We start from the raw sequence: 115,343 nt of genomic DNA on the forward strand, positions 1-115,343 counted from the left end.
CGGGCCAGGTGGGTCGCCGTCCAGACCGCCGTGAGGGCGAGGCACACGGTCAGGGCCAGGTAGCCGAGCGCGATGCGGGCCTCGTCGCCGTCGGTCAGGGTCCTGATGTCCACGGCGTACGTCGAGAAGGTGGTGAAGCCGCCGAGGACACCGGTGCCGAAGAACGGGCGGACCAGGCGGTGCACCTGCCACACCTCCGTGATGAGGACCATGAAGACGCCCATCACGGCGCAGCCGACCACGTTCACCCACAGGGTCGTCCACGGGAAGGCGCCGCTCGCCGTGGGCCACAGCAGCGCGGCGCCGTACCGGGCGCAGGCGCCGACGGCGCCGCCGACCGCGACCACCCCGATCACCGGGCCCTGTTCCCGCCAGGGCGCGGCGCGCCGGGCGACGGGCCGGGCCGGGGCGGCCTGGGCCGTCTCTACGGGCTCGTTCGGCATAAAGGTGCGGGCCTTCTTCACGGGCGGGGAGGTCCGAGCCTATCCCGGTGGTCCCGCCCGCGCCGCCGCGGCCCGCCCCTCACAGATTCTGTCCGAGCCCCCCGCCGCTCACCACGAAACTGCACTGGGTGTACGTGTATCCGGGCTCGATGGTGCCGCCGGCGGCGCGGCTGTTGGCCGTCGCGGCGCCGCCGCTGCCGGGCTTGTGCAGGAAGTCGTACCGGCCCGCGGGCAGCCGGAGCGTCGTGTGCGGGTACGACGTGCCGCTCGCCCGGCACGCCTTGCTGCGCCCGGCGGACTCGCTGGCGTACGTCCGGCAGGAGCCGCAGCCGGGGATGGTGACGCGTCCGGTGACCGGGCCGGTGTAGAGGACCTCGACGGGGTCCGGGCCGTCGTTGCTGATCACCAGCTCCATGCGGGAGCCGCCCGGGGAGTGCGCCGGAGGCAGCCGCAGGCCCGCCGAGGGCCGCTGCTCGGCAATCTCGGCGGCGATCGCGACCTGCCGGGCGCGGCCGCGCCGCTTGTCGCTCTTGTAGTCGCCCGCGAAGCCGGTCAGCGTGGTGCGCGCCTCACTGAACTTCTCGTCCTTGAACTGGTCGATGCCACAGGCGTACTCGCCGTCGCGCACGGCCCGGTCGACGTCGCCGCCGAGATGAGCGGGGGCGGGCGCGGGCAGTTGCTTCGCGGTGTCGCCGATCTTGCGCAGCGCGTCGGTGGCACGGCAGGGTTCGGCGCCGTCGAGTTCCCCGGCGCGCTTGTCGACGGCGTCGTGCAGGGCGGGCTCGACCTCGGCGGCCTGCTTCGACTCCGGGAACGTGCGCAGGAGTTGACCCAGTTCGCCGCCCTGCCCGTCGCTCTCGCCGGAGCCGAGCTTGCCGGTGCCGCAGGCGAGCAGCGAGGTGGCGAGCCGGGAGTCGGGCCAGCCGGCCAGGTCGCCGAGGACGGCGCGGTCGATGGACCGGGGCACGTCCCGCAGGTAGACGAGGGGCGCGACGGCCGCGCAGTGGTCGTGGCCGGCGTAGGGCGCGGCGACGGTCCGGTAGTACGTGACGAGGCTGTCGTGGACCTGGTGCGCGGCCCGGGATCCCGGGTGGTTCTCGGTGAGGTCGTGGTAGCGGCCGAGAGCGGTGCGGTAGTCGGGGCGGGCCTGTGCGAAGTCCTCGCCCGCGGTCCGCGCGACGAGGGCGTCGGTCCGCTCCAGGCGGTCGAGCAGCATCGCCTCCACGGCGTCGTCGCGCAGCGCCCCGTAGCCGATCGCGCCCCCGGCGGGCACGGCGAGCAGCAGCACACCGAGCAGGAGGGCGACAGCCGGTCTGATCCGCCGGGCGGTGGCCGGTGCGCGCAGGCCGCGGCGGGCGCCGTCCGCCGCCGCGACGAGCAGCAGGACGAGGTATCCGACGACGGCCCAGCGGGGCACGCCGTCGGGGTCGGCGGGCAGCGCGACGATCAGCAGCCCGGCGGTCGCCGCGAGGCAGAGCGCGGTGAGCGCCCAGTGCCGCAGCAGGGCGTAACCGAGGCCGAGACCCGAGAGGTTGAGCAGTCCGGTGGCGACGGCGCGGACGGGATCGGCGGGCCCCGGCGGCGGCGCGGGCGGAGGCGGCGGCGGCCCGAACCGCAGCACCTGCGTGGGGCCGTAGTCCGGCGGCGCCGGGGGCTGCCCCGGCGGCATGGGCGGCATCGCCGGCGCGGGCGTGGGCGGTACCGCGGGCGGCGGCATCTGCGGTGGCGGCCCGAACCGGCCGCCTTCCGCACTCCCGCCCTCCCCGCTCCCGCCCGCCGCGCTCCCGCCGTCGTCCGCTCCGCTTTCGCGCCCCGAATTCCCGGACGTGTCCCCCGGCCACCCCATCGCGGTCCCCCAACCGTCAGGTGTCACACCCCTGCTGCAACGATCCGGTCGGACGCCGCACCTGTCAATCGGGCACGGCCGGCCGATCGCCCCAACTCCCTTTACTTTCCGACGCCTTGACGCCCTCACGTCGCCCCCATTAACTCAACTCTTGAATTAAGACGCTCGGGCACACAGCGCAGCATCAGACGCACAAGACGCACCACCAGCACCCGTATCGGGACCATCGGGAGGGAATCTTGCGTCACGTCACATCCCCGCACCGTCACAGCAGGAGAAGACGGGCGGTCCTGCTGGCCGTCTCCGCGCTCGCCGCGGGACTGCTGCCCCTGACCACCGCCGGACCGGCCGCGTCCGCGGACGATCCGGCCCCCGTGCCGGTCGACCGCTTCGAGGGCGAGGTGCCCTTCGCCAACCAGCCCGCGGAAGGCATCTTCACCTGGGGCGGCGACAGCGACGATCCGCCGAAGCTGGAGCTGAAGGAGCGCACGGACGCACCCGAGGGCGCCAAGGTGCTCGAAGGGTCGTACGACATCAGCGGTTACGGCGGTTTCAGCCATGACTTCGCCGCCGACCAGCCGGCCCACGACTGGTCGGCGCACCGCGGCATCCGCTTCTGGTGGTACGGGGACGGCTCCGGCCGCAAGCTCACCTTCGAGATCAAGGACGGCGGCGCGCACGGCGAGGCGTCCGAGCTGTGGAACACGCAGTTCACCGACGACTTCTCCGGGTGGAAGCAGATCGAGCTGCCGTTCACGCAGTTCGCGTACCGCACCGACTACCAGCCGGTCGGCGGCATCGACCAGGTCCTCGGTCTCGACAAGATGTGGGGCTACGCGGTCACCCTGCCCACCGGGTCGAAATCGCAGTTCGCCATGGACGGCGTGGAGTTGTACGGCAAGGCCGACCCGGCGCTGCGCGCGTCGGTGACGACGGACGCCGCCGTGTACCCGGTGAAGGAGGGCGGCTCGGCGAAGGTGAAGCTGTCCGTGACGACCACGGGCAATGTGCCGGTCGCCGACGACGTCACCGTCGCGTACGCCACCGAGGGCGGCACGGCGACGGCGGGCAAGGACTACACGCCCGTCAGCGGCACGGTCACCTTCCCGGCGGGCACCGCGTCCGGCGCGACGAAGACGGTCACAGTCGCCACGGCGAAGGACCGTGAGAAGGCGGAGAACGCCGAGACGATCCCGCTGAAGCTCACCGTGACCGGCGCCAAGGCGCCCGCCGAGACGCCCCAGGTGGTCGTCGACGCGCACGGCCTGCCGTACCTCGACGCCAAGCTTCCGGTCAGGAAGCGGGTCGCCGACCTCGTCTCCCGGATGTCCCTCGCGGAGAAGGCCGGTCAGATGACGCAGGCCGAGCGGGGCGGTGTGGGCGCGGGCGGGGACGTGTCCTCGTACGACCTGGGTTCGCTGCTCTCCGGCGGCGGTTCGACGCCGACGCCGAACACCGCGGCGGCCTGGGCCAAGATGATCGACGGCTTCCAACTGCGGGCGCAGGCCACCCGGTTCCAGATCCCGCTGATCTACGGCGTGGACGCGGTGCACGGGCACAACAACCTGGCCGGCGCCACGATCATGCCGCACAACATCGGCATCGGCGCGACGCGTGACGCCGCGCTCGCCGAGAGGACCGGCGCGGTGACCGCGTCCGAGGTGCGGGCGACCGGTGTCCCGTGGGACTTCGCGCCCTGCCTGTGCGTCTCACGCGACGAGCGCTGGGGCCGCTCCTACGAGTCGTTCGGCGAGGACCCGGCGCTCGTCAAGAAGATGGAGACGATGATCCAGGGCTTCCAGGGCCGCGCCGACGGCTCGGACCTGGACCGTGACGACAAGGTGCTGGCCACCGCCAAGCACTTCGTCGGCGACGGCGGCACCGCGTACGGCTCGTCGACCACGGGCTCGTACACGATCGACCAGGGCGTCACGACCGTGACCCGGCAGGAGCTGGAGGCGGTGCACCTCGCGCCGTTCGGCGACGCGGTGAAGCGGGGTGTCGGCACGGTGATGCCGTCGTACTCGTCGCTCGACGTCATCGGCGACGGCGAGGGCCCGGTCAAGATGCACGGCGACGCCAAGATGATCAACGGCGAGCTGAAGGACAAGCTGGGCTTCGAGGGCTTCGTCATCAGCGACTACAACGGCATCGACCAGATCCCGGGCGACTACAAGAGCGACGTGCGTACGTCCGTGAACGCGGGCGTCGACATGGTCATGGCGCCGTACTCCTACAAGGAGTTCCGTGACGACCTGGTCGGCGAGGTCGAGGCCGGCCACGTCTCGCGGAAGCGGATCGACGACGCCGTGTCGCGCATCCTGACCCAGAAGTTCAGGCTGGGCCTGTTCGAGCACCCGTACGCGAACACGGCGAACGCCGACCGGATCGGCAGCGCCGCGCACCGCGCCGTCGCCCGGCAGGCGGCGGCCGAGTCGCAGGTGCTCCTGAAGAACGACGGCGGCGTGCTGCCGCTGAAGAAGTCGCAGAAGGTGTACGTCGCCGGGTCCAACGCCGACGACATCGGCAACCAGACCGGCGGCTGGACCATCACCTGGCAGGGCGCGTCCGGGAACATCATCGACGGGACGACCGTCCTCCAGGCGATGCGGAAGGCCGCCCCGGGCGCCACGGTGTCGTACTCGAAGGACGCCTCGGCGCCGACGGCAGGCTACGACGTGGGCGTGGTCGTGGTCGGCGAGACCCCGTACGCGGAGGGCATGGGCGATGTCGGCAACGGCAACGACCTGGAGCTGACCGCAGCCGACAAGGCGGCCGTCGACAAGGTCTGCGGCGCGATGAAGTGCGTGGTGCTCGTGGTGTCGGGGCGGCCGCAGCTCATCGGCGACCGGCTCGGCGAGATCGACGGGCTCGTGGCGTCCTGGCTGCCCGGCACGGAGGGCGACGGCGTCGCCGACGTGCTCTACGGCAGGAAGCCCTTCACCGGTCAACTCCCGGTCACCTGGCCGAAGTCGGAGTCCCAGCTGCCGATCAACGTGGGCGACGCCTCGTACGATCCGCAGTTCCCCTACGGCTACGGGCTGACGACGCTGACGAAGGCGTCGGGGAAGGGCGAGCGCACGCTCCTGGCCCTCGCGGGCTCGGCACGGCACGTGCGCGACGCGAAGGCCGGACAGGCGCTCGTGACCGCGGCGCGGCTGATCGTCCAGGAGAAGGCGGGCGGCTCGGTGCGGGAGGCGTGGGCCAAGCCGTTCGCGGACGCCGACCACCTGGCGCTGAGCGGCGACTACGCGGGCGCGCTGGCGAAGCTGATCACTGCCTACAAGGGAGCGTGACCCAGGTCACCTGACAGTAAACGTGCAGCTCAGACAGCTATACACTCGGTGTACAACCTCTGTGTATAGTGCACGCCATGCCTGCTGCACATGAGAAGATGATGAAAATACGAAGAGGGTTCCGGACGGCGGCCGTCATCGCCGCCGCCGGAGCCCTCTCCGTCGGCCTGAGCGGCTGCACGACGTACGACACGTCCAAGCCGAGCGCCGCCCGCGCGGCCGACGCGAAGCCCGCCGCCGCCTTCGGCACGGTCGACTGCCGCCGAGCCAAGTGCGTCGCGCTCACCTTCGACGCGGGCCCCAGCGAGAACAGCCCCCGGCTGCTCGACATCCTCAAGGAGAAGAAGGTCCCGGCGACCTTCTTCCTGCTCGGCAAGAACCACATCGCCGAACATCCCGACCTGGTGAAGCGGATGGCGCGCGAGGGACACGAACTCGCCAGCCACACCTGGGACCACAAGATCCTCACGGACATCGACGACGACGCGGTCCGGGACGAGTTCAGGCGCACCGACGACGCCGTGGAGAAGCTCACCGGCAAGCGCCCCACGCTGATGCGTCCGCCGCAGGGTCGCACCAACGACCACGTGAGCGAGCTGGCCGAGGAAGAGGGTCTGGCGCAGGTCCTGTGGGACGTGACGACGAAGGACTACACGCTGCCGCCGTCGAGGACGATCACCGAGCGGGCCGTGACGCAGACGCACAGGGACTCGATCATCCTGCTGCACGACATCTACAAGAACACCGTGCCCGCGGTGCCCGCGATCATCGACCGGCTCAAGGCGAAGGGCTACGTCTTCGTGACGGTCCCCCAGCTCCTCGCGCCGGGCAAGGCCGAACCGGGCAAGATCTACAAGCCCTGACGGCGCCGGCGGTCCCGCGGGCCTAGCATCGCGGTATGACCGCCCGGATCCGTATCGTCCGCGACACCCCGCTCAGCCCCGACGAGGCCTGGCTGCGGCTGACCGACTGGGAGCGGCACGGCGATGTCGTGCCCCTGACCCGGGTCACCGTGACCACCCCGCCGCCGACGGCCGCGGGCACGGTGTTCGTGGCCCGCACCGGCACCGCCCGCCGGATCGGCTTCGACGACCCGATGGAGGTCGTCGCCTGGGAGCCCCCGCACCGCTGCCGCCTGGAGAAGCACGGCCGTGTGGTCACCGGCTGGGCGGAGTTCGAGGTCCGGCCGCTCGACGGCGGCGGGTCCCGGGTGGAATGGCGCGAGGAACTGGCGGTGTGGGGGCTGCCGAAGGCGGCCGATCCGGTGCTCAGGACCGCCGGGCAGTGGATGTTCGGGCGGGCGGTGGCGGGGTTGCTGCGGGACGGGGGCTGATGCCTTACGTCCGCCGAGCCCTCACCCCCGTCAGGCCACCGACCCGATCCGCGCCGTGGCCCCCGCCTCGTGATGGATCGGTGTGTGCGCCCCGGTGAGCGAGACCCCGCTGCCGCCGCGCCGGGCGGCCACGATCTCCGAGGCGATGGAGACCGCCACCTCCTCCGGGGTGCGGGCGCCGAGGTCGAGGCCGATGGGTGAGCGCAGGCGGGACAGTTCGAGTTCGTTGACGCCCACGTCCCGCAGGCGCTCGTTGCGGGCCAGGTGGGTGCGGCGGGAGCCCATGGCTCCGATGTACGCGACGGGGAGCCGCAGCGCGAGCTGCAGCAGCGGGACGTCGAACTTCGCGTCGTGGGTGAGGACGCACAGCACGGTGCGGCCGTCGACCTCGGTGCGGGCCAGGTACTTGTGCGGCCACTCGACGACGATCTCGTCGGCGTCGGGGAACCGTGCGGCCGTCGCGAAGACGGGCCGGGCGTCGCACACGGTGACGCGGTAGCCGAGGAACCTGCCCATCCGGACCAGCGCCGACGCGAAGTCGATCGCGCCGAACACGATCATGCGGGGCGGCGGGACGGACGACTCGATCAGCAGGGTGAGCGGTGCTCCGCAGCGCGAGCCCTGCTCACCGATCTCCAGGGTGGCGGTGCGGCCGGCGTCGAGGTGCGCGGTCGCCTCCGCCGCCACGGTGCGGTCCAGCTCGGGATGGGCGCCGAACCCGCCCTCGTACGAGCCGTCGGGCCGGACGAGCAGTGCCCGGCCCATCAGTTCGGCGGGGCCCGCCACGATCCGGGCGAGCGCCGCCGCCGTCCCCCGTGCGGCGGCGGCGAGCGCGGACCCGACCACCTCACGGAGGGCCTCGTCCGAGGCACGTACCGGGGTGACGAGGATGTCGATCACGCCGCCGCAGGTGAGCCCGACGGCGAACGCGTCGTCGTCGCTGTAGCCGAACCGTTCGAGGACGGGTTCGCCGTCCTCCAGGGCCTGTCGGCACAGTTCGTAGACCGCGCCCTCCACGCAGCCGCCGGAGACCGAGCCGATCGCGGTGCCCTCGCTGTCGACGGCGAGCGCCGCTCCCGGTTGCCGGGGCGCGCTGCCGCCGACGGCCACCACGGTGGCCACGGCGAAGTCGCGTCCCTGCTCGACCCACCGGTCGAGCTCTTCGGCGATGTCCAGCATGTCTCGGTCTCCTTAACGGATACGCGGTGGATGGCGGGCGGGCGCTACTTGACGCCCAGCCAGCTCTCGATGGGGTGCAGGCCGAAGTAGACGAGGAAGACGAGGGTCAGCACCCACATGAAGGCGCCGATCTCGCGGAACTTCCCCTGCGCGGCCTTGATCGCGGTGTACGAGATGACTCCGGCGCCGACGCCGGCCGTGATCGAGTAGGTGAACGGCATCAGGGCGACGGTGAGGAACACCGGCACGGCCACGGCCCGGTCGGACCAGTCCACGTGCCGGGCGTTCTGCATCATCATGGCGCCGATGACGACGAGCGCGGCGGCGGCCACCTGGCCGGGCACGATCTGCGCGAGCGGCGTGAAGAACAGGCCGAGGGCGAAGAACAGGCCGGTGACGACCGAGGACAGGCCCGTGCGGGCGCCCTCGCCGACGCCGGTCGCCGACTCGATGAAGACGGTCTGCCCGGAGGCGCCGGCCACACCGCCGATCGCGCCGCCCGCGCCGTCGATGAACAGCGCCTTGGACAGGCCCGGCATGCGGCCCTTGTCGTCGGCGAGCTTGGCCTCGGTGCCGACGCCGATGATGGTGGCCATCGCGTCGAAGAAGCCGGCGAGCACCAGGGTGAAGACGATCATGCCGACGGTCATGCCGCCGATGGAGTCCCAGCCGCCGAACTCGACGTGGCCGAAGAGTCCGAAGTCGGGCATGGAGACGGCGCTGCCCGACAGCTCGGGCGGGCTGCCGCCCCAGACCTTGGGGCTGAGGTCGAAGGCCGCGTTGACGATGACGGCGAGGATGGTGCCGACGACGATGCCGATCAGGATCGCGCCGGGGATGTTGCGCGCCTGGAGCATGAAGATGAGCAGCAGGGTGACGCTGAAGAGCAGCACGGGCCAGCCGGAGAGCTGACCGCCGGTACCGAGGGTGACCGGGTTGCCCTTGCCGACGAACCCGGCGTTGACCAGGCCGATCAGGGCGATGAACATGCCGATGCCGATGGTGATGCCGTGCTTCAGGGCGAGCGGTATCGCGTTCATGATGATCTCGCGGAGCCCGGTGACGACGAGCAGCACGATCACGACGCCGTACAGCACGCACATGCCCATGGCCTGCGGCCACGTCATGTTGGGTGCCACCTGGGTGGCGAGGACTCCGGAGACGGACAGTCCCGCGGCGAGGGCGAGCGGGACCTTGCCGACGAAGCCCATCAGGAGGGTGCACACGGCGGCGGCGAGCGCGGTGGCCGTGATCAGTCCGGCGTGGCTGAGCTTGTTGCCGTCCACGTCGGGGCCGCCGAGCAGCAGCGGGTTGAGCAGGAGGATGTAACACATCGCCATGAAGGTGGTGATGCCGCCGCGCACCTCACGCGCGAACGTCGAGCCTCGCTCGGAGATGTGGAAGTAGCGGTCGAGCCAAGACCGGCCGGAGGGCTGGCGCGTTCCCGCGCCCGCGTCCTCCGCGGTGGTCTTCGGCTCCACGGACTGCTGGGTCATGGTGCCTCGTTTCCCAAGGTTCAAAGGGGCACCCGCGAACATCACGACGGAGCGCGGGTTTTGGGATGGCTGCACGACCCGGGGGACGGCCCGAGGCGCAAGTGGGGGGGGAGGCGGGGTGCCGGTACTGGGGCCGGCACCCCGCGCTGGACGGGGCTAGGCCGAGGCCGTGCCCGTCAGGTGCTCGGGGCGGACCGGGGTCCGGTCGAGCTGGAGGCCCGTCGCGTTCCGGATGGCCGCGAGGACCGCCGGGGTGGACGACAGGGTCGGTGCCTCGCCGATGCCGCGCAGCCCGTACGGGGCGTGCTCGTCGGCGAGTTCGAGCACGTCGACCGGGATGGTCGGCGTGTCGAGGATCGTGGGGAGCAGGTAGTCCGTGAAGGAGGGGTTGCGCACCTTCGCGGTCTTGGGGTCGACGACGATCTCCTCCATCACCGCGATGCCCATGCCCTGGAGGGTGCCGCCCTGGATCTGGCCGACGACGGACAGCGGGTTGAGCGCCTTGCCGACGTCCTGGGCGCAGGCCAGTTCGATGACCTTGACCAGGCCGAGCTCGGTGTCGACCTCGACGACGGCGCGGTGCGCGGCGAACGAGTACTGCACGTGCCCGTTGCCCTGCCCGGTGCGCAGGTCGAAGGCTTCGGTGGGGCGGTGCCGCCACTCCTCCTCGACCTCGACGGACTCGCCCTCCAGGACGTCGACGAGGTCGGCGAGGACCTCGCCGCCGTCGGTGACGACCTTGCCGCCCTCCAGGAGGAGTTCGGCGGTGGCCCAGGCCGGGTGGTAGGTGCCCATCTTGCGGCGCCCGATCTCCAGCACCTTCTCGCGCACCAGCTCGCAGGCGTTCTTGACGGCGCCTCCGGTGACGTACGTCTGCCGGGAGGCGGACGTCGATCCCGCCGAGCCGACCTGGGTGTCGGCGGGGTGGATGGTGACCTGGGCGACGCCCAGCTCGCTGCGGGCGATCTGCGCGTGGACGGTGATGCCGCCCTGGCCGACCTCCGCCATGGCGGTGTGGACGGTGGCGACGGCCTCACCGCCGACCACCTCCATGCGCACCTTGGCGGTGGAGTAGTCGTCGAAGCCCTCGGAGAAGCCGACGTTCTTGATGCCGACGGCGTAGCCGACGCCGCGCACCACACCCTCACCGTGGGTGGTGTTGGACAGGCCGCCGGGCAGCTGGCGCACGTCGGCGCCCTCGCTGGACTCCCACTGGCGCTCCATGGGCAGCGGCATCGCCTTGACGCGGCGCAGCAGTTCGGCGACCGGCGCGGGCGAGTCGACCGGCTGTCCGGTCGGCATGATCGTGCCCTGCTCCATGGCGTTGAGCTGCCGGAACTCGACCCGGTCCATGCCGATGACGTCGGCGAGCTTGTCCATCTGCGCCTCGTACGCGAAGCACGCCTGGACCGCGCCGAAGCCGCGCATGGCGCCGCAGGGCGGGTTGTTGGAGTAGAGCGCGATCGCCTCGATGTCGACGTCGTCGATGACGTACGGGCCGACGGACAGCGAGGAGGCGTTGCCGACGACGGCCGGGGAGGCCGAGGCGTAGGCGCCGCCGTCGAGCACGATCCGGCACTTCATGTGCGTGATCTTGCCGTCCTTCGTCACGCCGTGCTCGTAGTGCAGCTTGGCGGGGTGGCGGTGGACGTGCCCGAAGAAGGACTCGAAGCGGTTGTAGACGATCTTGACGGGCTTGTCGGTGCGCAGGGCGAGCAGGCAGGCGTGGATCTGCATCGACAGGTCCTCGCGGCCGCCGAACGCGCCGCCGACGCCCGCCAGCGTCATGCGCACCTTGTCCTCGGGCAGGCCGAGCACGGGTGCGATCTGCCCGAGGTCGGAGTGCAGCCACTGGGTGGCGACGTACAGGTCGACGCCGCCGTCCTCGGACGGCACGGCGAGGCCCGACTCGGGGCCGAGGAACGCCTGGTCCTGCATGCCGAAGTAGTAGTCGCCGGTGACGATGTGGTCCGCGCGCAGCGCGGCCTTCTCGGCGTCGCCGCGGACGATCGGCTGGCGGTGCACGATGTTCTGGTGCGGGACGTGGCCGGCGTGGTGGTCGTCGCGGCCCTCGTGGACGAGGATCGCGCCGGGCGCGGTCGCGGACGCCTCGTCGGTGATGACGGGCAGCTCGCGGTAGTCGACCTTGATCTTGGCGGCGGCGCGGCGCGCGGTCTCCGGGTGGTCGGCGGCGACGAGGGCGACGGGCTCGCCGTGGTGGCGGACCTTGCCGTGCGCGAGGACCGGGGTGTCCTTGAACTCCAGGCCGTACTTCTTCACGTCGGTCGGCAGGTCGTCGTAGGTGAGGACCGCGTAGACGCCCGGGGTGGCGAGCGCCTCGCCGGTGTCGATGGAGACGATCTCGGCGTGCGCGACCGGGGAGCGCAGGATCTGGCCCCACAGCATGTCCTCGTGCCACATGTCGGACGAGTACGCGAACTCGCCGGTGACCTTGAGGGTGCCGTCCGGGCGGAGCGTGGACTCGCCGATGCCGCCCTTGGTCTTCGATCCCTGGGTGACGTTGAAGGGGATTCCGGTGGTTGCCATGGACTCAGACCCCCTGACTCGGAACGGAAGCGGACTGCCGGGCCGCGGCGAGCCGTACCGCGTCCATGATCTTCTCGTAGCCGGTGCAGCGGCACAGGTTGCCCGAGAGCGCCTCGCGGATGTCCGCGTCCGACGGGTTCGGGGTGCGCTCCAGCATCTCGTCGGCGGCGACGAGCAGGCCCGGGGTGCAGAAGCCGCACTGGACGGCGCCCGCGTCGATGAACGCCTGCTGGATCGGGGCGAGTTCGGTGCCCTCGCCGGTCTGCGAGTCGGTGCCCTTGGCGGACCAGCCCTGGGCCTCCTGGAGCGACGTACCGCAGGAACTGCCCGCGCAGGAACGCTGGTTGGCGAAGTCGGCGAGCCCCTCGACGGTGACGACCTCGCGGCCCTCGACCTGTCCGGCGGCGACCAGACAGGAACACACCGGAACCCCGTCGAGCCGGACGGTGCAGGAACCGCACTCGCCCTGCTCACAGGCGTTCTTGGAGCCGGGCAGGCCCATCCGCTCGCGCAGCACGTACAGCAGGGACTCGCCCTCCCACACGTCGTCGGCTTCCTGCCGGCGGCCGTTGACCGTGAAATTGACGCGCATTACGCGACTCCCTCCGTGCGTGCGGCGGTGCCGCGGTAGGACTCCCAGGCCCAGGTGAGCGTGCGCCGGGCCATGACGCCGACGGCGTGCCGGCGGTACGAGGCGGTGCCGCGTACGTCGTCGATCGGGTTGCAGGCCGCGGCGCACAGGTCCGCGAACTGCTTGGCGACCGACGGGGTGATGATCTTGCCGTTGTCCCAGAAGCCGCCCTCGTCGAGCGCGGCGTTCAGGAACTGCTCGGCCTCCTTGGCGCGGACCGGGGTCGGCGCGGCGGAGCCGATGCCGGTGCGCACGGTCCGGTCCTCGGGGTGCACGGCGAGGCCGAAGGCGCACACGGCGATGACCATGGCGTTGCGGGTGCCGACCTTGGAGTACTGCTGCGGGCCCTGCGCCTTGGGCAGGTGCACGGCGCGGATCAGCTCGTCGGGCGCCAGGGCGTTGCGCTTCACGCCCGTGTAGAACTCGTCGATGGGGATCATGCGGGTGCCGCGCACCGACTCGGCCTCGACCTCGCAGCCGCCGGCGAGCAGCGCGGGGTGGGCGTCACCGGCCGGGGAGGCGGTGCCGAGGTTGCCGCCGACGCCGCCGCGGTTGCGGATCTGCGGCGAGGCGACGGTGTGCGAGGCGAGCGCCAGGCCGGGCAGCTCGGTGCGCAGCTCCTCCATGATCTTGGTGTACGGGACGGAGGCGCCGAGCCGGACCGTGCCGTCGGCTCCCTCTCCCACCTCCCACTGGCTCAGCTCGCTGATGCGGTTGAGGTCGAGCAGGTACTCGGGCCGCCGGTGGTCGAAGTTGATCTCGACCATCACATCGGTGCCACCCGCAATCGGCACAGCCGTGGGGTGCTCGGCCTTGGCGGCGAGCGCCTCCTCCCAGCTGGCGGGGCGAAGGAAGTCCATGAGCGGCTCTCTTCTTCGTAATCGTTCGGCGTCGTGCGTGGATCGTTCGGTGATCGTCTGGCGATGCGATCGAGCCACGGATGTGCGGATCACAGAGGCTCGTTCATGTGCTGTTCACGCGGAGTGGGCCCAGTACACAGGGGTGTACCGCACCTGGGTCAGTCACGGAAACCATGAAGGAGTTGGCTGACCAAGACGGGTGTCTTGTAGATTCGTATGAACGGAGGGCATCAGTAACCTCTCCGTTTCTCGTGGGAAACGGACGACGCACTCCCCCACGCACACTTCGAGACAGATCGGCGGCGACGAAGACATGCGGCTGCGCGCATTGCTGGACACGGACGCGCTGGGCCTCAGGCTCCTCGGCGGCGAGGAAGAGCTCGACCGTACCGTCCGGGGCGTGATGACCACGGACCTGCGGGACCCGAGCCGCTATCTGTCCGGCGGCGAGCTGGTCCTGACGGGTCTGGCCTGGCGCCGGGACGCGGCGGACTCGGAACCGTTCGTACGGATACTCAACGCGGCCGGGGTCACGGCCCTCGCGGCCGGCGAGGCCGAGCTGGGCGCCGTCCCCGACGATCTCGTCCAGGCGTGCGCCAAGCACCGCCTGCCGCTCTTCGCGGTGAACGAGTCGGTGGCGTTCGCGACGATCACCGAGCACGTCGTGCGCCAGGTCTCCGGCGAGCGCGCGGGCGACCTCGCGGCGGTCGTGGACCGGCACCGGCGGCTGATGACGTCCGGGCCCACGGGCGGCGGCCCCGACGTCGTCCTCGACCTGCTCGGCAGCGACCTGGACCTGAGCGCCTGGGTGCTCTCCCCGGCGGGCCGGGCCATCGCGGGCTCCGGCGCCAGCGGGCCCGAGCTGCCCCCGGAGGTCTGCGCCCGGCTGGCCGCCGAGCACCTGTCGGCGACCCGCACCGGCCGCCGCGCCCCGCACCGCGTCACCGTCGACGGCAGCACCTACTCGCTCTTCCCGATCCGCTCCGGCGCCCGCGGCGCGGCCCTCGCGGGCTCCCGGGACGTGCGCGAGACGGTCCTGTCGGACTGGCTGCTCGCGGTCGAGGCGGACGCCGGGGACTGGCCCGAGGAGCGGCTCGACCTGCTCCAGGGCGTCACCCAGCTGATCTCGGTCGAGCGCGACCGGCGCGACGCGGCCCGTACGGTACGCCGCCGGCTCGCCCAGGAAGTCCTCGAACTGGTCCAGTCGGGCGCCGCCCCGGCCGAGATCGCCGCCCGCCTGCGGGTCGCCGCGCCGGTGCTGCTGCCCGGCCTGGGCGCGGCCCCGCACTGGCAGGTCGTCGTGGCCAAGGTCGAGTGGGAGGGCGGTGACATCGAGGGCGGCCCGGTCGCCCAGTCCCTCCTGGAGGAGATCCTCGTCGATCCGCTGTCCTTCGGCCCGGAGCCGTCCGACCGGATCGCCGTGGCGCACACCGGCGACGAGGCGATCGCGCTCGTCCCGCTGCCCGCGGTGCCCACCGAGGAGAACGGCGCGGAGCAGGGCCTGATCGCCGACACGCTGCTGGCCTCCGTACGGGATCCGCTGTCGGCGGGGCTCGCCGACGACGGGCGGCTCACCATCGGCGTGAGCGCCGCCGTGCACTCGGCCGAGGGGCTGCGCGGCGCCCTGGAGGAGGCCCGGCACGCCCGCCGGGTCGCGGGGGCCCGCACCGGCCTGGTCTGCGCGGCCGGCCACCAGGAGCTGGCCTCGCACGTGCTGCTCCTGCCGTTCGTCCCGGACGACGTGCGGCGCGCCTTCACCGCCCGGCTCCTGGACCCGCTGCGCGACTACGACCGCAAGCACCGCGCGGAGCTGATCCCGACCCTGGAGGCGTTCCTCGACTGCGACGGCTCGTGGACCCGCTGCGCCTCGCGGCTCCACCTCCACGTCAACACGCTGCGGTACCGCGTCGGCCGGATCGAACAGCTGACGAACCGTGATCTCTCGCGCCTGGAGGACAAGTTGGACTTCTTCCTGGCCCTGCGGATGAGCTGACGCGCAACCCCCGGCGTTTGTGAATTCTTTCACCCATCCTCTTGGCCGCGCGCCGTGATCCGTGCTGAGATGCCTCATCAACTCGGCTCGATGGCGTGCTCGGGGAGGGCAACGTGGCGCATCCCGCCATGTCTGGTACCGGAACGAACGCAGGGGACGATCCACTCCAGACCGCGGTGTGGCGGCTGCGCTCGCGCGGCTGCTGGGCCGACGCGGCGGCGCTTCTCGACCGGCATGCGGTCGGCGACCCGGCCGCCGCGCTCCAGCGGGCCGCGCTGCTCGGGGAGCGCTGCCTGTACACGGAGCAGGGCTGGGCCGAGGCCGAGGACGCGCTGCGGGCCGCCGAGGCGCTGGCCCACACCGACGAGGAGCGGGGCGCCGCGGCCTGTGAGCGGGGGCAGCTCGCCTATGCCGCCACGTTGCTCAAGGTCCGGGACCGGGTCGACGAGGCCCGCTCGGCGTTCGGGCGGGCGGCCGCGTTGATCGCTCCCGGAGCCGCCGGGCGGGCGCTGCTCGATTTCCGGCGGGGGCTGATGGCGGAGAACCTCTCCGACGCGCCGCAGGCCGCCCGTGCCGCGTACCGCCGCGCCCATGCCGGGGCGACGGCCCACAACGATCCCCTGCTGCTCTCCTTCACCTGGCGGCATCTGGCCGGGCTCGCGCTGCGGGAGGGGGAGCTGGCCGAGGCCCGCCGGGGGTTCGCGGAGTCGCTGCGGCTCCGCGAGGAACTGGGCTATCTCGTCGGTACCGCCCCGGCCCTGGTCTCCCTCGCCGAAGCCGAACCCGAACCGGAGACCAAGGCCCGCCTGACCGCCGAGGCCACCCGCCTCTTCCGCCTCCTGGGCGGCGTCCCGACCTGGCTGGCAGGCATCCTGCCTGCGGCGGCGTAGCTGTTCGTCACGGCCGGCGCAGCGCCCCGGCAGGGGCAGGGCCGGGACGGGCCGCTCACGGAGTGTGGAAGTGGGCGTTCAGGACCGCCTGGAGGGCCGGGGCGTCCTGCGCCTCCAGGGCATCGAGGAGCAGCACGTGGTGCCCGGCGTCGACCGCGAGGTCACACGCCGACCAGACCACCCGGCGCCGAAGATCATCGGCAACCCGCACCAGCTCCTCGTTCCCGGCGAGCCCCAGCACGGCCCGATGAAACGCCCGGTCCACCTCGGCATACCGCGCGACATCCCCGCAGACGGCCGCGGCGACGGTCTCCTCGGCGGCGGGCCGCAACGAGGCCCACCGCGACACCGGCACCGCGCGGGCGAGCCGCAGCACGACCGGCACCTCGATGAGCGCCCGCACCTCGGCGAGCTCGGCCAGCTCCCGGGCCGACCGCTCGGCCACCCGGAACCCCCGGTTCGGCACGACCTCGACGGCCCCCTCGCGGGCCAGCAACTGCATCGCCTCGCGCACGGGCGTGGCCGAGACCCCGAACCGCTCACCGAGGACCGGCGCCGAGTACACCTCGCCGGGCACCAGCTCACCGGAGAGCAGCGCGGCCCGCAGCGCGTCGAGGACCTGCCCGCGCACCGACGTCCGCACGACAGGGACCCGCGGCGCGGGCGGCTCGCTGTGCGTGTGCTCACCGCGGCTGCGCTCGGAGGGCGAGGCCGACCCGGCGCGCTGCTCCGGCACCGCGAAAGGCGCCACGCGCGGTCTGGCCTGCTCCACCCCGGTCATCCCCATCGCCGCCGTTCCTAGCCGTTCGTCGCTCTTTGTCCCCATCCCAACCCAGAACCATAGGGGCCCCGGCCCGCAGTTCAAACCCCGAAAACGTCGGGTAAGGTAAGGCTTACCTGCAAACGATCCCGATTCGGTGGTCCCTGCATGACTCTCCTCACCCCGGCGCATGCCGCGACGGACAGCGCGGTGTCGGCCGCGTACGCCCGCCTCACCGAGGTGTTCCCGAGCCTGCGCATCATCGAGCTGTCCCCCGACGAGCCCCTGCCGTACGGCGCCGGCTGGGTCCGCACCGAGGACCTGGCGCAGCAGGGCCCCGCCCTGGACGCGTTCCTGGCCTGGGACAACGCACAGGTGCTCAAGGACTACGGACAGCAGGCGCGCCCCGACGTCATCGCCAGCTTCGGCCTGCACCGCTACGCGTGGCCCGCCTGCCTGCTGATCACGGCCCCCTGGTTCCTGCACCGCAGGGTGCCTCGCTTCCCGGCCGCCCACGTCTCCTTCCAGCGGGCGCTCGGCCGGATGGCCGTACGCGTCACCGATTTCGCCTGCCTGCCCGGCGACCCGGCGGCGAGCCTGCCCGGCGCCCACGTCGTCCCCGACGAGGAGGCCCTGCGCGCGGAGGTCCGCGCGGCCGTCGCCGACCACCTGCAGCCCGTCCTGAGCGGCTTCGGGCCCCGGATGCGGCGCGGCCCGCGCGCCCTGTGGGGCATGGCGACGGACGAGATCGTCGAGAGCCTCTGGTACGTCGGTCATCTGCTCGGCGAGGAGCGGCGCGCGATGACCGAGCTGGAGGAGCTGCTGCCGGGCACCACGAAGCCGTACGTCGGCCGGGCCGCCTTCCGCGAGCTGACCGGCCCCGAGGGCGAGACCCTGCCCACCCGGGACCGCGCGAGCTGCTGCCTCTTCTACACCCTGCGCCCCGAGGACACCTGTGTGACCTGCCCGCGCACCTGCGACGCGGACCGCATCGCCCGCCTCACGGCTACCACAGCAGCCTGAACCACTCGTACGAGTGACGTAAATCGAACTCAACTGCCCTTTCCCAGGCGGGAGTTCGAGCGTACGGCCGCTTTACGCGCCCCCTTGCACTCCAATGGCGTTCTCTTGTCCCGAAACTCCCTGCGGGCTCGGACGGCTGGGCCACTATGGCGCCCGAAAGCCCTACCGCAACGCAAGGGACCCCAGATGAGACTGACCGACATATCGCTGGACTGGCTGCTTCCCGGCGCCGTGCTGCTCCTGGGCGGACTGGCGGCGGTTGCGGTCCTCGCGCGCGGCCGGCGCTCGGGGGACGACAAGAAGGGCGGGTCGTCGATGGACGAGTCGTGGGAACGCAGCGAGGAGCGCCGCAGGCGCAAGGAGGCCGTCTACGGCACCGCCTCGTACGTGCTGCTGTTCTGCTGCGCCGCCGTCGCCGCCGCGCTCTCCTTCCACGGCCTGGTCGGCTTCGGCCGGCAGAACCTGAGCCTGACCGGGGGCTGGGAGTACCTGGTCCCCTTCGGCCTCGACGGCGCCGCGATGTTTTGCTCGGTGCTCGCGGTGCGCGAGGCCAGCCACGGCGACGCCGCGCTCGGCTCGCGCATACTCGTGTGGACGTTCGCCGGTGCCGCCGCCTGGTTCAACTGGGTGCACGCACCGCGCGGGCTCGACCACGCGGGCGCCCCGCACTTCTTCGCGGGGATGTCGCTGTCGGCGGCCGTCCTCTTCGACCGCGCCCTGAAGCAGACGCGCCGCGCGGCGCTGCGCGAACAGGGCCTGGTGCCGCGGCCGTTGCCGCAGATCCGGATCGTCCGCTGGCTGCGCGCGCCCCGGGAGACGTACAGCGCCTGGTCGCTGATGCTCCTGGAGAACGTACGGACGCTGGACGAGGCCGTGGACGAGGTGCGCGAGGACAAGCGGCAGAAGGTGCAGAACCGGATGCGGCAGCGGGAGCACCAGAAGCTGGAGCGGGCGCAGCTGCGGGCCCTCAGCCGGGGGCACCGCGGTCTGCCCGGGCGCGGCGGCCGTCAGGTGGAGGTGCCGGCCGTGGCCGCGTCGGCAGGCTCCGCCCAAGGTGGCTCGGAGCCTGCCATATCCGCGGGAACCCAGCCCGCACAGGATCAGCTTCCGCTGCGCGCCCGACCCTCGCTCCAGGCCGTCAGGGGCGGCCCTGAGCAGGCGCCCGTGACCGTCGACCTGACGGCCGAGGACGACACGCAGGCGCTGCCCCGGCTCGACACCCTGGAGCGCAAGCTCAAGGACCTTGAGCAGCAGTTCGGCTGACGCAGCGTCACATCCGGTGGGCGGGCGGTGTCACAGGACGCCGCCCGCCCCCGTGTGCAGTTCGAACCACACCACCTTTCCGGTCCTTCCGGCGCCGAGCGCCGCGACGCCCCAGGCGTCCGCGAGCGACTGGACCAGGAGCAGGCCCCGGCCGTGGGTGCTGTGGGTACCGTCGTCGGCGTTCGGTACCCGCAGCTTCGGCCGGTGTGCCGCCCTGTCTCTCACCTCCACCCGCAGGCCCCGGGGGCCCACGGTCGCGATGAGTTCCGCGTCCCGGTCCGTGTGCACCAGCGCGTTGGTGACCAGTTCGCTGGTGAGCAGCTCGGCTATCTCCGTTCTTCCCGGCCTGCCCCGGAGCAGCTCGCGCAGTGCGCGCCTGGTCTCCGGTACCGCTCGCAGGTCCGCGCGGCCCAGCTTCCGCTTGAGCTGTCGCGGTGCCCCGTCAGCGGTTGCGGCGACCCCGTCCTTGGTGTCGTGCACCTGCCGTTTCATTACCCCCGCCCACACGCCGATCGATACCTCTCTCGTTCTCGACTCGTACTCCTCGGCCTGTCTGTCGAACGCGTACACGGGCATGCATTCCCCGCTGCTCTGTCCGCACTCCTGTTGATTCGTCCATCACCGACGGGGTGTCCACCGGCGGCGCGGGGAAGGGAAGCGGAGGATCCACCCGATCCACCCGGGACGAGGAGCGAGAAGGAGCCGCCGTGCATGACGACCGACAGCTCGTGGAAGGACGACTCGAGCGGGCGATGCGTCAGTTCGTCCGGCCCGCGCAGTACGCGCGGCGGACACCGCTGACCCTGAGCGTGTGGCACGCACCGGGTGAGCCGGTGCCCGTCGCCGAGGCGCTGAAGGGCGCGTACATGCCCTTCGAGACCGGGACCGTCTGGGGAAAGCCCTGGTCGACGAGTTGGTTCCGGCTGGAGGGGACGGTGCCCGAGGAGTGGGCCGGGCTCCATGTCGAGGCCGTCGTCGACCCCGGGTTCAGCGGGCAGGGCCCCGGCTTCCAGGCCGAGGGGCTGCTGTACGACGCCTCGGGCGTCCCCCTCAAGGGCATCCACCCGCGCAACCGGCATCTCACCGTCGCGGAGCGCGCGGCCGGTGGTGAACCGGTGCGGCTGCTGCTGGAGACGGCGGCCAATCCGGCGGTCCTCCGGGACTTCGCGCCCACCCCGCTCGGTGACGTGCTGACGGCCGGGGATCGGCCGATCTACCGATTCCGCGCTGCCGACCTGGCCGTACTGGACGAGACCGTGTGGCATCTCGTGCTCGATGTCGAGGTGCTCTCCGAGCTGATGCACGAGCTGGACGCGGACCGCGGCCGGCGCCACGACATCCTGCGCGCCCTGGAGCGGATGCTGGACGCACTCGACCTGCACGACGTGTCCGGCACGGCGGCCGCGGCCCGCGCCGAGCTGGCCGACGTCCTGGCCCGGCCCGCGCACGCCAGCGCCCACCGGATCTCGGCGGCCGGGCACGCGCACATCGACTCGGCGTGGCTGTGGCCGCTGCGTGAGACGGTCCGCAAGGCGTCCCGGACGTTCGCGAACGTCACGGCGCTGGCCCGCGACTACCCCGAGCTGGTCTTCGCCTGCTCGCAGGCGCAGCAGTACGCGTGGGTGAAGGAGCATCAGCCGCACATCTGGGAGCGCATCAAGAAGGCTGTGGCGGACGGCAATTGGGCGCCGGTCGGTTCGATGTGGGTGGAGTCGGACGCCAACATGCCGGGCGGTGAGGCGCTGGCCCGGCAGCTCGTGCACGGCAAGCGGTTCTTCCGGGACGAGCTGGGCGTGGAGACGGAGGAGGTCTGGCTGCCGGACTCCTTCGGGTACACCGCCGCCTTCCCGCAGCTGGCGAAGCTGGCGGGCGCGAAGTGGTTCCTCACGCAGAAACTGAGCTGGAACCAGACGAACAAGATGCCGCACCACACGTTCTGGTGGGAGGGCATCGACGGCACGCGGGTCTTCACCCACTTTCCGCCGGTGGACACGTACAACGCCCAGTTCCACGCCCGCGAACTGGCGCACGCGGAGCGGAACTTCGCGGAGAAGGGCGGCGCCTCGCGCTCCCTCGTGCCGTTCGGCTGGGGCGACGGCGGCGGCGGTCCGACCCGCGAGATGCTGGAGAAGGCCCGCCGCCTGCGCTCCCTCGAAGGCTCCCCGACGGTGGAGATCGAGAAGCCGTCGGCGTTCTTCGAGGCCGCGCATCAGGAGTACGGGGAGCGGGCGCCGGTCTGGTCCGGTGAGCTGTATCTGGAGATGCACCGGGCGACCTACACCACGCAGGCGAAGACGAAGCAGGGCAACCGGCGCAGCGAACACGCGCTGCGCGAGGCCGAGTTGTGGTGCACGGCGGCCGCGCTGCGCGATCCGTCGTACGCGTATCCGTACGACGCCCTGGACCGGATCTGGAAGACGGTGCTCCTGCACCAGTTCCATGACATCCTGCCGGGCTCGTCGATCGCCTGGGTCCACCGGGAGGCCCGCGAGACCTACGCAGCGGTCCTCGCCGAGCTGGACGGACTCACGGCCGAAGCCGTACGCCGGCTCGGCGGCGGCGAGCCCTCGGCGCTCAACGCCTCGCCCTACCCGCGCGACGAAGTCGTGGCGTACGACGGGCGGTTGGCGCGGGTGCGCGTCGACGGCCTCGGCGCCGGGCCGCTGGACGAGGCCGACGCGCACCCCCGGGGCCCCGGCGCGCACGCGGCGGCGACCCGTGGGGCGGACGAAAAGATCGTGCTCGCGAACGAGTATCTGACCGTGGCGGTCGACGCCGACGGGCTCCTCGCCTCCGTACGGGACCTGGAGCACGGCGGGCGCGAGGTCCTGTCCCCCGGCGCGCGCGGGAACCTGCTCCAGCTGCACCCCGACCACCCGACCCAGTACGACGCCTGGGACCTGGACGCCCACTACCGGCACACCCGCACCGATCTGACCGGCGCCGAGTCGGTGGAGCTGGTGGAGGAGGGGCCGCTGCGGGTCGCGGTCCGGGTCACCCGGTCGTTCGGCGCCTCGCGGATCGTGCAGGAGTACCGGCTCGCGGCCGGCAGCAGGCGGCTGGACATCGTCACGGACATCGACTGGCAGGAGTCGGAGAAGGTCCTGAAGGCGGCGTTCCCGCTGGACGTGCACGCCGAGCGGTCGACGTCCGAGATCCAGTTCGGGCATGTGCACCGGCCCACGCACGCCAACACCGGCTGGGACGCGGCCCGTTACGAGATCTGCGCGCACCGCTGGCTGCGGGTGGCCGAGGAGGCGTACGGGGTCGCGCTGCTCAACGACTCGACGTACGGGCACGACGTGACCCGCACGCAGCACGGTGACGGGGCCGGTGTCCTGGGCACGACGGTGCGGCTGACGCTGCTGCGGGCCCCGCACTCCCCCGACCCGGAGACCGATCTGGGCACGCACCGGTTCACGTACGCGCTGCTGCCGGGCGCCACGACGGGTGACGCGGTGGCGGAGGGGCTGGCGCTGAACCTGCCGCTGCGGATCGCCTCCTCCCCCGCGCTGACGCCCGTCGTCACGGTCGACGACCCGGCGGTGACGGTGGAGTCGGTGAAGCTCGCCGAGGACCGCAGCGGCGATGTCGTGGTCCGGCTCTACGAGTCGCGCGGCGGGCGCGCCGAGGCGACGCTCACGGCCGGGTTCCCGGTGGCGGGCGCCGACGAGACGGACCTCCTGGAGCGCCCGCTGCGGCCCGCCGTCACCTCGGACAGCGGACTCGCGCTCGCCCTGCGCCCGTTCCAGATCCTGACGCTGCGGCTGCGGCCCGTCTGAGCCGCAGCCGTGCGTGCCGCGTTCACTGACGCAACATCAGGGGCGCGGCACGTTGCGGAGGTTGGAGCGTGCCATCTGCACCATGCGGCCCACCCCGCCGTCGAGGACGATCTTGGAGGCGGAGAGCGCGAAGCCCGTGACCATGTCGGCGCTGATCTTCGGCGGGATGGACAGCGCGTTCGGGTCGGTGACGATGTCGACGAGCGCCGGGCCCTTGTGCTTGAAGGCGTCCTTGAGCGCGCCCGCGAGCTGCTTGGGCTTCTCGACGCGGACGCCGTAGGCACCGGCGGCGCGGGCGACGGCGGCGAAGTCCGGGTTCTTGTTGGTGGTCCCGTACGAGGGCAGGCCCGCCACCAGCATCTCCAGCTCCACCATGCCCAGGGAGGAGTTGTTGAAGAGGACGACCTTGACGGGCAGGTCGTACTGGACCAGCGTCAGGAAGTCGCCCATCAGCATCGAGAAGCCGCCGTCGCCCGACATGGAGATGACCTGCCGGTTCCGGTCGGTGAACTGGGCGCCGATCGCCATCGGCAGCGCGTTCGCCATCGAGCCGTGCGAGAACGAGCCGATGACCCGGCGCCGTCCGTTGGGCGAGATGTAGCGGGCCGCCCAGACGTTGCACATCCCGGTGTCGACGGTGAACACGGCGTCCTCGGAGGCGAGTTCGTCGACGACGGAGGCGACGTACTCGGGGTGGATGGGGACGTGCTTCTCGACCTTGCGGGTGTACGCCTTGACGACGCCTTCGAGGTGGTCGGCGTGCTTCTTCAGCATCTTGTCGAGGAAGCGGCGGTTGCTCTTCGGCTTCACCCGCGGGGTCAGACAGCGCAGCGTCTCGCGAACGTCGCCCCACACCGCGAGGTCCAGCTTCGAGCGGCGGCCGAGGTGCTCGGGCCGGACGTCGACCTGGACGATCTTGACGTCCTTCTGCGGCAGGAACGCGTTGTACGGGAAGTCGGTGCCGAGCAGGATCAGCAGGTCGCACTCGTGGGTCGCCTCGTACGCGGCGCCGTAGCCGAGCAGGCCGCTCATGCCGACGTCGAACGGGTTGTCGTACTGGATCCACTCCTTGCCGCGCAGCGCGTGCCCGACCGGCGACTTGATCTTCTCGGCGAACTCCATGACCTCGGCGTGCGCGCCGGCGGTGCCGCTGCCGCAGAACAGGGTGACCTTGTCGGCCTCGTCGATCATCTCGACGAGCTTGTCGATCTCGGCGTCGCCGGGCCGGATCGTGGGCCGCGAGGTGACGATCGCGGTCTCGGTGCCGCCGTCGGGGGCGGCCTCGTCGGCGACGTCGCCGGGGAGCGAGACGACGCTGACACCCGATTGGCCCACCGCGTGCTGGATGGCGGTCTGCAGCACCCGGGGCATCTGCTTCGGGCTGGAGATCATCTCGCTGTAGTGCGAGCACTCCGTGAAGAGCCGGTCGGGGTGGGTCTCCTGGAAGTAGCCGAGGCCGATCTCGCTGGACGGGATGTGCGAGGCCAGGGCGAGGACGGGGGCCATGGAGCGGTGGGCGTCGTACAGGCCGTTGATGAGGTGCAGGTTGCCGGGGCCGCAGGAGCCCGCGCAGGCGGTCAGCTGCCCGGTGACCTGCGCTTCCGCGCCCGCGGCGAAGGCGGCGGTCTCCTCGTGGCGTACGTGGATCCAGTCGATGGCGCTGTTGCGGCGGATGGCGTCGACGACCGGGTTGAGGCTGTCGCCGACGACGCCGTACATGCGCTTGACGCCCGCCCGGACGAGGATGTCGACGAACTGCTCCGCGACGTTCTGCTTGGCCATGACGTGTGTGCCCCTTCGAAAACCCGGTCTCTGTCTCGGTCTCACTGCCGATCACTGTTGCCGGGTTCCATGAATTCACACGGGGCGGTGTTACGCCTCCCAAACGGCGGCGGCCGTGCGATCGTCCGCGTACCCCTTGACCCGGACCTGGGTGTCCGCGAGGAACGCGGCCAGGCCCGGCGGCTCGGCGTCCGCCCAGCGCTCCGCGAGGTGGCGGGCGAGCGCGGGCTCGCCGCGCAGCGGCTCGGCGAGGCCCGCCGTGCACAGCAGCAGGGTGTCCCCCGGCCGGGCGACGGAGGCACGGAACCGGAACGGGTCGCGGGGCGGCTCCGGCGCCGGTTCGTAGGGGCTCGGCGGGGTGGTGATGCCGAGGTCCATGGTGAGCCGGTCGCCCTCGGGCGTCTCGGCGGGCGGCGACGATCCGTAGCCGACGACGGGCGCGCCGGTGCGCTGCTCGACGACGCTCGGCTCGATGTCCTGCCAGGCGCCGTCCCGCAGCCGGAACAGACCGCCACCGCCGACGCCGAAGTAGACACGGGTGCGGCAGGCGGGGTCGGCGGGGACGAGCAGGCAGCGCAGGGTGGCGCCGTACTCGTCGGGGTCGATCCCCTGCTCGGCCGCGGCGGCCCGCAGCTTGCCGAGGCTGCGGTCGGTGAGCCGGTGCAGCCCCGACTTGAGGTCGCCGCGCCGGCCCGCCCTGATGTCCTCGGCAAGCCGGGCGTGGCTGAGCCCGACGGCCCGCCCGATCCAGTCGCACACGTCGGCGGCGGCGCGGTGGGCGCCCGGGGTGGCGCGGGCGCCGGTCGCCAGGGCGACGAGGATCAGCGCGCCGGGACCGCTGCCGAAGCGGGCGGTCAGCATCGCGTCGCGGCGGGGCTCGCCCCGGTAGCGCGCGGAGTCGCCGCGCACGGAGGCCGCCCGCAGCACGCAGGAGCCGTACCGGGCCCCGTCGAGCACGGTGTCGGCCACGAGGTCGTCCAGGTCGTCGGGGTCGGCGACGGGCAGGGCGGTGGGCTCGGCCTCGTAGGTGGGCGGGCCGTCCCCCACGTACGGGACCGTGGGCGGGGCGGGCGGCTCCGGCGGGAGCGCGGGCTCCGGGGGCTCGGGCGGCGGGGCGGGCGGGCCGGTGCGAGGGTCCGGGAGCGGCGTCGGCGGTGGGCCCGCGGGGGGCGGCACGGACGCCGCGGGCTCGACGGCGGGCGCCTCGGCGGGCCGGGGCGGCGCCTCCGGGGCGGGCGGTTCCGCGGGTGCTGCCGGTGCCGTCGGTCCGGTCGGTGCCGTCGGGCCCGCCGTGTCGGGTCGCAGCGAGGGCAGGCCGCCGGGTGCGGGTGGTTCGGGCGGTGGTGGGTCCCAGGATGGCGGGGGCGGTGCCGCGTCCTGCGGCGGGGTCGTCACCGAGCCGACCGAGGCGAAGCGGTCGTCCAGCGTGTCCGCGGCCGGGGCCGGGCCCGTGTCGTCGGCCGCGGCAGCGGCATCGTCGTCGTACAACTGTCCCCACCAGTCGTCCTCGCGGGACTCCTGGAACGCGCGGGACCGGTGACCGGTGTGCCTCTCCCCCTGCTGGCTCATGCCCTTATTGTCCACATGGTGCGGCGTCCGAAAACGGTGCATCGGGAAAAACCTGCGCGCAAAAGGTCCGCCGGGCGGCCCCACCCCCCACAGGGTGGCCGCCCGGCGGACCGGTTCGTGTGACGGCTCGAACTAGCGCACGTCGTACGCGCGGGTGACGGTCTGGGTGACCGACGCGCCCTTCGCGTCGGTGAGCCGAACCTTCAGTGTGACCTGCTCGCCGGTGGCTCCGGCGTGGTCCACGGTCGCGGTCCAACTGCCGTCGTGACGGGCGGTCCTGGCCTCCGTCCAGGTCTCACCGCCGTCGTACGAGTACGAGAGCGCGGCCTCGGTGATCCGGCCCGGCGTGTATCCCGCGTGACCGGTCGCCGTCAGGTCGATCCGCTGCCCGTCCCGCGCGGCGAGGGTCTTGAGACCGTCCTCGGGCAGGGTCAGGTGCGGGAAGAGCAGCGGGACGCCCTGCGAGTAGGCGCTCTCGTCGAGGTGCGAGCGGAACGACCACGCCGTGCTGGTCTGCGTCGAGCGGTTCCACACCCGGGAGCCGATCTTGGCGGTCTGCAGGGTGAGTTCGTACGCGGCGTCACCGGCCGGGACCTCGAAGACCCCGTACGGCCAGCCGCTCTGTCCGACGATCTCGCCGTCGCGCTTCAGCTGGACACTGCCGATGTCACCGAACGAGCCCTGGAATCCCTGATGTTGACCGTCACCCCAGAAGCCGGGCGCGACGCCGATCAGGTTGCCCTGCCGCTCGGCGGCGAGGGCCTGCTCACCGGTGGCCGTCAGGGGCGTGGTGGGGGCGAGCACACCGCCGTACCACTCCTCGGTGCGCCGCTCGGCCTTCTTGTAGGTGCGCGCGGGGTCGCTCATGAACTCGCCGAACGGGAAGGCGCTGGACACCTCGTGGCCGAAGCCGGTGCCGTCCGTGGAGTACAGCTCGGTGCGGGTGGACGGCGCGGCGATGGTGAACAGGTCGCCGAAGCCGGCGGTCAGGCCGTTCGGGCGGGACACCGACGGGAAGTCGAGGTAGTCGGCGGCGGTGCCCATGGCGCGGTAGGTCGCCGTGTTCGTGGCGAGGTCGCGGTCGGCGACGCGGTAGGTGCGGTCGCCGCGGATCTGGCCGGTCTCGGGGAAGGCCAGGGTGTAGCTGTACGGGCTGGTGGCGGTGGCCTTCCAGTGGAGGGTCGTGGGGCCGGAGGCGATGCGGGCGGCGAGCGCGGCGCCCTCGGCGGTCTCCAGGGCGAGCGTCGGCAGCGGGCCGCCGGTGAAGCCGGTCGCCGGGTACCAGCGGCCCGCGGCCTCGCGGTGGAGGACGACTCCCTTGGCGCCGGCCTTGGCCGCGGCCTGGGCGACGGCGGACGCGGAGCCGCCCTCGGGCAGCTTCACCAGCGCCAACTTGTCCTTGCTCGCAGCCAGTTCGGCGGCGGTTCCGGCGCCGCCGTCGACGATCTCGGCGCTGCCGGTGCCGTCGAGGTTGGCGGAGTTGGTGGAGCCGGTCACCGGGTGCAGGTCGGGTCCACCGGTCACGCCGAACGCGCTGATCTGCGGGGCGGCGGCGCGCCAGAAGCTGTCGAACTCGAAGGTGCCGTCGGTGGCCCGGCCCTGGACGTCGGCGTAGTAGGCGCGCACGGTGCGCGAGCCCTGGACGGTCGCCGAGTGCAGCCAGTGGTCGGTGCCGAAGGTGCGGGCGAAGCCGAGGGAGGCGCCGCGCACCTCGCTGTCGCGGTCGGTCCTGATGCTCAACCGGTGGGCCTTGCGGGCGTCGAGGACGACGGTGGTGTCCTTGGTGACGGTCAGCTGGGGGCGGCCGATGAAGGTCGCCGAGTCGACGAGCGTGCCCTCGGCGGCAGGGGTCGCGACGAAGCTCGACACGAAGTACGCGCCGGGACGGACCTGGTACGTCTGGTCGGCGGCGCCGTCGTTGACGCGCCGCTCGCCGGAAGCCTCGTCCATCCCGATGACATCGACGGAGGAGGCGCCCGTCGCGGGCTCGCCGCGCCGGTCGACCACCTTGACGCGCAGGGTGACCGTCTCGGGCTGCACGTACAGCGAGAACGGGGTGCTCAGGTGCGTGCCGCCCGGTCCGGTGGCGAGGATCCGGCCGGTGACGTCGCCGTACTGGGCGGCCTTCAGGTGCGCCGCCGGGTCCAGCTTCAGCGGGACCTGAACGGTGCCGCCCGCGGGCACGGTGACCGTACGGGCGTCGAGGGCGGCGACCTTCGAGCGGACCGTGGAGCCGTCGTTGCCGGTGACGCGGGCGACGGACAGGCTCAACTTGACCGGCTTCACGGTGGTGTTGGTGTACGGGACCTGGACGGTGGTCCGGTCGCTCCTGTCCTGCGGCCAGTTGAACGTGCCGCCCTGGACGGCGTCGGCGCCGAGGACCGTCTGGTCGATCGCGGCCTTCACGTCGAGCCGGCCGCCCCCGGTCTCCCGCACGTCGCCGGGGATCCCCGCGTCGGCGGAGGAGACGAGGGCCTGCTTGATCCGCGCCGCGCTCCAGTCGGGATGGCGCTGCTTGACCAGGGCGGCGGCGCCCGCGACGTGCGGGGTCGCCATCGACGTACCGCTCATGGACTGGTACGCGTACACGCCCCGGCCGCCCGCGGCCGCGGCCTCGATGGCGACGCCCGGCGCGGCGATCTCCGGCTTCAGGGTGTGGGTGCGCTGCACGGGGCTGCGGCTGGAGAAGCTCGCGGTGGCGTCGTCGCTGTCGACGGCACCGACGGTCAGCACCTCGGGGACGCAACCGGGCGAGGAGACCGTGTTGTTGTGCGGTCCTGCGTTACCGGCGGCGATGACGAATATCGTGTTCTTCGCGGACCGGGCGAGTTCCTGGGTGGCCTGGGCCATGGGGTCGGAGCAGTCGAGTTCCGAGGGGTTGCCGAGGCTCATGGAGACCACGTCGGCGCCCTCGTCGACGGCCCACTGCATCCCGGCGATGATCCATGAAGTGGCGCCGGAGCCGCTGTCGTTGAGCACCTTGCCGTTGAGCAGGGTGGCTTCGGGGGCGACGCCCTTCTCCTTGCCGCCGCTCGCCGCGCCGGTACCGCCGACGGTGGACGTGGTGTGGGTGCCGTGGCCCTGGTGGTCGTCGGCGTCGGCGGAGTCGGTGAAGTTCTCGGACGCGGCGATGCGGCCCTTGAGGTCGGGGTGTTCGGCGTCGACGCCGGTGTCGAGGACGGCGACCTTGGTGCCCTTGCCCGCGTAGCCCGCGGCCCACGCCCGGTCGGCGTGCACCTGCTTCGTCGACTCCGCGAGCAGCGACCGGGCCTTGGCGTCGAGCCACAGCTTCTTCAGGTCACCGGCCGCGCGGGAGCGGGGCGAGGCGATGTCGGCCCAGAAGTCGGCGGCCTTCTTCTTGTCGGCCTTGAGGGCGACCCCGTCGACCGCGTCGAGGACGAGGCCGCGCTTCGCGCCGCGCGGGGTGGCGGGCACGGTACGGGCGACGTCGACGGAGCCGTCGTAGGTGGCGATGAGCGGGAGCGTCGCGCTGTGCTGGTCGTCGTAGCCCTGCCGGATCAGTCCGGTGACGTTGAACAGTTCCTCGTCGACGCGGCCCGCGGCGAGCGCCCGGGCGGCGCCGTCCGGGTAGGCGTAGAGGTCCTTGCCGGAGCGGCGGGTCTGGAGCAGTGGTGCGGTGCCGTCCTCGGCGGGCAGGGCCGTCGCGGAGCTGTCGCCGTCGGCGTCGGTGGTGACCAGGACGCGGTCGCCGGTCACCAGGGTCACCGTCGCGGTCGTGGCCGCCGCGGCCGCGGCGGTGCTGCCGACGAGTGGACGGCCGGAGTCCGGGGCGGTCCCCTCCACCGCTCCGGACGGCACGGCCACCGTGACGGCCAGGACGGCGGCGGTCGCCGCCACCAGGGCCGTACGCGCTATCGGGCGCATCGCTCTCCCCAGGTGAATGCGCAGGTGAATACGGGGCAAAGCCCGTATTCCCGGCGGGTGTTGGTGCTGCGGTGGCGCCACATTGGCAGAGTGACGGCAGGTGCGGGGAAGATGAGCGCGGCGGGAATGTGCCGTGGCTGTTTCCCGCCACGGGGGTGACGGAATGCGAGCTCAGGGAGGGGCGTCACCGCATGCTGGGTGCGATAGGTCTGGACGAGGCGCACGAGACGGCGTACCGCGCGCTGGTGGCGGTCGGGGCCGCCGACGTGCCGGATCTCGCGCTGCGGCTCGCGCACGCCGAGTACGAGACCGAGCGCATCCTGCGCCGCCTCGAACGGCACGGTCTCGCCGCGCAGTCCTCCGCGCGGCCTGGCCGCTGGGTGGCGGCGCCGCCCGGGATCGCGCTCGGCGCCCTGCTCGCCCAGCAGCGGCACGAGCTGGAGAAGGCGGAGCTGACGGCCGCGCGGCTCGTCGAGGAGTACCGGGCGCAGGCGTCCGAGACGGCGGTGCACGATCTGGTGGAGGTGGTCACCGGGGCGGCGGCCGTCACCCAGCGCTTCCTCCAGATCCAGCTCGGCGCGACCGAGGAGGTCTGCGCCCTGGTCACCGACAACCCGGTCGCGGTGACCGGCACGGACAACGAGGCGGAGCCGCAGGCCGTCAGCCGCGGCGTGGGCTACCGGGTCGTCATCGAGCGCGAGGTGCTGTCCCTGCCCAGGGGCCTGACGGAGCTGTCCGCGGCGATCGGCCGGGACGAGCAGGTGCGGCTCGTGGACCGGGTGCCGACGAAGCTGGTGATCGCCGACCGGTCGCTCGCGATGGTGCCGCTGACCTCCCGGTCGGCGGAACCGGCGGCGCTCGTGGTGCACGCGAGCGGGTTGCTCGAATCGCTGAGCGGGCTCTTCGAGGCGGTGTGGCGGCAGTCGCTGCCGCTGCGGCTCGGCGGGGACGGGCTGGTGACCGAGGAAGGACCGGACGGCCCCGACGCCGTCGATCTGGGGATCCTCTCGCTGCTGCTGGCCGGGCTGACCGACGCGAGCGTGGCCAAGCAGCTCGATCTCGGGCTCAGGACGGTGCAGCGGCGGGTGAAACGGCTGATGGAGCTGGCCGGGGTGACGACGCGGCTGCAACTGGGCTGGCACGCCTTCGAGCGGGGCTGGGTCTCCCGGTGACGCTCCGCTGGCCGTGCCGGAGCGGCATGACCATGGCACCGTTGCCGCATGGGAACGTGGGAACTCCTGCTGGTCGGGGCGGTGCTCCTCCTCGGCCTGTGCGGAGTCTTGGTGCCGGGCGTGCCCGGGTCGTGGCTGGTGTGGGCCGCGGTCGCGGTCTGGGCCCTGCGTGAGCCCAGCGCCCTCGCCTGGGGCGTCCTGGTCGGCGCCACCGCCGTTCTCCTCGCCGCGCAGGTGCTGCGCTGGCAGTTGCCGCCGCGCCGGCTGCGGCAGGCCGGGGCGACCTGGCGGCTGGCCCTGTGGTCGGGGCTCGGGGCGCTCGTCGGGTTCTGCGTGATCCCGGTGATCGGCGCGATCCCGGGGTACGTCGGCGGGATCTACGGCTACGAGCGGCTGCGGCTCGGCAGCCACGGCGACGCGGTCGCCTCGACCCGGACGGCCCTGCGCGCGGGCGGCTCCAGCGTCCTCGCCGAGCTGTTCGCGTGCTTCCTGATCGTGGGGGCGTGGATCGGCGCGGTCGTCTGGGGCTGATCCGCCGGCAGCAGCGGCGCGGGGCCGGGAACTCCTGACTTTGCCAAGCGTTTACCCTCGTGGTGGCGCCGCGCCGCCGCATCCCCCCGCGCCTGGAGACCCCGTATGCCTCTCGTACCCCTGGCCGCCGCTCCCGGCGAGCCGACCTCCGGAGTCGCGGGGTGGGCGGCCCGTCTCGTCGAGGTGGCGGGCGGCCCCGGCGCGGGGCTGGCCATCGCGCTGGAGAACCTGTTCCCGCCGCTGCCCAGCGAGATCATCCTGCCGCTGACCGGTTTCGCGGCGGCCCAGGGAGCGATCGGTCTGGCCTCGGCGCTGTTCTGGACGACGCTCGGTTCGGTGGTGGGCGCGGCGGCCCTGTACGGCATCGGCCGCGCGATCGGCCGCGACCGGATGTACGCGCTGTGGGCCCGGCTGCCGCTCGTGAAGGTCTCCGACCTGGAGAGGACGGAGGCCTGGTTCCGGCGGCACGGCACGAAGGCGGTGCTGCTGGGCCGCATGGTGCCCGTCTTCCGCAGCCTCATCTCGGTCCCGGCGGGGGTGGAGCGGATGCGCCTGCCGGTCTTCCTCGCCCTCACCACGGTCGGCTCGTTCGTCTGGAACACCGTGCTCGTGCTCGCGGGCTACTGGTTGGGCGACCGGTGGGAACTGGTCGAGCGGTACGTGGGCGTCCTGTCGAAGGTGGTGCTCGGCGCGGCGCTCGTCGCGGTGATCGCCTACGTCGTCGTACGGGTGCGGGGGTCCCGTCCGAAGGGCCGTCACCGGGCCGGAGAGGGCCGGTAGGCTCGCCGCCGTGGGGGTGTCATGGACGACGTGAGGGAGCTGGCTCCGCAGGACCGGGCCCGGCTGTGGCTGGTGCGGACGGACCGGAGGCCCGAGGACGACGACGGTCGCGGGGCCGGGGTGCTCGACGAGGGCGAGCTGCGGCGCGCCGCCGGTTTCCGCTTCGCGCGGCACCGGGCGCGGTACGTCGCCGCGCATCTGGCGCTGCGCGGAATCCTCGGCGAGCATCTCGGGTGCGCTCCGGGTGACGTGCGGTTCGTGCGCGAGCCCTGCCCGGAGTGCGACGGGCCGCACGGCAGACCGGCCGTCGCGGACACGCCGGATCTGCACTTCTCGCTCTCCCACAGCGGCGACCTGGCCCTGATCGCGCTCGCGCCCGCCCCGGTCGGCGCCGACGTCGAGGAACTGCCGACGGCCGAGGTCGCCCGGGATCTCGCGGTGGTCCTGCACCCGCGCGAGCGGGCGGAACTGGACGGGCTCGACGCGCCGTCGGAGCACCAGGTCGCCGTGGGCCGCGCCTGGGTCCGCAAGGAGGCCTACCTCAAGGGCCTCGGCACCGGCCTGGCCCGCGCCGCCGACCTCGACTACGTCGGTACGCTGCCGGACGCGCCCGGCGCCCCCGACGGCTGGGCCGTGCGGGACGTACCGGTGCCGGACGGGTATCTGGCGGCCGTGGCGGTCGCCCCGGACTAGATCCCGGTCCCCTCCAGCGTCAGCAGGGTCACCTTGCGGTCGAGGCCGCCCGCGTACCCGGTGAGGGAGCCGTCCGCGCCGATGACGCGGTGGCAGGGGCGCAGGATCAGCAGCGGGTTGGCGCCGACCGCGCCGCCGACGGCCCGCACGGCGGCATGCGAGGCGCCGATCCTGGCGGCGACCTCGCCGTACGTGGTGGTGGAGCCGTAGGGGACGGTGTCGAGCGCGTCCCACACGCGCCGCCGGAACTCGGTGCCCTCCGGCCTCAACTCCAGGTCGAACTCCTTGAGTTCACCCGCGAAGTAGGCGGCGAGCTGCCGCGCGGCCCCGGCGAAGGGTGCCGGGTCGCGCACCCAGCCGTCCTGGACCGTGCGGCCGCCCTTCTGCCCGGGGACGGACAGGGACGTCAGGGCGCCGGACGCGTCGGCGGTGAGCAGCAGCTCGCCGAGCGGGCTGTCGAGAACGGTGTAGCGGGTGGCGTTCATGGCTGTCACAACTGTCCTTCTGCGTGGAGGTGTTGGCGTGCGTACGACCGCCAGGGCCGCCATGCCGCGCTGTCGTCGCCCGGCAGCGCGACGTCCGGGTCGCCGAGTGCGCGCATACGGATCAGGGCGGCGGTACGGGCGTCCATGCCGGGCAGGGCGCGCAGGGCTGTCTCGGCGTCGTCGCGGTCGGCGCCCGCGTCGAGCCGCACCGTGCCGTCGGCGAGGGCGCGGGCCAGGGCGCCGAGCGTGCCGGGTTCATCGGCGAGGGCGTCCGGCGCGGGGAAGAGCCGGTCGAGGGTGCCGCAGGGCGCGTCGAGCCGCTTGCCGTACCGCTCGACGAGCCGGGCCGCCTCGGTGGGCCCGGCCACGAGGCGCAGGGCGAGTTCGTCGGGGTCGACGGCGCCGGGTGAGCGCAGTCCGGGGCGGGCGGCGACGAGCGGGGCGAGCCGGGGGTCGGCGCCGAGCCGTTCGTCGATCGCGTACGGGTCGGCGTCGAGGTCGAACAGGCGGCGCAGCCGGCCCACGGCGGTGGTCAGGTCCCGCAGGTCGGTGAGGTGGATCCGGGCGTCGAGCCAGCCGCCGCGGTGCTCGGCGCGGGCGCCGGGCTGCTCGTGCCCGGCCTCGTCGACGGAGACGACGCCGGTGCCGTGGGGCAGCCGCAGCGTGCGCCGGAAGATCCGGGACCCGGCGCCGGTACCGGTCAGTTCATCGATGCCGGGGACGCTCTCCCGGGCGAGCAGGTCGAAGACGGGGCCCGCCGGGTACGCGCCGCGGTGGGCGAGGCGCAGCGGGATTCCGGCGCTGGACGCGACGGCCCGGCTGCGGTTCGGCGCGTCGGCCCGCAGCTGGGTGGGGGTGCGGGCGTACACCTCGCGCATGGTGTCGTTGAACTGCCGCACGCTCGCGAACCCGGCCGCGAAGGCGATCTCGGTGACCCGCAGCGGGGTCGTCTGGAGCAGGACCCGTGCGGTGTGGGCGCGCTGGGCGCGGGCCAGCGCGACGGGGCCCGCGCCCACCTCGGCGGTGAGCTGGCGCTGCACCTGGCGGGCGCTGTAGCCGAGGCGGCCCGCGAGTCCGCCGACGCCCTCCCGGTCGACGACGCCGTCGCCGATCAGCCGCATGGCGCGGCCCACGACGTCGGCCCGTACGTTCCACTCCGCCGAGCCCGGCACGGCGTCCGGGCGGCAGCGGCGGCAGGCCCGGAAGCCGGAGCCCTGGGCGGCGGCGGCCGTCGTGTAGTAGCGGACGTTCTGCCGTTTCGGGGTGACCGCGGGGCAGCTCGGGCGGCAGTAGATGCCGGTGGTCTCGACCGCGAAGAAGAACTCCCCGTCGAACCGGGCGTCCCGGCTGCGCACGGCTTCGTAGCGTGTTTCCTCGTCGACCATCACGCTTCAATTGTCACGGTTCCCCGGCAGACCGGCTGGCGGGATTCGGACACCGCGTTGTCGGGTGGGTGGGCCGCGATCCCCTGAGCGAGCGGAGCTCGCTTCAGGGGCGCGGGGAACTGCGCGAGAAGCGGCCACCGGGCCGCGCTCGGAGAACGACCCAGGGGCGCGGGGAACTGCGCGGCCAGCCACGACGGAGCAGCGGACGGACTGCTACCTCATGGGCCGCCCCCGCTTGGCCTCCATGGCGGCGCGGCCCTGCTGCCCGCGCTGCTTCCAGACCTTGCGCATCTCGTCGCGCAACCGCGCGTCCGTCCGGGCGGCGAGGCGCCGGTTCTCGCGCATCAGCTTGCGGTAGCTGTCGAGGCGCCGCTGCGGAAGCGTCCCGTCGTCGACGGCGGCGAGCACGGCGCACCCGGGCTCGACCTCGTGCCCGCAGTCGTGGAACCGGCACCGCTCCGCCAGCTCGGCGATCTCGGAGAACGCCTGCTCCACGCCCGCCTCGGCGTCGTAGAGACCGACCCCGCGCAGCCCCGGCGTGTCGATGAGGACACCGCCGCCGGGCAGCACGAACAGGTTCCGGGTGGTCGTGGTGTGCCGGCCCTTGCCGTCCATGTCGCGGACGGCCTGGACCTCCATGACGTCGGTGCCGATCAGCGCGTTGGCGAGAGTCGACTTTCCGGCGCCGGACTGCCCGAGCAGCACGGACGTGCCGCCCGAGACGATGGCCCGCAGCACATCGGTCCCGTCGCCGTCGTGGGCGCTGACGGGCACCACCTGGGCGCCGGGCGCGGCGTCCGCCACGTCGGAGACCAGGTAGGACAGGCCGACCGCGTCGGGCACCAGGTCGGCCTTGGTGAGGACGACGAGGGGCTGGGCGGCCGATTCAGCGGAGAGTCCCGCGCCGTGCAGCAGGGCGTCACCGCTCGCGCTGGCGTGGGCGAGGGCGAGGAACCGCTCGATGCGGCCGAGGTCCAGCTCGGCGGCGAGGGAGACGCAGATGATGATGTGGTCGACGTTGGTCGCCAGCACCTGCCCCTCGGACCGCTTCGACGTCGTCGACCGGACGAAGGCGGAACGCCGCGGCAGCAGTGTCCGGACATACCGAGGGTCACAGCCCTCGGGGTCGACGGCGACCCAGTCGCCCGTGCAGACGACCTTCATCGGGTCGCGGGGCACGACGAACTCGGTGTCGGCGCGGACGATGCCCTCGGCGGTGGCCACGTCGCACAGCCCGCGGTCGACGCGGACGACCCGGCCGGGCAGCAGGCCCTGCGCGCCGTACGGGGCGAACACGGACTCCCAGTCCGTGTCCCAGCCGTACGCGGTGAGCGGGTGCGACGGCGCCGCACCCGAAGAGAGAGAAGATCCCGAAAGACCCGAAAGAGGGGAGAACGAAGACAAGGGGAACCCTTCACAGGGGTGGCCCCGGCGCCGCGTCGTCGGACGCGGAGAAGAACGAGTGTGTGATCAGCCGGAGGCCACGGAGGTGGACTTGACGAACTTCCGGATGCGGGCAACGCCCGGCACGACAGCAGCCATCGGTCAACACCTCCAGATCACACGGTCGGCAGCGGCGGCCCGAAGGCGCCGCGGGAACGGACCTGACGTTAACCACTCGCGCCGGGACGGCGCCAGTGGTTTTTCACCACGCTCCCCCCGGAACGGTCAGCGTCGGCGCAGTCGCCCGAGCCAGGCGCGGGCCTGGGCCTGCCGGCGGGGGTCGGAGGCGGTGCGGCGCGCCGTCGCGATGGCCCGGCGGCCCTGCGGGCTGCGGCTGTAGTTCTTGATCCGGTTCAGGATGCCCGGCATGACGCCTCCAGGTGTCGTTCGGCTTGTTCGTGCTCGTTCTCCCTGCGCATACCCGGGATGCAGTACGGAACACGATCCGGGGCACACGGGCGTCAACAACCCGACGAGGAACTGGAGTTCCCATGCTCGCCATAGTCGCAGCCGTGCTGTTCTTCCTGGCCTTCCTGATCAACGCCGCCGACATCTCGACGAACGACACCTTCTCGTCCGTGAACCTCATGCTTCTCGGGCTCACCGCGTTGGCCCTGCATGTGGCGGGCGCGGTCGGGTGGGCGCGTGGCCGGTCGTCGCGGCGGCGCCGTTGACGGCGCTCCGGCCTGCCGGTCGACTCAGACCGGCAGGCCGCGGGGCTCCTTGACGCGCTTCATGATGATCTGGGAGTTCACCTCGGTGACCCCGCCGAGGGTGGTGAGCCGCTCGATCCACAGACGTTCGTACGCGGCGAGGTCGGCGACCGCGATGCGCAGCAGGCAGCCGGGGCTGCCGAAGAGCCGGTAGGCCTCGATGACGTCGGGGATGTCCTGGAGCGCCTGCTCGAACGCCTCGACGGACTCACGGTCGCGGCGGACCTCGATGGAGACGAGGACCTCGAAGCCCCGGTCGACCGCCGCCGGGTCGACCACGGCGCGGTAGCCCTGGATCACCCCGTCCTGTTCGAGCTGGCGGACCCGGCGCAGACAGGGCGACGGACTCAGCCCCACCCGCTGGGCGAGCTCCTGGTTGCTGAGCCGGCCGTCGCTCTGGAGCTCGCGCAAGATATGCAGGTCGATCGCGTCCATGGCGCAATTATCCACCACGTTTCCGGCGCCAGCGGGCCAGAATTGGCAATCAAATTGCGCGGTTTTCGCCCTATCCTTGCGGTGGTCGAATGTGTTCGCGAGGCACGCACATGTGACGCGCGTAGCACCGGGCTTCCCCACCCCGCCCTTCACTCCCCCACCAGCGAGGCACCTCTCCATGAAGCGCATCACGCTCATCAGCACCGGTGGCACCATCGCCAGCCGCTGGCAGGGCACCGGCTACGCCGCCGACGCCGGCGGGGACACCGTGCTGGCCAGCGCCGCCGTGCCGGACGGCGTCGAGGTACGGGTCGTCGACCTGTTCAACATCAACAGCTCGCAGATGACCAGCGGGCGCCAGCTGGCCCTGCTGCGCGCGGTGCAGGACACGCTCGCCGACCCGGACGTCGACGGCATCGTCGTCACCCACGGCACGGACACCCTGGAGGAGTCCGCGTTCCTGGTCGACCTGCACCACGACGACCCGCGCCCGGTGGTGTTCACGGGTGCGCAGAAGCCGCTCGGCGCCAGTGACGGCGACGGCCCGGGGAACATGTACGACGCGCTCCAGGTCGCCGCCACGGTGCGCGACCTCGGTGTGCTGATCGCGTTCGACGGCTCGGTGTACGCGGCGCGCGGCACGGTGAAGACGCAGACGCTCGCGGCGCACGCGTTCGGGGATCCGTCCCGGCCGCAGGCCCTCGGCAAGCTCGGCTTCGGCCGGGTCGACATCCGCCGCGCCCCGGTGCGGCCCGACCCGCTCCCCGTACCGAAGACGGCCGACGAGGACCTGCCGCGCGTCGATGTGGTCATGCACCACAGCGACGCGGACCCCACGCTCTTCGACGCCGCGATCGCGGCCGGGGCGCGGGGCATCGTGCTCGTCGCCACCGGTGCGGGCAACGCCACTCCGGCGTTCGCCGACGCGGTGGCCCGTGCCGTGCGCGGCGGGGTCCTGGTCGCCGTCACCTCGCGCGTCCCGGCCGGACCGCTCGCCGAGATCTACACGGGCGGCGGCGCCGTGGACCTGGTCGCCGCGGGCGCGGTGCTCACCGGGACGCTGCGCGCGGGCCAGTCCAGGATCGCGGTCCTGGCCACCGTGCTCGCCGACGGCGACGCCGACCTGCTGCGCCGCCTGGTCGCGGACCCGGAGTAGTCCCGGGCCCGCACACGGCTCAGAACTCCACGGCCTCCTCGTTGGGAGCGAGGCTGTCCATGAACGAGCTGACCGAGAACACGGCGCGCCCGGCACCGGCGGGACCGTATCCGGGCGGCGACGACAGACCGAACTCGTCCATCGTCGAGCGGTACGCGTCGAGCAGCCGGATGTGGTACTCCAGCGGCGCGCCGTTCGGGTTCTCCTTGCCGAGCGGCGTCGTCGGCTCCGGGCACCAGGTGGTGAAGCGCGGCGTGATGCCGTTCGACATGAAGAAGCGCAGGCCCTCGGTGGTGGAGGCGATCGCCTCGTCGACGGTCTTGAAGCCGAACGGCTCGGCCATCTCGACGCCCGCCACGAAGTTCGGGATCACGTTGCGCGCGCCGAACACGTCGCGCGAGTCGAGGATCCGCTTGTGCCACTCGTCCCGGCCGACGTACCGCTCCTTGCCGGGGCAGTACATCTTGAACAGGTACTCGTCCCACACCTCGTAGTTGGGGTGGTAGATCTGGATGCCGTAGTCCTTGAAGCGCTGCACGTCGTCCTTGGGCAGCGCCTGCGCGACGACCTTGCCGATCCAGCGGCCGGGGAAGTACTCCTCGATGGCCTTGGCGTAACGCCCGTAGAAGTCCGCCTCGTCCAGGCCCTGCACCTTCGACGTGATCGCGCCGCCGGTCAGCGTGTACGCGGTCGACGCCTTCGCGGTGTCGTACTTGTCGATGATCTCCAGGGCTTCCAGGACCTCGTCGACGTCCTTCACGCCCGTGTAGGGGCGGCCGGCGGCCTTGTGCTGGCGCCAGTTGTGGTTAATGTCGCAGTACTGGCACTCCTCCTTGGCGCCGAAGTACTGGCAGACGCGGAACGCCGTCAGGTAGATCAGGTAGCCCCACTGGATCGTCGGGGCCACCTCCATGACGGACTTTCCGTTGGAGAGCTTGTGCCGGTAGTACTCCGGCATGGGCGGCACGCCCACGTCGGAGATGCGCTTGCCGTCCAGGTAGAGGCCGAGCACGCCGTCCTCGGAGGCCGCGACCCGGTACGGGGACGAGGGGTTCACGCGGACCGAGACGACCGTGCGGCGCAGGTCGTAGGGGCCGCCCGTGAGGACGATCTCCTCGGGCGGGCGGCGCAGCGCGGCCTCGCCCAGCTCGGGCAGGGTGCCGTGGTCGAAGGAGAAGATGAAGTACGACTTCGGCTTGACCTCGCCGTCCTCGTTGTCACTGAGAGCCGAGGCGTCGAACGCCACACCGCCACGCAGCAGGTCCTCCTTGAAGACCGCTTCCTTGGGAACATGCGGGAAGCGCTCCATGAGGTCCTCTACCAGCGCCGTACGGCTCTGCATCCCGTTCTCCTTGCTCGTTCGACGGTCACAGTCCTTCCCACGGTATCCCCCGCCCGTGGCTCACCCCTGCCGGGTCCCCGCTCGGGCGACGATGTGGGCGGGCGCGGTGATCCCGGCGGGCAGCACCGGGTCGGCGGTGGGCGCTCCCCAGCGCGTGGTGAGCGGCAGGGTGCCGGCCCACAGGCCGAGGGCGGCGTCGGCCGAGTCGCCGTCGTCCGGCGGGCCCGCGCTGATCTTGACGGAGGCCTCTTCGAGGGAGAGGGCGAGGACGGTGGTGGCGGCGAGTTCCTTGCGGCTCGGGCGGCGGGCGTAGTCCCACTGGCCCGGCGCCGTGTGCTCGGTGATCAGGCGCAGCGCCTCGGTCTTCTCGGCGTCGTCGGCCAGGGTGCGCGGGACGCCGTAGAGCATCGCGCACCGGTAGTTCACGCCGTGCTCGAACACGGAGCGGGCGAGGACGAGGCCGTCGACGTGGGTGACGGTGACGCATATCGTCCCGTCGGCTCCGGTCAGGCTGCGGCTGGCGACGGAGCCGTGCACGTACAGGTTCCGCTCGTCCCGCCCGTACACCGTCGGTACGACCATGGGGGCGCCGTCGACGACGACGCCCAGGTGACAGACGAAGCCCGCGTCGAGGATCGCCTCCAGGTCCGCCCGCTCGAAGCTCGCGTTCTCCTTGAAGCGACGCAGCCGCGTGCGGTCGGTGGGCGTCAGCGTGCGGGGCAGTTCCGAGTGCGTCATGCGCCGGAACAGTACTCCCGGGCGCTCACCGGCCCGCCCGGGAGGGGCCGCCTCCGAAACACAGCCCGCACTCACCCGCGGCCCGTCGGGACTTCTCGCGCAGTTCCCCGCGCCCCTGAATCGTTCCCCATCCGCGCGCCGGTGGCCGCTTCTCGCGCCGTTCCCCGCGCCCCTGGGTCGCATCTCGACAGACGGCCGGTGGCCGCTTCCCGCGCAGTTCCCCGCGCCCCTGAAGGCTGCGCTTCGCGCGCCTTCCCCATGAGGCTGCGCTTCGCGCGCCTCCCGATCAGGCGGATGAGGCCGCAGCCGGGTGCGCCTCTCTTGGTGAGATGGCGCACGCAGTGCGCATCTCAGGGGCGCGGGGAACTGCGCGACCAGCCACGACGGTGGCGCGCGTGACGAACTGCCCAGGGGCGCGGGGAACTGCGCGAGAAGCGGCCACCGGGCCGCAGCCGAGAACGGTCAGCCCTGCCGGCCGCCAGGGCCGCCGCAGCCACCGGGGCCACCCGAGGGCATCCCGGAGGGCATGTCCGTCGGCATGCCGGACGGATTGCCCGAGGGCATGCCCGAGGGGGCTCCCGACGGGCGGCCCGACGGCATGCCGGACGGGGCGCCGCCACCGCGGCAGGCGGTGCTCCCGGACGACGGTGCCGTCCCCGTGCCGGCGGAGTCGGACCCGCCGCACCCGGCCAGCACCAGCACACCACCGGCAACCGCCACCGCGGCGACGAGACGGACACGGAAGTTCGGGGCAGCGCGCACGAAGGGCTCCTCGGGGAGGGCGTAAGGACGACGGGGAGCCATCTCACCGAATCCTCATGTGCACGCGCTGTGCCCACCTGTGAGCCACCTTGCAGACCCGTGATCCAATCGCCCCAGGACCGTACGAAAGGCCGACCGCCATGCCCGACACCCGCCCCATGAACTGGGCCCGCAACATCACCTTCTCCGCGGCCGCGGTGCACCGCCCGGCCACCCCCGACGCCCTGCGGCAGCTGGTGGCGCGGAGCCCGCACGTCCGGGTCCTCGGCAGCGGCCACTCCTTCAACCGGATCGCCGACGTGGACGAGGCCCGCGACGGCACCCTGGTCTCGCTCGGCGCCCTGCCCGCCGGCATCGACATCGACAAGGCGGCGCGCACGGTACGGGTCGGCGGCGGAGTCCGCTACGCCGAGCTGGCGGCGCAACTGCACTCCCACGGCCTCGCGCTGCCCAACATGGCGTCCCTGCCGCACATCTCGGTGGCCGGCTCGGTGGCGACGGGCACCCACGGCTCGGGCAACGGCAACACGTCGCTCGCCGAAGCGGTCCGCGCCGTGGAGATCGTCACGGGAAGCGGCGAGACCGTCACCCTCGCGCGCGGCGACGACGGCTTCGAGGGCGCCGTCGTCTCGCTCGGCGCGCTCGGCGTCGTCCTCTCGCTCACGCTGGACATGGAGCCGGACTACGAGGTGAGCCAGCACGTCTTCCGTGAACTGCCGTTCCAGGGAATGGACTTCGAGGCGGTCACCTCGGCCGCGTACAGCGTGAGTCTGTTCACGAAGTGGCGCGGGCCGCACTTCGACCAGGTGTGGGTGAAGCAGCGGCACCCGCTGCCGGTCGACTTCCCGTGGGCCGAGCCGGCCACGGATAAGCAGCACCCCGTGCCGGGCATGCCCGCGGTGAACTGCACCGAGCAGTTCGGGGTGCCGGGGCCCTGGCACGAGCGACTGCCGCATTTCCGGGCCGAGTTCACCCCGAGCAGCGGCGACGAGCTGCAGTCGGAGTATCTGCTGCCGCGCGAGCACGCGGTCGCGGCGCTGGCCGCGCTGGACGGCGTACGGGACCGGATCGCGCCGGTGCTCCAGGTGTGCGAGGTGCGGACGGTGGCCGCCGACGCGCAGTGGCTGAGCCCGGCGTACGGGCGGGACACGGTCGCCTTCCACTTCACGTGGGTGGCGGACACGGCACGCGTCCTGCCGGTCGTGTCGCTGGTCGAGGACCGGCTGCGGGACCTCGACCCGCGGCCGCACTGGGGGAAGGTGTTCACCGCCGAGCCCGCCCGGGTCGCCGCGCGCTACCCGCGGGCCGCCGACTTCCGTGCGCTCGCCGACCGCCTCGACCCGGACGGGAAGTTCGCCAACGCCTTCGTGCGCCACGTGCTGCCGAGGCCCTGAACTCGCCCTCCCCCGCTGGACTTTCATACCGGATCTTGGACGCCGGACCAGGACTTTCGCGTGACTTGTTGGACTTTCGCCCTCGCTTCGGTCCACCCGGAGGCGGGGGCTTCGCACGGCGCCTAGCGTGAGCCGCATGTCCTTCTCGTACGTAAGTGACGTCCTGCCGGGTTCGGGAGCGCTCCCGCCGCGCAGCTGGTACGCCGGTTCGTCCGCGCACGCCGTGTCGCTGAACGGCGCGTGGCGGCTGCGGGTGGCGCCGGCCGCGGACGCGCACGACGCGTCGTTCGCCGCCGAGGGGTACGACGCCGGGGACTGGGCGGAGGTGCGGGTGCCCGGTCACTGGGTCCTCCAGGGCGACGGCGCGTTCGGCGCGCCGATCTACACGAACCACCTCTACCCGTTCCCCGTCGACCCGCCGCGCGTGCCGACCGGGAACCCGACCGGCGACCATCTGCGCACCTTCGACCTGCCGGACGACTGGCCGGACGCGAGCGCGGGCGGTGGCGCCGTGCTGCGGTTCGACGGGGTGGAGTCCTGTGCGCGGGTGTGGCTGAACGGCACGGATCTGGGCGAGTTCAAAGGCAGTCGGCTGCCGCACGAGTTCGCGGTCGGGCATCTGCTGAAGCCGGCCGGCAACACCCTCGCGGTCCGTGTCCACCAGTGGTCGTCCGGCTCGTACCTGGAGGACCAGGACCAGTGGTGGCTGCCCGGCATCTTCCGTGACGTGACGCTGCTGCACCGCCCGGCCGGCTGCGTCCTGGACTTCTTCACGCACGCCTCCTACGACCACACCGCCGGTCTGGGCACGCTGCGCGTCGACAGTGACGTGCCCGGCCGGGTCACCGTGCCCGAGCTGGGCCTCGACATCGCGACCGGCGAGTCGGCGACCGTGCCGGTCGAGCCGTGGACGGCGGAGACGCCGCGTCTGTACGCGGGAGAGCTGGCCACCGACGGTGAGCGCGTGCCGTTGCGCGTCGGGTTCCGGACTGTGGCGCTGGAGGACGGTCTGATCAAGGTCAACGGCACCGCGGTCCTCTTCAAGGGCGTCAACCGGCACGAGTGGCACCCCGAGCACGGGCGCGCCCTCGATCCCGAAACGATGCGCCGCGACGTGGAGTTGATGAAGGAGCACAACATCAACGCGGTCCGCACCTCCCACTATCCGCCGCACCCGGCGTTCCTCGACCTGTGCGACGAGTACGGTCTGTGGGTCGTCGACGAGTGCGACCTGGAGACCCACGGTTTCGTCGAACAGGGCTGGCGCGACAACCCCGTCGACGACGACCGCTGGACCCCGGCCCTGCTGGACCGTGCGGCCCGCATGGTGGAGCGCGACAAGAACCATCCGTCGGTGGTGTTGTGGTCGCTGGGCAACGAGGCGGGCACCGGACGCGGCCTGACCGCCATGGCCGAGTGGATCCGGGGCCGTGATCCGCAGCGCCCGGTGCACTACGAGGGCGACATCAACTGCCGTGACACGGAAGTCTATTCACGGATGTACGCGTCGCACGCCGAGGTCGAGCGGATCGGTCAGGGTCTGGACGGCGGCCCTGAGCGGCGCCGCGCGCTGCCCTTCATCCTGTGCGAGTACGCGCACGCGATGGGCAACGGTCCCGGCGGACTCGCCGACTACCAGCGGCTGTTCGAGCGGTACGACCGTCTGCAGGGCGCTTTCGTGTGGGAGTGGATCGACCACGGCATCGCGGACGAGCGGTTCGGTTACGCGTACGGCGGCGACTTCGGGGAGGAGCTGCACGACGGCAATTTCGTGTGCGACGGGCTGCTCTTCCCCGACCGCACCCCGTCGCCCGGCCTGGTCGAGTTCAAGAAGGTGATCGAGCCGGTCCTGATCGCGGTCGACGGCCCGTCGGGCACGGCGCGCGTCACCGACCGCTTCGACTTCCGCGATCTGTCGCACCTCTCCTTCGAGTGGTCGTACCAGGTGGACGGCGCGACGGTGGAGGCGGGCGCGCTCGTGGTGCCCGCGCTGGGCCCCGGAGAGAGTGCCGAGGTCAAGCTGCCCGCGCCGCCGGTGGACCGCCGGGGCGCCGAGACCCAGTGGACGGTGCGCGCCCTCGACGGCGACGGTCACGAGGTGGCCCGGGGCGAGGCGGTCGCCGTGCCGCGGCCCGTCCCGGCCGGGACGTTCGACGACCGTCCGGTTCCGGGCGAGCGGCTGGTCACGCTCGGCCCGGCCGCTTTCGACGCCCGTACCGGTGAACTGCGCACGATCGGCGGCGTGGAGGTGCTGGCGCCGAGGCTCGACGTGTGGCGGGCTCCGACCGACAACGACAACGGGGCGAGCTGGCAGGACGGCGAGCGACTGGGTCCGCGCTGGCGGGAGTTCGGCCTGCACCGCATGCAACACCGCCTGGACGGGGTGGATCTGGGCGAGAACGCGCTGACCGTTCGGAGCCGGGTCGCCCCGGCGGGCCGGGACATCGGCCTGCGCACGGTCTACCGCTGGACCGCCGACGCGAGCCGGGTGCGGCTGACGGTGTCGGTGGCGCCGGAGGGCGACTGGCGGCTGCCGCTGCCCCGGCTCGGGGTGCGGCTCGGGCTGCCCGGGGGCGCCGACCGGGTCCGCTGGTTCGGCGGCGGCCCGGGCGAGGCGTACCCGGACACGAAGGAGGCGTCTGCGGTCGGCCTGTGGCACAGCGATGTGGACGGGCTCCAGACCCCGTATCTGCGGCCTCAGGAGAACGGGGCGCGGGCCGACGTCCGGTGGGCCGAGCTGGGCGGGCTGCGCGTCGAGGGCGACCCGGCGTTCTCCTTCACCGCCCGCCGCTGGACGACGGAGCACCTGGACGCGGCCGAGCACCGCACGGACCTCGTCCGCGACGGCGACACGGTGTGGGTGAACCTCGACCACGGCCAGCAGGGCATCGGCTCCCAGTCCTGCGGCCCGGGCACACTGCCGCAGTACCGGCTGACCCCGGAGACCGCCCAATTCACCTTCGTCTTCAGCGAAGTGGAGTGAGTGAAGCGCGGTGAGTGAAGCGCCGTGAGCGGGGTGCGGTGAGTGGAGCACTGTGTTTGGACGGCCGGGGCGGCGGTCCCGTGCGCCGCCCCGGCCGGGACGACCGCCACCGCCGCACCGACCGCCCTCCGCGTGCCGGGGCGGGGGCGTCCACGGCACGGGGCGAGCGGTGCGGTGTGCCGCGGCCGTCCGGTGAACCTGTCGCCACCGGCGCGCGAAAGGTTGCCGGCGACCGTCACGCGGGCGGAGTGGCCTCGGGGGCAGGTACCGGAGCCGTCGAGGCCGGTGCCCGACGGGTGGGCGGGGCGCCGAGAGCCGTGGCCGGGCCGGGTCGCGCCAGCCACAGGCCGGTGAAGACGGCGCACACCAGGGTGACGATCCCGGCCGCGACGAAGGCGCTGTCGAGGCCGGCCTCGAAGGAGGCGCCGCCGGACTGCCGGGTCCTGACCACCGCGCCGAGCACCGCCACGCCGAGCACCGCGCCGATCTGCCGGGTGGTGCTGCTGACGCCCGAGGCGAGGCCGCCCTCCCGCGGGCTGACCGCCTGGATGGCGGCGCCGGTCAGCGGGGACATGGTCAGGGCGAAACCGACGCCGACCACCGCGAGGCGCCACCACACGTTCCCGTAGCCGGTGTCGGCGTGCACCGAACCCAGCGCCAGCAGTCCGCCGCCGGCCAGCGCCAGGCCGGCGGTGACCACGCCCCGGAAGCCGTACCGGGCGGCGAGACGGCCCGCGAACGGGCTGACGACCACCATGGCGAGAGACATCGGCAGGGTCTGGAGTCCGGCCCGCAGGATCGAGCTGCCCTGGACGTACACGAAGAACTGCGAGAAGAAGAACGTCGACCCCATGAGCGCGAACCCGACGACGACCATGGCGGTGTTGGAGACGGTGAACAACCGCTGACGGAACAGACGCGGCGGCAGCATCGGTGCGGAGCGGCGGCCCTCGACGGCGACGAAGGCGGCGAGGAAGACGGCCGCCGCGGCGAAGCCGCCCAGGATCGGCGGTGAGGTCCAGCCGCGCGCGCCGCCCTCGATCAGCGCGTACGTCAGGGCGCCCACCCCCAGGACGGACAGGACCGTCCCCGGGATGTCGAGGGCGGGGGCGGCCGGATTGCGGGACTCGGTGAGGACGCGTCGGCCGGCCAGCAGCAGGATCACGCCGATGGGCACGTTGACCAGGAAGATCGCGGGCCAGCCGAAGGCCTCCGTCAGCACCCCGCCGGCGACGGGCCCCGCGGCCAGGCCGATTCCGCTGAGCCCGGCCCACAGGCCGATCGCCTTCACCCGGTCCTGCGCGGCGGGATGGGCGGCGACGAGCAGGGCCAGCGAGGCGGGGCTCAGTGCCGCGGCTCCGATGCCCTGGGCCATCCGTCCGGCCACCAGCCAGCCGACCGACGGCGCGCAACTGCACAGCACCGACGCGACGGTGAAGACCGCGACGCCGCTCAGGTAGACCCGCTTCCGGCCGAACCGGTCGGCGAAGACCCCACCGGTCAGCAGCAGCATGGCGACCAGCAGGACGTACGCGTCGACGATCCATTGCAGACCGGTCAACCGCGTGTGCAGCCCGCGCTGCATGTCGGGCAGGGCCGCGCCGACGATCGTGTTGTCGAGCAGCACCATGAACTGCCCCAGGCAGGTCACCGCGAGCAGGGCCGCCCGGTTCGTTCCGCCGCCTTCCGGCAGGGCCGATGCGGTTGGTTCAGCCATGACACCCCCATCATCTAAACGCAGCTGTCGACTGCGTTAGCCGGAAATGTAGAGCACACCCACCCGCAAACGCAACCAATGACTGCGTTAAGGTGGGCGCATGGACGAGGAGCACCAGCGATCCCGGCGGCCCGGCGGACGCAGCGCGCGGGTCGGCGCGGCCGTGCATCAAGCCGTCTCCGACCTGGTCGGGGAGCGTGGCTACAGCGGTTTCACCATCAGCGAGGTCGCGGCCCGCGCGGGCGTGGCCGACACCACCGTCTACCGGCGCTGGGGAAGCCTGGAGGCGCTGCTCGCCGACGTGACGCTCACCCGTCTCAACGCGCGGTCGCAGATGCCCGACACCGGGAGCCTGGCCGGCGACCTGCACACCTACGCGGCCCAGGTGGCCCGCGTGATCACCGGCCCCGACGGTCTGGCGGTGCTCCGCCTGGCCGTCGCCCTGTCCGGCACCGGGCCGGACGGCCTGCGGGAGCGCGACGACTTCCTCGCCGAGCGCCGCCGCCAGCTCCAGACCATGCTCGACCGCTCCCGCGACCGCGGCGAGGAGCCACCCGACGCGCTGGCCGTCGTCGACCACGTCATGGCTCCGATGTACGTCCGCGTCCTGTTCGGCGCGGGCCCGCTCACCGAGGAGTACGTCGCCGGTCTGGTCGACCGGCTGCTATCGAACCCGGGCCGCCCGTCCGACAACTGACGCTCGGCCTCCGCCCGGGCGAGCCGGGCGGCCCCCGCCGGGCACCGCCCCCGCCCGCTTGACATCATGGGACGCGTGAACTTCCGGTCGATCTACAGTCAGGGATTCGCGCGGGTAGCGGCATGCACCGGGCACGCCGCCATCGCCGATCCGCACGCCAACGCCGAGGCGATCCTGCGCCAGGCCCGTGAGCGCGCCGCGGACGGGGTGGCCGTCGCGGTCTTCCCCGAGCTGGGGCTCTGCGGCTACTCCATCGAGGACCTGCTGTTGCAGGACGTCGTGCTCGACGAGGTGGAGGAAGCACTGGCGGCCGTCGTCGCCGGGTCCGCCGAGCTGCTGCCGGTGCTCGTGGTCGGCGCCCCGCTGCGCCACCGGGACCGGATCTACAACTGCGCGGTCGTCGTGCACCGGGGCCGGATCCTGGGCGTCGCCCCGAAGTCGTACCTGCCGAACTACCGGGAGTTCTACGAGCGCCGCCAGATCGCGGCCGGTGACACCGAGCGCGGCGGAACGATCCGGCTCGGCGGCGCCGAGGTGCCCTTCGGCGTGGATCTGCTGTTCGCCGCCGAGGACGTGACCGGGCTCGTGCTGCACGTCGAGATCTGCGAGGACATGTGGGTGCCGGTGCCGCCCGCCGCGGAGGCGGCCCTCGCCGGCGCGACGGTCATCGCCAACCTCTCCGGCAGCCCGATCACCGTCGGCCGCGCCGAGGACCGCAAGCTGCTCTGCCGGTCGGCGTCGTCCCGCTACCTGGCCGCCTACGTCTACGCGGCCGCGGGCCTCGGTGAATCCACCACCGACCTGTCCTGGGACGGACAGACGATGATCTACGAGAACGGGGCGCTGCTCGACGAGACGGAGCGCTTCCCGCTCGGCGACCGGGCCGCGGTCGCCGACATCGACCTGGATCTGCTGCGCCAGGAGCGGCAGCGCCAGGGCACCTTCGACGACAACCGGCGTACGCACGCCGCGCGCACCGGCGACTTCCGCCGGATCGCCTTCCGTCTCGACGCGCCCGCGACCGACTTCGGGCTGCGCCGCACGGTGGAGCGGTTCCCGTTCGTGCCGGCGGACGCCGAGCGGCTCGCGCAGGACTGCTACGAGGCGTACAACATCCAGGTCGCGGGCCTGATGCAGCGGCTCGGCGCGATCGGCGACCCGAAGATCGTGATCGGGGTGTCCGGCGGGCTCGACTCGACGCACGCGCTGATCGTCGCCGCGCGCGCCATGGACCGGGCGGGGCGGCCGCGCAGCGACATCCTCGCCTTCACCATGCCGGGGTTCGCGACCGGCCAGCACACCAAGTCCAACGCGCACGCGCTGATGAAGGCCCTCGGCGTCACCGCCGCCGAGCTGGACATCACCGGCACCGCGCGGCTGATGCTGAAGGAGATGGACCACCCCTTCGCGGGCGGCGACCCGGTCTACGACGTCACCTTCGAGAACGTGCAGGCCGGGCTGCGGACGGACTATCTGTTCCGGCTCGCCAACCAGCGCGGCGGCATCGTGCTCGGCACCGGCGACCTGTCCGAGCTGGCGCTCGGCTGGTGCACGTACGGCGTCGGCGACCAGATGAGCCACTACAACGTCAACGGCGGCGTGCCGAAGACGCTCATCCAGCATCTGATCCGGTGGGTGGTCAGCAGCGGGCAGTTCGGGGACGAGGCCGGGGAGATCCTCACCGCGATCCTCGACACCGAGATCAGCCCGGAGCTGGTGCCGGGCGAGGAGCTGCAGTCGACCGAGGACAAGATCGGTCCGTACGCGCTGCACGACTTCACGCTGTTCTACGTGCTGCGGTACGGGCTGCGGCCCACGAAGATCGCGTTCATGGCGTGGCACGCGTGGCGGGACGCGACGGCGGGCGCGTGGCCGCCCGGGTTCCCGGACGCCGACCACAAGGCGTACGAGCTGGCGGAGATCCGGCACTGGCTTGAGTACTTCTGCCGTCGCTTCTTCCAGTTCGCCCAGTTCAAGCGATCCGCGATGCCGAACGGGCCGAAGGTGTCGGCCGGTGGTTCGCTCTCGCCGCGCGGCGACTGGCGGATGCCGTCGGACAGTTCGGCGCGGGCCTGGCTGCGGGATCTGGAGCGCTGGGACCCGGCCGACATCGGCGACTGATCGCGCTACGGTCCTCTCGGAACACTTGATCGTGACGACTTGATCGCCGACCGAGAGGACCCGAACTCCCTTGAGATCGCTACGTGTTCGTCTCACCGCCCTGGGTGTCGCACTGCTGGCGGGGCTCGCCGCCCCGGCCCCGGCAGCCGCGGCGGCACCCGCCACCGGCACCGTCGAGGAGGCGCGGCTCGACCGGGCCGCGCCCCAGGAGATCCTGCGCCGCTCGGGCTTCGACGAGGTGCGGCCCCGCTTCGCACGGGCGCTGGCCGAAGCCCGTACGTACCGGCAGGCCGAGGGCGCCGTCGCACGGGAAGGGGCACGGCTGTGGCGCCGGGCCGTGGACCGGGTGCAGGGGCGCGGGCCCGCCGGCGGTGACCTCAGCCGCGACGACGACCGGCCGCTGTACTGGGCGCGGCTTTCGATGACACACGAACTGCGCTCCTGGGAGCCGGAGTTCGGCCTGAGCGAGGCCCGCAGGACCGCCCTCGTCGACCGGCTCGACCGGGCCTCGCGCGGACAGGACGACATCGCCTATCCGCGCGGCAAGCACCTGAAGCGGGTCTTCGTGACCGGCTTCGACCCGTTCCAGCTCGACATCGACGTACGCCGTTCCAATCCGTCCGGCGCCGCGGCCCTCGCGCTCGACGGCACGGTGGTCAGAACGGCGGACGGGCCCGCCCGGATCGAGGCCGTCACGTTCCCCGTGCTGTGGCAGGACTTCGCGGACGGCACCGTCGAGCGGGCACTCGCCGGAGTGCTGCCGAAGGTCGACCTGTTCACCACCGTCAGCCAGGGCCGCGTCGGCCGCTTCGACATCGAGCGCACCAACGGCGCCTGGCGGGGCGGCTATCCGGACAACGACAACGTCTCGCGCACCGAAACCGTCCCCGTGACCGACCCGGCCACGCAGCCGCAATGGACGTCGACGACACTGCCGTACGCGAGGATCGTGGCCGCGGACACCGGAGCCTTCCCGGTGTACGACCACACGTCGGTGACCGAGATCCCGGCGGGCGGCACGGACCCGGTCGTCCGCCCGGACGGGCCGACCCCCGGCTCGACGGCCCGCGCGGGCGGTGGCGGCGACTACCTCTCCAACGAGATCGCCTACCGCGCGACCCTGCTGCGCGACCGGCTCGGCCTGCACGACACCCTGCCCGGCGGCCATGTCCACACGCCGGTGCTGCAGTTCGCGGACACCAACACGGACCCGGCGACAGGTACCGTCTCCGATCCCGAGTTCGTACGGAACCGGGTGGCGATCACGGCGCAGTTGCGGGCGATCGTGACGGCCGCACTGTAGGGACCGTGGGGCCCGCGGTGTCAGTCGCGGGCCCCCTCCAGGGCCTCCGCCCTGAAGGTGCGCCGGTAGTCGCGCGGCGACACCCCGATGGCCGCGTGCAGGTGCTGACGCAGTGAGGTCCCTGTGGCGAAGCCCACCTCGGCGGCGATCCGGTCCACCGGCAGATCACTGGTCTCCAGCAACTGCCGGGCCCGGTGCACCCGTTGCTGGATCAGCCAGCGGCCGGGACTGGTGCCGGTCTCCTCCTGGAAGCGGCGGGCGAAGGTGCGCCGGCTCATCCGGGCGTGATCGGCCAACTCGCCGAGCGTCAGCGGCCGTTCGAGGTTGCGCAGGGCCCAGACGCGGGTGTCGGCGGTGCCGGTGCCGTCCTCCTCGGGCATCGGCTGTTCGATGTACTGGGCCTGGCCTCCGTCCCGCCACGGCGGCACCACGCAGTGCCTGGCCACCCGGTTCGCCACCGCGCTGCCGTGGTCGGAGCGGACCACGTGCAGGCACACGTCGACTCCGGAGGCGGCGCCCGCCGAGGTGAGGACGTCGCCGTCGTCGACGAAGAGCACGTCCGGGTCCAGGAGGACCTGCGGGAACATCCGGCGGAACAGGTCGGCGAGCGCCCAGTGCGTCGTCGCGGGCCGCCCGTCGAGCAGGCCCGCCGCGGCGAGTGTGAACGCGCCGGTGCAGATGGAGACGATGCGGGTGCCGGGCCGGATGCGGGCGAGCGCGGCGCGCACCGGCTCCGGCAGCTCGGCCGAGAGGAACCGCAGGTCGAACGGGGGCACGACCACCGTGTCCGCCGTCTCCAGGGCCTCCGGGCCGTGTCCGACGGTGACGGAGAAGTCGGCGTTCGTCGCCACGGTCCGGTCCTCGGCCGCCGCGCAGGTCACCACGTCGTACGCGCCCGGGACCATCGGGAAGACCCGGTTCGGGATGCCCAGCTCGAAGGGGTACACCCCGTCGAGGGCGAGTACGACGACGCGGTGCGGCGGGGCCGTACGGAAGTCGACCGGCCGGGCGGAGCCCGCTCGCGGAGCTGCATCAGTCATGGCACGATCCTATCGGTTAATGACCATCTTGCCATTGCCGGGCCGGCCGCCCTGCCGCAGGCTGGATGCATGACCAAGAACAACGGCGACCAGCCCGAGCCCACCATGAAGGCCATCAGCCAGGACACCCTCGGCGAACCCGGCGTGCTCCACGAGATCGAGACCGCCCGCCCGAAGCCGGGCGTCGGCCAGATCCTGGTGGCCGTGCACGCGGCGGGCGTGAACCCGACAGACTGGAAGCACCGCGCGACCGGCGGCTTCCTCGGCAAGCCGCCCTTCACGCTCGGCTGGGACGTGTCCGGCGTCGTGGAGGCCGTCGGCATCGGCGTCGCCCTGCACAAGCCCGGCGACGAGGTGATGGGGATGCTGCCGTACCCGTACGGCGCCGGTTCGCACGCCGAGTACGTCACCGGCCCGGCCCGCGCCTTCGTGCCCCGGCCCGCCGGGCTCGGCCACGTCGAGGCCGGCGCGCTGCCGCTGGTCTCCCTCACCGCCTGGCAGGCGCTCGTGGACCTCGCCGACGTGCAGCCGGGCCAGCGGGTGCTGGTGCACGCCGCCGCGGGAGGCGTCGGGCACGTCGCCGTACAGATCGCGAAGGCGCGCGGCGCGTACGTCATCGGGACCGCGTCGGCGCCCAAGCACGACTTCGTGCGGTCGCTCGGCGCCGACGAGGTCATCGACTACCGCACCCAGGACTTCGTCGCCGAGGCCCGTGACATCGACGTCGTGCTCGACACGCTCGGCGAGGAGACCCGGCTGCGGTCGCTGGAGGTGCTGCGGCCCGGGGGCGTCCTCGTCTCGATCCTTCCGGGCGGGTTCGGCGACGTACCGCCCCGGGCGGCCGAGTTGGGCGTACGGGCCACCGCCATGCTGGTCGAGCACGACCAGGCGGGCCTGCGGGCCGTCGCCGGTCTGGTCGAGGCGGGCAAGCTGACGGTGCACGTCTCGGAGACGTATCCGCTCGCCGACGCCGCGAAGGCGCACGAGGCGGGCGAGACGGGCCGGGTCACCGGCAAGCTGGTGCTGACGGTCCGCCCGTGACCGGCGCGCGGTGCGGGGCACGCTCCCCGCACCGCGCGGCAGGCGGACGGCCGGGCGGTCTTCCCAACGGGCCGCGCTCGAAGGGGACTTGATCCACAGGTGAGCGGGTTACCGTGTGCCCTGCCCGATCCCCTCACCTGCCTCTCCGATCGCGACAGGGACACCCGATGAGTGACTCCGCACCGGCCCCGAGAACCTCTCCCGCATCCGACGGACCCACCGGCACGGACACCGCCGCCCGGGTCCGCGACCGCATCGACACCTCGCGCCCGCACCCGTCCCGGGTCTACGACGCGCTGCTCGGCGGCCGCAACCACTACCCCGTCGACCGCGCCGTCGCCCTCAAGTCCCTGGAGCACAACCCGCGCGGCCATCTCGACGTCCGGCACAACCGCGACTTCATCCGGCGTGCGGTGCTGCATCTGACCCGTGAGGCGGGCCTGCGCCAGTTCCTCGACATCGGCACCGGGCTGCCCACGGCGCCGAACGTGCACGAGATCGCCCAGTCCGTCGCGCCCGACACGCACGTGGTGTACGTCGACCACGACCCGGTGGTCCTCGCGCACGCCCGCGCGCTGCTGACCGGCGGCCCCGAGGGGCGCACCGCCTATCTCGACGCCGACCTGCGCGACCCGCACGCCATCCTCTTCGGCGCCCGCGCCACCCTCGACCTGGAACAGCCGGTGGCGCTGGGCCTCGCGGCGATCCTGCACTTCATGGAGTCCCCGGCGGCGGACGAGACCGTGGCGACGCTGCTCGACGCCCTGCCGTCCGGCAGCGCCGTTTTCCTCACCCACCTCACCGCGGACCTCAACCCGGACACCGTGCTCCCCGCCCTGCGCGCGACGGGCCTCGACTTCACGCTCCGCTCCCGCGACGAGGTGCTGCGCCTCCTCACCGACAACGGCCTGGAGCCGGTCGACCCGGGTGTGGCCCCGGTCCACCGCTGGCGCCCGGACGGCGCCTGGCACGGCGTGCACCTGGAGCCGGAGGACACGGCAGGACAGGACGCCCTGGAGGTGGCCGCGCGGCGCGGCATCGGTGACGTACGGGACGAGGACATCAACATCTACGGGGCGGTCGCCCTCAAGCCGTGAGCCGCCCCGGGGACGGCCCCCGCCCGAGCCGGTTCACGCGAGGCTCGACCGGATCTCCGTGATCGCCCCGGGCCCCACCCGGCAGCACCCCCCGATCAGCCGCGCCCCACAGTCCCGCCAGCCGGTGACCAGGTCCCCCGAGAACGAGCCCTGCCCGGTCCAGCGGCGGGCCCGCGCGTCCCAGGTCTCGCCGCTGTTCGGGTACACCACCACCGGCTTTCCGGTGATCTCCGCCGCGAGGCCGACCGCGTGGTCCACGTCCTCGGGCACACAGCAGTTCACACCGACCGCGATGATCTCGGGGGCCTCGGCGGCGAGGGCGAAGGCCTCGGTGAGGGGCTGGCCCGCGCGGGTGCGGTCGCCGTCGACGCTGTACGAGAGCCAGGCCGGGACGCCGAGTCCGCGCACCGCCCGCAGCAGTGCGCGGGCCTCGTCCGCGTCGGGGACGGTCTCCAGGGCGAGGACGTCCGGCCGCGCCCCGGCGAGCACTTCGAGGCGCGGCCGGTGGAAGCGCTCGAGGTCCGCGACGCTCAGCCCGTACCGGCCCCGGTACTCCGAGCCGTCGGCGAGCATCGCCCCGTACGGGCCCGCGGACGCGGCCACCCACAGCGGCCGCCCGGTCTCCGCCCGGCGCGCAGCTTCCCGGGCCAACTCCACGCTCAGCGCCATCAGTTCGGCCGCGCGGCCGTGTCCGACGCCGCGCCGCGCGAACCCCTCGAAGGTGGCCTGGTAGCTCGCGGTGATGGCGACGCTCGCGCCCGCCTCGTAGTAGGCGCGGTGGGCGGCGACGATCGCCTCGGGGTGCTCGGCGAGCAGCCGCGCCGACCACAGCTCGTCGCTCAGGTCGTGCCCGGCGGCCTCCAGCTGGTTGGACAGGCCGCCGTCGAGGACGACCGCCGCGTCGCCGCGCAGGGCCGACGCGAGGGTGCCGGGGCCGTCGAAGGCATCGGGTGACGTGCTGGTGTTCATGGCCCGACGCTACCGGTCCGTGTCCGGCGTCCGTTTCGTACAAGACCGGCGGCCCGCGGCCCGCCTACGGTGAGGAGCATGAACGAGATCAGCATTCGTATGGACGCCATCGGTGTCAGCACCTCCGATCTGACCGCGTCCCTCGCCTTCTACCGTCTCCTGGGCCTCGCGTTCCCCGAGGGCGCCGAGCGGCAGCCGCACGTCGAGACTGAACTGGCCGGCGGGATCCGGCTGATGTTCGATCCCGTCGAGAGCACGGCCGACCAGGTCCGCGGCCGGATCGCACTGGCCTTCCACTGCGGTGACGCCGCCGGCGTCGACGCGGTGTACGACCGGGTGACGGCAGCCGGGCACCACGGCGAGAGCAAGCCGTTCGACGCGCCCTGGGGGCAGCGGTACGCGGTGGTGCTCGATCCGGACGGCAACCAGATCGACCTGTTCGCCTAGACCAGGCGGCGCAGTGTCTGGCCGGTCAAGTCCCGCACGTCGCGGGAGAGATGCGCCTGGTCCGTGTATCCGGCGCGGACGGCCGTCTCGGCGAAGGGGACACCGGCGCGAGCCAGTGCCAGGGCGCGCTGGAGGCGGAGGACGCGGGCGAGGGTCTTGGGGCCGTAGCCGAACGCCGCGAGGGAACGGCGGTGCAGGAGCCGGGGGCCGAGGCCCGTGAGCCGCGCGGTCCCGGCGACGGTCGCGCCGGAGTCCAGCGCGCACACGACTGTGGCGAGCAGCGGGTCGGGCGGGGCCGCCGCTGCCGTGAGCCGGGCGGCGACGGCCTCCAGTTCGGCAGGCGGGTCGGCGGCCGCGCCGATCCGCTCGGTGAGGCGGCGCACCTGCGCGGACGGCCACAGATCGGCCAGGGCGACACCGCGGTCGCGCAGTTCGTGGGCCGGGACGCCCAGCCAGGCGGGGGCGGCTCCCGGGGCGAACCTGATGCCCGCGTACCGGGTGGCGGTGTCCGCGGCGGGGCGGTGGGCCCGGGTGTCGGGGCCCGCGATCCGCAGCTCCCCCGCGCCGTCCTCCAGCCACAGCAGGTCCATGCAGCCGTCGGGCAGCACCGGCGCGATCGGGCCCTGCGCCGGGTCCAGGGTGCGCGTCCACAACACGGCCCCCGGCACCCGGGCGCCCCGCTCCACGTACCCGTCCACACCACCCAGCCTAGACGGGCCCGCCCCGGCCTCCCACCTGGACGGCCCGACTGCTCGCCAGCCCCGTCAGGTGATGGCCCGGCTGCTCGCCAGCCCCGCCAGGTGGATGACCCGGCTGCTCGCCAGCCCCGCCAGGGGCGCGGGGAACTGCGCGACCAGCCCCCACCGGGGCCGCACCCGCGAACGGCGCCGAGGTGGCCGCCCCCTGAAGCGCTCACCCCGCGCCGGGGTGCCGCCTTGCCCACCCTGCCGCCCCAGGCGGCAGACTGCCCAAGGCGGGGGGCGTCCGGGGGGCTAGGTCCCCGGGGAGTCGTCGTCCTCCGGAGGAGAGTCGCCGCGGCGTGCATGAGACGTCCGCAAACGCGACGTCACGTCCTCCGGCGGCAGGAACTTCGACCAGCGCTCGGGGAACTCGGACGGCATGTCCGGGTCCCCGAGCCCGTCGTCGGCGTCGGCCTCGTCGTCGTCATCCGGCTCGGCGGAGTGGACGAAGCGCGGCGCGGCGGCGACGGCCCGGCCCCGCTCGTTGGCGGCCCGCGCCGCGGCCGTGGCCACGGACGGCCACACCCGGTCGATCGCGGCGTTCACGGCGGCCCCCACCAGCACGGCGAAGGCCGAGACGCCGATCCACAGCAGCACGGCGACGGGCGCCGCGAGCGAGCCGTAGATCGTCGGGCCCTCGATGGTGTTCGTGAGGTACAGGCGGAGCAGGAAGCTGCCGGGGATCCACATCGCGAGGGCCACCAGGGCTCCGGGCACGTCCTCGATCCAGGGCGACCGCACCGGCACCGACACGTGGTACAGCGTCGTGAGGAAGGCGATCGACAGCACGAGGACGACCGGCCAGTACAGGATCTGGACCAGCGTCTCCGACCACGGCACCAGGCCGATCACGGCGTCCGGCCCGGCGATCATCAACGGCAGCGCGACCGACCCGACGACGAGCCCCACGAGGAACAGCAGGAAGGCGAGCAGCCGTGTCTTGACGATGCCGCGCACGCCGTCGAGGCCGTACATCACGGTCACGGTGTCCACGAACGTGGAGACCGCGCGCGAGCCCGACCACAGCGAGATGAGGAAGCCGATGGAGATGACGTCGGGGCGGCCGCCCTTGAGGACGTCGTCCAGGATCGGTTCTGCAATCTCTTTCACGCCTTGATCGCTCAGGACCGTCCGCGAGGCCTCCAGGATGTTGTCGCGGACGCCCTCGATGGTGTTGGCGCCGGTCCACGCGTCGACGTACGCGAGCAGCCCGACCAGCGACAACAGCAGCGGCGGCACCGACAGCAGCGTGAAGAAGGCGGCCTCGGCCGCGAGGCCCAGGATGCGGTACTCCATGCAGGAGTTGACGGTGTCCTTGAGGAGCAGCCACGCGGTCCTGCGTTTGGAGACGTTCTGGTAGAGCACGCGCGCGCGGTGGAGACGGCCCTGCCGCTGGGGGGATTCACTTGCTGGCTGCACGTCCTAAAGGTATCCGTCACAGGCGGCGGCACTCATCCCCGGTGCCGGGCAGCGACGGCGGCTCCGGCGCGCGACCGTTCTGGCCGAATGGTGGGGGCGTGTTCCGGGAACCGCGCGGCGGGGCCTCGCCGTCTTTTCGGGTGAGTTCCCCGGCGGGGCAGGTCATATCGAGGTTCGAACGACATGGCCGCGTCAGGAGCGGGGAACAGGAAAGCGCCAAACGTCGAATCCGGGTTGCACCGTTCATGAAATTCTAGAAAGAATCCGGATTGTATTCGTTGCGCCCGGCGGGGGGCCGTGCGAGCGCAGCGTACCTGGGGGGACATCGGGGGTTCGGGCCATGCCCGTTGCAGAAGCGCGACCGGCCGCGGCGTGCAATTCACCGTTTGCTCCTGCTTTTCAGAAACAACAGGATTAACCACGAGGAGCACAAGTGGCGAACGGCACCGAACGCGTTCTCGCCGAAGTTCTGGCTGGTGTCGTGCGGCAGGATCATGTGCCGCCCGATAGTCATTTCTTTGACGATCTGTGTGCCAATTCTCTGGTCATGGCGCACTTTTGCGCCCGGGTCCGCAAGCGCACCGATCTGCCGTCGGTGTCGATGCGGGACGTCTACGGGCACCCCACGATCCGCAGTCTGGCGGCCGCGCTCGACGCGGCGCCCGCCGTCGCGCCGGCCCGGGCGGCGGCGCCGGAACCGCCACCGCCGCCGGGGAACAACCGGCGCCATGTGCTCTGCGGCGTGCTGCAGTTCCTGGTCTTCGCCGGGTACTGCGCGCTCGCCGGGTTCGTCACCGCGCACGGCTACGCGTGGATCTCCGGGGCCTCCGGTGTCGTCGACGTGTACCTGCGCGCGCTGGTGTTCGGCGTGACGCTGTTCGCCGCCGCGTGTGTGCTGCCCGTCGTGGCGAAGTGGCTGCTCGTCGGCCGCTGGCGTGCGACCGAGTTCCCGGTGTGGAGCCTCGCGTACGTGCGGTTGTGGACGGTGAAGGTGCTGCTGCACACCAACCCGCTGATGCTGTTCGTCGGCAACCCGCTGTACGTCTTCTATCTGCGGCTGCTCGGCGCGCGGATCGGCCCGGGCGTGACGATCCTGTCGCGGGCCGTCCCGGTCTGCACGGACCTGGTGACGATCGGCGCGGGGACGGTGCTCCGCAAGGAGGCCACGTTCCTCGGCTACCGGGCGCAGGCCGGCATGATCCGCACCGGCCCGGTCACGATCGGCCGGGACGTGTACGTCGGCGAGAAGACCGTGCTCGACATCGGTACGTCGATGGGTGACGGCAGCCAGCTCGGCCATGCCTCCGCCCTGTACGACGGGGCCGCGGTCCCGGCGGGCGAGCGCTGGCACGGCTCCCCCGCACGGCGCACGGACGTCGACTACGTCCGCGTACCGCCCGCCCGTACGTCGGCCGCCCGCCGGATCGGATACGCGCTCGGCGCCCTGCTTCCGGCGCTGCTGCTGTGGACGCCGCTCGCGCTGGGCGGCACGTATCTGCTGCTGACCGAGGTGCCCGCGCTGGGCTCGCTGCTGGCACCGGAGACGGAGGACCTGACCTCGCCGGCGTTCTACGCCGAGGCGCTGGGCCTGTCGGTCGTCGGGTTCGCCGCGTTCCTGCTGTGCGGGTTCGCCGGGGTGGCCCTCGTGCCGCGCGCGCTGGGGCCGCTGCTGCGCGAGGGCCGCGTCTATCCGCTGTACGGCTTCCACTACTCGGTGCAGCGCGCCATCGCCCGGATGACGAACGTCAAGTTCTTCAAGTGGCTGTGCGGCGACAGCTCGTACATCACCGGCTACCTGAAGGCCATCGGCTACGACCTGTCGAAGGTCGAGCAGACCGGCTCCAACTTCGGTACGGAGGTGCAGCACGAGACGCCGTACCTGGCCACGGTCGGCAGCGGCACGATGGTCGCCGACGGACTCTCGGTGATCAACGCCGACTTCTCGGCCACCTCGTTCAAGGTCTCGCGCACCACGATCGGGGACCACAACTTCCTGGGCAACCACATCGTCTACCCGTCGGGGGCCCGCACCGGCGCCAACTGTCTGCTGGCGACCAAGGTGCTGGTGCCGCTGGACGGCCCGGTGCGCGAGGGCGTGGGGCTGCTCGGCTCGCCGGCCTTCGAGATCCCGCGCTCGGTGGAGCGCGACAGCCGCTTCGACCACCTGCGCGAGGGCGAGGAGCTGCGGCGCCGGCTCGCCGCGAAGAACCGTTCCAACCTGGGCACGATGGGCCTGTTCCTGGCGCTGCGCTGGCTGCACTGGCTCGTGATCTCGCTGATCGCGCTCGTCGCCTTCGACCTGTACGACACCTACGGCGGGGCCGCCGCCCTCTTCGTCGGCGCGGCCATGCTGCTCGGGCTCGTGTTCAGCACCTCCTACTACGTGTTCATCGAGCGGGTGATCTGCCGGTTCCGGCCGCTGGAGCCGCAGCTGTGCTCGATCTACGACCCGTACTTCTGGTGGCACGAGCGGCTGTGGAAGACGCCCGACAACCATCTGGCCATCTTCAACGGCACGCCGTTCAAGGCCCTGGTGTGGCGGGCCCTCGGCGTGCGCATCGGACGCCGGGTCTTCGACGACGGCGCGTACATCACCGAGCGCACCCTGGTGACGATCGGCGACGACTGCACGCTCGGCACGCACTCCAAGGTGCAGGCGCACTCGCAGGAGGACGGCACCTTCAAGTCCGACCACATCGTGATCGGCGCGGGCTGCACGCTCGGTACGGGCGCACTCGTTCACTACGGCGTGGAGATGGGAGACGCGGCGGTGCTCGCCCCCGACTCCTTCCTGATGAAGGGCGAGCAGATGCCACCGGGGGCGCACTGGGGCGGCAACCCGGCGGTGGGGAGGTAACACCATGACCACGGAAGTTCTCGCGCAGATCGAAGTTCCGTTGCCCAAGGGCCTGTTGGTGCCCCGGGGCGCGGTGGAGGCGGCGCACGAGCGGGTGCTGGCCGCGCTGTCCGCCGAGCGGGACGACCAGGTGCTGCGGGTGAGCGTCACCCCGCGGCACACCCTGCTGCTGCACCATCTGCCCGAGCGGTACGACCGGGCGGCGGCCGAGCGGATCGCGGGCTACCACGTCACCGCGCTGACCGCCCCGCGCCGCCGGAACCTGCTCTCCGAGGCGGAACTCCGGCACCAGCTGGAGGAGTTGGCGGGGCCGACCCGCACGCTGCCCGACCGGCGGGTGCACGAGCTGTTCGAGGAGCAGGCGGCCGCGCGGCCCGGTGATGTCGCCGCCGTGCACGGGGAGCGGCAGTGGACGTACGCCGAGCTCAACTCCCGCGCCAATCAGGTGGGCCGGGCCCTCCTGGCGCGCGGCCTGCGGCCCGAGGGCGTCGTGGCCGTGGTCCTCGACCGGGGCCTGGAGTGGATGGCCGCGGTGCTCGGCGTGCTCAAGGCGGGCGGGGTGTATCTGCCGGTCGAGCCGCACTTTCCGGAGGAACGGATCGCGGGGATGCTCGGCCGGGCGGGCTGCTCGCTCGTCGTCGCGGAGACCGGGAATCCCGAGAACCCCGCACACCCCACAGAGACCCTGTCCGTGGCGGACGCTCTCACCGAGGGCCACCCGGACACCGATCTCGGGGTCCCCGTCGCCGCGTCCCGCCTCGCCTACATCTACTTCACGTCCGGCTCCACCGGCGAGCCCAAGGGCGCGATGTGCGAGCACGCCGGGTTCCTCAACCACGTACTCGCCAAGATCGACGACCTGGGCGTCGGCGCGGGCGACACGGTCGCCCAGACCGCGCCGCAGTGCTTCGACATCTCGCTGTGGCAGCTCGTCGCCGCGCTCGTCGCGGGCGGCCGGACCTGCGTGATCGGTCAGGAGACGATCCTCGACGTGTCACGGTTCGTCGAGACCGTCGAACGCGCGCGGGTCAACGTGTTGCAGGTCGTGCCGTCCTATCTGGAGGCGGTGCTGGCCGAGTTGGGGCAGCGGCCGCGCGAACTGCCCGATCTGCGCTGCGTGTCGGTGACCGGTGAGGCCGTCAAGGCGGAGCTGGTCCGGCGCTGGTTCGCGGCCCGGCCCGGCGTGCGGCTCGTCAACGCGTACGGCCTGACGGAGACCTCGGACGACACCAACCACGAGGTCCTCGACCGGGCGCCGGACGGGGACCGGGTGCCGCTCGGGCCGCCGGTCGCGAACGTGCGGATCTACGTCGTCGACGACGATCTGCTGCCCGTGCCGCTCGGCGCGCCCGGCGAGATCGTGTTCTCGGGGGTGTGCGTCGGGCGCGGTTACGTCAACGACCCGGAGCGCACGCTGGCCGCGTTCGCCGAGGATCCCTACCGGCCGGGCGAGCGGCTGTACCGCAGCGGCGACCACGGGCGCTGGCGGCCCGACGGGAAGCTGGAGTTCCTGGGGCGGCGCGACAACCAGGTGAAGATCCGCGGCTTCCGCGTCGAACTCGGCGAGATCGAGAACGCGCTGCTGCGGGTGGCCGGCGTCCGCGACGGCGCGGTGGTCGTGGTGCGCGGCACGCAACTGGCCGCGTTCTGCGCGGGCACCCGGCAGGACGACGTACGGGATCGGTTGGCCGTCTCGCTGCCGCCCTACATGGTGCCGTACGCGGTGCACTGGCGGGAGCGGCTGCCGCTGACCGGCAACGGCAAGACCGACCGGCGTGCGCTCACCGCGCTCGCCGAGCAGCTCGACGGCACGGCGGACGACCCGCCCCGCACCGACGCCGAGCGCCGGACCGCCGCCGCCTGGGCCGAGGTGCTCGGGGTGCCCGTCGAGGGCATCGGCCGCCACGACCACTTCTTCGATCTCGGCGGCACCTCGCTGGCCGCCGTGAAGCTCGCGATCGCCCTGGACCGGGTGGTCACCCTCAAGGACGTCACCCGGCGGCCGGTCCTCACCGACCTCGCCGACCTGCTCGACCGACGCATCTGAACCGAGGCATCCGAAAGGAGCAGCACCCGCATGCCGCTCTCCAGCTCCACCCCGCACATCCATCTCGCGCCGGGACAACCGCCCCTGGTGCGCGCCGAGTCCGACGGCGATCCCGTCGACTGGGCGACCCGCAACCGGGACACCCTGCGGACGGCCGTCGCGGAACACGGGCACCTGCTCGTCCGCGGCCTCGGCCTGTCCGGCCCCGACGCGGTGGCGGCCGTCTTCCGCCGCTGCGCCCGCACGCTCATGTCCGACACGGAACCCTTCGCACCCCGGCGCACGTACGGAGAGGGCCTGTACTCGGCCACCAAGTGGCCGCCGAACCAGCAGATGTGCATGCACCACGAGGTGAGTTACGCCCTGGACTTCCCGGGCCTGATGCTCTTCGCCTGCCTGGAGGCGCCGGCGAGCGGCGGCGCCACCGGTCTCGCCGACGCGGGCGCCGTCCTGGACGCGCTCCCCGCCGATCTGACCAAACGTTTCGAGCAGGAGGGATGGCTGCTGACCCGGTCGTACCACGACGAGATCGGGGCCTCGGTCGCCGAGGCCTTCGGCACCGACGACCGGGACGCCGTCGCCGCGTACTGCCGGGCGCACGCCATCGACTTCGCCTGGCAGGACGACGGCTCCCTGCGCACCCGGCAGCACCGCAGCGCCGTGCTGCGGCACCCGGCGGACGGCCGCCGCGTCTGGTTCAACCAGATCGCGTTCCTCAGCGAGTGGACGATGGACCCCGAGGTCCGCGACTACCTCGTCGAGGAGTACGGGCCGGACGGGCTGCCCTTCAACACCCGCTACGGCAACGGTGATCCGGTGGACGAGGACGTCGTGAACGTCCTGAACGAGGTGTACGCGGCGCACACCGTCCGCGTCGGCTGGCAGGCCGGCGATCTGCTGCTCGTCGACAACGTCCGTACCGCGCACAGCCGTGAGCCGTTCGAGGGGACGCGCGAGATGCTCGCCGCGCTCGCCGATCCGGTCCGGCTCGCCGACTGCGCGCCGACCGCCGGGGTGAGCGCATGACACCCACCTTCGCCGTCGTCACCGGCGAGCAGGTCCAGGAGGCCCTGGAGGGGCGGGAACCGGAGCTCGGGAAGCTGATCGAGGCGGTCTATCTGCTGCACGCCACGGGCGGCACCGTGAACCCGCCCTCGTACTTCCTGCGCTTCCCGGACCGGCCGAAGGACCGCATCATCGCGCTGCCCGCCTCGCTCGGCGGTCCGCTGCGGGTGGACGGCCTGAAGTGGATCTCCAGCTTTCCGGAGAACACCGCGTCGGGGCTGCCCCGGGCCTCGGCCGTGCTGATCCTCAACGACCCGGACACCGGATATCCGTACGCCTGTCTGGAGAGTTCGGTGATCAGCGCCACCCGGACCGCCGCCTCCGCCGCGCTCGCGGCCGACCGGCTCAGCGCCGGCCGGGACCGGCCGACACGGGCCGGGTTCATCGGGACCGGGCTCATCGCCCGCTACATCCACTCCCATCTCATCGCCACAGGATGGGAGTTCGAGGAGACCGGGGTCTACGACCCGGCGCCGGACAGCGCGGACGGGTTCCGCGACTATCTGCGGCGGACGGGCGTGCAGGGGAAGGTCACGCTGCACGACACCGCCGAGCCTCTCGTCCGCGGCAGCGACCTGATCGTCTGCGCGACGGTCGCGGCCCGGCCGCATCTGCACGATCCGGCCTGGTTCGCGCACCATCCGCTGGTGCTGCACGTGTCGCTGCGCGATCTCGCGCCGGAGATCCTGCTGGCGTCCGCCAACTACGTCGACGACGTCGAGCACTGCCTCAAGGCGGACACCTCACCACACCTGGCCGAACAGCTCACCGGAGGAAGGGAGTTCATCGACGGCACACTCGCCGACGTGCTCGCCGGGCGGTCCCGGACACCCGCCGACCGGACCGTGGTGTTCTCACCGTTCGGTCTCGGGGTGCTCGACCTCGCCGTCGGCCGGTTCGTCCACGACGAAGTGGCCCGGAGGGGGCGACTGCACGTGGTGGACGGCTTCTTCCACGAGCTGAGCCGCCACGGCTGACCGCACCGCAGCACAGCACGACAGAAAGGCAGGGGGACATGCGCGACGGGGGATTCGAGGAGAGGGGGGCGGGGGGACATCATGCCTGTCATTGACGATCCCGCACAGTTCAACGAGGAGGGGCTCTACGTCGACCTGCGGTCGACGCTCGATCTGCCGCTCTTCCTGAAGTGCGAAGGGTTCAACTTCGCAGGATCCATCAAGATGAAGGCCGCCACCGAGATGGTGAACGCCGCGGAGCGAGAGGGGCTCCTGCGGCCGGGCTCGATCCTGATCGAGTCCTCGTCCGGGAATCTGGGCGTGGCGCTCAGCGTCATCGCGGCGCACCGCGGCCACCGGTTCCTGTGTGTGACGGACGTGCGCTGCAACCAGCCCACGATCCGGCTCATGCGGGCGCTCGGCGCCCAGGTGCACGTGGTCAGCGAACCGACGGCGCACGGCGGTCTGCTGGGCGCCCGGAAGGCGTACGTACGGGCGCTGTGCGCGGCGGACGACCGCTACGTCTGGCTCGACCAGCACAGCAACCAGGGCAACTGGCGGGCGCACTTCCGCACCACGGCTCCGGCCATCGCCCACCGGTTCCCCCGGCTCGACGTGCTGTTCGTCGGGGCGGGCACGACGGGGACGCTGATGGGCTGCGCCCGCTGGTTCTGGCAGTGGCGGCGCAGGGTGCGCATCGTCGCCGTCGACAGCGTCGGGTCGGTCACCTTCGGCGGCCCGGCCGGTCCCCGGCTCATCCCCGGGCTCGGCGCGGGCGTGCGGCCGCCGCTGCTCGACACCTCGTACATCGACGACATCGTCCACGTCGACGAGAGCGACGCGGTGCGGGTGTGCCGGCGGCTCGCGAGCCACGGGTTCCTGTTCGGGGGCTCGACCGGCACGGTGATCAGCGGCGCGGACCAGTGGCTGGCCCGGCACGGACGGCGCGGCCTCACCGCCGTGGCGATCGCCCCGGACCTCGGTGAGCGCTATCTCGACACCGTGTACCGCGACGGCTGGCCGTTCGCCGACAGCGGCCGGCACCCGGCGGAAGCGGAGGCGGAGGCGGAGCCGGCGATGGCGCACATCGGCTGAGTGTGGTGGTGAAGCGTCCGGGTACGCCCGGGTAGGTTCCAGGACATGGCAGGCAGCACGCACACCGTGGGGAACCAGCCCCCGCCCCTGACGGGGCACGACGTCTTCACCACCGACCGGCCGCTCACCGAGGGTGTGGCCCGGCATCTGGCGCCCGGGCTCCTGGACGAGGCGCGGGCGGAGCTCTCGCTGCTGGGCCGCACCGCCGGTTCGGCGCAGGCCCAGGAGTGGGGGCGGCTCGCGAACGAGAACCCGCCGCGCCTGCGCACCCACGACCGCTACGGCCACCGGATCGACGAGGTGGAGTTCCATCCGTCCTGGCACCGGCTGCTGGGCAAGGGCGTCTCCGCCGGGCTCACCTCGGCCTGGACCCGGCCGGGCGGTCATGTGCGGCGCGCCGCGGCCTTCCTGGTCTGGTCCCAGGTCGAGGCGGGGCATCTGTGCCCGCTGTCGATGACGCACGCGGCGGTGCCCGCGCTGCGCGCGCAGCCGGACCTCGCCGCGCTCTGGGAGCCGCTGCTGACCTCCACCGTGTACGACGCCGGGCTGCGGCCCGCGGCGCACAAGGCCGGGGCGCTGTTCGGCATGGGGATGACGGAGAAGCAGGGCGGCAGCGACGTACGGGCGAACACCACGCGGGCGGTCGTCCGGGAGGACGGCGGTTACGCGCTGACCGGCCACAAGTGGTTCTGCAGCGCCCCGATGTCGGACGGATTCCTGGTTCTCGCGCAGGCCGCCGAGGGGCTGACGTGCTTCCTGGTGCCGCGGGTCCTGGAGGACGGCGGACGGAACGTGTTCGCGATCCAGCGGCTGAAGGACAAGCTGGGCAACCGCTCCAACGCCTCGGCGGAGGTCGAGTTCGACGGGACGTGGGCGCGCCGGGTCGGTGACGAGGGGCGCGGGGTGCGCACCATCATCGACATGGTCGCGGCGACCCGGCTCGACTGTGTGCTGGGCTCCGCCGCGCTGATGCGGCAGGCGGTCGCGCAGGCGGTGCACCACTGCGCGTACCGGGAGGCGTTCGGCGGCCGGCTGATCGACAAGCCGCTGATGGAGAACGTGCTGGCCGATCTGGCCCTGGAGTCGGAGGCGGCGACGACGCTGGCGCTGCGGCTCGCGGCGGCCTACGACTCCGACGACCCGGCGGAGGCCGACCTCCTGCGGATCGCGGTGCCCGCCGCCAAGTACTGGGTCACCAAGCGCTGCACCCCGCTGGTGGCCGAGGCCCTCGAATGCCTGGGCGGCAACGGCTACGTGGAGGAGTCGGGGATGCCGCGGCTGCTGCGCGAGGCGCCGCTGAACTCGATCTGGGAGGGGTCGGGGAACGTGCAGGCGCTGGACGTGCTGCGGGTGCTGCGCGGGGAGCCGCGGGCGTTCAACGCGTTCCTCGTGGAGATCGGCAGGGCGCGCGGCGCGGACCACCGGCTCGACGCCGCGGTGAAGGGGCTGCTGACCGAACTCGGCGACCTGGACGGCATCGAGGCGCGGGCCCGCCGCCTCACGGAGCGGATCGCGCTCGTCCTCCAGGGTTCGCTCCTCGTCCGGTTCGCCCCGCCGGAGGTCGCGGACCTGTTCTGCGGGACGCGGCTGGGCGGGGACGGCGGCGCGGCGTTCGGCACGCTGCCGCACACGCTCGACCTGGGGGCGATCGTGCGGCGGGCGCAGCCGGTCTGACCCGCGGCTCGAACAGAGTTACGGGGATGGTGCCGCGCCGACACGGCACCATCCCCGCCTTCAGAGGCCCCGTCAGGAGCTTGAGCGCCGCCGGAGCGGCGTTGATCCCAGTTTCAAACGCCGCACGGCTGTTCGCCAGGGTTGCAGGGGGTTGCAACGTTCCTTCTAAAGTCCGACCCTTGCCGTGGCTCGGAGGACGCACGACGGCGTGGCTCCCCCGCAGACCGCCCTCAGCCCGTTCGCAGACCGAGGTTTCCGGCATGAACAACGACTCCACGATCGATCTGGCGCGCTTGTCGGCGATGGACGTGACGCTCGCGTCGCACCTGCTCAAGGGCGTCCGCGCCGCCACGCTCTCCGGGCAGCGGCCCCGGGTGCGGCCCCGGCCGGTGATCGGCGAGTCCTGGCGGCGGATGCTGCGCGACGGCGTCGATCCGGACCGCGATGTGCGCCGGGGGCTGCTGAGCGTCGACGAGGTCGAGGAGCGGCGGCAGTCGTCGCCCCTGGTGCCGGTGCTGCCCGTGCTGCGGGAGGCGCTGGTGGCGGTGGCCGAGGCCGCGCAGCACATCATGGTGATCGGTGACGCGGACGGCCGGATCCTGTGGCGCGAGGGGCATCCCGCGGTGCAGCGCAAGGGCGACCGGCTGGGTTTCCAGGTGGGCGCGATGTGGGCGGAGCACGTCGTCGGCACGAACGGGGTCGGTACGCCGCTGGTGACCCGCCGCCCCGTCCAGGTGTTCTCGGCCGAGCACTTCGTGGAGTCGCACCACACGTGGACGTGCGCCGGGGCGCCGATCAAGGACCCGCGCGACGGGCGGGTGCTCGGGGTCGTGGACGTGAGCGGGCCGCTGGAGACGATGCACCCGGCGACGCTGTCCTGGGTGACCTCGGTTGCCCAGCTCGCCGAGGCCCGGCTGCGCGAGCGGCATGTCGCGGGTCTGGAGCGGCTGCGGTCGGTGGCCGCGCCGCTGCTCGCCCGGATGCGGGGCAGGGCGCTCGCCGTCGACCCGCACGGCTGGCCGGCCGCGGTGACCGGGATGCCGCTGCCGGAGCGGGTGGCGCTGCCCAAGCAGACGGCGGAGGGGCGCTGCTGGATACCGTCGCTGGGCCCCTGCCAGGTGACCCCGCTGGCGGGCGGCTGGCTGCTGGTCCTCGCGGACGACGCCCCGCGGCCGCCGACCGCCACCCGGATCACCCTGGACCTGAGCCGGCCGCGCCGCCCGTCGCTGCACGTCACGGACAGCGCGGCGTCCTGGGCCCATGAACTGAGCCCGCGCCATGCCGAGTTGCTGTATCTGCTGGCCCGGCAGCCGGCCGGCCGCAGCGCGGCGGGGCTGGCCGACGATCTGTTCGGCGACCCGGCGCGGACGGTGACGGTGCGCGCGGAGATGTCACGGATCAGGCGCTATCTGGGCGGCCTGCTGGCCCATCGCCCGTACCGCTTCCAGGAGAACGCCGAGGTCGAGACGGTGCTGCCGGGCGACCCGCTGGACCTGCTGCCGCACTCGACGGCGCCGACGGTGGTCAGGGCGCGGGCCGACGCGCTCTGACGGCCGCGACCTCCCGCGCGATCCGCTCGGCGGCCTGCTCGGGCGTGAGGTGCGTGGTGTCGACGACCTCGGCCTCCTCGTGCAGCCAGGTGCGGGCGGCCTCGGCGTACGGTTCGAGGTATTTGAGGCGGAACTCGGAGGGGGCGGGGCCCATGACGGTGTCCCCCTCGATGCGGTCGCGCAGCGTCTCCTGGTCGGCGTGGAGGACGAAGTGGTGCACGGGGATGCGGTGCTCGGCCAGTCCCGCGCTGATCTCCCGCCAGTACTCCTCGACGAGGACCGTCATCGGCATCACGAGCGTGCCGCCGGTGTAGTCGAGGACGTGGCGGGCGGTCTCGACGACGAGGGGCCGCCACGGCGGCCAGTGCTGGAAGTTGTCCGTCGGGGACAGCGTCGGCGTGATGTCCATCAGGGTCTCGCCGACCTTCTCCGCGTCGAACACCCGCGAGTCGGGGATCAGTTGCCGCACGAGCCTGCTGGTCGTCGTCTTGCCCGCGCCATGGGTTCCGTTGAGCCATACGATCATGGGCGCCGACGTTAGCCGCCGGGGCGCGGAACCGGCAGCCCTTGGCCGGATGCCGCCGGTCGTGATCCGATGACCGCATGAGCAGCAGCGACACCCCCACCGTGACCGTCACCACCTGGTCACTGGAGCAGACCTCCCCGTCCGACCTGCGGCCCGCGACGCCGCCCGAGGGCGAGGACGTGCGCGTGGTGCGCGCCGAGGTGCCCTCCCCCGAGTTCAGCCGTTTCCTGTACGCGTCCGTGGGCGGCGACATCCACTGGATCGACCGGCTCGGCTGGACGTACGCCCAGTGGCAGGAGCAGCTCGGCCGCCCGGGGAGCGAGACCTGGGTCGCGTACGAGAAGGGGACGCCCGCCGGGTTCGTGGAACTCGGGACGCAGGACGACGGCGCGGTGGAGATCGCCTACTTCGGGCTGCTCCCGGCGTTCCGGGGGCGCCGGATCGGCGGGCACCTGCTGTCGTACGGGATCGCGCGGGCCTGGGACCTCGCCGAGCGGTGGCCCGGGCGGATGCCGACGAAGCGGGTCTGGGTGCACACGTGCAGCCTGGACGGGGAGCACGCGATGGCCAACTATCAGCGGCGCGGGTTCCGGCTGTTCAAGACGGAGGTCGCGGAGGAACCGGACGTGGCCACTCCGGGGCCGTGGCCGGGAGCCTGACCGCCCCATTTCCCGGCAATCCGGGCACCGGATGCCACCTTTGACGTGACCAGGACCACACCTGTCCGCCATGTGGGACACATTCGTCCACATGGCGGACGATGGTGGACCGGGCCCAAAGTCCCGTGACACGCTTCCGTCATGTCTACAGCTGGAATCGCCTTGGTGAGTCGGCGGCACGTCGACTTCGGCCGCATGTCCAGCGCCATCTGTCCGGCGCGCTGAGAGAACCAGCACCGCCGACTTCGCTTCACCCCTATCTCCCTGCACACCGCCGCGCCCTTGCGCGAAGTGTGCGGGTCAGAGCCGCCCCAAGCCTGCCTTGAAGGACGTATCCATGGCTGCCACCCCTGAAAAGCCCACCACGGCCGCGCCCCGCCGCAAGGTGAGCCGTCACCGCGGCGAGGGCCAGTGGGCCGCGGGCCATTTCACGCCGCTCAACGGCAATGAGCAGTTCAAGAAGGACGACGACGGTCTCAATGTGCGGACACGCATTGAGACGATTTACAGCAAGCGCGGGTTCGACTCCATCGACCCCAACGACCTGCGCGGACGCATGCGCTGGTGGGGTCTGTACACCCAGCGGCGCCCCGGGATCGACGGCGGCAAGACCGCCGTCCTGGAGCCGGAGGAGCTGGACGACGAGTACTTCATGCTGCGCGTCCGGATCGACGGCGGGCGGCTGACCACCGAGCAGCTGCGGGTCATCGGCGAGATCTCGCAGGAGTTCGCGCGCGGCACCGCCGACATCACCGACCGGCAGAACATCCAGTACCACTGGATCCGGATCGAGGACGTGCCCGAGATCTGGAACCGTCTGGAGGCTGTCGGCCTGTCGACGACCGAGGCCTGCGGTGACACGCCCCGCGTCATCCTCGGCTCGCCGGTCGCGGGGATCGCCGAGGACGAGATCATCGACGGCACCCCGGCCATCGACGAGATCCAGCGGCGCTTCATCGGCAACCCGGACTTCTCCAACCTGCCGCGCAAGTTCAAGACCGCGATCTCCGGCTCCCCGCAGCTGGACGTGGCGCACGAGATCAACGACATCGCGTTCGTCGGGGTCGAGCACCCCGAGCACGGCCCCGGTTTCGACCTCTGGGTGGGCGGCGGCCTGTCCACCAACCCCAAGCTGGGCCAGCGGCTCGGCGCGTGGGTGCCGCTCGACGAGGTCCCGGACGTGTACGGCGGTGTCATCGGCATCTTCCGTGACTACGGCTACCGGCGGCTTCGCACCCGCGCCCGCCTGAAGTTCCTGCTCGCCGACTGGGGCACCGAGAAGTTCCGGCAGATCCTGGAGGACGAGTACCTGAAGCGGAAGCTCGTCGACGGGCCCGCCCCGGAGCAGCCCAAGGGCACCTGGCGCGACCACCTCGGGGTGCACCGCCAGAAGGACGGCCGCTTCTACGTCGGATTCGCGCCGCGTGTGGGCCGGGTGGACGGCACGACCCTCACGAAGATCGCCGAGGTCGCGGCGGCCCACGGCTCCGGCCGGCTGCGCACCACCGCCGAGCAGAAGATGATCGCGCTCGACGTCGAGGAGGCGCAGGTCCCGTCGCTGGTGGCGGGTCTGGAGGCGCTGGACCTGAAAGTCAACGCGTCGCCGTTCCGGCGCGGCACGATGGCCTGCACCGGCATCGAGTTCTGCAAGCTGGCCATCGTCGAGACGAAGGCGCGCGGCGCCTCCCTCATCGACGAACTGGAGCGCCGCATCCCGGACTTCGACGAGCCGATCACCATCAACCTCAACGGCTGCCCCAACGCCTGCGCCCGCATCCAGGTCGCGGACATCGGTCTCAAGGGCCAGCTGATGCTCGACCAGAACGGCGAGCAGGTCGAGGGCTTCCAGGTGCACCTCGGCGGCGCGCTCGGCCTGGAGGCCGGGTTCGGCCGCAAGGTGCGCGGTCTGAAGGTCACGTCGGCCGAGCTGCCGGACTACGTCGAGCGGGTCCTCAAGCGCTTCCAGGCGGAGCGCGAGAACGGCGAGCGCTTCGCCACCTGGGCGGGCCGCGCCTCCGAGGAGGCCCTGTCATGAGCGAGCGCGCGGCGCCCTTCTACTGCCCCTACTGCGGCGACGAGGATCTTCGGCCCAACCCCGAAGGTCACGGCGCCTGGGAATGCGCGGCATGCAACCGAGCCTTCCAGTTGAAGTTCCTCGGGCTGCTGTCCCGGGGACTTCAGCGCAACGACGGTGGAGGGGAACAGATATGACCACGACTCAGATCTCGTCGGACACCGACGCGCACACCGAAGAGTTGAAGGCGCTCGCCGAGCGGGCCGGGCGCGACCTGGAGGACGCCTCCGCCCTGGAGATCCTCCAGTGGGCGACGGACACCTTCGGGAAGAAGTTCTGCGTCACCTCGTCCATGGAGGACGCGGTCGTCGCCCACCTCGCCTCCCGCGCGATGCCCGGCGTGGACGTCGTCTTCCTCGACACGGGCTACCACTTCGAGGAGACGATCGGCACCCGGGACGCCGTCGAGGCCGTGATGGACGTCAACGTCATCACGCTCACGCCCCGGCAGACCGTGGCCGAGCAGGACGCCGAGTTCGGCCCCCGGCTCTTCGAGCGCGACCCGGACCTGTGCTGCGCGATGCGCAAGGTCAAGCCGCTGGAGGAGGGGCTGACCCAGTACGCCGCCTGGGCCACCGGGCTGCGCCGCGACGAGTCCCCCACCCGCGCGAACACGCCGGTCGTCGGCTGGGACGAGAAGCGCCGGAAGGTGAAGGTCTCGCCGATCGCCCGCTGGACGCAGGACGACGTCGACGCCTACGTCACCGAGCACGGAGTGCTCACCAACCCGCTCCTGATGGACGGCTACGGGTCCGTGGGCTGCGCCCCGTGCACCCGCCGCCTCCTGGAGGGCGAGGACGCGCGCGCCGGGCGCTGGGCCGGGCGCGCGAAGACCGAGTGCGGACTGCACGGCTGACCCCCATGAACGCACCCCAGATTTTGGAGAAGCAAGTGACCGGAGCCACGATCTGGCTCACGGGTCTGCCGAGCGCCGGCAAGACCACCATCGCGTACGAGCTGGCGAACACGCTGCGCGCCGAGGGCCGGCAGGTCGAGGTGCTGGACGGCGACGAGATCCGCGAATACCTCTCGGCGGGCCTCGGCTTCAGCCGCGAGGACCGCCACACGAATGTCCAGCGCATCGGCTTCCTGGCCGAACTCCTCGCCCGTAACGGCGTGCTGGCGCTCGTCCCGGTGATCGCGCCGTTCGCGGACAGCCGCGAGGCGGTGCGCAAGCGCCACCAGGTGGGCGGTACCGCCTACTTGGAGGTGCACGTGGCCACGCCGGTCGACGTGTGCTCCGTACGCGACGTGAAGGGCCTGTACGCCAAGCAGGCCGCCGGTGAACTGAAGGGCCTCACCGGGGTGGACGACCCCTACGAGGCACCCGAATCGCCCGACCTGCGCATCGAGTCGCAGAACCAGACCGTGCAGGAGTCCGCGGCCGCCGTGCGCGCGCTGCTCACCGAGAGGGGTCTCGCCGCATGACGACCGCAGCCACTTCTTCCGTCTCCGAGGGATCCGGGGAGACCGACAGCCCGTACGCCCTCAGCCACCTGGACGCGCTGGAGTCCGAGGCGGTGCACATCTTCCGCGAGGTGGCGGGCGAGTTCGAGAAGCCGGTGATCCTCTTCTCCGGCGGCAAGGACTCCATCGTCATGCTGCACCTGGCGCTGAAGGCGTTCGCCCCGGCGCCCGTGCCGTTCTCGCTGCTGCACGTCGACACCGGGCACAACTTCCCCGAGGTCCTCGACTACCGCGACCGCGCGGTGGAACGGCACGGGCTCCGGCTGCATGTCGCCTCGGTGCAGGACTACATCGACAGGGGCGTCCTGCGCGAACGTCCGGACGGGACGCGCAATCCCCTCCAGACGGTGCCGCTCACCGAGAAGATCCAGTCCGAGCGCTTCGACGCGGTCTTCGGCGGCGGGCGCCGCGACGAGGAGAAGGCCCGCGCCAAGGAGCGCGTCTTCTCGCTCCGCGACGAGTTCTCGCAGTGGGACCCGCGCCGCCAGCGCCCCGAACTGTGGCAGCTCTACAACGGCCGCCACGCCCCCGGCGAACACGTCCGCGTCTTCCCGCTGTCCAACTGGACCGAGCTGGACGTCTGGCAGTACATCGCCCGCGAGAACATCGAACTCCCCGAGATCTACTTCGCCCATCAGCGCGAGGTGTTCAGCCGCAGCGGCATGTGGCTGACGGCCGGTGACTGGGGCGGCCCGAAGGAGGGCGAGGTCCCGGAGAAGCGCCGGGTGCGCTACCGCACGGTCGGCGACATGTCCTGCACCGGGGCCGTCGACTCGGACGCCGAGACGCTGGACCAGGTCATCGCCGAGATCGCCGCCTCCCGGCTCACCGAGCGGGGCGCCACCCGCGCCGACGACAAGATGTCCGAGGCCGCGATGGAAGACCGCAAGCGCGAAGGGTACTTCTAGACATGAGCACCACCCCCGCTGTTGAAGAGCTGGCCGGTCTCTCGGCCACCACCCTGCTGCGGTTCGCCACGGCCGGTTCCGTCGACGACGGCAAGTCCACGCTGGTCGGCCGCCTCCTGCACGACTCCAAGTCGGTCCTCGTCGACCAGCTGGAGGCCGTCGAGGTCGCGTCGCGCTCGCGCGGCGCCGCCGAGCCGGACCTCGCGCTGCTCACCGACGGACTGCGCGCCGAGCGCGAGCAGGGCATCACCATCGACGTCGCCTACCGCTACTTCGCGACGCCCCGGCGCCGGTTCATCCTCGCGGACACCCCGGGGCACGTGCAGTACACGCGGAACATGGTCACCGGCGCCTCCACCGCCGACCTGGCCGTGGTGCTGGTCGACGCCCGCAACGGCGTCATCGAGCAGACCCGCCGGCACGCGGCCGTCGCCGCGCTGCTGCGCGTCCCGCACGTCGTCCTCGCGGTCAACAAGATGGACCTCGTCGGCTACGAGGAGACCGTCTTCGCGAGGATCGCCGAGGAGTTCACCGCGTACGCCGGGGAGCTGGGCGTGCCGGAGATCACCGCGATCCCGATCTCGGCGCTCGCCGGGGACAACGTCGTGGAGCCGTCCGCGAACATGGACTGGTACGGCGGCCCGACGGTCTTGGAGCACCTGGAGACGGTGCCGGTCAGCCACGACCTGACGGGCTGCCACGCGCGGCTGCCCGTGCAGTACGTGATCCGTCCGCAGACCGCCGAGCACCCCGACTACCGGGGCTACGCGGGCCAGATCGCCGCCGGGACGTTCCGCGTCGGCGAGTCGGTGACCGTCCTGCCGTCCGGGCGCACCTCGAAGGTGGCCGGGATCGATCTGCTGGGCACGCCGGTCGACGTGGCCTGGACACCGCAGTCGGTCACCCTCCTCCTGGAGGACGACATCGACGTCTCGCGCGGCGACCTGATCGTGCCGAGCCACGACGCGCCCGCCACCTCGCAGGACATCGAGGCGACCGTCTGCCATGTCGCCGACACCCCGCTCACCGTCGGCCAGCGCGTGCTGCTCAAGCACACCACCCGCACGGTGAAGGCCATCGTCAAGGAGATCCCGTCGCGGCTCACGCTGGACGACCTCTCCCAGCACCCCTCCCCCGGGCAGCTCGTCGCCAACGACATCGGCCGGGTGAAGGTGCGGCTCGCCGAGGCGCTCGCCATCGACACGTACGCCGACTCGCGGCGCACCGGCTCGTTCCTGTTGATCGACCCGGCGGACGGCACCACGCTCGCCGCCGGGATGGCCGGAGAGTCGTTCGCGACCGCCGAGGCCACCACGTCCGTTGAAGACGAAGACGGTTGGGACTTCTGATCATCATGATCACCATCGACTACTACGGCACGTTCGCCAAGGAGGGCGGCCGCGTCGGCAGCGGCTCCCTCGGCAGCGGACAGGGCGGGGTCGCCCGATGTGCGTGAAGACGTACGCGCACTGCTTGCGCGCCCTCACCCCCCACCGCCCTTACCTGCGAAGACGAAGACCTGCCGACCTCCCGGCCACGCCCTGAGGCGTGACCCGCCGGGCCTACGAGAGGAACACCTCCCGTGCCTGCCAGCCGCTCCACCCTCGCGCGACGCTCGCTGATCGCCGTCGCCGCCCTGCCGCTCATCGCGCTCACCGCGACCGCGTGCAGCTACGGCTCCGAAGCCGACGACAGCTCCAAGGAGAAGGTCGCCGCGAAGGGCAAGGCGCTCTCCGCCGACACCGTCAAGATCGGTTACTTCGGCAACCTGACCCACGGCACGGCTCTCGTGGGCAACCAGAAGGGCTTCTTCCAGAAGGAGTTGAAGGGTACGAAGGCCTCGTACCAGATCTTCAACGCCGGCCCTTCCGAGATCGAGGCGCTGAACGCCGGGTCCATCGACATCGGCTGGATCGGCCCCTCCCCCTCGATCAACGGCTACACCAAGTCGAAGGGGAAGTCGCTGCGCATCATCGGCGGCAGCGCCTCCGGCGGTGTGAAGCTCGTCGTCGACCCCAAGAAGATCAAGTCCCTGGACGACGTCAAGGGCAAGAAGATCGCCACCCCGCAGCTCGGCAACACGCAGGACGTCGCGTTCCTGAACTGGATCGCCGAGAAGGGCTGGAAGGTCGACGCGAACTCCGGCAAGGGCGACGTCTCCGTCGTCCGCACGGACAACAAGATCACCCCGGACGCCTTCAAGTCCGGCTCCATCGACGGCGCCTGGGTGCCGGAGCCGACCGCGTCCAAGCTGGTCGCCGAGGGCGGCAAGGTGCTGCTCGACGAGTCCGACCTGTGGCCCGACAAGAAGTTCGTGATCACGAACATCATCGTGTCGCAGAAGTTCCTCAAGGCCCACCCGGACGTCGTCGAGGCCGTGCTGCGCGGCTCGGTGAAGACCAACAAGTGGATCAACGCCAACTCCGACGAGGCGAAGGCCGCCGCGAACAAGCAGCTGGAGATCGACTCGGGCAAGGCGCTCCCGGCGGACGTCCTGGACCCGGCGTGGAAGTCCATCGAGTTCACGGACGACCCGCTGGCCTCCACCCTCGACACCGAGGCGGCCCACGCGGTCAAGGCCGGTCTGCTGGAGAAGCCGGACCTCGCCGGCATCTATGACCTGGAGCCGCTGAACAAGATCCTCAAGGCCGAGGGTGCCACCGCGGTCGACGACGCCGGTCTCGGCGCCAAGTAACCGCCCTGTAGACCGAGTTCCCAGGAGGTGACGACCATGGCGACGACCCTCGCCACGACGGCGGCCGGCTCCGCCGCCGGCACGGGCGGCGCGGCGGCCCGTATCGAGCACGTATCGAAGTCCTTCGGCACACCGGCCGGGCCGCAGCTCGTCCTGGACGACATCAGCCTCGATGTCGCTCCGGGCGAGTTCGTCACCCTCCTGGGAGCCTCGGGCTGCGGCAAGTCGACCCTGCTCAACCTGGTCGCGGGGCTCGACGCCCCGTCGGCCGGCTCCATCACGACGGACGGGCGCCCCGCCCTGATGTTCCAGGAGCACGCACTGTTCCCGTGGCTGACCGCGGGCAAGAACATCGAACTCGCCCTGAAACTCCGGGGCGTGGCGAAGTCCGAGCGGCGCACCCGCGCCGAGGAACTGCTCACGCTGGTACGGCTCCAGGACGCGTACGGCAAGCGGGTCCATGAGCTGTCCGGCGGGATGCGCCAGCGTGTGGCGCTGGCCCGCGCTCTGGCCCAGGACGCTCAACTGCTGCTGATGGACGAGCCGTTCGCCGCGCTCGACGCCATCACCCGCGACGTCCTGCACGGCGAGCTGACCCGGATCTGGGCGGAGACGAACGTCTCCGTCCTGTTCGTCACCCACAACGTGCGCGAGGCGGTGCGGCTCGCCCAGCGCGTCGTGCTGCTGTCGTCCCGGCCCGGCCGGATCGCCCACGAGTGGACCGTGGACATCGAGCAGCCGCGCCGCATCGAGGACACGGCCGTGGCCGAGCTCTCGGTCGAGATCACCGAACAGCTCCGGGGGGAGATCCGCCGCCATGGCAAGGACTGAACCGACGGCCGTCGTCGACAAGAACGACGAGAACCACAAGAACCACAAGAACGCCGAGCCCGCGGACGCCCCGCGCTCCGACGACCTCGCCGGTCTCGAGGCGGGCCTGGACGCACTGGAGACGGTGCGGTCGGACCGCACACCGTTCTCCAAGACGTTCCGCGAGAAGATCCTGCCGCCGCTGACCGCGGTCCTCGTGGTCCTCGTGGTCTGGCAGGCGCTGATCTCCTTCAAGATCGTCGACGATCCGACGAAGCTGCCCGCGCCGTCGGACGTCTGGGCCGAGGTCCGGAACGCCTGGCTGAAGGGCGAGTTGCTGGGCTACATCTGGACGAGCGTGTCGCGCGGCCTGCTCGGCTTCCTCTTCGCGCTCGCCATCGGCACCCCGCTGGGTCTGCTCGTGGCCCGCGTGAAGTTCGTGCGGGCGGCGATCGGCCCGATCCTGTCGGGGTTGCAGTCGCTGCCGTCGGTGGCCTGGGTGCCGCCCGCGGTGCTCTGGCTCGGCCTGGACAACTCGATGATGTACGCGGTGATCCTGCTGGGCGCGGTCCCCTCGATCGCGAACGGTCTGGTCTCCGGTGTCGACCAGGTGCCCCCACTGTTCCTGCGGGCGGGCCGCACCCTCGGCGCGACCGGCGTGCGCGGTCTGTGGCACATCGTGCTCCCGGCGGCGCTGCCCGGCTATCTCGCGGGCCTGAAGCAGGGCTGGGCGTTCTCCTGGCGTTCGCTGATGGCGGCCGAGATCATCGCGTCCTCGCCCGACCTCGGGGTGGGCCTCGGCCAGCTCCTGGAGAACGGCCGCAACGCCTCGTCCATGCCGATGGTCTTCCTCGCCATCTTCCTCATCCTGATCGTCGGTATCGTCATCGACCTGTTGATCTTCAGCCCGCTGGAGCGTCGTGTCCTTCGCGGTCGCGGCCTCCTCGTCAAGAACTGAGCAACCAGTCATGCACCACTCCGCCCCCGCCCCCGTCCTGCTGGTCATCGCCCACGGCAGCCGCGATCCGCGGCACGCCGCGACCGTGCACGCCCTCGTGCGCGAGGTGCGGGCGCAGCGGCCGGGGGTGCGGGTGGAGACGGCGTTCCTGGACTTCAACGTCCCTTCCGTGAGCGGGGTGTTGGAGTCCCTGGCGGCGGAGGGCGTCCGCGACGTGGTCGCCCTTCCGCTGCTGCTCACCCGCGCCTTCCACGCGAAGGCCGACATCCCCGCGGTGCTCCGCGAGGCACCGCGCGGCCTGCGCATCCGCCAGGCCGACGTCCTCGGTCCTTCACCGCTGCTGGTGTCGGCCCTGGAACGCCGTCTGTACGAGGCCGGGCTCGACCCGGCCGACAAGCCCACGACCGGGGTCGTCCTGGCCTCGGCGGGCTCCAGTGACCCGGAGGCGATCGCAGTGATCGCAGAAATCGCGCGGGAGTGGCGGCACACCGGTTGGTGCGCCGTGCGGCCTGCTTTCGCCTCCGCATCTCTGCCGCGCACGGAGGAAGCCGTGCGCGAACTGAGGGACCTTGGCTGCGAGCGCGTCGCCGTCGCGCCCTACGTCCTGGCTCCCGGCCGGCTCCCCGACCGGATCGCGGCGGGCGCCGCCGACGCGGACGTCCTGGGCGATGTGCTCGGCGCCGCGCCGGAAGTGGCACGGGTGCTCCTGCGCCGCTACGAGGCCGCTGCCGTACGGGAGTTGCTGGCCGTCGGCGCCTGAGCGGGCCCGGTCAGGGCGCGGAGTCGTCGGAGCCGCACAGCCGCTCCCCCAGCTCACTGCGCCCGTACCGCACACTGCGTCCGCTGCGGGTGCGGGTCAGCAGCCCGGCGTCGTACAGGATCGACAGGTGCTGGCTGACGGCTCCGGGTGTGACGGCGAGGCGGTGGGCCAGTTCCGTCGTGGAGGCGGGTTCCGTGAGCAGGCTCAGGAGTCGGGCGCGGGGCGCGCCGAGCAGCCGGGTCAGTGCCTCGCCGGAGGCGGGCGGCGCGGTCTCGGAGATCGTGGCGCGGCCGCGCGCCGGATAGCTCAGCAGCGGCGGCAGCCCGGGGTCGATCATGGTGTGGGCGCCGTGCGCGAACAGCGTCGGCACGAGGACGAGCCCGCGCCCGCCGATGGCGATGTCGGCCTCCGGCCACGGGAGGTAGCCGTGGCCGTTGGTCTGGGCGAGGGTGAGCACCTCGCCGTCCCACGAAAGCCGCGGGTCGAGACTGGTGAACAGGCCGCCCACCCCTTCCTCCGCGAGCACCTTGCCGCGATGGGTGAGGTCGGCCTCCATCACGGACTGCACGCGCGGCCACCAGTCGGCGGCGAGGCAGTCGTGCCAGTAGGACTCCAGCGCGTCGGCGATGCGGTGCCGGAACGCGGCCGGGTCGGCGAGCCCGGTGCGCAGCACCTCCGGCAGCCGGTCGACGGTGGTGTCGTACGCGGCGGTGAACTCGGGGGCGAGGAGTTCCGGCGGGACCCGGCGCAGCGCGGCGGTCTGGCGGGCGAACGCGGGGCGCGGCCGGTCCGGGCGCGGGGTGAGGAAGTCCGGGATCCACAGATGGGGCGCGATGAGCGCGCCGAGGAGTTCGGTGTCCTGGCGGCGGAAGGCGGGGCCGAGGCGGCGCAGCCAGGGCCGCTGGTGCGGGTAGCGCGCGGGTTCGCGCCAGGCGCGCAGCGAGTACACGGCTTCCTGGAGCGGGGAGTAGGCGAACGAGGTCCGGGCCAGGTCGCCCATGACGAAGCGGAACTCGATCATCCGCCGTATCCCTTCCGACCGTCCTTCCGACCGTCTTTCCGGTCCCATGCTTTAGTCCCAGGCTAAAGAAATGTCGCGGGGCCCGGAACCCGGTTTCGCTGGGGGCATGACCACGTCACCGCCTGCGGCACGCCCCGCCGTCACGCCCCCGGCCACCCGCTTCGGCGGACTGCTGCCCGCCGACTCCCTGCTGCGTCACCTCTCCGTCCTCACCCTCCTCAACGCGTTCGGGCGCGGCCTCTTCTTCCCCGTCAGCGTCCTGTACTTCACGCGGGTCATCGGCCTGAGCGCCACCTCGGTGGGCGTCGGGCTCACCGTGGCCGGGCTGTTCGGGATCGCGGCGGGGCCGCCGGCCGGGCGCGCCTCCGATCTGTGGGGGCGCCGCACGATCCTGACCGCGCTGTGGATCGGCTGCGGCGGGGCGCTCGCCGCGTACACGGTGGTCGGTTCCTACCCGGCGTTCCTCGTCACGGCGATCGCCTACGCGGCGCTGTGCCAGGCGAGCATGGGGGTGCGCAACGCGCTCTACGCCGATGTGCTCCCGGCCGGTGCGCGGGTGGAGGGCCGCGCGCATCTGCGGATGGTGACGAACGTCGGGATGGGCGTGGGCGGCGTCTTCGGTGCCCTGGCGCTCCAGGTCGACAGCCGGGCCGGGTACACGGTGCTGATCCTGCTGGACGCGGCGATGTTCGTCACCTCGGCGCTGCTCGTGCTGCGGCTGCCGGGCGGGGGCGGGCGCCGGGTCGCGGACGACGTCCCGGCGGGCGACCGCTGGCGGGCGGTGCGCGATCTGCCGTTCCTCGCGGTGACGTTCCTCAATGCCGTACTGGCCCTTCAGTACAGCCTGTTGGAGGTGGGGCTGCCGCTGTGGATCGCGGAGCACACCGAGGCGCCGCGCTGGTCGGCGGCGCTGGTGATGGTCCTCAACTGTGTCCTGGTGGCGCTGTTGCAGGTGCGCGCGACCCGGGGCGTCGAGGATCTGCCGGGCGCGGTGCGGGCGATGCGCCGGGGAGGGCTGCTGCTCGCGCTGTCGTGCGCGGTGTTCGCGGTGACGGCCGGGCTCTCCCCGTGGTGGGCGCTGGCCGTGCTCGTGGTGGGCGCGGTGGTGCAGGTGGGCGCCGAGGTGCTGTCGGCGGCGGGCGGCTGGACCGTCGGGTACGGGCTCGCCGACTCCCGCGCGCAGGGCGTCTACCAGGGCGTGTTCAACTCCGGGCAGGCCGCGGCGACGATGGCCGCGCCCGCGCTGGTGACGGTGACCGCGATCCGGCACGGCGCGGCGGGCTGGGTCGTGCTCGGGGCGCTGTTCGTGGCCGCCGGTCTGGCCGTGGGTCCCGCCGTGCGGTGGGCACGGCGGGACGCGGAGTGGCGGGGCGAGTGACCGGCCGGGTCAGCCGGCGTCGAGGTCGCCGGTGCGGGTCCGCTTGAGCTCGAAGAAGTCGGGCTCCGTGGCCAGGACGCGGAAGCTGTCGAAGAGCCGGGCGGCCCGCTCGCCGCGCGGGATGGCCCGCAGGACCGGCCCGAACCACACCGTTCCGTCGACATGGATCGTGGGCGTGCCGACATAGGACTCGGAGTCGGGTTCGCGGCCCGCGTCGTGGCTGCGGCGCACCAGGTCGTCGTGGGCGGGGTCGTGCGCGGCGGCGGCCAGGTCGGCGGGCAGCCCCAGCTCGGCGAGGGCGTCGGCCGCCACGGCGTCGAAGTCGTCCTGCTTCTGCTGGTGGATGCGGGTGCCGAACGCCGTGTAGAGGTCACGGAGGATGCCGTCCCCGTGCTGCTGTGCGGCGAGCGCGGCGACCCGGACCGGGCCGATCGACCGGTCGACGAGATCCCGGTACCAGTCGGGGAGTTCGTTGCCGATGTTGTGCAGGTACAGACTCATGACGTGGAAGCGGAGGTCGAGCGGCCGGTGGCGCTCGACCTCCAGGATCCAGCGGGACGTGATCCAGGCGAAGGGGCAGGCGGGGTCGAACCAGAAGTCGACGCGGGTGGCGGATCCGGCGGCCGGGTCAGTGGTCATGCTCTGAAGCTAGCCGCCGGGTGGCCCCGGCCGATGGTCCATTCCTGCCTCATTCGGGTGGGCCATTCATGCCGGCCGGGGGTCGCGCCCGCTGAGCGCGAGGGCCCGCGCGTACACGGGGGCGCCGTCCGGCAGCGGCACGGGGTCGGCGAAGCCCTCGTACTGCCGGTAGACGGCCGCGTTCTTCTCCACGACGTGCAGGAGCAGCGCGGCGGCACCTTCGGAGATCCGGAACTCCTGGCCGGTGGCGCGGGCCACGTCCCAGCCGTGCAGGACGAGTTCGGCCCACAGCAGCGCGGCGACCTCCGGGGCGGGCTGCCGGGCGAACCCGAGGTCCACCTCGCCCTCCCAGACGCCCGGTTCGGACCAGGCGGCGACGGCCTGCCCGAGCCGGTCCGCGTACCGGTCGGCCCAGTCGCTCTCGGCGGTGAAGTCGCGGGTCGCAAGGTCGTCGGGCAGTGGTTCGCGGCGCGCCCGGTGGGCCATGCCGTCGCCCGTGTAGGCGACCCAGTGGTTGACGAGGGTGCGCACGTCCCAGTCGCCGCAGCCGGAGGCCGCGCCGAGCAGGTCGGGCTTGACGGCGGCCGCGACGCGGGCCGCCTCGGTGGCGCACTCGATCAGGTACGGGTGGACGGTGTCCCTGCGTTCTTCCATGCCGTCGACGGTACGAGCACGGGCCCCGGCCCTTCTTGAACAAACGCGACAGGGTCAGGCGCGGGCGTCGACCGCCGCCACCAGTTCCGCGATCGGGGTCGCTCCGGCCGGGCGGCGCAGCCGGGCCGCTTCGTTCGCGCGTTCCTGGAGGACGTCGTTGACCGGGGTCGGTACGCCGTGGAGCCGTCCGAGGAGGCCGATCTCGCCGTTGAGGTAGTCCACCTCGACGCTGCCCGCGCCCCGGTCGAGGGACTGCCAGGTGGAACCGCCGCCGCGCGGGGAGCCGTCGAAGGGTTCGAAGGTGATGCGGTCCGCGCGCACCTTCTTCTCCTCGTCGCGGCCGGTGTACGCGATCCCGGCGGCGGCGAGCACGGCCTCGCCCTCGGCGCGGGCCCGGCGGAACAGGGCGATGCCGTCCTCGTCGGTGAGCACCCCGGACACCGCCTCGACGGCGTTGGCGAGGTTGGCGAGGAGCTTGGCGTACTTCCAGCGCATCACGTCGTCGACGACGGGCGCGGCGAACCGGCCCCGCTCCAGGTCCGCGGAGATCGCCCGCGCCGTGTCGTCGCTGCCCGCCGGGTAGCGGCCCAGGTGCAGGATGCCGGTGAGCGGGGCGCCCGCGGCGCGCACCACGCCCGGCTCGACGAAGGTGGCGGGCAGCCAGACGCACATCGCGTACACGCGCTGGAAGGTGCGCAGGGCGAGCCGCTCGCTCTCCACACCGTTCTGGGCGCAGACCAGCGGCAGCCGGGCGGCCGCGGTGCCGCCGCCCTCCACGGGGGCGGCGCCCCAGGCGGCGAGCGCGGCGGCGCTGTCCTGGGTCTTCACACAGAGCACGAGGACGTCGTCGGCGCGCAGCGTGCCGAGCGCTCCCGGCCCGTCGGCCACCGGCAGTCGGTGCACGTGCACCCCGTCCGGCGCCTCGAACCGGAGTCCCCGCTCGCGCAGCGCCCCGTACTGCGCGCCGCGCGCCACGAGGACGACGTCCTGCCCCGCCTCGGCGAGCCGGGCACCGATGGCGCCGCCGACCGCCCCTGCTCCGATGATGAGATAGCGCATGGCGTCGACCCTGGCACAGACGTGGTCTCCCGAACCAGATGCACAGGGCATCGGTTACCGTCTCCCCCATGACGCCCACGGCCCCGCAGACGACGCTCACCCTCGGCTCCGATCTGCCCGTACGCCGCCTCGGCTACGGCACGGTGCATCTGACCGGGCACGGCGCCTGGGGTCCGCGCGGCAGCGACGCGAACGCGACGGCCGTCCTGCGCCGCGCCGTCGAGCTGGGGGTGACGCTGGTCGACACCGCGGACAACTATGGTCCCGGCGTCGCGGAGGAGCGGGTCGCCGCGGCCCTGCACCCGTACGCGGACGGCCTGGTGATCGCGACCAAGGGCGGTGTCGTACGGACGTCCGCCGAGTCGTGGCACATCGAGGGCCGGCCCGAGCGGCTGCGGGCGATGTGCGAGGCGAGCCTGCGCCGCCTGCGCCGCGAGCGCGTCGACCTGTACCAGCTGCACCGGATCGATCCGGACGTGCCGCTCGCCGACCAGCTGGGTGTGCTGCGCGAGTTGCGGGACGAGGGGAAGATCCGGCACGTGGGGCTGGACTCGGTGCGGGCCGAGCAGCTTCAGCAGGCCCTGGATCTGGACATCGTGCCGGTCGTCTCGGTGCAGAACCGCTACAACGTCCTGGACCGTGCCTCCGAGCCGCTGCTCAAGCTGTGCGAGGCGCGGGGCATCGCGTTCCTGCCCTGGTTCCCGCTGGGCAACGGCACCTTGACGCACCATCAGGAGCTGACGTCCGTCGCGGCCGCGCACGACGCGACCCCGTCGCAGGTCGCGCTCGCCTGGCTGCTGCACCACTCCCCCGTGCTCTGCCCGACGCCGGGCACCGGGACCGTGGCGCACCTGGAGGAGAACGTCGCGGCCGGCGAACTCCGGCTCACCGAAGGGGACATGGCCCGGCTCGACGCACTCACGACGCCGGACGCGTGAGCTCCACCAGCTTGACGACGGTGTTCCAATTGCGGCTCGTCGCGATCAGCCCCTTGTGCACGGCGGGCCGTCCCAGCTGCTCGGCGAGCTTGGACCGGCCGAGCCCGTCGGGCGCGTAGAGATAGACGACGCGGTCGCCGAGCCGGAAGTCCTCGGGCGCGTAGGCGGGCAGGTCGATCCCTGCGTACCGCTCCGGGTCCGGCGCCTGCGACAGGTAGGTGACGTGCAGCTGCTTGCCCTCCAGCTCGGCGGCCGGGAACGGGCAGGCGTCCTGGACGGCCACCAGGTAGGCGTGGTCGCGGACGAGGACGTCGACCGGGAAGCCGAACCTGTCGGCGATGGCCAGCTCGATGTCCGCGGCGAGCGAGTCCTCGTCGCCGCCCCCGGCCGCGAACGTCACGTTGCCGCTCTGCAGATAGGTCGCCACGTCCTGGTGGCCCAGGCCCTCGACGAGGGCGCGCAGCTCCGCCATCGGGACCTTCTTGTTGCCGCCCACATTGATGCCGCGCAGCAGCGCCGCGTACCGGTTGATCGCCATGCCGACACGATAAGGCGGCCGTCGCGCCCCGTGGGGGTGGGCACGACGACCGCCGGCACGTGAGGCCCCCGTGGGGGGGGCCGGTGGGGCTACTCGACGATCTTCAGGAGCTTGTTCGGGGTGCCTTCGGTGGCGTTGCCGATGGCGTCCGCGGTGGCTCCGCCGGTCAGCGCCGTGGCGACGTCGGCGGGGGCCGCGTCCGGGTGCCCGCCCAGGTAGACGGCGGCGGCGCCGACGACGTGCGGGGTCGCCATCGACGTACCGGAGATGGTGTTGGTGGCGTCGTCGCCGGTGTTCCAGTCGGAGGTGATGTCCGAGCCGGGGGCGTAAATGTCCACGCCCTCCCCGTAGTTGGAGAAGTCGGACTGCTCGTCGTCCTTGGTGGAGGAGGCGACGGTGATGGCCTCGGGGACGCGGGCCGGGGAGCTGGAGGACGCGTCCGCCGACTCGTTGCCGGCCGCGACCGCGTAGGTGACGCCGGAGTCGATCGACTTCTTCACCGCGGCGTCCAGCGCCTCGTCCACGCCGCCGCCGAGCGACATGTTCGCGACGGACGGGCCCGAGTGGTGCTCGGTGACCCAGTCGATGCCCGCGACGACCTGCTCGGTGGTGCCGGAGCCCTGGTCGTCGAGGACGCGGATGGCGACGATCTTCGCCTTCTTCGCGACGCCGTGCGCGTCACCGGCGATGGTCCCGGCGACGTGCGTGCCGTGCCCGTTGCCGTCGTCGGCGCTGTCGCCGTTGTCGACGGCGTCGAAGCCGTAGGAGGCGCGGCCGCCGAAGTCCTTGTGGCTGATGCGGACGCCGGTGTCGATGACGTACGCGGTGACGCCCTCACCGGCGCTGTCGGGGTAGGTGTACGTGCCGTCGCCCGCGGTCTCCGCCTGGTCGATGCGGTCCAGGCCCCACGACGGCGGGTTGTCCTGGGTGGCGGTGGTGTGGAACTTCTTGTTCTGGACGACCTTGCCGACGGACTTGTCGGCGGCGAGCTGCTTGGCCTCGGTCTCCGAGAGACCGTTGACCGAGAAGCCGTTGACGGCCGAGTCGTAGTTCCGGCGGAGGGTGCCGCCGTACTCCTTGGCGAGGTCCTTCTTGGCGGCGGTGTTCGCCTTCTGGTCGAGCAGCACGATGTAGCTGCCGGTCACGGCGCCCTTGGCGTCGAGGCCGTAGACCTTGCCCTGGGCCGGTGTGGCGGCGCCCGCGAAGCTGCCGGTGAAGACGGTGACACCGACGGCGGTGGCCGCCGTGGCTATCGCGGCCGTGAGCTTCATCGAACGCGCACGCTTGTGAAGTGCCATGAAGAGTGAACTCCTCGTGGTGTGTGGGGGGTTGTGTGGAATCTACGCGCGTGGGGGCGCGCAATTTGGTGCGGCCTCCGGCAATCTCCGGAAGATCTCCGGGGGTTGAGACGAAACCCTGGCCGATTGACGCGACCAGATCAAGACCTTCATACAGCTGTGACTTTTTCAACAAGGTTCTGTAATAACAAACCGGACAGATCAACCCCCGATAGATGTAAGGGGCGTTCGTCATCCTCTGCGCCGACCCGGGCCGCCCCGACCTCACCGGGCAGCACGACGAAGCGCGCTTACGCCGCCCATACCTTCGAATCCGGAGGTGACCTCATGGCGAGGAACGGGGAACGGCAGGAGGGCCGGGTGCGCGGAGTCGCGGCCCGGGCCGGCGGATGGAGCGCCCGTCATCGATGGGCGGCGGTGGGGATCTGGGTGCTGTTCGTCGTCCTGGCGATGGGCATCGGGAACGCGGTGGGCCGCGCCGATGTGAAGGAGAGCGACCAGCTCAACGGCGAGACCGGCCGGGCCGAGCAGATCATCGACAGGGCCGGCATCGACGAACCGGCCGGCGAGACCGTTCTCGTCCAGGCCAAGGACGGACAACTGCGCGCCACCGCACCGGAGTTCAAGCGGGCGGTCGAGGACGTCGTCAAGGCCGTCGAGGGCACCGGAGCGGTCACGAACGTCCGCTCCCCCTACGCGGCACAGGCGCAGTCGATCTCGAAGGACGGCCGCACCGCGCTCGTCCAGTTCGACATGCGGGGCGACCCCGAGACGGCGTCCGACCGGGTCGAGCCGGTCCAGAAGGCCGTCGCGGGCGTCGCGGACGACCACGGCACGCTGCGGATCGAGGAGATCGGCGCGGCGAGCATGAACAAGACGTTCGACGACGCCTTCGGCGACGACTTCCAGCGGGCCGAGTACTCGGCCGTGCCGGTGGCCCTCGGCATCCTGCTGATCGCGTTCGGCGCGCTCGTCGCGGCGCTGCTTCCGGTGGCGCTCGCCGTCACCGCGATCGTGGCGACGATGGGCCTGATGGCGATCGTCAGCCACCTCCAGCCGATGAGCGACACCGCCAACTCGGTGATGCTGCTCGTGGGGCTCGCGGTCGGCGTCGACTACTGCCTGTTCTACCTGCGCCGCGAGCGCGAGGAGCGGATGAAGGGCCACGACGCGGGGACCGCGCTGCGGATCGCGGCGGCCACCAGCGGGCGGGCGATCATCGTCTCCGGTGTCACGGTGTGCGTGGCGATGGCGGGCATGCTGTTCACCGGCATCGCCGAGTTCCAGGCGATGGGCCTCGCCTCCCTGATGGTGGTCGCGGTCGCCATGGTCGGCTCGGTGACCGTGCTGCCCGCGCTGCTCTCGCTGCTCGGTGAGCGCGTCGAGAAGGGCCGCATCCCGTTCCTGCACCCGGACAAGCGGCGCGGCGGGAGCAAGGGCGAGGGCGGCAGCAGGTTCTGGACCGCCGTCCTGGGTGTCGTGCTCAGGCGGCCCGCCGTCTCGGTGGCCGTCGCGGTCTGCGCGCTGCTCGCGGTCGCCGCTCCCGCGCTCGGCATGAAGACGCAGAACCTCACCCTGGACCAGGAGTTCGGGGACTCACTGCCGATCGTGGCGACGTACGACCGGGTCAACGAGGCGTTCCCGGGCGGCTCCGAACCGGCCGAGGTGGTCGTCGGCGCCGAGGACATCAACGCGCCCGAGGTGCGCTCGGCGATCGCCGACTTCCGTGCCCGCGCGGTGAGTTCGGGTGCCTCGCGCGGCCCGGTCGAGGTGACGGTGCACGCGGCGCAGAACGTCGCGTTCGTCTACGTACCGCTGGTCGGCGGCTCCGACCAGGGGAGGGCGGAGCAGAGCCTCGCGCTGCTGCGGGACGAGGTGCGGCCCGCGACGCTCGGCAAGGTCGACGGCGTCGAGGCGCCGATCACCGGTCAGGTCGCCGGGTCGAAGGACTTCAACGACCAGATCGTCGGCTCGGTCGTCCCGGTCTTCGCCTTCGTGGTCGCCTTCGCCTTCCTGCTGATGCTGCTGTCGTTCCGCTCGCTGACCGTCGCGATCACCTCGATCGCGCTCAACCTGCTGAGCGTGGGCGCCGCCTACGGGATTCTCGTCGCCGTCTTCCAGCACGGCTGGGGCGCGTCCCTGGTCGGCGCGGAGGGGGTCGGCGCGATCATCTCCTGGCTGCCGCTGTTCCTCTTCGTGATCCTGTTCGGCCTGTCGATGGACTACCACGTGTTCGTGGTGTCGCGGATCAAGGAGGCGCGGCTCCAGGGGCGGACCAACACCGAGGCGATCCGGCACGGTGTCGTCACGACCGCGGGCGTGGTCACCAGCGCCGCCGTCATCATGGTCGCCGTCTTCTCGATCTTCGGCACGCTGTCCATGCAGTCGATGAAGCAGATGGGCGTGGGCCTCGCGGCGGCCGTCCTGATCGACGCGACCGTCATCCGCGGTGTGCTGCTCCCGGCCGTGATGGCGCTGCTCGGCGACCGCAACTGGTACCTGCCGCGGTGGCTGCGCCGGATGCCGGACCTCACGCACGACGAGGCACCGGCGCCCGCCCCGGTCGCGGCGGCGACCGCCAAGGGGGGCGAGGAGCTGCGGGTCTGACGACCGGCGCTCCCGCCCCCGCTCCGGGACGGTGTGTCCGTCCGCCGTGTCACACGGCGGCGGGCACGCCGTCCTTCTGCGCTTCCTGCGTCTCCTGGGCCTCCAGGGCTTCCTGCCGCTGGGCGGCCTCCTGCTCGAACGCCTCCAGCGTGCGGCCGAAGTCGCGGGTGGAGAGCAGCAGCTTGTAGACGATGGCGAGTTCGAAGACGAGCAGCAGTGCGCCGGCCACGATGGTGGTGCCGATCACCTGGTCGAGAATCGGGCCGATGATGAAGACGGCCATCTGGAACTCGATGCCGCTGATCAGGTGCGTACGGATCCGGTGGCGCAGCAGGAAGGAACGGAACCGCAGATAGGCCGGGAAGCGGCTGCGGAACTCCTGGTGCAGGTCGACGACCTGGCGCTTCGGCGCCCGGTCCTGCGCCTCCTGGGCTTCCTGGGCCTCCTGCGTCTGCTGGGCCTCCTGGGCCGTCGGCTCGATCGCCTCGCGCCGCGCCTCCACCACGTCGCCGTCCTCGTCGACGCCCGTCTCGGCGTCGGCGGCGGCGCCCGTCAGGTCCTGCTCCATGTCGGCCGAGGGGTTGGCCCGCAGCAGGTCCTCCATGAAGGCGAGGCTCTGCTCGTTCTGGGCGCGGCGGGCGGCCCGGACATGGGCCTTGATCTTCTTGCGCATGTTGTGCCGGGTCTTGAAGATCTCCAGCGCGTTGAGGTACCGCAGCCCGTCGAGGAAGACGACGGCCACCGCGAGCCACACGTACCAGATGTCACCGGTGCGGTGGTACTGGCCGCCCATCAGGGCCACGGCACAGGCCATGACGCGGACCCGGTCGAAGATGTAGTCGAGCCAGGCGCCGAACACGGAGCCCTGCCCCGTCAGCCGGGCGACCTTGCCGTCCATGCAGTCGAGGATGAAGCTCACGTGGTAGATGACGGCACCGGCGATCAGCCAGCGCCAGTCCCCCATGGCGAAGCAGCCGGCCGCGCCGAGCCCCAGGATGAGCGCGCCCCAGGTGATCTGGTTCGGCGTGATGCGTGTCCACCGGGCAGTGAGCCGCACGAGCGGCGTCGCGACCGGGTCGACGAGCAGCACGGTCCACCACGCGTCACGCTTCTTCTGCGTGAGCCGACGCACGTCGGACAGCGGTGGTATGTCTCGGGGCATGGGGGAGCCAACTTTCGATAATTCAGATCAGGTTCACCTCAAGGTAAGAATGTGTACTGACCAAGTTCAAGAGAAACTCAGCACAACCTTTCACGTGGGGTAACGGTCCAAGGGGGCAGCCGGGTCGAGGGGCATTCCCCGACGACCCGGCGTTACCCGAGCGTTATTCTGCGGCCCACTTGTTATCGCTCGGGCACATTTCTTTCACCGGCCGATGGAACCGATGGGCGCAGAATTCCGTCGCCCCAGTTCGACCTCGATGAGGTCGGCCGCGCGCGGGGTGCCGCCCTCCTCGGCCATCTCCCGCTGGATCGCGGCGAGGCGCCGCGCCACCTCGGGGTCGTCGACGAGGGCGAGGACGGCTTCGCGCAGGACGTCCGCCGTGGCCTCCTCCTTGGGGACGTGCCGGGCGACCCCGAGCGCCCGCAGCACATCGGCGTTCCCGAACTGGTCGGCGGCCTGCGGTACGCAGACCATCGGCGTGGCGGTGGCGAGCCCTTCCTGGCTGCCGCCCGCGCCGGCGTGCGTGATGAAGGCGTCTGCCTGCCGCAGGACGGACAGTTGCGGCACCCAGTTCCGCACCTCCACGTTGGGCGGCACCGCCCCCAGGTCGTCGGCGGTGACGTGCTTGCCGACCTGGAGCACGACGTGCCAGCCCGGCAGCTCTCCGAACGCCTCGACGCACGCGCGGTAGAAGTCCGGCTGCTTGGTGAACGACGAGCCGAGCGACACGAGCAGCACCCGCTCGGCGCCGTCCGGCCGCTGCCAGTCGCCCTGCCCGGACCGGTCGCCCTGACAGGCGCCGACGAAGCTGTACCGCGTGGTGTCGACCCGGTCGGCGTTCGGCTGGAGCGCCCTCGGGATGAGCACCAGGGAGCGGGGCGGGCGCCCGACGAACGGGTCGGGGTGGTCCGCGATCCCGTTCTCCCGCAGCCAGTCGGTGAACTTCGCGTAGTACGCCCTGCCGCGCTCGGTCCGCTTGGGCTCCGCCCACATCGGCTCGGCGACCTCCTCCTCGTAGCCGTCCCACGCCACGAGGTTCGGCGAGAGGGAGACCGCGGGCACGCCCCAGCGGCGGGCCAGCACGATCGCCGGGTAGGCGGTGATGTCGTGGATCACGAGGTCGGGCACACCGGCCCCGCCGTCCCCCTCGTACGCCTCGATGAGCTGCGGCAGGACCTGGATCGCGTCGTTCAGGAACGGCTCCACGTTGTCGAGCAGCGTGGTCCCCCAGGCCGCCGGGTCGTCGTCCGGTCCGGGGAGCGTGCTGGTGTACGGGACCGGCTCGGCGCCGGTCTCGGCGACCTTGTCGGCGAAGAGGTGCGGGATCGCGTACGTGACGCGGTGTCCGCGGGCGACGAGTTCCCGGATCACTTCGAGGCTCGGGTTCACGTGCCCGTGGGCGGCGATGGAGAACATGGCGATGTGGGCGGGCTGGGTCTGTTCCGGGTTCGTCATGCGTCCACCGTAGGTGAGACGAGACGTCTCGTGCAATTGAATAGGGGCGGGGTTCCGATCAGGGTTCCGATCACCGCTGGTAGCGGGCCAGAACCAGATTCCCGTCGTGGACCAGGCGTTCACGCAGCTCGTCGAGGCCGATCGCGCCGCTGTAGTACTCCTGGAACGCGGGGGTGGCGATCTTGTCCTTCCACTCGGGGTAGCCGCGCACGGACTGCGCGGGGGCCGAGCGGAGGCGGGAGGCGAGGGCGGTGCCGGTGGCCCAGCCGTTCTCGGTCGTCCGCAGGGCCGGGGCCTTCAGGGCCTGCGTGCCGGTCGGCAGCATCCAGTCGCCGAGGGCGAGCCGCACCATGTTGCGCGGCTGGAGGAGGAAGTCGATGAACCGGGCCGCTTCCTTCTTGTGCGGGCTGTCCTCGGAGACGGAGAGGGTCTGCGGGCTGACGCCCTGGGTGAGGCCGTCGGCGCCGGCCGGTGCGGGCAGCACCTGCCAGTCGAAGCCCTTGGGGGCCTGCTGCACGATCTGCTGCCGGTAGGAGAAGCCGAGCGGCACCATCGCGTACTTGCCGGCGAAGAAGCCGGGCAGCGTGTCGGAGCCGCCCATGCCGAGCGTGGCGCCGGAAGCGCTGTGGTCGGTGTTCACCTGGTCGTGGACGGTGCGGGGCATCACCTCGTCCGCCGCGCCGAACCGGATCGTCACCTTGCCGTCCGCGCCCCGGTGGAACAGGGCGCCGCCGGCGGACAGGGAGAGGTTCAGGGTCGCCGAGACCGGTTCCTTGAGCGGCCAGGCGACGCCGTACTTTCCGTCCCCGCTCAGCTCCTCGGTGATCCGCCGGAACTCGTCCCAGGTCCACGGGTCGTCCGGCGTCGGGACGCGCACGCCGGACTTCTCGAGCCAGGTCGCGTTGGCGACGAGGACGCGCGGCTCCTGGAGGAAGGGGACCCCGTAGATCCCGTCGCCGAAGGTCGCCGTCCGCCAACTCCGCTGCGGAATATCGGACTTGAGACGCGCGGGGAGGTAGTCCCTCAGGTCGGCCAGATACCCGCCGTAGGCGAAGTCGGCCAGATCGTCGGAGGCGTCGTGGATGATGTCGGGCGCCTCGCCACCCTCGAAGGAGGTCAGCAGCTGGTCGTGGACGCTGTCCCAGCTGCCCTGGACGTACTTCACCCGGATGTCGGGGTGCTCGCTGTTCCACTCCTTCACCAGCTGCTTGTTGGCGTCGACGGACTCCTTCTGCCAGGCCAGCGACTGGAACTCCAGGGTGACGCGGCCGTGGTCCGTCGTCCCCGAGCCGCCGGAGCAGCCCGCGAGCAGCAGCGCCGCCACGGCGGCGAACGCCGTCGTCAACTTCTGCCCGCCGCGCATCACTTCACCGCTCCCGCCAGCATGCCGCCCGTGATCCGTTTCTGGATGAGCGCGAAGATCAGCAGGGACGGGAGGGTCGCCAGGAACGCGCCGGCCGCGAGCGGTCCCAGGTCGGCGACGCCCTCGGCGCCCAGGAAGTGGGTGAGGATCACCGGCAGCGTCTGCTTCTCCGGCGTCTTCATCAGGACCAGCGCGAAGAAGAACTCGTTCCACGCGGTGATGAACGCGAACAGGCCCGTCGCCACCAGACCCGGCGCGAGGAGCGGCGCCGTCACCGAGACCAGGACGCGCAGCCGGCCCGCGCCGTCCACGGCCGCCGCCTCCTCCAACTCCCTTGGTATGGCGCGGACATAGCCCACCAGCATCCACAGCGCGAACGGCAGCGCCCACACCACGTACACCAGGGTGAGGCCCACCAGGGAGTTGATCAGGTGGAGGTTCTTGAGGACGAGGAAGAGCGGGATGATCAGCAGCACGAAGGGGAACGCCTGGCTGATCACCACCCAGCCGGTCGCCGCTCGCGCCAGCGGACCGCGGTGGCGGGCCATGACGTACGCCACCGGGGTGGCGACGAGGAGCGCGACGACGGCGGCGCAGACCGCGACGAGCAGCGAGTTCACGGCGGCCCGCAGCAGGGGCTGCTCGTCGAAGGCCTGCCGGAAGTTGGCCAGGGTCGGATGCCGGGGGATCCAGGTGGGGTGCAGGCTCGCGAGTTCACCGGCCGGCTTGAACGCCGTGGAGATCAGCCACAGGAACGGGAAGGCCAGGAAGACGAGATACGCGAGGAGCGCGAGGTACTGGCCCGCGCGGGCGGGTCTGCTCACCTTGAACATCACTCGTCGCCTCCCTTCAGGCGGCCCACCAGGTAGAGAGCGAGAAGGACGGAGATGACGGCGACCATGGCGCAGCCCATCGCCGCCGCATAGCCGAACTGGCCGTAGCGGAAAGCCTCTTCGTAGGCGAAGAGCATGGGCAGCCGGGTGCGGCCGCCGGGTCCGCCGTTCGTCAGGACGTAGACGAGGGCGAACGAGTTGAAGTTCCAGATGAAGTTGAGCGCGGTGATGGCGAGCGCGACGGGCCGCAGCGCCGGCCAGGTCACCGTGCGGAACCGGCGCCAGGCCCCGGCCCCGTCCATCGCCGCCGCCTCGTGCAGCTCGCGCGGGGTGTTCTGCAACCCGGCGAGCAGCGCCACCGTGGTCTGCGGCATGCCCGCCCAGACGCCGACGACGATCACGGCGGGCAGCGCGGTCGCGAGGCCGGTGAGCCAGTCGTGTCCTTCGCCGAGGCCCAGGTCGCGCAGCGTCTCGTTGAGGATGCCGGCGTCGGGTTGGTAGACGAGGCGCCACATGATGCCGACGACGACCTCCGGCATCGCCCACGGAATGATCGCGAGCGCCCGCGCCAGCCACCGGAACCGCAGATTCTGGTCGAGCAGGAGGGCGAGTCCGAGGGCGAGCACGAACTGCGGGACCGTCACCCCGACCGCCCACACCAGGCCGATCCGGAACGACTCCCAGAACAAGGTGTCGTGCAGCAGATCACGGAAGTTGAGCGTGCCGACCCACTGGGTGGCGGCGGTGCGGCCCGACTGGGCGTCGGTGAAGGCGAGCCCGACGCCGTACAGGATCGGGCCGACGCTCAGGACGAGGATCGGGATCAGCGCGGGCAGCACCAGGAACCAGGCCCCACGCTGCCGCGCGGCGGACCGTGCCGCCTGCGGCGTGGTCGCCGTCGTCATGGATGCGGGCTCCTTCGGGCGGTTCGGACGGTCCGGTTCGGCTGACGCACACGGCTTCCGGCCGCCCCTGCGACCTCCGTCATGGTCCTGACAGGGTCCGGTCACGTCAAGACATCCGTACGGGTACGGGGGTGCCCGCGGCCGGGTGCGAGACTGGGCCGGTACCAGCTGGAACGCGGGAGGCACGAGATGGACGAGGCACGGGCACGGGACGTGCTGGCGCGGACGGGGATCGGCGACGCGGCGGGCGGCGCGGAGCTGCTCGCCCTCGGGGAGAACGCGGTCTTCGGCGCGGGCGACCTCGTCGTCAAGATCGGCCGCAGCACCGAGCAGGCACCGGAGCTCCTCGACCGGGCCCGCCGCGAGGTGGCCATCGCCTCCTATCTCGCCGAGCACGGGGTCCCCGCGGTGCGCGCCGCCAAGGACGAGGCGCTGGTCGTCGACGGGCATCCGGTGACGCTCTGGCACCGCATCCCGGCGGCCGTGCGCCCGGCCGAGCCCCGCGATCTCGCCGAACTGCTGAAGCTGGTGCACGCGCTGCCGACGCCCACCGGCTTCGAACTGCCCCGCCGGGAACTGCTCGGCGGGGTCGAGCGCTGGCTGCGGCTCGCGGGCGACGCGATCGACCCGGCCGACGCGGAGTATCTGCGCGCGCGGCGCGACGGGTTCGCCGCGGCCGCCGCCGCGCTCACCCCGCGGCTGCCCGTCGGGCCGATCCACGGGGACGCGCTGCCCCGCAATGTGCACATCGGGCCCGAGGGGCCCGTCCTGGTCGACCTGGAGACGTTCTCCTCGGACTTCCGGGAGCACGACCTGGTGGTCATGGCGCTGTCGCGGGACCGGTACGGACTGCCTGCGGCGGCTTATGACGGGTTCGTCTCGGCGTACGGGTGGGACGTGCGGGAGTGGGACGGGTGTGCCGTTCTGCGCGGGGCCCGGGAGACCGCGTCCTGTGCCTGGGTCGCCCAGCACGCGCCGGGCAACCCCGAGGCGCTGGTGGAGTTCGGACGGCGGGTGGCTTCTCTGCGGGACGGGGATTCCTCCGTGCGGTGGTATCCCTTCTAGGGCTTCGCCCCCGGACCGCCGGTCCTCAAACGCCGGACGGGCTGGACTGTCCGGCGGATATGGCCCGCATCGGCCATGCCGGGTCCACCACCGCGTCCGCCTCGCCCTTCTTGCGGAGGAAGCTCTGGAAGTCGGTCGCCCAGTCCGCGTACCACTCCACCTGGCGGCGGTGCAGTTCGGCGGGGCCGAGGGCCGCGACCTTGGCATGGCGCTCGCCTATCGCGCGGGCCAGCAGCGTCGCGGCCAGCGCGTCCGCGGAGGCGTCGTGGGCGCTGTCGAGCGTGACGCCGTACTCGGTGCAGACCGCTTCGAGGTTGCGCTTGCCGCGACGGTAGCGGTCGACGCTGCGGTCGATCGTGTACGGGTCGACGACCGGGCCCGGCTCGGCCCCGCCGAGACGCTCGCGCAGCGAGGGCAGGCCATAGCGGGCCAACTCGGCGGAGAGCAGCGTCAGATCGAACGTCGCGTTGTACGCGACCACCGGGACGCCCGTGCGCCAGTAGCCGGTGAGGGCCTCGGCGATGGCGTTCGCCACCCTGTCGGCCGGCTCGCCCTCGGCGCTCGCGCGCTCGCCGCTGATGCCGTGGACCGCGACCGCCTCGTCCGGGATCGGGACTCCCGGGTCGGCCAGCCACGTGCGGTGGCCGAGGACCGTGCCGTCCCTGACCTCGATGACCGCGCCCGTGACGATGCGCGCCTCGCGCGGATCCGTCCCGGTCGTCTCCAGGTCGAAGCCGACCAACAGCTCTCGGTGCCAGCTCATGGCAGCCCCCTATCTCGTGGTGCGTTCCCCCAATGACCACCACGATCGCATGCGCCACTGACAACGGGCCCGCGGCCCGGTCCCGCCGCGGAACAGAACTAGGACACAGGACGCCCGTCCGCCCACGCCTGCTCGAACTCGTCGCGGTACGTCACGAAAAGTCCGTTCTCGCCCGTGTCGGCCGAGGGTCCTGACCGCAGGACGCGGCCGCCCCCGCGCAGCACGAGGACCGGTGCCTCCATGCCCCGGGCGCGGCGCAGGTACGACTGGACGACGGCGATGCCGTCCGACCCGTCGCCGTCCACGAGGTAGGCGGTGAAGCGCGGCGTCTCGTCGAAGACCTGGATCTCGAAGGCCCCGGGGTCCCTCAGCCGGGCCCGCACCCGGCGCATGTGCAGGATGTTCATCTCGACGGCGCGGCTCATCTCGCCGCGCTTGAGCCCCAGTTCCCGCTCCCGGCGCTTGACGGCGCTGGAGGCCGGGTTGAGGAAGAGCAGCCGGACCCGGCAGCCGGACTCGGCGAGCCGCACGAGGCGCCGCCCCGAGAAGTTCTGCACGAGCAGGTTGAGGCCGATCCCGATGGCGTCGAGCCGGCGCGCCCCGCCGAACAGGTCCTCGGCGGGGAACTGGCGCAGCAGCCGCACCCGGTCGGAGTGGACGCCGACCACGTCCGCGTACCGGTCGCCGACCAGGTCCTCGACCGCGTCGATGGGCAGCCGGCGGGCGGAGGGGACGTCGGATCCGGCGCCGAGCATCTCCAGGAGCCGGGCCGAGGCGCGCTCGGCCTGGGCGAGGACCGTCTCGGACAGGGCACGGTTGCGGGAGACCACGTTGCGGGTGACCTCCAGCTCGTCGAGGGCGAGTTCGACGTCGCGCCGGTCGTCGAAGTACGGCTCGAAGCACGGCCAGTGCTGCACCATCAGCTCGCGCAGCTGGGGCAGCGTCAGGAACGACAGGACGTTGTCGTCCGCCGGGTCGAGGAGGTAGCCCTTGCGGCGGCTGACCTCGCGCACGGCGACGGCGCGCTGCACCCACTCCTGCCCGGCGGGCCCGGCGGCGGCGACGACCCAGTCGTCCCCGTTCACCGGTTCGTAGATGGGGCGCAGCACGGCCGCGACCACGGCCCGCAGCCGCTGTTCGACCAGGTTCAGCCAGATGTAGGCGCGCCCGGCTCGTTGGGCACGCGTACGGACCTCGCCCCAGGCGTCGGTGCCCCAGTCCAGTTCGGGTCCGATCTGCGATCCCACGTCCATGGGCCGAGCCAGTGACACCGCTCCGGGCGGGATGTCCGATGAGCCTGCCCCTTGCCCTTCTTGACCCTCGTGACCGTCGTCACCAGGGGGCAGCTCCAGACCACCCGAGCTCACCCGCTCCGCACCGCCTTCCGCTCCCCCGAGCTATGTCGAGCACTCCCCCAGCCAACGATCAAGGAAGGGTACTCCGGGAGCGGCGGGCGGTGCAGCCGGATGGACCGGTGAGTTTCTCAACTACCGTTTCCGGGAACCCCGTTCTGTCCGGCGAGATCCGCGGGAGTGAGCGGATTCATAGCGGTCACGTCCCTGGGGGCGATGGAGAAGCCCTGCCAGTGGACCGGCATGGGCTGCTGGTCCTCGTCCCGGGCGATGTGGTGGAACCCGATGTTGACCCAGGTGATCGGGTGCGTGAGCGTCTGGCCCGAGACCCACTTGTCGACACTGCTGCCGCCGCAGTTCGCCGACGGGTTGTCGCTCGCGTACTGCTCGCACTTCTTGTACTCGGTGAAGTACACGTCGTGCTTGGTGAAGGAACGCCCGGGGTACTTGCTGGAGCGGCCGGGCACGAACTCGTAGGACCTGGGGTGGCCGTCCTTGTTCTTTCCGGCGGTCGACACCACGCGCCACCACCGCATGTCCTTGACGTCACCGGCGAGTTCCTTGGTGACGGGGGTGCGGGTGGTCTTCGTGGTCGGCGAGCCGTTGCCGCGCGGCGGGGTGACCTTGGAGTCGTACTGCTCGACCTTGGCCTTGCTGGAGCCGTCCAGGCCGAAGTTCAGCCGCCAGAACACGTTGTGGGCGTGGCTCTCCGCGTAGGCGGTCGCGCCCTTGCCGATGGGCCAGCCCTTGCCGTCGGTGCCGTTGTAGTCGTACGGGGAGAGGCTGCCGGTGGCGCCGACGTTCGAGGTGATGGTGCCGTCGGAGGAGAAGCGCCACTCGGTGATGTACTCGTACCAGGACGCCTTGTTGACCGTGTAGACCAGCAGGTCCTTGCCCTGGGCGCTGTAGAGCTTGCCGTTGCCGCCGGTCGACGCGTCGTCGTTGAGCCGGTACGCGTGCCCGCGCGCACGCGTGGTCGCGCACAGGCCCTTGACGTTCCCCATGTCGGGGACCTTGACGGTCTTGATGGTGCCGCCGGGGCACTCGGCGGGCTTCAGGTTCTGCAATGCCTGGCCGAAGTCGGTGCCGGTGATGTCGTCGTACTCGGCCTCCCCGTCGTCGTAGGGAACGTGGACCTGTGCGAGGCGGGCGCTGGTGAGGACGCGGATCGGCTTGGGCTCGCTCTTGGGCTGGTAGCTGACGTCGTCCAGGACGAGCCCGGACAGCGTGTTGTAGTGCCAGCACATGCGCCAGGTGGTGCCGCCGTCGAGAACCTGCTCGATCTGGTACGCGGCCGAGCAGGCGGGCGCGGCCGCGGCGGGCGCCTCCTTGGGCCCGGCGGCGGCGGACGGCGCGGTGGCGAGGGCGGTACCGAGCAGCGCGGTGACCGCGAGGCCCGTGAGGCCGGTGAGGGCGGCGGCGGGCCGGAAGCGGGCGCGCCGGACTCTGTTGACGTGCGTGACGTGCATGCGGAAGGGCTCCCTCGTGCAGGAGAAAAGGCAGCGGACGTGGTCGGCGGGGCCCGGGCCCCGGTCGTCAGGACAGGCGGCCGACGGTGCGGTCGCTCAGGTCGACGACGAGGGCACGGGTGTCGATCCACGGCCCGTTCTTCACCTTGGTCACGATGCGCAGGCACCGGTGCTTGCCGCAGGCGGTGAGGTCGGAGGGCACCCGGGCGACGGTCTCCTTGCGGAACACCATGCCGCTCAGCTGCAGTTGACCGGCCGTGGTCAGCGGCTTGTCGGTGGCGTCCTTGTAGTCGCTCTTGAGGTCGGCGCCGAGCGGGCTGCCGATCAGCAGTTCGGCGGCCTGCTTCAGCTCGTCCTGGCTGGGCGGCGGCTGCACGCCCTTGTCGGTGGTGGTGTCCTCGACCTTGCCGGTGTCCAGGTTCACCGTCCTGGTGACGACCGAGTCGGTCCGGTAGTCGTAGAGGACGACGTCGGCCCGGCGCTGGGCCGCCGCGGCGGAGCTCAGACCCGGGTCGACCTCCGTCAGGTTCGTCGACAGGTGCTCGGGGCCGCGGTCGCCCTCCGCGTCCCGTGCGTTCATCCTCATGCCGTCGGCGGTCTCGGCGAGCCGCTCCGCGCGGGCCGTCTCCGCGTCGGTCAGCGGGTCGCGGCCCACCCCCTTCTCGCCCTCCGCGGGCGCGGCCTCGACCCGGCCCGCCGGTGCCACGGCGTCCTGCTGCGCGGTGGCGGCCTTCGCCGCGTCTCCCCCGTCGTCCTGCGGCAGGCTCAGGCCGAGCGTCACGGCGGCCCCCGCGACCGCGAGGGCCGCTCCCGCCACGATTTTCCCGAGATGGCGTCTTGCTAGCGCGCGCACATCTTCCCCCTCTGTCCCCGGCAGTCCCACCGGTGGGCATACCGGTATTGCGTGGTCTTCCTGTAAGAGGGACACAACTCCCGGCTGGTTCCGCCATGTTCGGGGCAGACTGACCGGTGTCGCCCGGAGCCCCGGGCCGGAAGTGGAAGAGTCCTCAGCATGCAGGTGTGGCCTGGACAGGCGTATCCGCTGGGTGCCTCGTACGACGGCGCCGGAACCAACTTCGCGGTCTTCTCGGAGACCGCCGACCGCATCGAACTGTGCCTGTTGCACGACGACGGGTCGGAGACCGCCGTCGAACTGCGCGAGTCGGACGCCTTCGTGCGGCACGCCTACCTACCGGGAATCATGCCGGGGCAGCGGTACGGGTACCGCGCCCACGGCCCCTACGAGCCCGAGCACGGTCTGCGCTGCAACTCGGCGAAGCTGCTGCTCGACCCCTACGCGCGCGCGGTCAGCGGGAAGATCGAGTGGAACGAGTCGGTGTACGGCTATCCGTTCGGTTCCCCCGACGAGCGCAACGACCAGGACTCCGCGCCGCACATGATGGCGTCGGTGGTGGTCAACCCGTACTTCGACTGGGGCGACGACCGGCCGCCGCGCACCGACTACCACGAGACGGTGATCTACGAGGCCCATGTGAAGGGCCTGACGATGTCCCACCCGGGGCTGCCGGAGGAACTGCGCGGCACGTACGCGGGTCTGGCCCATCCGGCGATCATCGACCACCTCAAGGAACTGGGCGTCACGGCACTGGAGCTGATGCCGGTCCATCAGTTCGTCAACGACCACCGGCTGGTCGAGATGGAGCTGAACAACTACTGGGGCTACAACACGATCGGCTTCTTCGCCCCGCACAACACGTTCGCCTCCTGGGGCGACCGGGGCGAGCAGGTCCTGGAGTTCAAGTCCGCGGTCCGCGCGCTGCACCAGGCGGGGATCGAGGTCATCCTCGACGTGGTCTACAACCACACGGCCGAGGGCAACCACCTGGGCCCGACGCTCTCCTTCAAGGGCCTCGACAATCCGTCGTACTACCGGCTGACGGACGACCAGCGCTACTACATGGACACCACCGGGACCGGGAACTCGCTGCTGATGCGGTCGCCCCACGTCCTACAGATGATCATGGATTCGCTGCGCTACTGGGTCGAGGAGATGCACGTCGACGGGTTCCGCTTCGACCTCGCGGCCACTCTGGCGCGGCAGTTCCACGAGGTGGACCGGCTGTCGTCGTTCTTCGACCTGGTGCAGCAGGACCCGGTGATCTCCCAGGTGAAGCTGATCGCGGAGCCGTGGGACGTCGGCGAGGGCGGCTACCAGGTGGGCAACTTCCCGCCGCTGTGGACGGAGTGGAACGGCAAGTACCGGGACACCGTGCGGGACCTGTGGCGCGGCGAGCCGCGGGCGCTCGCCGAGTTCGCGGGCCGGCTGACCGGCTCGTCGGACCTGTACCAGGACGACGGCCGCCGGCCGCTGGCGTCCATCAACTTCGTGACCTGCCACGACGGTTTCACCCTGCGCGACCTGGTCTCGTACAACGACAAGCACAACGACGCCAACGGGGAGGGCAACCGGGACGGCGAGTCCCACAACCGGTCGTGGAACTGCGGGGTGGAGGGCGAGACCGACGACCAGGAGGTCCTCGATCTGCGGGCGCGCCAGATGCGCAACTTCGTCGCCACGCTGATGCTGTCGCAGGGCGTGCCGATGCTCAGCCACGGTGACGAGCTGGGGCGCACCCAGAGCGGCAACAACAACGCCTACTGCCAGGACAACGAGCTGGCGTGGGTGAGCTGGGCGGACGGGTCCGGGGAGGGTGGGGAACCCTCCAGCGAGCCGGACTCGTTCCTGGCCTTCACGCGCGCGATGGTGCGGCTGCGCCGTGAGCATCCGGTCTTCCGCAGGCGGCGCTTCTTCCACGGCCGCCCCGTCGAGGGGACGCACGACGACCTGTCGGACATCGCCTGGTTCACCCCCGAGGGCGAGGAGATGACGCAGGAGGACTGGGGCGCGGCGCAGGCCCGCGCGCTGTCGGTGTTCCTGAACGGGAACGCGATCTCGGAGCCGGGGCCGCGCGGCGAGCGCATCACGGACGACTCGTTCCTGCTGCTGTTCAACGCCGACCCGGAGGCGCAGGAGTTCCTGGTGCCGGTCAATCACGGTCGGCAGTGGCACGCGGTGGTCGACACGGCGCTGCCCGACGGGATTCCGGCCGACGAGGGTCCCAAGGTGCAGGCGGGCGACCGGCTGACGCTGGCGGGCCGCAGCCTCACCGTGCTGCGACGGCCGGCGTAGCGGGGTCGGCGGCGCCCTTGTGGGGGCGTACGCGCAGCGCCACGAGGAAGGCGAGCCCCGCGGCCGCGCTGCCCACCGCGAAGGCGGCGGCGGGGCCGTGGGCCTGCGCCAGCCGCCCCGCGACGGCGAGCGTGACGGCCTGCCCGCCGACGAACGCGCTCGCGGCGACCGTCATGCCCTCGGCGAGCCGGTCGCGCGGCACGGCGCGTTCGGTGAGCCCGAAGCCGGTGATGAGGTTCGGGGCGAACAGGGCGCCGAAGACGGTCACGACGACGTACAGCAGCGGCATGGTGTCGGTGACGACCAGCGGCAGGGACAGCAGCGCGGCGGCGGCCGTGGCGACCCGCCAGCGCGCGGGCAGCGTGAACCGTTCCGGCACGGCCGCCATGGAGAGGCCGACGACGGCGCTCATCACCCCCATGGCGGCGTAGACCAGGCCCGCCTGGTCCTCGTGCCCCAGTTCCTGGGTGAGCGCGGTGATGCCGGCGCCGCAGCCGCCGAGGAGCACGCCCAGGAGGACGAGCCCGACCCGGACGACGTGGACCTGGCGCGGCATTCGGGTCCTCTTCGCGCGGGCGGCCGACGCGTACGGGGCCGCCCGCGGTACGGCGGCGGCCGTCGGGTGCAGGGCGAACGCGGTGCCGCAGACGGCGACCAGGAGGGCGGCCGCGCCGAACGCGTAGGCCGGGTGCGCGACCACGGACGCGATGCCGATGAGGGCCGGGCCGAGGACGAAGGAGAGTTCGTCCATCGTCGACTCCAGGGACAGCACGGCGTCGACGACCCGCTCGTCGGCGCCGTCACGGCGGACGAGCGCCACCCCTCGGGCCCGCGCGAGCGGCCCGATGCCGGGCACGGTGGCGCCCGCCGCGATGCCCAGGGCGATCAGCGCGGGCGTCGGCAGGTGGGCCAGCGCGCCCAGCGTGTAGAGCGCGATCGCGAGCGCGTTGGCCAGGGCGAGGGCGAGCACGACCGGGCGCTGGCCGTGCCGGTCGGCGAGCCGCCCCACGAAGGGGCCCATGGCGACCTGGCCGAGGGCGAGCGCGCAGGCGACCGTGCCGCCGGTGGCCAGCGAGCCGCTGGTCCGTGTCACCAGCAGGACGCTGCCGAACTGGATCACGGCGACCGGCAGCCGTCCTAGGAAGGAGACGACGGGCAGCGGGCGCCCGGTCACCGCGAGGACTCTGCGGTAGGCGTCGAGCGTGGTGCCGGTGGTGCTGGGCTCCCCTGGTGTGCCGGTCATCGTCCGAAACTAGCGAGGTGCGCCGCGGTCCACGCATGCGGCGATGACACGAAACCCGCCCCAAGGGGTACGTAGATTCGCATGACGCCTCACGCCCCGACGGGCACCTACCGGCTCCAGCTGCAACCGGACTTCGGGTTCGCCGCGGCCGCGGCGGCCGTCCCGTACCTGGCCTCCCTGGGGGTCTCGCATCTGCACCTGTCGCCCGTTCTGGAGGCGGTGCCCGGTTCGACGCACGGCTACGACGTCGTCGACCACGCGCGCGTACGCGCGGAGCTGGGCGGCGAGGAGGGGCTGCGGGCTCTGTCCCGCACCGCCCACGCGCACGGTCTGGGACTCGTCGTCGACATCGTGCCCAACCACATGGCGGCGGCCCCGCGCCTCAACCGGGCCCTGTGGGACGTCCTCAGGGACGGACCTTCGTCGCCGTTCGCACGCTGGTTCGACATCGACTGGGAGGCGCAGGGCGGCCGGGTCCTGCTGCCCGTCCTCGGCGGTCCCGTGGGCGACGAGCTGCCCGGTCTGACGGTGGACGGCGACGTGCTGCGCTACTACGACCACGCGTTCCCGCTGCGCCCTGGCACGGAGTCCCTGCCGCTGCCGGAGCTGCTCGACGCCCAGTGGTACCGCCTGGCCTGGTGGCGGCTGGCCCGTACGGAGCTCAACTACCGCAGGTTCTTCACCATCTCGGACCTGATCGCGGTGCGGGTGGAGGAGCCCGCGGTCTTCGACGCGACCCACGCGACCGTGCTGGGGCTGCTGGCCGAGGGCGTCGTCGACGGGCTGCGCGTCGACCACCCGGACGGCCTCGCCGACCCGGGCGGCTACCTGGAACGGCTCGCTCACGCGAGCGGCGGCCGCTGGACCGTCGTGGAGAAGATCCTGGAGGACGACGAGCGGCTGCCCGCCGCCTGGCCGGTGGCCGGCACCACGGGGTACGACGCGCTGCGCCACATCGACGGCCTGTTCACCGACCCGGCCGGCGCCGACCGGCTCCTCGCTCTGTTCCGGCGCTTCACGGATGTCGCCGACGACGCGGGCGGCCGGTGGGAGCCGACGGCGCGGCGCGCGGCCCACCAGGTGGTCGCGCACGGCCTGGCGGCCGAGGTGGACCGGCTGACAGGCGAGGCCGTCGCTCTGTGCGCCCCGGACCCCCGGCTGCGCGACCACGCGCCGTGGGCGCTGCGCACGGCCCTGTGCGAGCTCCTGGTGCGCGTGCCGGTCTACCGGCCGTACGTGTCCGGCGGGGACGCCCCCGAAGCGGTCCTGACGGACGCGGCGGCCGAGGAGGCCAAGGCAGTGTTCGCCGTGCCCGAGGAGGCGCGCGCGGTCGATGCCGTACGGGACCTCGCGCTCGGCCGGCTGGGGGCGGGGCCCGGGCACGAGGCGTTCCGGGCCCGGTTCGCGCAGACCTCGTCGGCGCTGCGGGCCAAGTCGGTCGAGGACGCGGCGTTCTACCGGTTCACGCCGCTCCTGTCGGCCCTGGAGGTGGGCGGCTGCCCGCGCGAACCGGCCGTTCCCGCCGAGGCGTTCCACGCGTACTGCGCGCGCGTGCAGCGCGACTGGCCCGAGACCTCGACGGTGCTGTCCACGCACGACACGAAGCGCAGCGCCGACGTCCGCGCGGGCATCTCGGTCCTCTCCCAGTGCCCGGACCGGTGGGAGGCGCTGCTCGCCGAGGTGGCCGGGCGGGCGGCGGCGCCCGATCCCCAACTGGCCTGGGCGGCCTGGCAGATGCGGGCGGGCCTCGGTCCCGCCGAGCCGGAGCGGCTGCGGCAGGCGATGCTCAAGCACGCGCGCGAGGCGGGCCTGTTCACGACCTGGACGGAGCAGGACGGCGCCTACGAGGAGGCGGTACGGGACTTCGTGACGGCGGGCCCGTGCGGGCCTCCGGGCGACGAGGTGCTGCGGTTCATGGAGGGCCTGCTCCCCCATGTGCGGGCGAACGTCCTGGGCGCGGCCCTGGTGCACCTGACGATGCCCGGGGTGCCCGACGTCTATCAGGGCAGCGAGCGCGAGTACCGCGCCCTGGTGGACCCGGACAACCGCGCCCCGGCCCGGTTCGACGAGAAGGACGGCACCTCGCGGAGTGCGCTGTCGCAGGAGAAGGAGGCCCTGACCCGGGCGGCGCTGCGGCTGCGCCGGGAGCGCCCCGAGTGGTTCGGCGCGGCCGCGGCCTACGAACCGCTGGCGGCCCGCGGGCCCGGCGCGTCGCACTGTGTGGCCTATGCGCGCTCCGGCCGGGTGGCCGTGGCGACGACCCGGCTCTCGCTGCGGCTGGCCGAGGCGGGCGGCTGGCGGGAGACGGAGCTGGACCTCCCGGAGGGCGAGTGGTCCGAACTCCTCGCACCCGGGCGGCGGTTCAGCGGTTCCGCGCGCGTGGGCGAGCTGTTCGGGGAGCTGCCGGTGGCGCTGCTGGTGCGGGCCGACTAGAGCCTGTGTGCCGCCCGCTCAGTGCGTGCGGACGAGGAGGGCCTGTGGCGCCCGCGTGAGCAGGCCCTCCGGGACGGGGCGGAAGCCCGGGGCCCAGGCGAGTCCCGGCAGGGCCGCCAGCAGGGCGCTCAGGCCCGAGCCCGCGATCATGCGGGTGAACGGGACGCCGAGACAGCGGTGCCGGCCCGCGCCGAAGGCCAGCTGGCCGGGGTCGGCGCGGAACAGGTCGTAGCGGTCGGGGTCGGCGAACCGGGCGGCGTCCCGGCCCGCCGAGCCCAGCAGGCAGGCCACGGTGGCCCCGGCCGGTATCGTGCCGCCGCTCACCGGGACCGGGGCGAGCGCACGGCGCAGCACGAGGTGCACGGCCGGGTCGCGGCGCAGCGACTCCGCCCAGGCGGCGTCGGCCAGCGCGGGCCGTGCCCGGACCAGGGCGAGCTGGGCGGGGTGGTCGAGGAGGTTGGCGAGATGCGCGGCGAGGGCCCGTCCGGTGGCCTCGCCGGCCGCGCCGAGCAGGGTCGCCACGATCGCGGCGACGGTCTCGTCGGACAGCGGGCGTCCGTCGGCCCGCGCGGTGCACAGGACCGACAGGAGGTCGCCTCCGGGGCGTGCGCGCCGCCGGGCGATGTGGGGGTGCAGCGCGGCCTCCACGTCGGCGGGCACGGCGCCCAGGTGCGTCAGGTCCGTACGGCTCCACGCGGTGACGCGGGCGGTCTCCTCGTGGGGCAGGCCGAGCGCGGCGACGACGGCGGCCGACGGCAGCCAGCGGCAGAACTCCTCGACCAGGTCGGCCTCCTCGCGCCGGACGAGGCGCCGGGCCAGGACGTACGCGCCGCGGTCCACGCCCGCGCGCAGGGCGGCGAGCGCGCGGCCTTGCAGGCCCGGGGAGACGAGCGCCCGGTGCGCGGCGTGCGTGCCCTGTTCGAGGTGGGTGAACGTGCGCCCGGGAGGCGGGGCCACCAGGCGGGGGTCGGCGAGCGCGGCGCGGACGTCGGCGTGCCGGCTGAGCAGCCAGGCGCCGAACGGCTCGTCGTGGCACAGCGGATGGGCGTCGCGCAGCGCGCGGTAGAGCGGGTACGGGTCGCGCGCGACGTGCGGCTCGGCCAGGCTCGGGGGCGTCCGGCGGCCGCGCGGCCCCTCGACGACCGGGCGCGCGGCGGGTTCCAGGGGGCACAGCACCGCGGGGCTCCCTCTCTGTGCCGGTGCGCCGGGTGCCGCGCACGGATCCTCCCAGCGCACCATCACCGGCGGGCGCGCGCAGCACTCGTACGGCCGTACGGGTGACGGATCCGTCCGCCGGAGCGCCCCGGCGCGGGTATGAACTCGGTGTGAACTCCTTGTCACCGGCGGCCGTGCCGGGAGCATGATGCGCAGGCGGGGCCGGGCCCGGACGGCGTACGTCATCGAGGAGGACGGACCGGAACCGGGATTCGCCCTCGGCGCGCCGGACGTTTCCGCGATGATTGCGCTAGCCGGCGCACCGGCGGAGGGCACCGGTACAGACCTTCTTGACAGGGACCGGCAAGCGTGGGGTACTGCGGATTGCCGACGGCGGGAGCACCAACGGGGGTGAGTCATCTGACGGACCAGCGGTACCCCACTGCGGCCCAACTGGCCCGGTCAGCGCGGGAGCTGACCACTGTACGGCCCGACCTGTGCCAACTGCGACAGGTGGGTACGTCGCGCGCGGGGCGTCCCCTGCATCTGCTGTCCGTGGGCCACGACCGGCGCACGGTCCTGATCGTCGCGGGCGCGCACGCCAACGAGCCCACCGGCGGCGCCACGGCGCTGCACCTGGCCCGGCAGGCCCTGTTCGACCAGGCGCTGAGATCCGACCGGTCCTGGCACTTCCTGCTGTGCGCCGATCCGGACGGCGCGGCCCTGCACACGAACCCCGCACCGCGCACGCTGCTCGACTACCACCGCGGCTTCTTCCGCCCGGCCGGTCCCGAGCAGCCCGAGTGGTCGCCCTCGGTCCTGCCGGCCGACCGGCTGCCCCCGGAGACCACCGCGCTGACCGGCGTCATCGACGAGCTGCGCCCCTATCTCCAGGTGTCCCTGCACGGCACCGAACTGGGCGGCAGCTGGGTGCAGTTGACGCGGGACATCCCGGGGCTCGCGGAGCCGTTCGCCAAGTCGGCGGCCGAGCTGCACATACCGGTGGAGACGGGCGCGTCGGACGCGGCGGGCTGGCCCGCATCGGGTCCCGGCGTGCATGTGATGCCGGACCCGGACGCGCAGGCGGCGTTCCCGAGCCTGCCCGACGACGCGCGGCACTCCACCTGGCACCACGCCCACCGCTACGGCGGCTCCACGGCGATCGTGGAGGTCCCGATGTGGGCCAGCGACCTGGTGGACGACCCGGCCCCGCATCCGGCACCAGAGCGCGCCATGCGGCGGCTCTCGGCGCGGATCAGCCGCGACACCCGGCTGGTGGAGGACATCCTCGCGGAGGCGCTGCCCCGGCTCCCGGACACGCGCGGACCGCTGCTGCGGGCGGCGCGCTGGGCGCTGAGCCTGGTGCCGGGGCTCGCGGACGACTGGACGCGGCCGCCCCCGCCGGACGCGACGATGGCCTACGTCGGCAGCATCGACGCGTTCGCCCGGCGGCTGCCGCTGCGGGCCGCCGCCATGCTGCTGCGGGTGCTCGAAGAGGCCGAGGACCGGGCGGCGCCCCGGCTCGACCTCCTCGTCACCCGCTGGTGCGAGGTGTACGCGGACCGGTTCGGGGCGCGCTGGGTGCCGGTGGCCCACCAGATAGAGCACCAGGCACGGACCACGGTCGCGGCCGTCCAGCACGCGCAGGGCTGACCGGTACCGGTCAGCCCTGGCCCGTGGCGGGGCCGCGGTCGGCGGACAGCCGGAACGACATGCGGCCGAATCCGACCTGGTCGCCGTCCCTGACGACGGCGGCGCCGATCACCCGCCGCCCGTTCACGGACGTGCCGTTGGTGGAGCCGAGGTCCCGCAGGATCCACAGGCCGCCCTGCCGGGTCAGCTCGGCGTGCACGCGGGAGACCGTCTCGTGGCTGAGCCGGAGCCCGTTGGCCGGGTCGCGGCCGATGCGCAGCGGGTGCGGCTGGGCGACGGGCAGCAGCAGCTTCGGCAGCCGCTCCACGGTCCACGCCCGGCGCAGCCGCACGGTGAAGCCGGAGACGGCGCCCACGGCGTCGACCATCGCCCTGGTCCAGCGGTTCTCGTGCCGCAGATCGGCGGTGAGCGCCGCGAGCTCCTCGGACTTCTGTGTGGTGAGGGCGACCTCCATCCGGCGTACGAACGTGTCGTGCGAGAGCCGGCCGAGCGCGACGCCGTCCCTGAGCACCTTCAGCGCACGGTCCCGCTCGGCGTCGGAGAGCCGCGCCGGGTACGTGTGGTGTTCGAACGAGGACGTCACAGTGGCGATTGTCCGGCAGTGACGGCCGAGGTGTCCAGAAAACGTGGAGCGTCGGGCGAGGACCGCTGTGACGCACCGGCCGGACAGGGGTGTGACACGGAACCCACCTCGCCGAACGGGCGGCGCGCCGATCACGTCTGACGCACCATGGGACGGATCGTCACCGTGAGCAGACAAGCTGTTACGCGAGGGGGCACGTCCGTGCAGTTCGAGGTGTGGGCACCGCAGGCCGAGCGGGTGGAACTCCAGTGGGAGGACGCCACGCACGCGTTGGAGCGCGATACGGACCGGGCGGGCTGGTGGACGGGGACGGCGGACGCCGCCGACGGGGACCGCTACGGGTACCGGCTCGACGGCGGCCCGCTGCTGCCCGATCCCCGCTCACCGCGCCAGCCCGACGGCCCGGACGGCCTCAGCGCGGTCGTCGACCACCGGCGGTACGCGTGGCGCGGCGACTGGGCCGGGCGCGATCTGACCGGCGCCGTCCTGTACGAGCTGCACGTGGGCACGTACACGAGGGAGGGCACCCTCGACGCGGCCGCCGCGCGTCTGGGACATCTGGCCGAACTGGGCGTCACCCACGTCGAACTGATGCCCCTGTGCCCCGTGCCCGGCAAGCACGGGTGGGGCTACGACGGGGTCAGCCTGTGGGCCGTGCACGAGCCGTACGGCGGCCCGGAGGCCCTGAAGCGGTTCGTCGACGCGGCGCACGAACTGGGCCTCGGCGTCGTCCTCGACGTGGTCCACAACCATCTGGGCCCGTCCGGCAACTATCTGCCGTCGTTCGGCCCGTACTTCACGGACACCCATCACACGCCCTGGGGCAGCGCCGTGAACCTGGACGCGCCCGGCTCCGACGAGGTCCGCGCCTATCTCATCGGCAGCGCGCTCGCCTGGCTGCGCGACTACCGCCTGGACGGGCTGCGCCTGGACGCCATCCACGAACTCCACGACCGCCGCGCCCTGCCCTTCCTGGAGGAACTGTCCGCCGAGGTGGACGAGTTGGCCGCCCGTCTGGGCCGCCCGCTGTTCCTGATCGGCGAGTCCGACCTCGGCGACCCGCGGGTCATCACGCCCCGGGGCGAGGGCGGTCTCGGGCTGCACGCGCAGTGGAACGACGACGTCCATCACGCCGTGCACGCGGCCGTCACCGGCGAACAGCAGGGCTACTACGCCGACTTCGCGCGCGAGCCGCTGGCCGCCGTCGCCAAGACGCTCACGCACGGCTTCTTCCACGACGGTACGTACTCGACGTTCCGCGGCCGTCGCCACGGCCGGCCCCTGGACCGCGCCCGGGTGCCCGCGCACCGGCTGCTCGCCTACACCCAGACGCACGACCAGGTGGGCAACCGCGCGCAGGGCGACCGGCTCGCCGCGTCCCTCTCGCCCGGTCTGCTGGCGTGCGCGGCGACGCTGGTGCTGACCGGGCCGTTCACGCCGATGCTGTTCATGGGTGAGGAGTGGGCGGCGAGCACGCCCTGGCAGTACTTCACCGACCACACCGATCCGGAGCTCGCCGAGGCGGTTCGCCGGGGGCGGCGGCGGGAGTTCGCGGCGCACGGGTGGGCCGAGGCCGACATCCCCGATCCGCAGGATCCGGCCACGCGCGAGCGCTCGTGCCTGAACTGGGCCGAGCGGGAAACCGGCGACCACGCGCGCGTCCTCGCCTGGTACCGGGCGCTGATCGCTCTGCGGCGCGCCCGCGCGGACCTTCAGGATCCGGATCTGGCGGCGGTGCGGGTCGCTTTCGACGAGCGGGCTCGCTGGGTCGCCTACCGGCGCGGGGACGTCCGGGTGGCGGTGAACCTGTCCGGCACCCCCGTCTCCATCCCCCTGGGCCGCCCGGTGACCCGCCTCCTGGCCTCGTGGTCCCCCATCCACATCCCGGGCGCCGACGGCCTCCTGACGGTCCCGTCGGAGTCAGCGGTGGTGGTGGAGGCACCGTAGCCATGAGGGCGCGCCTCTGTTGACGAGATGCCGCACGAAGTGCGGCATCTCAGGGGCGCGGGGAACTGCGCGACCAGCCACGACGGCGGCGCGCGGTGCGGCACGGCGTCAGCCGACGATCGCCAGGTCCCGCGAGGTGGCGTTGAGTCGCTTGCCGCCGCCCCCGTCCTCGCCGGTGACGGTCACGATGTCCTCGATGCGGACGCCGAAGCGGCCGGGGAGGTAGATGCCGGGCTCCACGGAGAAGCACATACCGGGCACCAGCTCCTGCGACTCGCCCTCGATCATGTACGGCGGTTCGTGGGTGGTGACGCCGATGCCGTGCCCGGTGCGGTGGATGAAGTACTCGCCGTACCCGGCGTCGGTGATGACCTCGCGGGCGACGCGGTCGACGTCCTGGCAGGCGATGCCGGGCCGGACGGCGTCGCAGGCCGCCGTCTGGGCGGCGCGCACGATGTCGTGGACCTCGCGCTCCTCGGCCGTCGGCTCGCCGACGTGCACGGTGCGGGAGGTGTCCGAGCCGTAGCCGTCCTTGAGGCCGCCGAAGTCGAGGACGATCATGTCGCCGTCCCGGACGACGCGGTCGCCCGGCGCGTGGTGCGGGTTGGCGGCGTTGGGACCGGAGCAGACGAGCGTGAAGTCGACCTGCTCGTGCCCGAACCGCCGCAGCAGGTCGGCGAGCTCACGGGAGAGGTCGATCTCCTTGCGGCCCGCGAAGGGCACCTTCTTGATCTCCTCGTACGTGGCGTCGGCGGCGGCGCCGGCGGCCGCGAGCCGCTCCAGTTCGGCGGCGTCCTTGACGGCGCGCAGCATGGGCAGCGCCTCGGTGAGGGACACGTACGAGGTGTCGGGGAGGGTCTTCTGCAGGCCGAGCAGATGCATCGCCCAGGCGTTGTCGCTGACGCCGAAGCGGCCGGACTTCTCCAGCAGGGGCGCCGTGATGTCGTAGGGGTTCTTGCCGTCGGTCCAGTCGCGCAGCGTCATCGCGTCGGCGCCCGCGGCCTTGGCGGCGTCGGGCGCCTCCAGGGTCGGCACGACGAGGGTGGGCCGCTGTCCGGCGGCGAGCACCAGAAGGGTGAGCCGTTCGGTGTCGGCCGGCACGTGGTAGCCGGTGAGCCAGACGAGGTCGGGGCCCGGCGCGACGAGCACCCCGGCGAGACCGGCGTCGGCGGCGGACCGCGCGGCACGCTCCATGCGGGCCTGGTAGTCGGCTGCGGTGAAGGGCGCGCTTGTGCCGGTCGTCATGTCCGGTCCTCCGTGGGTTCGTGCGGGTGCGGGCGGCTGCCGCCGTCACGGCAGCATCCTGCCCGCCCCGGAGGAGCGGCGCGACCTCCAGGACCGCCCCGGCTACCCCGTGTGCCCCTCGCGCCCGTGCCCGGCGCCGTGGCCGAACC

The 115,343-nt window shown here is 72.4% G+C and carries 93 protein-coding genes (1 of these 93 only partly in view); 48 read left to right on the forward strand and 45 right to left on the reverse strand.

Annotated features, from left to right (window positions below):
• Both crcB and K377_RS06995 read right to left on the reverse strand, forming a co-directional pair.
• Positions 1–443, reverse strand: the 5' portion of a protein-coding gene (gene crcB, locus K377_RS06990) for a fluoride efflux transporter CrcB (RefSeq protein ID WP_111662295.1). 58 nt of this gene lie to the left of the window's left edge; 443 of the gene's 501 nt are visible here — the first part of the coding sequence; the start codon lies at positions 441–443; its stop codon lies beyond the left edge, outside the window.
• Positions 444–522: 79 nt separating this feature from the next.
• Positions 523–2,121: a hypothetical protein gene (locus tag K377_RS06995; RefSeq protein ID WP_258394985.1), complete on the reverse strand. Its 1,599-nt coding sequence runs from the start codon at positions 2,119–2,121 to the stop codon at positions 523–525.
• Positions 2,122–2,528: 407 nt separating this feature from the next.
• On the opposite strand from K377_RS06995, the gene K377_RS07000 reads away from it, so the two are divergent.
• The 3 genes from K377_RS07000 to K377_RS07010 all read left to right on the forward strand — a co-directional run bounded on the left by K377_RS07000 (position 2,529) and on the right by K377_RS07010 (position 6,918).
• Positions 2,529–5,585, forward strand: a complete 3,057-nt coding sequence (locus K377_RS07000; protein WP_111662296.1) for a CIA30 family protein — start codon at positions 2,529–2,531, stop codon at positions 5,583–5,585.
• A 77-nt stretch (positions 5,586–5,662) separates the two neighbouring features.
• Positions 5,663–6,448, forward strand: a complete 786-nt coding sequence (locus K377_RS07005) for a polysaccharide deacetylase family protein (protein WP_375605910.1) — start codon at positions 5,663–5,665, stop codon at positions 6,446–6,448.
• Positions 6,449–6,483: 35 nt separating this feature from the next.
• Positions 6,484–6,918 (forward strand): SRPBCC family protein, encoded by a 435-nt coding sequence (locus K377_RS07010; RefSeq protein ID WP_111662298.1) that lies wholly within the window; start codon positions 6,484–6,486, stop codon positions 6,916–6,918.
• Positions 6,919–6,948: 30 nt separating this feature from the next.
• Here K377_RS07010 and K377_RS07015 read toward each other — a convergent pair whose 3' ends face one another.
• From K377_RS07015 to K377_RS07035, 5 genes are all read right to left on the reverse strand, one after another.
• A complete protein-coding gene (locus K377_RS07015) occupies positions 6,949–8,097 on the reverse strand; it encodes an XdhC/CoxI family protein (RefSeq protein ID WP_111662299.1) in 1,149 nt (382 codons plus the stop codon).
• 44 nt (positions 8,098–8,141) lie between these two features.
• The gene (locus tag K377_RS07020) at positions 8,142–9,593 is read right to left on the reverse strand and encodes an NCS2 family permease (RefSeq protein ID WP_111662300.1); all 1,452 of its coding nucleotides are present in this window, start codon (positions 9,591–9,593) and stop codon (positions 8,142–8,144) included.
• Positions 9,594–9,749: 156 nt separating this feature from the next.
• Positions 9,750–12,140 (reverse strand): xanthine dehydrogenase family protein molybdopterin-binding subunit, encoded by a 2,391-nt coding sequence (locus K377_RS07025; protein WP_111662301.1) that lies wholly within the window; start codon positions 12,138–12,140, stop codon positions 9,750–9,752.
• 4 nt (positions 12,141–12,144) lie between these two features.
• Positions 12,145–12,732 (reverse strand): (2Fe-2S)-binding protein, encoded by a 588-nt coding sequence (locus tag K377_RS07030; RefSeq protein ID WP_111662302.1) that lies wholly within the window; start codon positions 12,730–12,732, stop codon positions 12,145–12,147.
• On the reverse strand, positions 12,732–13,631 hold the full coding sequence (locus tag K377_RS07035; RefSeq protein ID WP_111662303.1) for a xanthine dehydrogenase family protein subunit M: 900 nt from the start codon (positions 13,629–13,631) through the stop codon (positions 12,732–12,734). The genes K377_RS07030 and K377_RS07035 overlap by 1 nt, the downstream gene beginning before the upstream one ends.
• 313 nt (positions 13,632–13,944) lie before the next feature.
• On the opposite strand from K377_RS07035, the gene K377_RS07040 reads away from it, so the two are divergent.
• Complete coding sequence (locus K377_RS07040; protein ID WP_111662304.1) at positions 13,945–15,624, forward strand: PucR family transcriptional regulator; 1,680 nt, start codon at positions 13,945–13,947, stop codon at positions 15,622–15,624.
• A 128-nt stretch (positions 15,625–15,752) separates the two neighbouring features.
• Positions 15,753–16,514, forward strand: coding sequence for a hypothetical protein (locus K377_RS07045; protein WP_161195147.1), 762 nt, complete (start codon positions 15,753–15,755; stop codon positions 16,512–16,514).
• A gap of 55 nt (positions 16,515–16,569) precedes the next feature.
• Here K377_RS07045 and K377_RS07050 read toward each other — a convergent pair whose 3' ends face one another.
• The gene (locus K377_RS07050; RefSeq protein WP_111662305.1) at positions 16,570–17,301 is read right to left on the reverse strand and encodes a GntR family transcriptional regulator; all 732 of its coding nucleotides are present in this window, start codon (positions 17,299–17,301) and stop codon (positions 16,570–16,572) included.
• 141 nt (positions 17,302–17,442) lie between these two features.
• Here K377_RS07050 and K377_RS07055 point away from each other — a divergent pair, with 141 nt between their 5' ends.
• The gene (locus tag K377_RS07055; protein WP_111662306.1) at positions 17,443–18,297 is read left to right on the forward strand and encodes a (2Fe-2S)-binding protein; all 855 of its coding nucleotides are present in this window, start codon (positions 17,443–17,445) and stop codon (positions 18,295–18,297) included.
• Between the two features lie 186 nt (positions 18,298–18,483).
• Entirely contained in the window at positions 18,484–19,560 is a 1,077-nt protein-coding gene (locus tag K377_RS07060) for a DUF2637 domain-containing protein (protein ID WP_111662307.1), read from the forward strand.
• A 30-nt stretch (positions 19,561–19,590) separates the two neighbouring features.
• Here the strand turns inward: K377_RS07060 and K377_RS07065 are convergent, their stop codons facing one another.
• Positions 19,591–20,052 (reverse strand): ATP-binding protein, encoded by a 462-nt coding sequence (locus K377_RS07065; protein ID WP_111662308.1) that lies wholly within the window; start codon positions 20,050–20,052, stop codon positions 19,591–19,593.
• Positions 20,053–20,267: 215 nt separating this feature from the next.
• Here K377_RS07065 and K377_RS07070 point away from each other — a divergent pair, with 215 nt between their 5' ends.
• Complete coding sequence (locus tag K377_RS07070) at positions 20,268–23,342, forward strand: glycoside hydrolase family 38 C-terminal domain-containing protein (protein ID WP_111662309.1); 3,075 nt, start codon at positions 20,268–20,270, stop codon at positions 23,340–23,342.
• A 36-nt stretch (positions 23,343–23,378) separates the two neighbouring features.
• Here the strand turns inward: K377_RS07070 and K377_RS07075 are convergent, their stop codons facing one another.
• The 3 genes from K377_RS07075 to K377_RS07085 all read right to left on the reverse strand — a co-directional run bounded on the left by K377_RS07075 (position 23,379) and on the right by K377_RS07085 (position 30,578).
• Entirely contained in the window at positions 23,379–25,124 is a 1,746-nt protein-coding gene (locus tag K377_RS07075) for a pyruvate dehydrogenase (protein ID WP_111662310.1), read from the reverse strand.
• A 90-nt stretch (positions 25,125–25,214) separates the two neighbouring features.
• A complete protein-coding gene (locus K377_RS07080) occupies positions 25,215–26,693 on the reverse strand; it encodes a protein phosphatase 2C domain-containing protein (protein ID WP_111662311.1) in 1,479 nt (492 codons plus the stop codon).
• Positions 26,694–26,825: 132 nt separating this feature from the next.
• The gene (locus K377_RS07085; protein WP_111662312.1) at positions 26,826–30,578 is read right to left on the reverse strand and encodes a S8 family serine peptidase; all 3,753 of its coding nucleotides are present in this window, start codon (positions 30,576–30,578) and stop codon (positions 26,826–26,828) included.
• Positions 30,579–30,769: 191 nt separating this feature from the next.
• Between K377_RS07085 and K377_RS07090 the strand changes: the two genes are divergently transcribed.
• The 4 genes from K377_RS07090 (at position 30,770) to K377_RS07105 (ending at position 33,754) form a co-directional block, all read left to right on the forward strand.
• Complete coding sequence (locus K377_RS07090) at positions 30,770–31,750, forward strand: helix-turn-helix transcriptional regulator (RefSeq protein WP_111662313.1); 981 nt, start codon at positions 30,770–30,772, stop codon at positions 31,748–31,750.
• 48 nt (positions 31,751–31,798) lie between these two features.
• Positions 31,799–32,281, forward strand: coding sequence for a DUF456 domain-containing protein (locus tag K377_RS07095; protein WP_111662314.1), 483 nt, complete (start codon positions 31,799–31,801; stop codon positions 32,279–32,281).
• A 105-nt stretch (positions 32,282–32,386) separates the two neighbouring features.
• The gene (locus K377_RS07100) at positions 32,387–33,061 is read left to right on the forward strand and encodes a DedA family protein (RefSeq protein WP_111662315.1); all 675 of its coding nucleotides are present in this window, start codon (positions 32,387–32,389) and stop codon (positions 33,059–33,061) included.
• A gap of 21 nt (positions 33,062–33,082) precedes the next feature.
• A complete protein-coding gene (locus K377_RS07105) occupies positions 33,083–33,754 on the forward strand; it encodes a 4'-phosphopantetheinyl transferase superfamily protein (protein WP_111662316.1) in 672 nt (223 codons plus the stop codon).
• Here the strand turns inward: K377_RS07105 and K377_RS07110 are convergent.
• The 4 genes from K377_RS07110 to K377_RS41585 form a co-directional block, all read right to left on the reverse strand.
• Positions 33,751–34,239 carry a methylated-DNA--[protein]-cysteine S-methyltransferase gene (locus K377_RS07110; protein WP_111662317.1) on the reverse strand — a complete coding sequence of 163 codons (489 nt, stop codon included), beginning with the start codon at positions 34,237–34,239 and terminating at the stop codon, positions 33,751–33,753. The two genes, K377_RS07105 and K377_RS07110, sit on opposite strands and share 4 nt — an antisense overlap.
• A 5-nt stretch (positions 34,240–34,244) precedes the next feature.
• Entirely contained in the window at positions 34,245–35,624 is a 1,380-nt protein-coding gene (locus tag K377_RS07115; RefSeq protein ID WP_111662318.1) for a bifunctional transcriptional activator/DNA repair enzyme AdaA, read from the reverse strand.
• Between the two features lie 213 nt (positions 35,625–35,837).
• Positions 35,838–37,028: a ribosome small subunit-dependent GTPase A gene (gene rsgA, locus K377_RS07120; protein ID WP_111662319.1), complete on the reverse strand. Its 1,191-nt coding sequence runs from the start codon at positions 37,026–37,028 to the stop codon at positions 35,838–35,840.
• A gap of 264 nt (positions 37,029–37,292) precedes the next feature.
• A complete protein-coding gene (locus K377_RS41585; protein WP_181512498.1) occupies positions 37,293–37,436 on the reverse strand; it encodes a hypothetical protein in 144 nt (47 codons plus the stop codon).
• Positions 37,437–37,558: 122 nt separating this feature from the next.
• Here K377_RS41585 and K377_RS07130 point away from each other — a divergent pair, with 122 nt between their 5' ends.
• Positions 37,559–37,741: a hypothetical protein gene (locus tag K377_RS07130; RefSeq protein ID WP_111662320.1), complete on the forward strand. Its 183-nt coding sequence runs from the start codon at positions 37,559–37,561 to the stop codon at positions 37,739–37,741.
• Between the two features lie 24 nt (positions 37,742–37,765).
• On the opposite strand, the gene K377_RS07135 is transcribed toward K377_RS07130, so the two are convergent.
• A complete protein-coding gene (locus tag K377_RS07135) occupies positions 37,766–38,215 on the reverse strand; it encodes an Lrp/AsnC family transcriptional regulator (RefSeq protein WP_111662321.1) in 450 nt (149 codons plus the stop codon).
• 178 nt (positions 38,216–38,393) lie between these two features.
• Here K377_RS07135 and K377_RS07140 point away from each other — a divergent pair, with 178 nt between their 5' ends.
• Positions 38,394–39,371: an asparaginase gene (locus K377_RS07140; RefSeq protein ID WP_111662322.1), complete on the forward strand. Its 978-nt coding sequence runs from the start codon at positions 38,394–38,396 to the stop codon at positions 39,369–39,371.
• A gap of 19 nt (positions 39,372–39,390) precedes the next feature.
• On the opposite strand, the gene K377_RS07145 is transcribed toward K377_RS07140, so the two are convergent.
• The 3 genes from K377_RS07145 to K377_RS07155 all read right to left on the reverse strand — a co-directional run bounded on the left by K377_RS07145 (position 39,391) and on the right by K377_RS07155 (position 42,213).
• A complete protein-coding gene (locus K377_RS07145; RefSeq protein ID WP_111662323.1) occupies positions 39,391–40,713 on the reverse strand; it encodes a radical SAM protein in 1,323 nt (440 codons plus the stop codon).
• A gap of 60 nt (positions 40,714–40,773) precedes the next feature.
• The gene (locus K377_RS07150; RefSeq protein WP_111662324.1) at positions 40,774–41,451 is read right to left on the reverse strand and encodes a pyridoxamine 5'-phosphate oxidase family protein; all 678 of its coding nucleotides are present in this window, start codon (positions 41,449–41,451) and stop codon (positions 40,774–40,776) included.
• A 462-nt stretch (positions 41,452–41,913) separates the two neighbouring features.
• Positions 41,914–42,213 (reverse strand): PT domain-containing protein, encoded by a 300-nt coding sequence (locus K377_RS07155; RefSeq protein WP_258394986.1) that lies wholly within the window; start codon positions 42,211–42,213, stop codon positions 41,914–41,916.
• Between the two features lie 140 nt (positions 42,214–42,353).
• On the opposite strand from K377_RS07155, the gene K377_RS07160 reads away from it, so the two are divergent.
• Both K377_RS07160 and K377_RS07165 read left to right on the forward strand, forming a co-directional pair.
• Positions 42,354–43,607: an FAD-binding protein gene (locus tag K377_RS07160; RefSeq protein ID WP_111662326.1), complete on the forward strand. Its 1,254-nt coding sequence runs from the start codon at positions 42,354–42,356 to the stop codon at positions 43,605–43,607.
• A gap of 136 nt (positions 43,608–43,743) precedes the next feature.
• On the forward strand, positions 43,744–46,590 hold the full coding sequence (locus K377_RS07165) for a glycoside hydrolase family 2 TIM barrel-domain containing protein (RefSeq protein WP_111662327.1): 2,847 nt from the start codon (positions 43,744–43,746) through the stop codon (positions 46,588–46,590).
• Positions 46,591–46,825: 235 nt separating this feature from the next.
• Here the strand turns inward: K377_RS07165 and K377_RS07170 are convergent, their stop codons facing one another.
• The gene (locus tag K377_RS07170) at positions 46,826–48,307 is read right to left on the reverse strand and encodes an MFS transporter (protein WP_111662328.1); all 1,482 of its coding nucleotides are present in this window, start codon (positions 48,305–48,307) and stop codon (positions 46,826–46,828) included.
• A gap of 100 nt (positions 48,308–48,407) precedes the next feature.
• Here K377_RS07170 and K377_RS07175 point away from each other — a divergent pair, with 100 nt between their 5' ends.
• From K377_RS07175 to K377_RS07185, 3 genes are all read left to right on the forward strand, one after another.
• Entirely contained in the window at positions 48,408–49,004 is a 597-nt protein-coding gene (locus K377_RS07175; RefSeq protein WP_111662329.1) for a TetR/AcrR family transcriptional regulator, read from the forward strand.
• 66 nt (positions 49,005–49,070) lie between these two features.
• Positions 49,071–51,125 carry an NAD(+) synthase gene (locus tag K377_RS07180; protein ID WP_181512499.1) on the forward strand — a complete coding sequence of 685 codons (2,055 nt, stop codon included), beginning with the start codon at positions 49,071–49,073 and terminating at the stop codon, positions 51,123–51,125.
• 70 nt (positions 51,126–51,195) lie between these two features.
• Positions 51,196–52,428: a pyroglutamyl peptidase gene (locus K377_RS07185; RefSeq protein WP_111662330.1), complete on the forward strand. Its 1,233-nt coding sequence runs from the start codon at positions 51,196–51,198 to the stop codon at positions 52,426–52,428.
• Between the two features lie 20 nt (positions 52,429–52,448).
• Here K377_RS07185 and K377_RS07190 read toward each other — a convergent pair whose 3' ends face one another.
• Positions 52,449–53,468: a GlxA family transcriptional regulator gene (locus K377_RS07190; RefSeq protein WP_111662331.1), complete on the reverse strand. Its 1,020-nt coding sequence runs from the start codon at positions 53,466–53,468 to the stop codon at positions 52,449–52,451.
• 69 nt (positions 53,469–53,537) lie between these two features.
• Between K377_RS07190 and K377_RS07195 the strand changes: the two genes are divergently transcribed.
• Both K377_RS07195 and K377_RS07200 read left to right on the forward strand, forming a co-directional pair.
• Positions 53,538–54,509: an NADP-dependent oxidoreductase gene (locus K377_RS07195; RefSeq protein ID WP_111662332.1), complete on the forward strand. Its 972-nt coding sequence runs from the start codon at positions 53,538–53,540 to the stop codon at positions 54,507–54,509.
• Between the two features lie 167 nt (positions 54,510–54,676).
• Complete coding sequence (locus K377_RS07200) at positions 54,677–55,606, forward strand: SAM-dependent methyltransferase (protein ID WP_111662333.1); 930 nt, start codon at positions 54,677–54,679, stop codon at positions 55,604–55,606.
• Between the two features lie 33 nt (positions 55,607–55,639).
• On the opposite strand, the gene mmuM is transcribed toward K377_RS07200, so the two are convergent.
• Positions 55,640–56,575 carry a homocysteine S-methyltransferase gene (mmuM, locus tag K377_RS07205; RefSeq protein ID WP_111662334.1) on the reverse strand — a complete coding sequence of 312 codons (936 nt, stop codon included), beginning with the start codon at positions 56,573–56,575 and terminating at the stop codon, positions 55,640–55,642.
• 78 nt (positions 56,576–56,653) lie between these two features.
• Between mmuM and K377_RS07210 the strand changes: the two genes are divergently transcribed.
• A complete protein-coding gene (locus K377_RS07210; protein WP_111662335.1) occupies positions 56,654–57,022 on the forward strand; it encodes a VOC family protein in 369 nt (122 codons plus the stop codon).
• On the opposite strand, the gene K377_RS07215 is transcribed toward K377_RS07210, so the two are convergent.
• Positions 57,019–57,729 (reverse strand): helix-turn-helix transcriptional regulator, encoded by a 711-nt coding sequence (locus K377_RS07215; RefSeq protein WP_111662336.1) that lies wholly within the window; start codon positions 57,727–57,729, stop codon positions 57,019–57,021. The genes K377_RS07210 and K377_RS07215 overlap by 4 nt on opposite strands.
• Positions 57,730–58,014: 285 nt before the next feature.
• Positions 58,015–59,181 carry a YihY/virulence factor BrkB family protein gene (locus tag K377_RS07220; RefSeq protein ID WP_111662337.1) on the reverse strand — a complete coding sequence of 389 codons (1,167 nt, stop codon included), beginning with the start codon at positions 59,179–59,181 and terminating at the stop codon, positions 58,015–58,017.
• 433 nt (positions 59,182–59,614) lie between these two features.
• Here K377_RS07220 and K377_RS07225 point away from each other — a divergent pair, with 433 nt between their 5' ends.
• The 7 genes from K377_RS07225 (at position 59,615) to K377_RS07255 (ending at position 70,425) form a co-directional block, all read left to right on the forward strand.
• A complete protein-coding gene (locus tag K377_RS07225; protein ID WP_111662338.1) occupies positions 59,615–62,038 on the forward strand; it encodes a Pls/PosA family non-ribosomal peptide synthetase in 2,424 nt (807 codons plus the stop codon).
• 4 nt (positions 62,039–62,042) lie between these two features.
• Positions 62,043–64,085 (forward strand): amino acid adenylation domain-containing protein, encoded by a 2,043-nt coding sequence (locus K377_RS07230; RefSeq protein ID WP_111662339.1) that lies wholly within the window; start codon positions 62,043–62,045, stop codon positions 64,083–64,085.
• Between the two features lie 30 nt (positions 64,086–64,115).
• On the forward strand, positions 64,116–65,111 hold the full coding sequence (locus tag K377_RS07235; RefSeq protein WP_111662340.1) for a TauD/TfdA family dioxygenase: 996 nt from the start codon (positions 64,116–64,118) through the stop codon (positions 65,109–65,111).
• The gene (gene sbnB, locus K377_RS07240) at positions 65,108–66,127 is read left to right on the forward strand and encodes a 2,3-diaminopropionate biosynthesis protein SbnB (protein ID WP_111662341.1); all 1,020 of its coding nucleotides are present in this window, start codon (positions 65,108–65,110) and stop codon (positions 66,125–66,127) included. The genes K377_RS07235 and sbnB overlap by 4 nt, the downstream gene beginning before the upstream one ends.
• A gap of 81 nt (positions 66,128–66,208) precedes the next feature.
• Positions 66,209–67,201 (forward strand): 2,3-diaminopropionate biosynthesis protein SbnA, encoded by a 993-nt coding sequence (sbnA, locus tag K377_RS07245; RefSeq protein ID WP_111662342.1) that lies wholly within the window; start codon positions 66,209–66,211, stop codon positions 67,199–67,201.
• A gap of 45 nt (positions 67,202–67,246) precedes the next feature.
• Complete coding sequence (locus K377_RS07250) at positions 67,247–68,875, forward strand: acyl-CoA dehydrogenase family protein (RefSeq protein ID WP_111662343.1); 1,629 nt, start codon at positions 67,247–67,249, stop codon at positions 68,873–68,875.
• A 260-nt stretch (positions 68,876–69,135) separates the two neighbouring features.
• A complete protein-coding gene (locus tag K377_RS07255) occupies positions 69,136–70,425 on the forward strand; it encodes a GAF domain-containing protein (RefSeq protein WP_111662344.1) in 1,290 nt (429 codons plus the stop codon).
• Here the strand turns inward: K377_RS07255 and K377_RS07260 are convergent.
• Positions 70,400–70,951, reverse strand: coding sequence for an AAA family ATPase (locus K377_RS07260; RefSeq protein WP_111662345.1), 552 nt, complete (start codon positions 70,949–70,951; stop codon positions 70,400–70,402). The two genes, K377_RS07255 and K377_RS07260, sit on opposite strands and share 26 nt — an antisense overlap.
• 77 nt (positions 70,952–71,028) lie before the next feature.
• Between K377_RS07260 and K377_RS07265 the strand changes: the two genes are divergently transcribed.
• From K377_RS07265 to K377_RS07320, 11 genes are all read left to right on the forward strand, one after another.
• Entirely contained in the window at positions 71,029–71,610 is a 582-nt protein-coding gene (locus K377_RS07265) for a GNAT family N-acetyltransferase (protein WP_111662346.1), read from the forward strand.
• A gap of 337 nt (positions 71,611–71,947) precedes the next feature.
• Positions 71,948–73,645 carry a nitrite/sulfite reductase gene (locus K377_RS07270; protein WP_111662347.1) on the forward strand — a complete coding sequence of 566 codons (1,698 nt, stop codon included), beginning with the start codon at positions 71,948–71,950 and terminating at the stop codon, positions 73,643–73,645.
• Positions 73,642–73,821 carry a hypothetical protein gene (locus tag K377_RS07275; RefSeq protein WP_111662348.1) on the forward strand — a complete coding sequence of 60 codons (180 nt, stop codon included), beginning with the start codon at positions 73,642–73,644 and terminating at the stop codon, positions 73,819–73,821. Before K377_RS07270 ends, K377_RS07275 begins: the two co-directional genes overlap by 4 nt.
• Entirely contained in the window at positions 73,818–74,540 is a 723-nt protein-coding gene (locus K377_RS07280) for a phosphoadenylyl-sulfate reductase (RefSeq protein ID WP_111662349.1), read from the forward strand. The genes K377_RS07275 and K377_RS07280 overlap by 4 nt, the downstream gene beginning before the upstream one ends.
• Positions 74,541–74,545: 5 nt before the next feature.
• Positions 74,546–75,112, forward strand: a complete 567-nt coding sequence (cysC, locus tag K377_RS07285) for an adenylyl-sulfate kinase (protein WP_111662350.1) — start codon at positions 74,546–74,548, stop codon at positions 75,110–75,112.
• Positions 75,109–76,059 (forward strand): sulfate adenylyltransferase subunit CysD, encoded by a 951-nt coding sequence (cysD, locus tag K377_RS07290; RefSeq protein WP_111662351.1) that lies wholly within the window; start codon positions 75,109–75,111, stop codon positions 76,057–76,059. Before cysC ends, cysD begins: the two co-directional genes overlap by 4 nt.
• 2 nt (positions 76,060–76,061) lie before the next feature.
• Positions 76,062–77,408: a sulfate adenylyltransferase subunit 1 gene (locus K377_RS07295; RefSeq protein ID WP_111662352.1), complete on the forward strand. Its 1,347-nt coding sequence runs from the start codon at positions 76,062–76,064 to the stop codon at positions 77,406–77,408.
• 233 nt (positions 77,409–77,641) lie between these two features.
• Positions 77,642–78,754 (forward strand): aliphatic sulfonate ABC transporter substrate-binding protein, encoded by a 1,113-nt coding sequence (locus K377_RS07305; protein ID WP_111662353.1) that lies wholly within the window; start codon positions 77,642–77,644, stop codon positions 78,752–78,754.
• Between the two features lie 27 nt (positions 78,755–78,781).
• Positions 78,782–79,585, forward strand: a complete 804-nt coding sequence (locus tag K377_RS07310; protein ID WP_375605911.1) for an ABC transporter ATP-binding protein — start codon at positions 78,782–78,784, stop codon at positions 79,583–79,585.
• The gene (locus tag K377_RS07315) at positions 79,572–80,522 is read left to right on the forward strand and encodes an ABC transporter permease (protein WP_111662355.1); all 951 of its coding nucleotides are present in this window, start codon (positions 79,572–79,574) and stop codon (positions 80,520–80,522) included. Before K377_RS07310 ends, K377_RS07315 begins: the two co-directional genes overlap by 14 nt.
• Positions 80,523–80,532: 10 nt before the next feature.
• On the forward strand, positions 80,533–81,282 hold the full coding sequence (locus K377_RS07320; RefSeq protein WP_111662356.1) for a sirohydrochlorin chelatase: 750 nt from the start codon (positions 80,533–80,535) through the stop codon (positions 81,280–81,282).
• 10 nt (positions 81,283–81,292) lie between these two features.
• Here the strand turns inward: K377_RS07320 and K377_RS42705 are convergent, their stop codons facing one another.
• The gene (locus K377_RS42705) at positions 81,293–82,303 is read right to left on the reverse strand and encodes a DUF5937 family protein (RefSeq protein WP_202455621.1); all 1,011 of its coding nucleotides are present in this window, start codon (positions 82,301–82,303) and stop codon (positions 81,293–81,295) included.
• A 106-nt stretch (positions 82,304–82,409) separates the two neighbouring features.
• On the opposite strand from K377_RS42705, the gene K377_RS07330 reads away from it, so the two are divergent.
• Positions 82,410–83,681 carry an MFS transporter gene (locus K377_RS07330; protein WP_161195148.1) on the forward strand — a complete coding sequence of 424 codons (1,272 nt, stop codon included), beginning with the start codon at positions 82,410–82,412 and terminating at the stop codon, positions 83,679–83,681.
• A gap of 9 nt (positions 83,682–83,690) precedes the next feature.
• On the opposite strand, the gene K377_RS07335 is transcribed toward K377_RS07330, so the two are convergent.
• The 3 genes from K377_RS07335 to K377_RS07345 all read right to left on the reverse strand — a co-directional run bounded on the left by K377_RS07335 (position 83,691) and on the right by K377_RS07345 (position 86,033).
• Positions 83,691–84,320, reverse strand: a complete 630-nt coding sequence (locus tag K377_RS07335) for a DsbA family protein (protein WP_111662358.1) — start codon at positions 84,318–84,320, stop codon at positions 83,691–83,693.
• Between the two features lie 66 nt (positions 84,321–84,386).
• Positions 84,387–84,974, reverse strand: coding sequence for a TIGR03086 family metal-binding protein (locus K377_RS07340; RefSeq protein WP_111662359.1), 588 nt, complete (start codon positions 84,972–84,974; stop codon positions 84,387–84,389).
• 54 nt (positions 84,975–85,028) lie between these two features.
• Entirely contained in the window at positions 85,029–86,033 is a 1,005-nt protein-coding gene (locus K377_RS07345; protein WP_111662360.1) for a ketopantoate reductase family protein, read from the reverse strand.
• Positions 86,034–86,101: 68 nt separating this feature from the next.
• On the opposite strand from K377_RS07345, the gene K377_RS07350 reads away from it, so the two are divergent.
• Complete coding sequence (locus K377_RS07350; protein ID WP_111662361.1) at positions 86,102–86,971, forward strand: aldo/keto reductase; 870 nt, start codon at positions 86,102–86,104, stop codon at positions 86,969–86,971.
• Here the strand turns inward: K377_RS07350 and K377_RS07355 are convergent.
• The gene (locus K377_RS07355; protein ID WP_111662362.1) at positions 86,952–87,509 is read right to left on the reverse strand and encodes a DUF1697 domain-containing protein; all 558 of its coding nucleotides are present in this window, start codon (positions 87,507–87,509) and stop codon (positions 86,952–86,954) included. The two genes, K377_RS07350 and K377_RS07355, sit on opposite strands and share 20 nt — an antisense overlap.
• Before the next feature lie 89 nt (positions 87,510–87,598).
• The gene (locus K377_RS07360; protein WP_111662363.1) at positions 87,599–88,807 is read right to left on the reverse strand and encodes a S8 family peptidase; all 1,209 of its coding nucleotides are present in this window, start codon (positions 88,805–88,807) and stop codon (positions 87,599–87,601) included.
• 327 nt (positions 88,808–89,134) lie between these two features.
• Here K377_RS07360 and K377_RS07365 point away from each other — a divergent pair, with 327 nt between their 5' ends.
• Positions 89,135–91,414, forward strand: a complete 2,280-nt coding sequence (locus tag K377_RS07365; protein WP_111662364.1) for an MMPL family transporter — start codon at positions 89,135–89,137, stop codon at positions 91,412–91,414.
• A gap of 49 nt (positions 91,415–91,463) precedes the next feature.
• Here K377_RS07365 and K377_RS07370 read toward each other — a convergent pair whose 3' ends face one another.
• The 5 genes from K377_RS07370 to K377_RS07390 form a co-directional block, all read right to left on the reverse strand.
• Positions 91,464–92,576: a CDP-alcohol phosphatidyltransferase family protein gene (locus tag K377_RS07370; protein ID WP_111662365.1), complete on the reverse strand. Its 1,113-nt coding sequence runs from the start codon at positions 92,574–92,576 to the stop codon at positions 91,464–91,466.
• A 204-nt stretch (positions 92,577–92,780) separates the two neighbouring features.
• Positions 92,781–94,034 carry a macrolide-inactivating glycosyltransferase gene (mgt, locus tag K377_RS07375; protein WP_111662366.1) on the reverse strand — a complete coding sequence of 418 codons (1,254 nt, stop codon included), beginning with the start codon at positions 94,032–94,034 and terminating at the stop codon, positions 92,781–92,783.
• Positions 94,035–94,104: 70 nt separating this feature from the next.
• Positions 94,105–95,397, reverse strand: coding sequence for an ABC transporter substrate-binding protein (locus K377_RS07380; protein ID WP_111662367.1), 1,293 nt, complete (start codon positions 95,395–95,397; stop codon positions 94,105–94,107).
• Entirely contained in the window at positions 95,397–96,230 is an 834-nt protein-coding gene (locus K377_RS07385) for a carbohydrate ABC transporter permease (RefSeq protein ID WP_111662368.1), read from the reverse strand. The genes K377_RS07380 and K377_RS07385 overlap by 1 nt, the downstream gene beginning before the upstream one ends.
• Positions 96,230–97,135, reverse strand: coding sequence for a carbohydrate ABC transporter permease (locus K377_RS07390; RefSeq protein WP_111662369.1), 906 nt, complete (start codon positions 97,133–97,135; stop codon positions 96,230–96,232). Before K377_RS07390 ends, K377_RS07385 begins: the two co-directional genes overlap by 1 nt.
• A 189-nt stretch (positions 97,136–97,324) precedes the next feature.
• On the opposite strand from K377_RS07390, the gene K377_RS07395 reads away from it, so the two are divergent.
• Complete coding sequence (locus K377_RS07395; protein ID WP_111662370.1) at positions 97,325–98,200, forward strand: phosphotransferase enzyme family protein; 876 nt, start codon at positions 97,325–97,327, stop codon at positions 98,198–98,200.
• A gap of 25 nt (positions 98,201–98,225) precedes the next feature.
• On the opposite strand, the gene K377_RS07400 is transcribed toward K377_RS07395, so the two are convergent.
• The 4 genes from K377_RS07400 to K377_RS07415 all read right to left on the reverse strand — a co-directional run bounded on the left by K377_RS07400 (position 98,226) and on the right by K377_RS07415 (position 102,601).
• On the reverse strand, positions 98,226–98,963 hold the full coding sequence (locus K377_RS07400) for a 3'-5' exonuclease (protein WP_111662371.1): 738 nt from the start codon (positions 98,961–98,963) through the stop codon (positions 98,226–98,228).
• 98 nt (positions 98,964–99,061) lie between these two features.
• The gene (locus K377_RS07405; RefSeq protein ID WP_111662372.1) at positions 99,062–100,330 is read right to left on the reverse strand and encodes an SAV2148 family HEPN domain-containing protein; all 1,269 of its coding nucleotides are present in this window, start codon (positions 100,328–100,330) and stop codon (positions 99,062–99,064) included.
• Between the two features lie 116 nt (positions 100,331–100,446).
• Complete coding sequence (locus K377_RS07410; RefSeq protein WP_111662373.1) at positions 100,447–101,784, reverse strand: copper amine oxidase; 1,338 nt, start codon at positions 101,782–101,784, stop codon at positions 100,447–100,449.
• Positions 101,785–101,851: 67 nt separating this feature from the next.
• The gene (locus K377_RS07415) at positions 101,852–102,601 is read right to left on the reverse strand and encodes a Tat pathway signal sequence domain protein (protein WP_258394988.1); all 750 of its coding nucleotides are present in this window, start codon (positions 102,599–102,601) and stop codon (positions 101,852–101,854) included.
• Between the two features lie 195 nt (positions 102,602–102,796).
• Between K377_RS07415 and glgX the strand changes: the two genes are divergently transcribed.
• Positions 102,797–104,935, forward strand: coding sequence for a glycogen debranching protein GlgX (glgX, locus tag K377_RS07420; RefSeq protein ID WP_111662375.1), 2,139 nt, complete (start codon positions 102,797–102,799; stop codon positions 104,933–104,935).
• Here the strand turns inward: glgX and K377_RS07425 are convergent.
• The gene (locus K377_RS07425; RefSeq protein WP_111662376.1) at positions 104,910–106,178 is read right to left on the reverse strand and encodes an MFS transporter; all 1,269 of its coding nucleotides are present in this window, start codon (positions 106,176–106,178) and stop codon (positions 104,910–104,912) included. The genes glgX and K377_RS07425 overlap by 26 nt on opposite strands.
• Before the next feature lie 81 nt (positions 106,179–106,259).
• Here K377_RS07425 and treY point away from each other — a divergent pair, with 81 nt between their 5' ends.
• Positions 106,260–108,611: a malto-oligosyltrehalose synthase gene (gene treY, locus K377_RS07430; protein ID WP_111662377.1), complete on the forward strand. Its 2,352-nt coding sequence runs from the start codon at positions 106,260–106,262 to the stop codon at positions 108,609–108,611.
• 18 nt (positions 108,612–108,629) lie between these two features.
• On the opposite strand, the gene K377_RS07435 is transcribed toward treY, so the two are convergent.
• Complete coding sequence (locus K377_RS07435) at positions 108,630–109,787, reverse strand: cytochrome P450 (RefSeq protein WP_111662378.1); 1,158 nt, start codon at positions 109,785–109,787, stop codon at positions 108,630–108,632.
• A 390-nt stretch (positions 109,788–110,177) separates the two neighbouring features.
• Here K377_RS07435 and K377_RS07440 point away from each other — a divergent pair, with 390 nt between their 5' ends.
• Positions 110,178–111,419 carry a M14 family zinc carboxypeptidase gene (locus K377_RS07440; RefSeq protein WP_111662379.1) on the forward strand — a complete coding sequence of 414 codons (1,242 nt, stop codon included), beginning with the start codon at positions 110,178–110,180 and terminating at the stop codon, positions 111,417–111,419.
• Between the two features lie 10 nt (positions 111,420–111,429).
• Here K377_RS07440 and K377_RS07445 read toward each other — a convergent pair whose 3' ends face one another.
• Positions 111,430–112,002 carry a DUF1707 and FHA domain-containing protein gene (locus tag K377_RS07445; protein WP_111662380.1) on the reverse strand — a complete coding sequence of 191 codons (573 nt, stop codon included), beginning with the start codon at positions 112,000–112,002 and terminating at the stop codon, positions 111,430–111,432.
• Positions 112,003–112,203: 201 nt separating this feature from the next.
• On the opposite strand from K377_RS07445, the gene treZ reads away from it, so the two are divergent.
• Positions 112,204–113,949 (forward strand): malto-oligosyltrehalose trehalohydrolase, encoded by a 1,746-nt coding sequence (gene treZ / locus K377_RS07450; protein ID WP_111662381.1) that lies wholly within the window; start codon positions 112,204–112,206, stop codon positions 113,947–113,949.
• 108 nt (positions 113,950–114,057) lie between these two features.
• Here the strand turns inward: treZ and K377_RS07455 are convergent, their stop codons facing one another.
• Positions 114,058–115,194, reverse strand: a complete 1,137-nt coding sequence (locus K377_RS07455; RefSeq protein ID WP_111662382.1) for an aminopeptidase P family protein — start codon at positions 115,192–115,194, stop codon at positions 114,058–114,060.
• Between the last annotated feature and the right edge of the window lie 149 nt (positions 115,195–115,343).

This window comes from Streptomyces sp. PsTaAH-137, assembly GCF_003259365.1.
Taxonomy (GTDB): Bacteria; Actinomycetota; Actinomycetes; order Streptomycetales; family Streptomycetaceae; genus Streptomyces.

Excerpts from the sequence above, each read along its gene's own strand:
- K377_RS06995 (WP_258394985.1), bottom strand. The coding sequence starts at position 2,121 with ATGCCGCCCATGCCGCCGGGGCAGCCCCCGGCGCCGCCGGACTACGGC.
- K377_RS07005 (WP_375605910.1), top strand. The coding sequence starts at position 5,663 with ATGCCTGCTGCACATGAGAAGATGATGAAAATACGAAGAGGGTTCCGG.
- K377_RS07010 (WP_111662298.1), top strand. The coding sequence starts at position 6,484 with ATGACCGCCCGGATCCGTATCGTCCGCGACACCCCGCTCAGCCCCGAC.
- K377_RS07015 (WP_111662299.1), bottom strand. The coding sequence starts at position 8,097 with ATGCTGGACATCGCCGAAGAGCTCGACCGGTGGGTCGAGCAGGGACGC.
- K377_RS07020 (WP_111662300.1), bottom strand. The coding sequence starts at position 9,593 with ATGACCCAGCAGTCCGTGGAGCCGAAGACCACCGCGGAGGACGCGGGC.
- K377_RS07025 (WP_111662301.1), bottom strand. The coding sequence starts at position 12,140 with ATGGCAACCACCGGAATCCCCTTCAACGTCACCCAGGGATCGAAGACC.
- K377_RS07030 (WP_111662302.1), bottom strand. The coding sequence starts at position 12,732 with ATGCGCGTCAATTTCACGGTCAACGGCCGCCGGCAGGAAGCCGACGAC.
- K377_RS07035 (WP_111662303.1), bottom strand. The coding sequence starts at position 13,631 with ATGGACTTCCTTCGCCCCGCCAGCTGGGAGGAGGCGCTCGCCGCCAAG.
- K377_RS07040 (WP_111662304.1), top strand. The coding sequence starts at position 13,945 with ATGCGGCTGCGCGCATTGCTGGACACGGACGCGCTGGGCCTCAGGCTC.
- K377_RS07045 (WP_161195147.1), top strand. The coding sequence starts at position 15,753 with ATGTCTGGTACCGGAACGAACGCAGGGGACGATCCACTCCAGACCGCG.
- K377_RS07050 (WP_111662305.1), bottom strand. The coding sequence starts at position 17,301 with ATGGGGATGACCGGGGTGGAGCAGGCCAGACCGCGCGTGGCGCCTTTC.
- K377_RS07055 (WP_111662306.1), top strand. The coding sequence starts at position 17,443 with ATGACTCTCCTCACCCCGGCGCATGCCGCGACGGACAGCGCGGTGTCG.
- K377_RS07060 (WP_111662307.1), top strand. The coding sequence starts at position 18,484 with ATGAGACTGACCGACATATCGCTGGACTGGCTGCTTCCCGGCGCCGTG.
- K377_RS07065 (WP_111662308.1), bottom strand. The coding sequence starts at position 20,052 with ATGAAACGGCAGGTGCACGACACCAAGGACGGGGTCGCCGCAACCGCT.
- K377_RS07075 (WP_111662310.1), bottom strand. The coding sequence starts at position 25,124 with ATGGCCAAGCAGAACGTCGCGGAGCAGTTCGTCGACATCCTCGTCCGG.
- K377_RS07080 (WP_111662311.1), bottom strand. The coding sequence starts at position 26,693 with ATGAGCCAGCAGGGGGAGAGGCACACCGGTCACCGGTCCCGCGCGTTC.
- K377_RS07085 (WP_111662312.1), bottom strand. The coding sequence starts at position 30,578 with ATGCGCCCGATAGCGCGTACGGCCCTGGTGGCGGCGACCGCCGCCGTC.
- K377_RS07090 (WP_111662313.1), top strand. The coding sequence starts at position 30,770 with ATGCTGGGTGCGATAGGTCTGGACGAGGCGCACGAGACGGCGTACCGC.
- K377_RS07095 (WP_111662314.1), top strand. The coding sequence starts at position 31,799 with ATGGGAACGTGGGAACTCCTGCTGGTCGGGGCGGTGCTCCTCCTCGGC.
- K377_RS07100 (WP_111662315.1), top strand. The coding sequence starts at position 32,387 with ATGCCTCTCGTACCCCTGGCCGCCGCTCCCGGCGAGCCGACCTCCGGA.
- K377_RS07105 (WP_111662316.1), top strand. The coding sequence starts at position 33,083 with ATGGACGACGTGAGGGAGCTGGCTCCGCAGGACCGGGCCCGGCTGTGG.
- K377_RS07110 (WP_111662317.1), bottom strand. The coding sequence starts at position 34,239 with ATGAACGCCACCCGCTACACCGTTCTCGACAGCCCGCTCGGCGAGCTG.
- K377_RS07115 (WP_111662318.1), bottom strand. The coding sequence starts at position 35,624 with ATGGTCGACGAGGAAACACGCTACGAAGCCGTGCGCAGCCGGGACGCC.
- K377_RS41585 (WP_181512498.1), bottom strand. The coding sequence starts at position 37,436 with ATGCCGGGCATCCTGAACCGGATCAAGAACTACAGCCGCAGCCCGCAG.
- K377_RS07130 (WP_111662320.1), top strand. The coding sequence starts at position 37,559 with ATGCTCGCCATAGTCGCAGCCGTGCTGTTCTTCCTGGCCTTCCTGATC.
- K377_RS07135 (WP_111662321.1), bottom strand. The coding sequence starts at position 38,215 with ATGGACGCGATCGACCTGCATATCTTGCGCGAGCTCCAGAGCGACGGC.
- K377_RS07140 (WP_111662322.1), top strand. The coding sequence starts at position 38,394 with ATGAAGCGCATCACGCTCATCAGCACCGGTGGCACCATCGCCAGCCGC.
- K377_RS07145 (WP_111662323.1), bottom strand. The coding sequence starts at position 40,713 with ATGCAGAGCCGTACGGCGCTGGTAGAGGACCTCATGGAGCGCTTCCCG.
- K377_RS07150 (WP_111662324.1), bottom strand. The coding sequence starts at position 41,451 with ATGACGCACTCGGAACTGCCCCGCACGCTGACGCCCACCGACCGCACG.
- K377_RS07160 (WP_111662326.1), top strand. The coding sequence starts at position 42,354 with ATGCCCGACACCCGCCCCATGAACTGGGCCCGCAACATCACCTTCTCC.
- K377_RS07165 (WP_111662327.1), top strand. The coding sequence starts at position 43,744 with ATGTCCTTCTCGTACGTAAGTGACGTCCTGCCGGGTTCGGGAGCGCTC.
- K377_RS07170 (WP_111662328.1), bottom strand. The coding sequence starts at position 48,307 with ATGGCTGAACCAACCGCATCGGCCCTGCCGGAAGGCGGCGGAACGAAC.
- K377_RS07175 (WP_111662329.1), top strand. The coding sequence starts at position 48,408 with ATGGACGAGGAGCACCAGCGATCCCGGCGGCCCGGCGGACGCAGCGCG.
- K377_RS07180 (WP_181512499.1), top strand. The coding sequence starts at position 49,071 with ATGGGACGCGTGAACTTCCGGTCGATCTACAGTCAGGGATTCGCGCGG.
- K377_RS07190 (WP_111662331.1), bottom strand. The coding sequence starts at position 53,468 with ATGACTGATGCAGCTCCGCGAGCGGGCTCCGCCCGGCCGGTCGACTTC.
- K377_RS07195 (WP_111662332.1), top strand. The coding sequence starts at position 53,538 with ATGACCAAGAACAACGGCGACCAGCCCGAGCCCACCATGAAGGCCATC.
- K377_RS07200 (WP_111662333.1), top strand. The coding sequence starts at position 54,677 with ATGAGTGACTCCGCACCGGCCCCGAGAACCTCTCCCGCATCCGACGGA.
- mmuM (WP_111662334.1), bottom strand. The coding sequence starts at position 56,575 with ATGAACACCAGCACGTCACCCGATGCCTTCGACGGCCCCGGCACCCTC.
- K377_RS07210 (WP_111662335.1), top strand. The coding sequence starts at position 56,654 with ATGAACGAGATCAGCATTCGTATGGACGCCATCGGTGTCAGCACCTCC.
- K377_RS07230 (WP_111662339.1), top strand. The coding sequence starts at position 62,043 with ATGACCACGGAAGTTCTCGCGCAGATCGAAGTTCCGTTGCCCAAGGGC.
- K377_RS07235 (WP_111662340.1), top strand. The coding sequence starts at position 64,116 with ATGCCGCTCTCCAGCTCCACCCCGCACATCCATCTCGCGCCGGGACAA.
- sbnB (WP_111662341.1), top strand. The coding sequence starts at position 65,108 with ATGACACCCACCTTCGCCGTCGTCACCGGCGAGCAGGTCCAGGAGGCC.
- sbnA (WP_111662342.1), top strand. The coding sequence starts at position 66,209 with ATGCCTGTCATTGACGATCCCGCACAGTTCAACGAGGAGGGGCTCTAC.
- K377_RS07250 (WP_111662343.1), top strand. The coding sequence starts at position 67,247 with ATGGCAGGCAGCACGCACACCGTGGGGAACCAGCCCCCGCCCCTGACG.
- K377_RS07255 (WP_111662344.1), top strand. The coding sequence starts at position 69,136 with ATGAACAACGACTCCACGATCGATCTGGCGCGCTTGTCGGCGATGGAC.
- K377_RS07260 (WP_111662345.1), bottom strand. The coding sequence starts at position 70,951 with ATGATCGTATGGCTCAACGGAACCCATGGCGCGGGCAAGACGACGACC.
- K377_RS07265 (WP_111662346.1), top strand. The coding sequence starts at position 71,029 with ATGAGCAGCAGCGACACCCCCACCGTGACCGTCACCACCTGGTCACTG.
- K377_RS07270 (WP_111662347.1), top strand. The coding sequence starts at position 71,948 with ATGGCTGCCACCCCTGAAAAGCCCACCACGGCCGCGCCCCGCCGCAAG.
- K377_RS07275 (WP_111662348.1), top strand. The coding sequence starts at position 73,642 with ATGAGCGAGCGCGCGGCGCCCTTCTACTGCCCCTACTGCGGCGACGAG.
- K377_RS07280 (WP_111662349.1), top strand. The coding sequence starts at position 73,818 with ATGACCACGACTCAGATCTCGTCGGACACCGACGCGCACACCGAAGAG.
- cysC (WP_111662350.1), top strand. The coding sequence starts at position 74,546 with ATGAACGCACCCCAGATTTTGGAGAAGCAAGTGACCGGAGCCACGATC.
- cysD (WP_111662351.1), top strand. The coding sequence starts at position 75,109 with ATGACGACCGCAGCCACTTCTTCCGTCTCCGAGGGATCCGGGGAGACC.
- K377_RS07295 (WP_111662352.1), top strand. The coding sequence starts at position 76,062 with ATGAGCACCACCCCCGCTGTTGAAGAGCTGGCCGGTCTCTCGGCCACC.
- K377_RS07315 (WP_111662355.1), top strand. The coding sequence starts at position 79,572 with ATGGCAAGGACTGAACCGACGGCCGTCGTCGACAAGAACGACGAGAAC.
- K377_RS07320 (WP_111662356.1), top strand. The coding sequence starts at position 80,533 with ATGCACCACTCCGCCCCCGCCCCCGTCCTGCTGGTCATCGCCCACGGC.
- K377_RS42705 (WP_202455621.1), bottom strand. The coding sequence starts at position 82,303 with ATGATCGAGTTCCGCTTCGTCATGGGCGACCTGGCCCGGACCTCGTTC.
- K377_RS07330 (WP_161195148.1), top strand. The coding sequence starts at position 82,410 with ATGACCACGTCACCGCCTGCGGCACGCCCCGCCGTCACGCCCCCGGCC.
- K377_RS07335 (WP_111662358.1), bottom strand. The coding sequence starts at position 84,320 with ATGACCACTGACCCGGCCGCCGGATCCGCCACCCGCGTCGACTTCTGG.
- K377_RS07340 (WP_111662359.1), bottom strand. The coding sequence starts at position 84,974 with ATGGAAGAACGCAGGGACACCGTCCACCCGTACCTGATCGAGTGCGCC.
- K377_RS07345 (WP_111662360.1), bottom strand. The coding sequence starts at position 86,033 with ATGCGCTATCTCATCATCGGAGCAGGGGCGGTCGGCGGCGCCATCGGT.
- K377_RS07350 (WP_111662361.1), top strand. The coding sequence starts at position 86,102 with ATGACGCCCACGGCCCCGCAGACGACGCTCACCCTCGGCTCCGATCTG.
- K377_RS07355 (WP_111662362.1), bottom strand. The coding sequence starts at position 87,509 with ATGGCGATCAACCGGTACGCGGCGCTGCTGCGCGGCATCAATGTGGGC.
- K377_RS07360 (WP_111662363.1), bottom strand. The coding sequence starts at position 88,807 with ATGGCACTTCACAAGCGTGCGCGTTCGATGAAGCTCACGGCCGCGATA.
- K377_RS07365 (WP_111662364.1), top strand. The coding sequence starts at position 89,135 with ATGGCGAGGAACGGGGAACGGCAGGAGGGCCGGGTGCGCGGAGTCGCG.
- K377_RS07370 (WP_111662365.1), bottom strand. The coding sequence starts at position 92,576 with ATGCCCCGAGACATACCACCGCTGTCCGACGTGCGTCGGCTCACGCAG.
- mgt (WP_111662366.1), bottom strand. The coding sequence starts at position 94,034 with ATGACGAACCCGGAACAGACCCAGCCCGCCCACATCGCCATGTTCTCC.
- K377_RS07380 (WP_111662367.1), bottom strand. The coding sequence starts at position 95,397 with ATGCGCGGCGGGCAGAAGTTGACGACGGCGTTCGCCGCCGTGGCGGCG.
- K377_RS07385 (WP_111662368.1), bottom strand. The coding sequence starts at position 96,230 with ATGTTCAAGGTGAGCAGACCCGCCCGCGCGGGCCAGTACCTCGCGCTC.
- K377_RS07390 (WP_111662369.1), bottom strand. The coding sequence starts at position 97,135 with ATGACGACGGCGACCACGCCGCAGGCGGCACGGTCCGCCGCGCGGCAG.
- K377_RS07395 (WP_111662370.1), top strand. The coding sequence starts at position 97,325 with ATGGACGAGGCACGGGCACGGGACGTGCTGGCGCGGACGGGGATCGGC.
- K377_RS07400 (WP_111662371.1), bottom strand. The coding sequence starts at position 98,963 with ATGAGCTGGCACCGAGAGCTGTTGGTCGGCTTCGACCTGGAGACGACC.
- K377_RS07410 (WP_111662373.1), bottom strand. The coding sequence starts at position 101,784 with ATGCACGTCACGCACGTCAACAGAGTCCGGCGCGCCCGCTTCCGGCCC.
- glgX (WP_111662375.1), top strand. The coding sequence starts at position 102,797 with ATGCAGGTGTGGCCTGGACAGGCGTATCCGCTGGGTGCCTCGTACGAC.
- K377_RS07425 (WP_111662376.1), bottom strand. The coding sequence starts at position 106,178 with ATGACCGGCACACCAGGGGAGCCCAGCACCACCGGCACCACGCTCGAC.
- treY (WP_111662377.1), top strand. The coding sequence starts at position 106,260 with ATGACGCCTCACGCCCCGACGGGCACCTACCGGCTCCAGCTGCAACCG.
- K377_RS07455 (WP_111662382.1), bottom strand. The coding sequence starts at position 115,194 with ATGACGACCGGCACAAGCGCGCCCTTCACCGCAGCCGACTACCAGGCC.